Source organism: Streptomyces sp. NPDC048461, assembly GCF_055587105.1.
This window is the reverse complement of sequence record NZ_JBVJGW010000002.1, coordinates 70217-185559: the sequence shown is the minus strand read 5'-3', so window position 1 is coordinate 185559 and position 115343 is coordinate 70217. Positions and strand designations below refer to the sequence as shown.

Genomic DNA, 115343 nt, shown 5'->3' with positions numbered 1-115343 from the left:
GATGTTGGGCTCCTTGACGCCGAACCGCTTCTCCATGAAGCGGATCACGGAGGTGTGGTCGAAGGTCTCCGAGCAGACGTACCCGCCCTTGCTCCACGGGGAGACCACGATCATCGGGACGCGCGGGCCGAGCCCGTAGGTCCCGGCCGCGTATCCGCCGCCGCCTGCGTACAGGTCGCGCGTCACGTCGGCCGTGGACAGGCCCCAGGCGGCGGACGCCGGCGGGTACGGGGGGACCACGTGGTCGAAGAAGCCGTCGTTCTCGTCGTAGGTGATGAAGAACGCCGTCTTCGCCCACACGTCCGGGTTGGAGGTCAGGGCGTCGAGGACCTGCGCGATGTACCAGGCGCCGAAGTTGACGGGCCAGTTCGGGTGCTCGCTGAAGGCCTCCGGCGCCGCGATCCACGAGACCTGGGGCAGGGTTCCGGCCCGCACGTCGGCGCGCAGCCGGTCGAAGTAGCCGTCGCCCGCCTTGGCGTCGGTGCCCGTACGGGCCTTTTCGTACAGGGCGCTGCCCGGCCGGGCGTTGCGGTAGGAGTTGAAGTAGAGGAGGGAGTTGTCCCCGTAGTTGCCGCGGAAGGCGTCGCTGATCCAGCCCCAGTGGCCGGCGGCGTTCAGGCCGTCGCCGACGTCCTGGTAGATCTTCCAGGAGACTCCGGCGGACTCCAGGCGCTCGGGGTAGGTCTTCCAGCCGTAGCCGGCCTCCTGGTTGCCGAGGACGGGGCCGCCGCCGGTGCCGTCGTTGCCCGTGTGCCCGGTCCACATGTAGTAGCGGTTGGGGTCGGTGGCGCCGATGAAGGAGCAGTGGTAGGCGTCGCAGACGGTGAAGGCGTCGGCCAGGGCGTAGTGGAACGGGATGTCGTCGCGGGTCATGTGCGACATCGTGGTGGCCGTCTTGGCCGGCACCCACTTGTCGTACTTGCCGTTGTTGTAGGCCTGGTGGCCGCCGGCCCAGTCGTGGTTGAGCCCCTCCACGAACTGCATGCCCAGGTCGTCGACCTGCGGGTTGAAGGGGAGGATGTCCTTCGTCCCGTTGGACTGGTGGAAGACGGACTTGCCGTTGTCCTGGAGGACCGGCCGCGGGTCGCCGAAGCCCCGTACGCCCTTCATCGCCCCGAAGTACTGGTCGAAGGAACGGTTCTCCTGCATGAGGACGACGACGTGCTCGACGTCCTGGATCGTCCCGGTGGCACCCTGCGCCGGGATGGCGGCGGCCCGCGCGATGCTGTCGTTCAGCATCGCGACGGCGGCCGTGCCTCCGGCGATCTGGAGGAACCTGCGGCGGTTGACTTCTGCCATGGTGTGACGACCTCTGGGGGTGAGGGGGGGGAGGCGAGGGGCGCCCCAAGGACAGCGGTCCGGGGGGACCGGACGGCGATCCCCGGCTGACGCCGGGCCGTACAGCGGGAGAACGGACGGCCCCGCCGGGAGGAACGCACGGACCGGCTCGGAGGATCGGACGGACCCGCTCGGGGGTGGCCACGGACCCGCGGGGGGGGTACGGACGGACCCGCGCGGAGGTGCGGACGGCGGCGCCCGGAGCAGCGGACGGCAGCGGACGGCCGCGCCCGGAACGGCGCACGGACCGGCCCGGGGGCCCGTGCGCACCGCCTGGCGACGACGGTAGGCGCAGCCACCGGCGCGCAACAGCCCCCGGAGCGGGTCCACTTCGGAGCCGGGCGAACCGGCGGCGTACTCATCCGGCCCGGGCGCGGATCTGAGCATCCGTACTCAGGTCCGGGAGGTGCCGGGTTGTCATCGTGTGGGCATGCCCTTTCAGCCAAGTGACCCGTACCCGCGCGCCGGGATAACCGCCGTCGGAAGTCTGCTGCCGGAACACGTCCTGTCCTCGGACGCGCTCCAGGAGGAGGTGGCGCGGCACGCCGGGCTCGCCCTCCCGCCGAGGCTGCTGCGGCAGGCGACCGGGATCGATGCGCGCCGGGTGGCGGGCGAGGGCGTGTACGCCTCCACGCTCGCCGTGGGCGCCGGCCGCCGGGCCCTGGAGTCCGCGGGGCTGGACCCGCTCGACGTCGACCTGCTCGTCTTCGCCTCCGCGTCCCGGGACCTGGTGGAGCCCGCCACCGCCCACATCGTGCAGGCCGCGCTGGGCTCGCGGGCCCACGCCCTGGACGTCACCAACGCCTGCAACAGCTTCGTCAACGGCATCGATCTCGCCCGCTCCATGATCCTCGCCGGGCGGGCCCGCCGGGCCCTGGTGGTCACCGGGGAGACCCCGAGCCGTGCGGTGCGCAGGGCGCCCGCCGACCTCGCCGAGTTCCGCGGCGGGTTCGCCGGGTACACCTTCGGGGACGCGGGGGCGGCCGTCGTCGTCGAGGCCGTGGAGCGGGGCGGCATCCTCGACGTGGACACCGCGACGCACTCGGAGCACTGGGAGGTCGGCGGCATCCCGGGCGGCGGTTCCCGGCACCCGCGCGGGGACGCGTACACGTACTTCCAGGGGGACGGGCACGAGCTGCGGGGCGTCTTCGAGAAGGTGGGCACGGCCGTCGTCGACCGGACCCTGCACCGGACGGGGATGGACTGGGACGGCTTCGCCAAGGTCCTCGTGCACCAGGTGACGGTGCCGTACCTGGAGCGGTTCGCGGAGCTGACGGGGGTGCCGGCCGGGAAGCTGGTGGTGACCGTGCCCGAGCTGGGGAACATCGCGAGCGCGAGCATCGGCGTCCAGCTGGACCGGGTCTTCGCCGCACTGGCGCCGGGGGAACGGGTGCTGTTCGTCGGCCTCGGCGGCGGCATCAGCATCATGACGATGGTCTGGGAGAAGTCGTGACCGGGCCGCTGTGGGTGGTCGTGCCCGCGCACGAGGAGGAGGCGCGGCTCGCCCGGACGCTGCAGGCGCTCGCCGCGCAGCGCGACCGGGACTTCACCCTGCTGGTGGTCGACAACGCCTCGGCGGACCGGACGGCCGCGATCGCCCGGGAGTTCGCGGCGGGCGCGCCGTTCGCGGTCGAGGTGATCGGGGAACCGGAGAAGGGCGTCGGCTCGGCCGTGGACACCGGCTTCCGGTACGCGATCGGCCGGGGCGCGGCCCTGCTGGCCCGCACCGACGCCGACTGCCTGCCGCGGCCCGGCTGGACGGGAGCCGCGCGCGCCGCACTGGCCGACCGCCCCGGGCTGGTCTGCGGGCGGATCACCGCCCGGCGCGACGAGCACGGCCCGCTCGGCCGGGCCGGGTTCGCCGCGCTGGTCCGGCTCGCCGCGCTGTTCGGCCGCCTCCGGCCGGGGCACGCCCGGCGGGGCGGCTTCCGGGCCCCGTACCGGATGCACGCCGGGAACAACATGGCGATCACAGCCGAGCTGTACCTGGCCGTCGGCGGCATGCCGCGGCGGCCGTCGCCGACCGACCGGCTCTTCCTCAACGCGGTACGGCGGCACACCGACCGGATCACTCACTGCCGGGCGATGGTCGTGGAGAACTCGACGCGGCGGCTGCGCGCGTACGGGATCGCGGGCACGGCCCGCTGGTACCTCGACCGCGGCAGCGGCCCCCACGGACCGGACCCCCGCTGACACGGGCCCGTCGCGGCATGGCCCGCACGGAACGCCCGGCACGGAACGCCCGGGCCCGCCCCCACCGGGGCGACCGCCGCGGGAGGCGGATCCCGGCTCACGCGACGGATCCCGGCTCACGCACCGCCGGGCACCGCCCGGGCGGAAAGGCCCCCGGGCCTCGGCCCGTCGGGGCCCGGCCCGTACGTCCGGCACCCCTGGCCGCGCCCCGCAGGGGCCGCGGCCCGTCCGCAGGAAGTCCGCTGGTGTCCGCCCGCGGCAGCGCCCCGCACGGAAGGTACTCCCGCTGATGCTCGACCGACTCGACCACGCGCTGCGCAGCCGCCCCGAACGGCCCGCCGTGCTCGCCGCCACCCGGACTGGGGCGACCCGGGTCCGCGCCACCCGCGGCGAACTCGCCGAGCTGGCCGACGCGTTCGCCGCCGCCCTGCACGCGCGGGGGCTGCGCGCCGGGGACACCGTCGGCGTCGCCGTACGGCCCGGGCCCCGGGCGCTGGCCGTCCTGCTCGCCCTGTGGCGGCTCGGGCTGCGCGGCGCCGTGCTCGATCCGGGCGCGGGGCCCGACGTACTGCGCGCCCGCCTGGCGCTGGCCCGGCCGTCGCTGGTGCTCGCCGACGCTGCCGCGCAGGCGGTGGCGGGCTGGGCCCGGCCGCTGGCCCGCCGGGCGCGGCTCGCCCTGCCGGACCTGGCCGAGCTCGGCCCGGTCGCCACCGTGGGGCCCCGGCTGCCCGGCTGCGCCCCGGCGCTGGACCCGGCGGCGCCGCGGGCGGGCGTCCCGGTCCACGGGGACTCCGACGGCGACGCGGTGATCGTCTTCACCTCCGGGACCACCTCCCGGCCGCGCGCCGTGGTCCACACCCGGTCCAGCCTGGCCGCCGGCATGGCGACGGTGTCCGCCCTCATCGGCCCGGTCCCCGACCGGCCGGTGCTCGGCGGCACCTTCTTCGTCCTGGTCCCGGCGCTGACCGCGGGGGCGCCCGTCGCGCTCCCCGCCCGCGGCCCCCGGGTCCTCGCCCGGCAGCTGCACCGCCTGCGGCCCCGGGACACGTACCTCACCCCGCCGCAGCTGCGCGAGGCGCTGGACGCGGGCGCCCGGTTCCACGGCCGGGTGTGGACGGGTTCGGCGCCCGCCGGCGCCGGGCTGCTGGAACGGGTCCGCGGGGCCGGGGCCTCGGAGGCGTGGGGGGTGTACGCGCTGACCGAGCTGTTCCCCGCCGCCGCGGTCGAGGCCCGTGAGAAGGCCGCCTTCGACGGAGCCGGCGACCTGGTCGGGGCCCCGCTGCCCGGCGTGCGCGCGAAGCCCGACGCGGACGGCCAGCTGCTGCTCGGCGGTCCGGGCGCCCGCGACCGCTACCTCGGCGAGGAGCCGGACCCGTGGGTCCGTACGGGCGACCGGGCGCGGCTCGACGGGGCGGGCCGGATCGTCCTGGAGGGCCGGTGCAAGGACATGGTGCTGCGCCGGGCCGAGAACATCTACCCGGGGCTGTACGAGCCGGCCCTCCACGTGCCGGGGGTCGAGCTGGCCGTGCTCGTCGGGGTTCCGGCGGGCGACGGCGACGAACGGCTCGTGGCGGTCGTCCAGCCCCGGCGGGGTACGGACGAGGGCGCGCTGCGGGCCGCCCTGTCCGAGCCGGTGCGGCGGATGGGCGGTGCCCGCCCGGACGCCCTGCTGTTCGCGCGGATCCCGCTGTCGGGGCGCTCGCGCAAACCGGACCGGCCGGCGACGGCCGCGCTCGCGGCGCGCCGCCTGGACCCGCCGCGTTGACCCCCCGAACCGTCCGCCCGGCGCGGCCAGGCCCGACCGGGCCCACCGGATCCACCGGACCCGCGCCGGGGCATGGCGCCCGGACGGCACCGTCCTTCCACGGAGGTACACCCCGATGAACACCACGTCCCGGACCCGGGCCCGCCGTCGCGACCGGCGGGTCTACCTGCGGAGCCACCCGCTGCTGTTCGCGCTGCTCGCCGCCACCCGGGGGCGGCCCGTGCGGCGGCTCGGCCGGACCGTACTGGTGCACGGCCCGGACGCCTACCGCGAGGCGCTGACCCGGCTGCCGCTCGACCGGACGGCCGCCGGGACCACGGGCGGCGCCGCGCGCGCCGCGCTCCGGGGCGGCGGTGACGTGCTGTTCGACCAGGACGGCGGCGGGCACCGGGCCCACCGGCGCGACCTCGCGGGGCGGCTCGGCGCCGCCGGGGTGGAACGGCTGCGCCCGGTGTGGCGGCCCGTGCTCGTACGCCACCTCGCTCCCCTCGCGCGCGGCGGCGAGGTCGACGTCGTCGGGCTCGCCCGGGAACTGGCCGGCACGGTGGCGTGCGCGCTCCTGGACAGCGCCGCCGATCCGCGGGCGCTGGCCGGCGCGGCCGCCGACGCCGCGTCCGCCTCCGTACGCGCCCACCTGCCCGGGCCGCCGCGTCCGGGCGCGGAGGCTGCCGCGGCACGCGCCGCCGACCGGCTCCGGACCCTGCTCGGACCGGGCGCCGGGGCGCCGGCCGCGATGGTGGCGGTGGCCGCGGTCAACACCACCGTCGCCGCCCTCCCCCGGTCCGTGGCCTGGTGCGCCGACGCCGCGCTGTGGGACCGGGCGGCCGACGCGGCGCTGCGCCCGGCGCTGGCCGACGATTTGCTGCGGGTGACGGCGGCCTCGCCGGTGCTGCCCCGGGTGGCGGCCGCGGACGGGGTCGTCGGCGGCTGCCCGGTGCGGGCCGGCGACCGGCTGGTGCTGGTGGCCCGGCACGCCGCCGGCGCACACCGGCGCGACCCCGACCCCGACGCCGCGGGGCCGGCCGGGCCCGCCGCGGCCGCGCTGGTGTTCGGCGCCGGGCCGCACGCGTGCCCCGGTGCCCGGCTGGCCCGGGCGGTGCTGGTCGACGTACTGGCGGAGCTGGCCCCGTACCGGCCGGTCGTGACGGGGGCCCGGGTGGACCGGCGGGCGGCGCTGCCCGGCTGGCGCGCGCTGACCGTACGGGCCGGCGCGTGAGGCCCCGCGTCGCGGTCACGGGGGCCAGCGGCTTCTGCGGCGGACACGTGGCCCGCCGGGCGGCGGCGGGCGGGGCGGACGTGGTCTGCCTCGGCCGCCGGCCCGGTCCCCTGGGGGAGCACCGCTTCTGGGACGCGGCCCGCGGCGAGCCGGACCTGGCGGGGGCGGACCTGGTCGTGCACTGCGCGGCGGCGGTCGGCGACCCGGCCCCGGGCTCCCCCGCCGAGGCGGAGCTGCACGCCGTGAACGTCGGCGGCACCGCGCGGCTGCTGCGGGCCGCCGCCGGGCGGCCGGTGGTGTGGGTGAGCAGCGCCAGCGTCTACGACCCCCGCCTGGACCGGAGCCTGGTCGGCGAGGACCATCCGCGGGGCGGCCACCTGAACGCGTACGGCCGTACGAAGGCGGCGGGCGAGGCGCTGGCGCTCGCTGCGGGCGCGGTGGTGCTGCGCCCGCGGGCGGTCTACGGGCCGGGCGACACCCAGCTCCTGCCGCGGCTGCTCTCCCGGGTCCGGGCCGGGGTCCTGCTGCTGCCGGGCCCGGACGTGCCGCTGAGCCTGACGGCGGTGGAGAGCCTCGCGGAGGCCTGTCTGGCGGCCCCCGGCTGGCCCCCGGGCGCGTACAACATCGCGGACGCCGAGCCGTACGCCCGCGACGCGGCCGTCGCGTCCGTGCTCCGGGCGCACGGGGTACGGGCCCGCGTCCGGCACCTGCCGGCGGGGCTGGCCCGTACGGCCGCCCGGGTCGCGGAGGCCCTGGCGACCGGGGAGCCGGTGCTGAGCCGCTACGCGGTGGACCAGCTCGCCCACCCGGTGGTCCTGGACGTCCGAAGGGCCCGGTCCCGGGGCTGGAACCCGGGCCGGACCCTGGAGGACTACCTCAGCTCTCCGCGGGGGTGAGCCGCAGGGAGATGGAGTTGATGCAGTACCGCTGGTCGGTGGGGGTCGGGTAGCCCTCGCCCTCGAAGACGTGGCCCAGGTGGGAACCGCACTTCGCGCAGAGGACCTCGGTGCGGGCCATGCCGTGCGACCGGTCGTGGACCAGCTCGACCGCGTCGGTGTCCTTCGGGTCGAAGAAGGACGGCCAGCCGCAGTGCGACTCGAACTTCTCCGTCGAACGGAACAGCTCGGAACCGCAGCCGCGGCAGGAGTACACGCCTTCCGTCTTGGTGTCGGTGTACTCACCGCGGAAGGCCGGCTCGGTGCCCGCGAGGCGCAGCACCTGGTACTCGGCCGGCGTCAGCTCCGCCTGCCACTGCTCGTCCGTCTTCTCGACCTCGTACGCCATGACGTTCCCGCTCCCTCAGTTCGACAGCCGGGCGATCGTTTCCAGGATCCGGGGTCCCAGGTCCGTGACGTCGCCCGCGCCCATGGTGAGAACGAGATCACCGGGCTTGGCCATTCCCGCGATGACGTCGGCGACGGCGTCCTTGGAGTGCTCGGCGGCGACGTCGGCGCCCGCGCCCCGGGCGGCCGCGATGATCAGCTCGCTGGTGACGCCGGGGATCGGGTCCTCGCGGGCCGGGTAGATGTCGAGGACCACGGAGGCGTCGGCCAGCGCGAGGGCCCGGCCCATCTCCTTGCCCAGTTCCTGGGTGCGGGAGAAGAGGTGGGGCTGGAAGACGACCAGGATGCGGGCGTCCCCGGCGGCGCCGCGGATGGCCTCCAGGTCGGCGGTCATCTCGGTGGGGTGGTGCGCGTAGGAGTCGATGACCTGGACGCCGGCGGCCTCGCCCTTGAGCTGGAGGCGGCGCTTGACCCCGGTGTACTTGCCGAGGGCGGAGGCCAGGTTGTGTGCCGGGATGCCGAGGGCGACGCCGGCCGCGAGGGCGGCGACGGCGTTGTGCGCGTAGTGGCGGCCGGGGACGGAGACGGTGAAGGTGAGCATCCGGCCGCCGACGACGACGGTGACCTCGCTCGCCAGGCCGCGCGGGGTGATCTTGGTGATCCGGACGTCGGCCTCCGGCTCCTCGCCGTAGGTGACGACGTTCAGGCCGTCGTTGCCGCGGACCCGGCGGGCGATCTCGGCGGCGCCGGCCTGGCCGTGGGCGACGACGAGGGTGCCGCCGGGCACGATCTTGGCGACGAAGGTCTCGAAGGACTCGTAGATCTCCTCCATCGACGCGTAGTTCGCGTGGTGGTCGAGCTCCGCGTTGAGGATGATCGCGACCTGCGGGGTGTACTTGTGGAAGCTGCGGTCGCTCTCGTCCGCCTCGGCGACGAAGATGTCGCCCTCGCCGTGGTGGGCGTTGGAGCCGGGGGCGTCCAGGTCTCCGCCGATGGCGTACGAGGGGTCCAGGCCCAGGGCCGACAGGGAGACCGCCAGCATCGAGGTGGTGGTCGTCTTGCCGTGCGTACCGGCGACGGCGATCGGGCGCAGGCCGTCCATCAGGCCGGCGAGGGCGTCGGAGCGGTGCACCACGGGGATGCCCAGCTCGGCGGCACGGGCCAGCTCGGGGTTGTCGGCGCGGATGGCGCTGGAGACGACCACGCAGGTGGAGTCGTCGGCGAGGTGGCCGGCGGCGTGCCCGACGTGGACGACGGCCCCGTGCGCGCGCAGCGCCCCGGCGGTCTCCGAATCGCGCGAGTCGCTGCCGGCGACCTGTGCGCCCCGCTGGGCGAGGATCTTCGCGATGCCGGACATGCCGGCGCCGCCGATGCCGATGAAGTGGGGCCGTTCCATGGCGGTCGGCAGGCCGGGCTTCATTCAGGTCGCTCCAGGAATCGATGGTGCTTGTCCTACGGGGTGCGCGTCCGCGGCCGCGGCGGCGTTCGCGTTCGCGCTGCGGGGCGCGGGCCCAGCCTATTCGTTGTGGGCGAAGAGCTTGAGCACCGGAACGCCCACCTTGTGGCGGGCGCGGGAGGCCCAGTCCCGGTGGAAGAACTCCTCCACGAAGTGCGGGGCGGTCAGGACGATCACCTCGTCGGCCCCCGTCTCCTCGACGACGTCCTTCAGCCGGTCGAGCGGGTGCCGTCCGATGATCTGCCCGGTGGCCTTGGCGCCTTTGCCGCGCAGGGCGTTCAGGGAGTGCGCGAGGGCGTGTGCGGCGGGGCCCTGTGCGGCGTCGCCCTCGGGCTCGTCGCCCTCGTGGATCGCCTCGGGGAGCTCACCGAGCGCTACGTCGTCGATGGCGCGCAGCAGTCGGTCCTGGTCGCCCCGGGGCTGCATGAGGACGACGAAGGAGACCGCGTCGTCTCCGTGCAGGCTGGTGACGAAGTCCACGTCCACCGTGGTCAGCGGCTGCTCGATCATCAATACGCTCGTGAACACGGACGCCCTCTCCTTCATGGGCCGAGGCCGGCGGGCGGGCCGGCCCCTGCGGAAACCATCCTGCCCCGCTGTCGCACGGGGCTTGCGCAGGTATATGCCCAGCGGAAGCTAAGCGGAACGACAAATTCCGCCCCTTGTCAGATCCGACGGTAGCTCGTGAAGAGGAACCCGGCCTCTTCCAGTACACAGGCGGGCGCCAGCCGGTGCGGAACCGCGACCGGCGGGCCTGCGGAGATCCGCTGGGCACCGCCCGCGGTGAGCATCGGCGAGATGGTCAGGCACAGCTCGTCCAGCGCGTCGGCGGCCACGAACTGCCCGAGCAGCCGGGGCCCGCCCTCGGTGAGCTGGCGGCGCAGCCCCCGCCCTGCCAGCTCCCGTACCGCCCGGGCCGGGTCCACACCGGACCCGTCGCCCGCCACCACCACCTCGGCGCCGGCCGCGACCGCCTCGGCGACACGGTCGGCGGGCGCCCCGGCTCCGGTGACCACCAGGGTCGTGACCAGGGGCGAGGTGAAGAGCGGCAGGGTGAAGTCGAGGTCCAGGCTCGCCGTGACCACCGCGATCGCGGGGGCCGGCCCCTGGCCCGCGGCCTCGCGCCGGGCCGCGAAGGCGTCCCGCGCCCGGGCCGGCCGGTACCCCTCCTGGCGAACCGTTTCAGCACCGACGACCACGACATCGGCCAACGCCCGCAGGGTGCCGAAGATCCGCATGTCGGTCTCGCCGGAGATCGGCTGCGAGCGGCCGTCGTGCTGGGCCGCCCCGTCCAGGGTGGAGACCATGTTGGCCCGGAGCCAGTGCTCACCGGCGCCGAGGGAGGGGTACGCGTACGCCTCCGCCAGCTCGTCCAGCGACCATGCGCGGTCGGCCGGATCCCGGGGCGGGTCCGGTGTCTGATCGGTCACAGGGAACAGGCGTCGCATCGGTGCAGTGTGCCACGCCCCGTAGAGTTGAGTGCTGTGTCGACCTCTCTCTCCACCTCCGGTTCAGCAGCCGGGCGGCCCGCCGACCGGCCTCCCATAGCCGACGCCGGCCCGCAGGCGCTGTGTGCCCGCGAGCCCCGGGTGCCCGCCGAACGGCTGGTCGCCGAGATGGTGCCGCCGCCGCGTTTCGACTCGGTGCGCTTCGACACCTACGACCCGGACCCGGCCCAGCCCAGCCAGTCCGAGGCCGTCACCGTACTGAGCGGCTTCGCCGCCGGCCTCGGCGGCGCCCACGCGACCGGCTCCGGCAAGCGGCGCTGGTTCGCGAAGAAGCCCGCGGCCCCGACGGGCCCCCGCGGCGTCTACCTCGACGGCGGCTATGGCGTCGGCAAGACCCACCTCCTCGCCTCCCTGTGGCACGCCACCCCGGCCGAACCGGCGCTCAAGGCCTTCGGCACCTTCGTGGAGCTGACCAACCTGGTCGGCGCGCTCGGCTTCCAGCAGACCGTGCAGACCCTGGGCGGGCACCGGCTGCTGTGCATCGACGAGTTCGAGCTCGACGACCCGGGCGACACCGTCCTGGTCTCCTCGCTGCTCAGCCGCCTGGTCGAGCAAGGCGTCGCGCTGGCCGCCACCTCCAACACGCTGCCCGGCAAGCTCGGCGAGGGGCGCTTCGCCGCCGCCGACTTCCTGCGGGAGATCCAGGGGTTGTCGGCGCACTTCCGGCCGCTGCGGATCGACGGCCAGGACTACCGCCACCGGGGACTCCCGGAGGCGCCGGCCCCCTTCTCGGAGGAGCAGGTCACCAAGGCCGCGTACGCGACCCCCGGCGCGAGCCTGGACGACTTCCCGGCCCTGCTGGAGCACCTGGCCAGGGTCCACCCCAGCCGCTACGGCGCGCTGACGGACGGCCTCTCGGCGGTCTGCCTCACCGAGGTCGGACCGGTGCCGGACCAGTCGACGGCGCTGCGGCTGGTGGTGCTCGCCGACCGGCTGTACGACCGGGAGGTCCCGGTCCTCGCGTCGGGCGTCCCGTTCGACCGCCTGTTCAGCGACGAGATGCTGAACGGCGGCTACCGCAAGAAGTACTTCCGGGCGATCTCGCGGCTCACCGCGCTGGCACGCGACGCGAAGCCCCTGGTGTCCCAGTAGGTTTGGCACGGTCGGGCCCTTTCGCGGCCCGGCCGTTCCCACTTCTGCGAAGGGATCCACCATGGCCACCACGCGTCACGCGCACACCGTCTGGGAAGGCAACCTCCTCAAGGGCTCGGGTGTCGTCACCCTCGACTCCTCCGGTCTCGGCTCGTACGACGTCTCCTGGCCCTCGCGCGCCGAGGCGGCCAACGGCAAGACCAGCCCCGAAGAGCTGATCGCCGCCGCCCACTCCAGCTGCTACTCGATGGCGCTCTCCCACGGTCTGGACGGCGCCGGCACGCCGCCCACCCGCCTGGAGACGAAGGCCGACGTCACCTTCCAGCCCGGCGAGGGCATCACCGGCATCCACCTGACGGTGCGTGCCGAGGTACCCGGCCTGGACGCGGAGGGCTTCGCCGCCGCCGCCGAGGACGCCAAGAAGAACTGCCCCGTCAGCCAGGCCCTGACCGGCACGACGATCACGCTCTCCGCCGAACTGCTCTGACGGCCGGAGCCGGTCCGGCCGGCTCGCGGTCCGGCCCCGTCCCGGCGGCAACCCGCCGGGACGGGGCCGGGCGCGCCCCGGGGGTGTCGTCCAGCGCGCTTCCGGCGGCGCCGGGCGGCGGAACCCGCGGACCCGGTGGTGTGACACCCGGGCGGGAGCGCTCGCGTCGGCCCCCGGCGGGCGGGCCGCCATGGTAGCACGGGCCGTTCACATCTCCAGTACCGCCGCCGGGAGTTGCCGATGTCCGTCACCCGACGCAGCCTGCTCGCCGCCGGCGGGATCGCCTTCACCGGTGCGCTCGGCGCCCTGTTCGCCGGTGGCACCGGAGCGGCGCGGGCCACCGGCCGGGGGTACGGGCCGCTGCTGCCCGATCCGCGCGGGATGCTCGACCTGCCCGCCGGGTTCTCCTACCGGGTGCTCTCCCGCGCGGGCGACCTGCTGCGCTCCGGCGAGGGGCCCGTGCCGGCGAACTGCGACGGCATGGCCGCCTTCTCCGCCGCAGGTGGCGGCGGCTCCGGTGGCGGCTCCGGTGGCGGCGGCAACCGGATCCGGCTGGTCCGCAACCACGAGAACCGCACCACGGCCGCCCTGCGCGTCCCGGCCGTGGCGGGACTGACGTACGACCCGCACGCACTCGGCGGCTGCACGGTCCTGGAGCTCGACGGCGCCGGCCGGGTCGTCGGCGAGCGGGTCGCCCTCGCCGGGACGGCCGTCAACTGCGCGGGCGGGCGGACCCCCTGGAACACCTGGCTGAGCTGCGAGGAGACCGAGGACCGCGCCGGCACCTCCGGCTACACGCTGGACCACGGCTACGTCTTCGAGGTGGACCCCGCCGACCCGCACCGCTCGGGGGCCGTCCCGCTCACCGCGCTGGGCCGGTTCGCCCACGAGGCCGTCGCCGTGGACCCGTACAGCGGGATCGTCTACGAGACCGAGGACGCCTTCGTCGAGCCGTTCGGGCTGTTCTACCGCTTCCTGCCCGAGCGCCCCCTCGGCGGCCCGGGCTCGCTGCGCGCGGGCGGCGCCCTGGAGGCCCTGCGCGTACCGGGGCTGGCCGACCTGTCGGTGGTGGACGAGCCCGGGGCGGAGTTCCCGGCGCGGTGGGTTCCCGTACCGGACCCGGGGGCGGCCACGACCCCGATCCGGCTCCAGGACTTCGGGCCGGGCGGGATCACGCACGCGCAGAAGCTGGAGGGCTGCTACTGGGGTGACGGCGGGGTGCACTTCGTCTCCAGCTACGCCCGCAGCCGCGAGGGATCGGCCGCCGACCACCACGGCCAGGTGTGGTTCTACGACCCGCGGCGCGGCCGGCTCCGGCTGGACGTCCTCTTCGGCCCGGCCTCGGACACGGCCCTGCCCGGCGATTCCCCCGACAACATCTGCCTGGCGCCGGACGGCGGCCTGATGGTGTGCGAGGACGGCGGCGGGGCGCAGTACGTCTTCGGCGTCACGGTCGGCGGCGAGGTCTACCCGGTCGCACGCAACGCGCAGGACGTCGGGCAGCCGGGGGCACCGGAGTGGGGGGAGTTCGCCGGGGTCACCTTCTCCCCCGACGGCCGGACGATGTACGTGAACGCCTACACCCCGGGGACGACGTTCGCGGTGACGGGCCCCTGGCGCTGACACCGGCCGCCGCGTCGCGATTCCGTTCGATCGGAGGGAGGATCGAACGGAATCGACGCGATGGGGGTAGGTGGCGTGGCAAAGAAGCACACGGACCGGCAGAAGCGGCAGCCCGACCCGGACGGCCCGGCGTTCCCGGACGCCGGCGAACCGGCCGACGGCGGCGAGGCCAAGACCAGGGCGAAGACCAAGGGCAAGGGGAGCAAGAAGGCCGAGGACACGGCCACCGACCGGCCTGGGACGGACGACGCGGCGGCCAAGAAGCCCAAGGGCAAGGACAAGGGCAAGGCGAAGAGGAAAACCAAGGCCGAGGCCGAGGCCGGGGCCGAGGCCGGAACCAAAGCCGACGCCGGGGCCGAGAAGACGAAGGCCAAGCCCGAGGGCAAAGCCAAAGCCAAAGCCAAAGCGAAAGCCAAGGGCGAAGCCAAGGGCGAAGCCAAGGGCGAAGCCAAGGCCAAGGCCAGGGCCGAGGTCACCGATCGGCCCGAGGTGGAGCACCCCGGGACCGCGCCGGAGGCCGACGGCGGGGAGCGGCGGGAGCGGCCCGGGGCCGGGGACGGTCCGGAGCTCCGGCAGCTGTTGCGGGTCCCGGCGGGCGAACGGGTGGACCTGCGCCGCTTCGACGCCCGTGCCACCCCCGCGGGGCCCGCGGACAAGGCGGCGGGAATCGCGGCCACCGCCGCCATGGCGGAGCGGCTCGGTTCCCTGCAGGAGCGGCTCTACGCGGCCGCCACCGCAGGCAGCCGGCAGCGCGTCCTGCTCGTCCTCCAGGGCATGGACACCAGCGGCAAGGGCGGCACCGTCAAGCACGTCACCGGCGCCTTCAACCCGTCCGGCTGCCGCATCCGGGCCTTCAAGGCGCCCACCCCCGAGGAGCACAGCCACCCCTTCCTCTGGCGCGTCACGCAGGCCCTCCCCCAGCCCGGCGAGATCGGCATCTTCGACCGTTCCCACTACGAGGACGTCCTCATCGCCCGCGTGCGCGAACTGGTGCCGCGCAGCGTGATCGGCCGCCGGTACGGGCAGATCAACCGGTTCGAGCAGACCCTCGCGGAGGACGGCGTGAGCATCGTGAAGGTCTTCCTCCACATCAGCTACGAGGAGCAGCGCGAACGGCTCCTGGCGCGGCTCGACGACCCGGACAAGCACTGGAAGTTCAGCCGGGGCGACATCGACGACCGGGCCCTGTGGCCCGCCTACCAGGAGGCCTACGAGAAGGCCCTGGAGCGGTGCTCCACGGACGCCGCGCCCTGGTTCGTCGTCCCCGCGGACCGCAAGTGGTACCGCAACTGGGCGATCAGCACGCTGCTGCTGGAGCACCTGGAGGCCATCGGTCCGCAGTACCCGAAGGGTGATTTCGACGTGGAGGAGTGCCGTGCACGTCTGATTGCCACATAGTCATATATTTTGCCTGCGTGACTATTTCTGTGCGCAAAGCGGCAGCCGTAGCCGCGCTCGGTGCCGCCCTCGCGGGTTGCGGGGGCGGCACCGGCACGTCGGACGCCGGACGCGAGGCCCGCATGGGGACGCCGGCGGCGACGGCCTCCGCCACCGCCTCCCCGTCCGGGAAGGCGCCCGCAGCCGCCCCCGGCCCGTCCGCCCCGCAGGCCGGCCCGCCGGCCAAGCCCCCGACCATGGCGCCCGGTCCGGGCGGTCTGACCCCGGTCTTCGAACGGGCGCGCCGGCAGACCGACAAGACCGTCGCGCTGACCTTCGACGCCGACATGACCTCCGACCAGGGACCGCGGGCCGCGGGCGGGGAGCACTTCGACAACCCCGCGCTGATCTCGGCGCTGCGCACCCTCAAGGTGCCCTCGACGGTGTTCATGACCGGACGTTGGGCCGAGGAGTACCCGGACCAGGCGAAGTCCATCGGCACCGACCCGAACTTCGAGATCGCAAACCACTCGTACAGCCACCACGCTTTCACGACCCCCTGCTACGGGCTGCCCGCGCTCGACGCGGCGGCCGCCCGGGCCGACGTCGACCGGGCCTTCGCCGCCTTCCGCACGGCGGGCGCGGTCAACACGGTCCCGTACTTCCGCTTCCCCGGCGGCTGCTACGACGACCGGTCCCTGCGGGCCCTGTCCACGGCCGGGATCACGGCCGTCCAGTGGGACGTGGTCAGCGGGGACGCCTTCGCGAAGGACCCGGACGCCGTGGCCGAGCAGGTGCTCGCCGGGGTCAAGCCGGGGTCGGTGGTGGTCATGCACTGCACGCGCAGCGCCGCCCCGGTGACCGAGGAGGCGGTCCGGAAGATCGTCCCGGAGCTGCGCAAGCGGGGCTACCGCTTCGTGAAGGTGTCCGAGCTGATCGGCACGTAGCCGAAGGGCGGGCCGGCGGCGCAGCGGCTCAGCCGGAGCAGGCGCTGCGCTGCGCCTCCTGCCACTCGCACACCGGGCACAGCACGATGCCCGGGGTCGCGACCCCGTACTCGGTGGGCTCGCCGCACCCCAGGCAGTCGGCGTACGGCGGCCCGGCGACGCGCCCGGCGGGCGCAGCCGGGGCCGGGCAGTACGACGGGGTCTCCTCCTGCTGCTCCATGCGTACGAGCCTACTCAGCCGGGCCGCCGCACGGCGGGCACCCGGCCCCCGCGGCCGCCGTCACCGGAACGCGGTGGCGCGGACGCTGCCGCCGCACAGGGCGAAGTCGCCGCCGTCGGCCGGCGCCGACTGGAGGGCCCCGCCACCGACGCCCACCACGAGCGAGGGGGCGACCGTGGGCTCGGCGCCGGAGGCGCAGTACCCGTCCGCCTCGCCGAGGACCGGGGTGAAGGTGAGCAGGGTCGTGGCCCGCCCGCCGGCGGCCAGCTGCACGGGCCGGGCTTCGCCCTGGCGGACGACGGCCAGGGGCTTGTTCCGGTCCGGCGAGCCCTGACCCGCGAGGGCCACCGTCGGGAAGCCCCGCAGTACGCACGGCTTCGCGCCGTCGTTGACCACGGTGACCCGGACCCGGCCGGAGGCGTCGCGCTGCGCGCCCTCCGCCACGAGCCGGGTGTACGTGCACGGGGCGGGCGCCGCCGCCCCCGCGGCCGCCGGGTCCGCGGCGGCCGGGCCGGCAACGGCCAGCAGGCCGCCGGTCAGCAGTGCGATCGCCAACGGCCCCGCCGCGGCCCCGGCCGTACGGTTTCTCCTGGGGTGCCTCATGGGTGCTCCACCCCCCGTCCTGGGGGTGTCCCGGGCTCCGGCCACCCCGCGCGGTGTCGGTTTCCTCCCCTTCCACCCTCCCACGGGGCACGCTCCCCGGCCTCCGGCCTCCGGGCGTCAGTGCGCCCCGGTCCGCTCGGTGACCTCGCTCGGGCGGACCATGACGAAGCCCTCGCCCCGCAGCATCAGCTGGACGGCCTCGCCGGAGCCGCCGCGGATCATCGAGCCGGCCGACTGGGAGCGGTGCAGGCCGGTCTCCAGCCCGGCGCTCCAGCCGACGACCGCGTCGGTGTCCACGTAGACCGGGCTCTGCGCGGTCACCGGTATGACGATCGGGGCGCCGTCGCAGACGACGGCGAGCTTGCCGGTACCGGTGAAGAGGCTGTTGAAGAGGCCGCCGCCGGCCATGCCGGCGCCCTTCACCATCTTGATCTCGTAGGACAGGGTCGGGTCGAAGCACAGCACGTTGCGGCCGTTGACGGTCAGGGCGTCGCCCGGCTCGAAGTCGACGATGAAACAGTTGCCGCCCTGGTGGGCGAACCAGGCCTCGCCCTGCCCGCGCACCGTCATCAGCGCGAGGCCCTCACCGGTGACGGCGCGCTTGAGCATGCCGCCGATGCCCTGTCCCTTGCGCTCGAACTGGAGACCGCCCCGGAAGGCCACCATCGAGCCCTGGCGCGCGAGCATCTCGCCGTCGACGGCGTACTTCACCGACTTGGCGTTCTGCAGGGTCATGCCCGGGGCGGTCGCGGGCCGGGCCAGGTTCTCGGATGCGAACAGGTCACTCTTCATGGCTTCGATCCTCGCCCGGAGCGAGCCCCCTGGGCGTCATCCTGAAGACGGAGGCTGGCATCCTTGGCCGGATGAGCAGCCAGCCCGCGCACGACACCACGGACGTACCCGCCGTCGGGTCGGACAGTCCCTTCCGCCAGGAGCACGCCGTCCGCGACGAGGCCCCGCAGTTCGTGCTGCCGCTGGTCGTGCGGATCGAGAAGGCCGAGCCGCCCGCCCGCACGGACGCCCTGGAGACCGCGGCCCGCGCGGTCCTCGTCCTGCTGACCGACGAGCGGGCGCACGGCGGGGGCGAGTGGGCCGAAGCGGTCCGCGACTGGCAGGACGCCCGCATCCGCAAGGTGGTCCGGCGGGCGCGCGGCGCGGAGTGGCGCAAGGCCGGGACGCTTCCGGGCATCACCGTGCACGGCGACGCCGCGGAGGTGCGGGTCTTCCCTCCGGTGCCCCTCGACGGCTGGCCCAAGGAGCTGGCCAAGCTCCAGGTCTCGGGCACCGACCTGGACGACCCGGGTCCCGTCGGGGCACCCGCCGGAGCGGACCTGCCCGTGCTGTGGCTCAACCCCGGCCTGGACATGTCGGCCGGCAAGGCCATGGCGCAGGCCGGGCACGCGGCGCAGCTCGCCTGGTGGGAGCTGACCGCGCCGGAGCGGGCCGCCTGGCGGGAGTCCGGTTTCCGGCTGGCCGTACGCACCGCGCCGCGCGAGCGGTGGGCGGAGCTGAGCGGGAGCGGGCTGCCGGTGGTCCGGGACGCCGGCTTCACGGAGATCGCGCCCGGCTCGTGCACGGTGGTCGCGGACCATCCGGCGCTGCGGGCCCGGCTCTGAGCCCGCTCCGCGGTCGCGCGGAACCTCAAATGTTGCTCTGAACGTCCCCCAGTGCGATTGGCGTGACCCCGCCGGGGCGATGACACCGGCACAGGGTCCGACGAAAGGGGGCGGGGGACATGGAGCCCATGGCACACCTGGGGGTGGGCATCGGCTGGCGGCCGGAGATCTCGGACGCCGTCGAGCGGCTGCCCGCACTGGACTGGGTCGAGGTGGTGGCCGAGAACATCTGCCCGGGCCACCTCCCGGCCGCGCTGCTCCGGCTGCGCGAACGCGGCGTGCGCGTCGTACCGCACGGCGTCTCCCTGGGGCTGGGCGGCGCGGACCGCCCCGACCCGGAGAAGCTCGCGGCGCTCGCCGAGCGGGCGGTGGCGCTGGGGGCGCCGCTGGTCACCGAGCACATCGCGTTCGTCCGCACCTCCTCGCCCGCGCTGGAGGCCGGCCACCTGCTGCCGGTGCCGCGCACGCGGGACGCGCTGGACGTGCTGTGCGCGAACGTACGGATCGCCCAGGACGCGCTGCCCGTGCCGCTGGCGCTGGAGAACATCGCCGCGCTCGTCTCCTGGCCGGACGAGGAGATGACGGAGGGCGCGTTCCTGTCGGAGCTGGTCGCCCGGACCGGTGTCCGGCTGCTCATCGACGTGGCCAACCTGCACACCAACCGGGTCAACCGGGGCGAGGACCCGGCGGCCGTGCTGGACGCGATCCCGCTGGAGGCGCTGGCGTACGTGCACGTGGCGGGCGGGGTGGAGCGGGCCGGTGTCTGGCACGACACGCACGCGCACCCGGTGCCGCCGGTGGTGCTGGACCTGCTCGCCGGACTGCGGTCCCGGGTGGACCCGCCCGGCGTCCTGCTGGAGCGGGACGACGACTTCCCGCCGGAGGCGGAGCTCGCCGGGGAACTGACCGCGATCCGCACGGTGCTGACGGCCGCCGGCCGGGACGCCGCCCCGGCGCGCGTACGCGTCCCCGCGGCGGCGGGAGCCCCCGCGCTGACGGCGGCGTCGGCCACCGCGGCACCTGCGGCTGCGGCCACGTCCCGGGCGGCGGCGCCGGCCGCGCTGCCGGTGCCGGTTCCGGCGCCGGTTCCGAGCGCGCCGGAGGCGGCGCCGGCCGCCGGCCGCGCCGCGGAGCCGGGCTCCGCGACCGCCCCGGGCGGCGAGGCCGCCCGGACGCGCGTCGGGCTCCGGCAGGCGGCCCTGCTGTCGGCGCTGGTGGCCGCGACGCCGGTCCCCGAGGGGTTCGACCGGCGGCGCGTCCACGTGCAGGCCCGCGCCCTGATCGCCAAGCGGGCCGGGGTGGTGGCCAAGCTGGCCCCCGAACTCCCCGCGGTCCTCGGCGGCGACGGACCCTACCGCGAGGCGTTCTCCGCCTACGCCAAGGGCCGTCCCATGACCGGCGGGTACCGCCGGGACGCGCTGGACTTCGCCGAGCACCTCCTCATCCGGGACCTGCCCGCCGACCCGGCCGCCCGGCGCCGGCTGACCGCCTGGTGGCAGGACCGGGCCGGAGCGCGGCCGACCCGCCGCATCGTGCGCTGGGTCCGCGCCCTGGTGGGGAGAGCGGCATGAACCTCCTCGCCCTGGCCGTCTGGCTGTGCGTCGCCGCCTCCAGCGTCCTGCTCTTCCGCGGCCTGCGCCGCTCCCGGCCCCCGGCGGCCGGGCCGGCCGCCGGCCTCCACGACCTGTCCGAGGCCGCGTTCCTGTCCGGCGGGCCCGGCGGCGTGGTGGACACCGCGTTCGTCTCCCTGCTCGGGGACGGCCGGCTGGTCGTCGGCGGCCCGGGCATCGTCCACGTACGGCCGGGGGCGCGGGCCGGCGACATCGCCGAGCGCGCCGTGCTCCGGGCCCACCAGGGGGCCCCTTCGGGGTGGCTCTACCAGGTCCGGTACGCCGCCATGCTCGACCCCGCCGTGCAGGAGACCGGCGACGCGCTGGCCGCCCGCGGGCTGCTGTCCCCGCCCGGCGCCGGGCGGACCTGGCAGCGCTGGGCGCTGGTCCAGACCGTGGTGTGCGCGGTGCTGATCCCGGTGTCGCTGCCGCTGACCTTCCTCGCGTACGTCCTGGAGTCCGGCCCGGCGGTGCCGTTCGCCGTGAAGGTGGTGCCGGCGCTGATCGGCGGGATCGTCGCGGCCCGGATCGCCTCCGCCCGGGCCCGGAACCGGCTGACTCCGGCGGGCACCCGGGCGCTGCGCGAGCTGCGCGGCTCGTACGCGAACGACCCGAACCCGTACGTGCAGACCGCGCTGTTCGGGCTGCGCGGGCTGCGGGACCCGTTCCTGCGGCAGCAGCTGGTGCCGGCGGCGCGCAGCACCCGGCTCGCGGCCGCCCAGGCCCGCGGCCGCCCCGTGCGCCACGCGTCCCACGACCACGGGTCGTCGGCCGACGTCCTGCCGGTGCTCTGGTGCGCCGGGAGCGACGGGGGCTCGGGCGGCGGCGGTTCGGGCGGCTGCTCCGGGGGCGGCGCCGGCTGCGCCTCGGGCTCCGGCTGCGGCTCCTCGGGCGGTGGCGGGAGCGGCAGCAGTTGCGGGAGCAGCGGTTCCAGCTGTTCGAGCAGCTCCGGGTCCAGTTGCAGCAGTTCGTCCGGCTCCAGCTGCTCCAGCAGTTCCTGACCGCCCGTCACGACGGCCCGCCGGTACGGCAACCGGGGGCGGATCGCGCGGCAACGGGGCCACGGAGCCCGACACCCGGCGCCGATGCTTTACAGGAGTGCGCTCCGGGCATCTGATCGGCCCATCGGACTATGCGAAGGGGCCGCCATGCGGACGACGCCCGCTTCCCCGGGGATCGTCGCGGCGGCGCTCGCCCTCCTCCTGTGCGCCCCGCCCGCCGACGCCTCCGCCTCCCGCCCCGCGGCGGCCGCGCCCGGCGGGCGGGCGACGGAGGACCGCGGGGCCGATCTGGCGGCCCGCCGTGCCGCCGGGGCCGCGGCGGGCCTCGTGTTCCGGCCCTGTCCCGCCGCCGAGGAGCTGCCCGGCCCCGTCGGGTGCGCCGTCCTGCGGGTCCCGCTCGACTACGCCCGCCCCGACGGCCCGCAGATCTCCCTCACCGTCAGCCGGGTCCCCGCCACCCGCGCCGGCGGCGCCGCCCGGCAGGGCGCCCTCGTGCACAACCCCGGCGGGCCGGGCGGCTCCGGCATGTACTTCCCGCTCGTCGCAGGGCTGCCGCAGTGGCGGCGGATCGCCGCCGCGTACGACCTCGTCGGCTACGCCCCGCGCGGCGTCGGCCGCTCCGCCCCGCTGTCCTGCCGGGACCCCGCCGAACGGGCCGGGGTCCCCACCCAGGTTCCCGTCCGGCCCTCCGCCGCGTACAAGGCGGAGCGGCTCGCCGCAGCGCGGGCGTACGCGCGGGGCTGCGGCGAGCGGGCGGGAGCGGCCCTCGCGCACTACACGACCGCGAACAACGTCCGGGACCTGCACGTGCTGCGCGCCGCGCTCGGCGAGCCGAAGCTGACGTTTCTGGGGTCCTCGTACGGCACCTACCTCGGGGCCGTCTACGCCACCCGCTACCCGGGGCACGTCCGCCGCATGGTCTTCGACTCGGCCGTCGACCCGGACCCGGCCCGCGTCTGGTACCGCAACAACCTCGGCCAGGCGGCGGCCTTCGAGCGCCGCTGGTTCGACTTCCGCGCCTGGGCGGCCCGCCACCACGACGTGTACGGCCTCGGCGGCACCCCGCAAGCCGTCCGGGCGAGCTACGAGCGCGTCCGCGCCGCGGTGGCCCGCACGCCCGCGGGCGGCGTCGTCGGCACCGGCGAGCTCCAGGCCGCGTACCTGCGGGCCGCGTACGACGACGACGTGTGGCCCGACCGCGCCGCGGCCCTGTCGGCCTTCCTGCGGGGCGATCCCGGCCCGCTGACCGCGCAGGCCGCCCCGGACGCCTCGGAAGCGGGCGCGGCGGCGGCGGAGAACGCGACGGCCGTCTACACGGCGGTGCTCTGCAACGACGCGCCGTGGCCGGCGGACTGGGCGACCTGGGACCGCGACAACACCGAGCTGGCGCGCACGGCCCCGTTCGAGACCTGGGCCAACGCCTTCCTGAACCTGCCGTGCGCCTCCTGGCCCGTACGGGACCGGCAGCGGCCCCTCGCCGTGGGGGCCCCGCACCCGGGGCTGCCGCGCACGCTCGTCGTCGCCGCGGAGCGGGACGGGGCCACTCCCCACCGGGGGGCGCTGGAGCTCCAGCGGCGCCTCGGCGCCGGGGCGGCGCTGGTCACGGAGCTGGGCTCGGGCCACCACGGGGTGGTGGGCGGACGCAACGACTGCGTGGACCGCCACGTCGAGCGGTACCTGCTGACAGGTGACACCTCGGGATGGCGTGTCACGTGCGGACCGCATCCGGAGCCCGCACCGGTGTCGCTGGACGGCCGGGCAGCGAGTGCCGGGGCACTGCTGCCGCCTGCCGTCTGAACTTCCGGGCGGGGTCTCCGGCTGCGTCGATTCGGGGGCTGTGCCTCCCGATCCACCGGCAGCGCCTCAGTCAGGGGCGCACGCCGGTCCTTCCCCCCAGGGGAGGTATCAGGCGAGTCCGGCGACCAGATCGGCCACGGACTTGCGGCGCCCGGTGTAGAAGGGCACCTCTTCACGGACGTGCATGCGGGCCTCGGAGGCGCGCAGGTGACGCATCAGGTCGACGATGCGGTACAGCTCGTCGGCCTCGAAGGCCAGCATCCACTCGTAGTCGCCGAGCGAGAAGGAGGCGACGGTGTTGGCGCGCACGTCGGGGTAGCCGCGGGCCATCTTGCCGTGGTCGGCGAGCATGCGGCGGCGGTCCTCGTCGGGCAGCAGGTACCAGTCGTAGCTGCGCACGAAGGGGTAGACGCTGACGTAGTCGCGCGCGTTCTCGTCGGCCAGGAAGGCCGGGATGTGCGACTTGTTGAACTCGGCCGGGCGGTGCAGGGCCATGTTCGACCACACCGGCTCCAGCGCGCGGCCCAGCTTGGTGCGGCGGAACAGGTTGTAGGCGCCCTGCAGTTCGTCCGCCGTCTCGGCGTGCCACCAGATCATGACGTCGGCGTCGGCGCGCAGGCCGGACACGTCGTAGGTGCCGCGGACGGTGATGTCCTTGGCGCCCAGCTGGTCGAAGAGATCCTGGACCTCGTCGGCGTAGCCGGCGCGGTCCTCCGGGAGTACGTCCTTCAGCTTGAAGACGGACCACAGGGTGTAGCGAATGACCTCGTTGAGGTCCTTCGCCTTCTTCCCCGCGTTGGGAATCTTCTCTGGTGCAGTCATGCGTCCATTGTCCCGTGTGCTGATCAGTGGTCGGTGCCAGGGGTGCCGATCACGGCGGTCACCGCGTCGGCGGCCCTGTGCGCACTGGCGACGCACGCCGGAATGCCCACCCCGTCGTAGAGCGCCCCGCACACCGCGAGGCCCGGCAGCGCCGCGACGGCGTCGCGGATCCGGGCGACGCGGGCGAGGTGGCCCACGGGGTACTGGGGCAGGCCCCCGTCCCAGCGGGTGACGGTGGAGGCGACCGGGCGGGCCGCGAGGCCGACGGCCGCGCCGAGGTCGGCGAGGGAGACGCCGACGAGGTCCGCGTCGTCGCGGGACAGGTCCGCCTCGTCGCCGTGGCGGCCCACGGAGGTGCGCAGCAGGAAGAGTTCGGGGTCGGTCCCGGCCCAGGCCCACTTGTTGCTGGAGAAGGTGGAGGCCTTGATGGTGCGGCCGTCCACGGGCGGGACCAGGAAGCCGCTGGCGCCGCCGCCGGTCACGGAGACCGGCAGGTCCGAGCGGCGGAAGGCCATCGTGACCAGGGCCATCGAGGCGTACTCGACGGACCTCAGCTCGGCGGCCGCCACCGGGACGGTGGGGTCGAGCAGGCGTGCGGCGGCTCCGGCCGGGGTGGCCAGGATCACGCCGTCGGCCTCGACGGCCTCCGCTCCGGCCACCACCCGCCAGCCTCCGGCGGTACGGGTCACCTCGCGGACGGGGGTGTCGAGGAGGATCCGCGCGCCGGCCGCGCGGCAGGCGTCGGCGACGGCGAGCGGGAGCCGGCCGATGCCGCCGTCGATGCCGGCGAAGACGGGACCGGACGCCTGGGGCTGCTCCGCCGCCCGGCGCTGCAGTTCCCGTACGCCGTCGCCCAGCAGCGCGTGCGTGCGGGCGGCCTCGAAGAGCTGGGGGACGGCCGCGCGCATGGAGATGCGGTAGGCGTCGCCCGCGTAGACCCCGCCGAGCAGGGGTTCCACGAGCCGGTCGACGACCTCGCGGCCGAGCCGGGCGGCGACGTACGCGCCGACGGCCACGTCCTCGCCGATCTCGGTGGGGGGCTGCTCGCGCTCGGCCCCGATCCGGGCCAGGCCCTCCGGGGAGAGCACCCCGGACGCGGCCAGCGGGCCGAGGTCGCCGGGGACGCCCATGACGTGCCCGCGCGGCATCGGCCGCAGTTCGCCGCGGGTCCACAGGTGGGCGGTGGCGGTGGCGGGCGCCTGCAGGGCCTCGCCGAGGCCGACGGCGCGGGCCAGTTCGAGGGCTTCGGGACGGCGGGCGAGCACGGACTCGGCACCGAGGTCGACGGGCAGGCCGGCGAGCTCGCCGGCGCGCAGCTTGCCGCCGAGCCGCGGTCCGGCCTCCACCAGGGTGACGCGGACGCCGTCGGCCAGCAGCCGGTGGGCCGCGGCGAGTCCGGCGATGCCGCCGCCGACCACGACGACGTGGCCCCGGGAGCCGGCCGGGGCCCCGGGGACGTCCGCCCGGTCCGTACGCATGTCCGCTTCGTGCATGGACACATCGTCTCAGACCGATCACCGACGCCGGACCGTGACCGCATCGGGACCGGGCCGGGACCGCGGAAGTGAAACCCGCACCGGGCCCCGGGACGTCGAACCGGCAACACCAGCCGATCTCCGGGGGTTCACCATCATGCATTCCGTGCGCAGACACCGCTCCGCGGCCGCTCTGGCCGCCCTCTCCCTGGCCGGGGCGCTCGCGCTCACCGGCTGCGGGGCCGGTTCCGCCGAGGACGAGTCCGCCGCGCGCCCGGCCTCCGCCGACCGGGCCCCGGCGGCCGGTCCGCAGGACGGCGCGGCGCGGGAGGGCGGGGCGGACGCGGCCAAGCCGGGCGCCGGGACCGCCGCGCCCCCGGCGGCGGACGCCAAGGCCCAGCCGCAGCCCGCCCCGGTCCGCGCCCACGTGATCCGCACGGCGACGCTGGCCGTCGAGACGGCGGAGCCGCAGAAGGCCCTCGCGGCGGCCCGCACCGAGGCGGAACGGGCGGGCGGTTACGTGGGCGACGAGTCCACGGGGCGAGGCAAGGACGGCCTGGTCACCTCGAAGCTGACGCTGCGGGTGCCGGGCGAGCGCTTCGACGCCGTGATCGGCTCGCTGGAGGGCGGCGGGAAGCTGCTCAACCGCAAGGTCGAGACGCAGGACGTGGGCGAGAAGGTCGCCGACGTCGACAGCCGGGTCAAGTCGCAGCAGGCCAGCGTGGTCCGGGTGCGCGAGATGATGGACCGGGCCTCGGCGCTGAGCGACGTGGTCATGCTGGAGGGCGAGTTGAGCCGGCGCCAGTCCGACCTGGAGTCGCTGCTGGCCCAGCAGGGCGCGCTGAAGGACCGGACCGCGCTGGGCACGATCACCCTCTCGGTGTCCGAACCGGCCCCGAAGGCCGCGGAGAAGAAGAAGGAAGAGGAGGCGGGCTTCGCCGACGCGCTGCGCGGCGGCTGGGACGTCTTCGCCACCCTGGTGCGCTACCTCGTCCTCGCGGTCGGCGCGGTGCTGCCGTTCGCGATCGCGGCGGCGCTCCTCGCACTGGCGTTCCGGGTCTACCGCAGGCTGCGGCCCGCGAAGCCGCGCCCGGCGGCCGCCGCCGGGCGGGTCCCCGCGCAGGGTGCCCCCGCGCACTGGGGCCCGCCCGCGCCGCCGGCCGGCGCCCCCGACTCCGCTCCGTCCCGCGCGGGGGCTCCGTCCCCCGACGGCTCCCCCACCGGGAGCGCCGCGGCCGGGGCGGACGGGCCGGCCTGAGGCAGGCCGGTGCGGGGGAACACGCCCCCGCCCGTAGCGTGTTCCCCCGGACGACGTGACGGTGACGGAAGGACGGTACGGGCGATGGCGGCGGAACGACTGGTGGTGGTCGGCGGCGACGCGGCGGGGATGTCCGCGGCGTCGCAGGCGCGGCGGCTCAAGGGCCCGGCGGAGCTGGAGATCACCGCCTTCGAGCGCGGGCACTTCACCTCGTACTCCGCGTGCGGGATCCCGTACTGGATCGGCGGCCGGGTCGCGGGGCCGGACGACCTGGTCGCCCGTACGCCCGAGGAGCACCGGGCCCGCGGCATCGACGTGCGCACCCGCACCGAGGTCGTGGAGCTGGACCTGGCCGGGCAGCGGGTCCGGTCCCGCGATCTGGAATCGGGGTCCGAGTCCTGGACCGGGTACGACCAGCTCGTCCTGGCCACCGGCGCCCGCCCGGTCCGGCCCCGGCTGCCCGGGATCGGCGCCCACGGGGTGCACGGCGTCCAGAGCCTGGACGACGGCCGGCGGCTCATGACGAGCCTGGAGCGCGCGCAGGGCCGGCGCGCGGTCGTCGTCGGCGCGGGCTACATCGGCGTGGAGATGGCGGAGGCGCTGGTCGACCGCGGGTTCGAGGTCACCGTCCTGCACCGCGGCGAGCAGCCGATGGCCACCCTGGACCCGGACATGGGCGGCCTGGTGCACCGTGCGATGAACGGCATGGGCATCGTGACGGTCTCCCGGGCCGAGGTGACGAAGATCCTGACCGACGACGAGGGCCGGGTCCGGGCGGTGGCGACGGCGGCGGGCGACGAGTACCCGGCGGACGTGGTCGTGCTCGGCATCGGCGTGGAGCCCCGCACGGCTCTCGCGCGCGCGGCCGGACTGCCGCTCGGCCTGTCGGGCGGCCTGCTCACGGACCTGTCGATGCGGGTCCGGGGTCACGGGAACATCTGGTCGGGCGGGGACTGCGTGGAGGTCCTGGACCTGGTCTCGGGCCGTACCCGGCACATTCCGCTGGGCACGCACGCCAACAAGCACGGCCAGGTCATCGGCTCGGGCATCGGCGGCGGCTACGCCACGTTCCCCGGGGTGGTGGGCACCGCGGTGAGCAAGGTCTGCGACCTGGAGATCGCCCGGACGGGGCTGCGCGAGAAGGACGCCCTGGACGTGGGGCTGCGCTTCGTCACCGCGACGATCACCTCCACCAACACGGCGGGGTACTACCCGGGCGCGACGGAGATGACGGTGAAGATGCTGGCGGAGCGCCGCACGGGCCGGCTCCTCGGCGTGCAGATCGTCGGCGGCGCGGGCGCGGCCAAGCGCGTGGACGTCGCGGCGGTCGCCCTCACGGCGGGCATGACGGTGGACCAGATGGTCTCGCTGGACCTGGGCTACGCCCCGCCGTTCTCCCCGGTCTGGGACCCGGTGCTGGTGGCGGCCCGCAAGGCGGTCTCGGCGGTGCGCGCCGCCGGCGTGTAGCGGCCTCCGCCGCCGGTCCGGCCGGCGGCCGGACGTGCGGGACGCCGGTACCGCGCCGTGGCGTGCACGGCGCGGTACCGGCGTCCCGGTCGTGTCGGTGCCGTCCGGCTCAGCGGGCGGTCTTGGTGTGGACGTAGTCCACCAGGCGCGTCAGGGCCTCCGGGTCGGTCGTCGGGAGGACGCCGTGCCCGAGGTTGAAGATGTGGCCCTCCAGCCCGGCGGCCGCCGCGAGGACCTCGTCCGTCTTGGCCTCGACCGCTTCCGGGGTGGAGAAGAGCACGGCGGGGTCCAGGTTGCCCTGGAGCGCCTTGCCGGGGCCGACCCGGCGGACGGCCTCGTCCATCGGGATGCGCCAGTCGACGCCCATGACGTCCGCGCCGGCCTCGCCCATCAGGCCCAGCAGCTCGCCGGTGCCCACGCCGAAGTGGATGCGCGGGACGCCGTACGACGCGACGGACTCGAAGACCTTCGCCGAGGCGGGCATCACCGAGCGGCGGTAGTCGGCCGGGGCCAGCGCGCCGACCCAGGAGTCGAAGAGCTGGACGGCGGAGACGCCCGCCTCGATCTGGACCTTCAGGAAGGCCGAGGTGATCTCGGCGAGGCGGTCCAGCAGGTCCGCCCACAGCTGCGGGTCCCCGTACATGAGGGCCTTGGTGTGCTCGTGGTTGCGGGACGGGCCGCCCTCCACGAGGTAGCTCGCGAGGGTGAACGGCGCACCCGCGAAACCGATCAACGGCGTGGAGCCCAGTTCACCCGTGAGCATGCCGATCGCCTCGGTGACGTACGCGACGTCCTCCGGGGTGAGGTCGCGCAGCTGTGCGAGGTCCTCGCGGCGGCGGATCGGCCGGGCGACGACCGGGCCGACGCCCGGCTTGATGTCCAGGTCGATGCCGATGGCCTTCAGCGGGACCACGATGTCGGAGAAGAAGATGGCCGCGTCCACATCGTGGCGGCGCACCGGCTGCAGCGTGATCTCGGTGACCATGTCCGGCCGCATGCAGGACTCGAGCATCTGGGTGCCCTCGCGCAGCTTGCGGTACTCCGGCAGTGAGCGCCCCGCCTGCCGCATGAACCACACCGGGGTGTGGGGCACCGGCTCCCGCCGGCACGCCTTCATGAAGGCGGAATCGTACGTCTGACTCGGCTGGCCCGTGGACGGGGTCTCCCCAGCTCGGGCGGAGCCTCGAGCGAGGGGAAGGTCGTTGGCACTCACGCCCCGAATCCTCGCACGTATGAAGAAGTGCCCGGCCCGGTGCGGGTGTCCCTGCGCCGTACGGGCGCTCGTTCCGCCTAGTCTTCCCCGCATGGCTGCGGCTCAGGGACGATTTTCAGATGGCGCTGACGGTACGGACAGCGCGAAGGAGAGCTCCGTCCCGCTCCCGTTCCGGCGGGCGGTCGACGGCTTGAAGAAGGCGCGGCTGCGCCCGGGGATCGAGATCGACCCCACGAAACCGCCCCAGAGACTGGCTCCGCACGCCTACGCGCTGGAGGCGGCGGTCGTCGACGGCGAGGACGACCTGGCCGACGGCCGGCTCATCCTGCTCCACGACCCCTCCGGGCACGAGGCCTGGCACGGAACGTTCCGCCTGGTGACGCTGGTGCGGGCCGAGCTGGAGCCGGAGATGGCCGCCGACCCGCTCCTCCCCGAGGTGTGCTGGTCCTGGCTGACCGGGGCGCTCGACGCGCGCGGGCTGACGTACGGGGAGCCGAGCGGCACCGTCACCATGGCGAGCTCGCACTACTTCGGCGGGCTCGCGGAGCGGCGGCCGGCGACCCAGATCGAGATCCGGGCCTCGTGGACGCCCCGCGAGGGGGTGGGCGGGGTGCCGGACACCTCGGCCCACCTGTCGGCGTGGTGCGAGCTGCTGTGCCAGATCGCGGGGCTGCCCCCGGTGGGCCCGACGGACACGGCCACCGGCGTGGTCTCCCTGCCACAGCGGCGCGGTCCGCACCACCCGTAGGCCGTGTCTTTCGGATCAGGGCGGGGCCGTACGGCGGTGCGCGGGAGGCCGCGCGCGGACCGTACCCGGCCCCGGTCCGGACCGGCGCGGCGCCCGCGCACGGCGGCCGGGACCGGACGCGGCCTCGTACGGCCGGTCGAACCCCGGAACCGAGTGTCAGAACCGGGCCTCCGTTGTGGGCTTCTGATCACCCGATGATCGATCGTGCGTCCGAATTGCCCGAATTGTTACTCACCAAATCGTGATCATTCCCTAAAGCCGGGCGGGTGACGTGCCGAAGGAGTCAGTGACCATCCGCACGGTTCGCACCGGCTTCCTTCCCCCAGCCGGCCGTCCCGCCACTCCCCCCAGGAGGCCTAGGTGTCCGTTCTTCTCGAGCAGCCCGCAAGCCTGGTCGCCTACCGCCCGAACAAGCCGACGGCCATGGTCGTCGTGGCCGACCCGCGCGTGCGTTCCACCGTGACCCGCCATCTGTGGGCCCTCGGAGTTCGCGACGTGATCGAGGCTTCGTCCATCGCGGAGGCCCGTCCCCGCGTCGCCAGCCCGCGCGACATCTGCGTGGCCGACGTCCACCTGCCCGACGGTTCCGGTCTCACCCTGCTCTCCGAGACCCGCGCCGCCGGCTGGCCCAACGGCCTGGCCCTGTCCGCCGCCGACGACATCGGCGCCGTCCGCAACGCCCTCGCGGGCGGAGTGAAGGGCTACGTCGTCACCGGTACCCGGACCAACATCGGGCTCCCCACCCGGCCCGGCGCCGCCCCCATCGGCGCTGCCGCCGCCCGCATGCACCGCCGCCCCCCGGGTGCCCCGAGCCACCCGGGCGGCTACCGAGAGCTCTCCGGCCGCGAGGTCGAGGTCCTGCGCCTCGTCGCGGAGGGCCAGTCCAACAAGGCCATCGGCGTATCGATGGGCCTGTCCGCCCTGACCGTCAAGTCCCACCTCGCCCGGATCGCCCGCAAGCTGGGCACCGGCGACCGGGCCGGGATGGTCGCCGTCGCCCTGCGGACCGGAATCATCCACTGATCCCGCCCCGAGGCTCCCGGGCGAACTCCAGCGGTGGCTGGGGGTGCCCCCGGGGGAACCCGGGGAGCCGTCCGCCCCCACCCCCGCACCCGTCGCCGGAACGTTCCGGCGACGGGTGCGTCACATCCACGGATACCCTTGACCGGTGACCGACGCCCAAGAGACCGCAGCAGACGTGCGCACCACCACCGGGGGCGGCCCCCCGGACGAACGAGCTCCGTCCGACGGGCCGCCGATCCCCCTGCTCGAACCCCGCGAGGGAATCCCGCCGGTCGTCGCCGACGCGGAGTCCCTCGCCCGTGTGGTCGCGGCCTTCGCCGCGGGCACCGGCCCCGTGGCCGTGGACGCCGAGCGCGCCTCCGGCTACCGCTACGGGCAGCGCGCCTACCTGGTGCAGCTGCGCCGCGAGGGAGCCGGGTCCGCGCTGATCGACCCGGTCGGCTGCCCCGACCTGTCCGCCCTCGGCGAGGCCCTGTCCGGCACCGAGTGGATCCTGCACGCGGCCACCCAGGACCTGCCGTGCCTGCGGGAAATAGGCATGGTGCCCACCTCCCTGTTCGACACCGAGCTGGCCGGCCGCCTCGCGGGCTTCCCCCGCGTCGGTCTCGGCGCGATGGTCGAGGGCGTGCTCGGCTACGCGCTGGAGAAGGGCCACTCCGCCGTCGACTGGTCCACCCGCCCGCTCCCGGAGCCGTGGCTGCGCTACGCCGCGCTGGACGTCGAGCTGCTGGTGGACCTCCGGGACGCGCTGGAGAAGGAGCTCGACCGGCAGGGCAAGCTGGAATGGGCCCGCCAGGAGTTCGACGCGATCGCCGCGGCCCCGCCCGCGCCTCCCCGCAAGGACCCGTGGCGCCGCACGTCCGGCATGCACAAGGTGCGCCGGCGCCGGCAGATGGCGGTCGTACGGGAGCTGTGGGAGTCCCGGGACCGGATCGCGCAGCGCCGTGACGTCTCCCCGGGCAAGGTGCTGAGCGACGGGGCGATCGTCGAGGCCGCGCTCGGCCTTCCGGCGAACGTACAGGCGCTGTCGGCGCTCCCCGGGTTCGGGCAGCGGATGGGGCGGCGCCAGCTGGACCAGTGGATGGCCGCCGTGGACCGGGCGAAGGGCCTGCCCGAGAACGAGCTGCCGCAGCCGGGCGCCAGCCCGGCCGGTCCGCCGCCGCCGCGCTCCTGGGCGGACAAGGACCCGGAGGCCGCGGCCCGCCTGTCGGCGGCCCGCACCGCCGTCTCGGCGATCGCGGAGGGGCTGAACCTGCCCCAGGAGAACCTGATCGCCCCGGACACGGTCCGCCGGCTGTGCTGGGAGCCTCCGGCGCGGCTCGACCCGGCCGCGGTCGCGGAGGCCCTCGCGGGCCACGGCGCCCGCCCCTGGCAGATCGGACAGGTGACCCCGGCGCTCGTCACGGCCCTCGCCGCGACGGCCCCGCCGGCCCCCGAGCCGGCCGACCAGCCCGGCACCCCGGACTGATCCCCGCCACGTCGGCACCGATCAGCACCGATCCGCACCGTTCCGCACGGGCAGAGCCCCCGGCCCACCGGCCGGGGGCTCCGTCCGTTCCGGGGCCGTCCGAGTGTGACCTTCGCCGCTCCTCCCGGAGGGGGTGTCCACATGAGTTACCCGCAAGTAGCATGGGCGAGGTGAGCGCGCGCTCAGCGGCACCCGCCGAGCGCGTTCCCGCGCAGCAGTGCAACCCCGCACCTGGAGGAGAGCCAACGTGCCTCGTACCGTCAGGGACGTCGTCTTCGTCGACGGCGTCCGCACCCCGTTCGGCAAGGCGGGCCCGAAGGGCATCTACCACGAGACCCGCGCCGACGACCTCGTCGTGAAGGCGATCCGGGAGCTGCTGCGCCGCAACCCGGACCTGGACCCCAAGAAGATCGACGAGGTCGCCATCGCCGCGACCACGCAGATCGGCGACCAGGGCCTCACGCTGGGCCGTACGGCCGGCATCCTCGCGGGCCTCCCGCAGTCGGTCCCGGGCTACTCGATCGACCGCATGTGCGCCGGTGCGCTCACCGCCGTGACCGCGGTCGCGGGCGGCGTGGCCTTCGGCGCGTACGACGTCGCCCTCGCCGGCGGCGTCGAGCACATGGGCCGCCACCCCATGGGCGAGGGCGTGGACCCGAACCCGCGCTTCGTATCCGAGAAGCTGGTCGACGAGTCCGCCCTGTTCATGGGCATGACCGCCGAGAACCTGCACGACCGGTACCCGACGATCACCAAGCTCCGCGCCGACGAGTACGCCGTGCGCTCGCAGGAGAAGGCCGCCAAGGCGTACGCCGACGGCAAGATCCAGCAGGACCTGGTCCCGGTCTCGGTGCGCAACACCAACGAGGCGGCGGGCGAGACGGGCTGGGGCCTGGTCACCACCGACGAGCCGATGCGCCCGGGCACCACGCTGGAGAACCTGGCCGGCCTGAAGACCCCGTTCCGTGCCCACGGCCGGGTCACCGCGGGCAACGCCGCCGGTCTCAACGACGGCGCCACCGCCGCGATCATCGCGTCCGAGGACTTCGCCCGGGAGAACAACCTCCCGGTCAAGATGCGCCTCGTCTCGTACTCCTTCGCGGGCGTCGAGCCGGAGGTCATGGGCTACGGCCCGATCCCGGCCACCGAGAAGGCCCTCGCGCAGGCCGGTCTGACGATCGACGACATCGGCCTCTTCGAGGTGAACGAGGCCTTCGCCGTACAGGTCCTGGCCTTCCTGGAGCACTACGGCATCGCCGACGACGACGCGCGCGTGAACCAGTACGGCGGCGCCATCGCCTTCGGTCACCCGCTCGCCTCCTCCGGCGTCCGCCTGATGACGCAGCTGGCCCGTCAGTTCGAGGAGCAGCCGCACGTCCGCTACGGCCTGACCACGATGTGCGTCGGCTTCGGCATGGGCGCCACCGTCGTCTGGGAGAACCCGCACTTCACCACCGAGGGAGACGCCAAGTGAGCGCCACCACCGAGCTCCTGAAGGGCGCGGCCGAGCTCTTCCCGGACGAGGTCGTCACGCAGGCGCACGTCCGTCACCTGGACCTGCCGCTCGGCGCCGGGCGCTTCGCGCTCGTCACGCTGGACAACGGCCTGGACCACACCAAGCCGACCACCTTCGGCCCGCAGTCCCTCGCCAACCTGAACGCGGCGATCGACCAGGTCGAGCAGGAGGCCGCCGCCGGCTCCATCGTCGGTGCGGGCATCACCGGGAAGCCGTTCATCTTCGCGGTCGGCGCCGACCTCAAGGGCGTCGAACTGCTGAAGAAGCACGACGAGGCGCTCGCCATCGGCAAGGGCGGCCACGACGTCTTCAAGCGCCTCTCCGCGCTGGCCGTGCCGACCTTCGCCTACTACAACGGCGCCGCGATGGGCGGCGGTGTCGAGGTGGGTCTGCACTGCTCCTTCCGCACCGTCTCCAAGGCCATCCCGGCCTTCTCGCTGCCCGAGGTCTTCCTCGGCCTGGTTCCGGGCTGGGGCGGCTGCGCCCTGCTGCCGAACCTGATCGGCGCGGACCGCGCGGTCTCGGTGATCATCGAGAACTCGCTGAACCAGAACAAGCAGCTGCGCGGCAAGCAGGTCCTCGACCTGGGCATCGCGGACGCGCTGTTCGAGGGCGCGGACTTCCTGGAGCAGTCGCTCCTGTGGACCGCGGGCGTCCTGAAGGGCACCACCGAGGTCGTCCGCGCCGAGATCGACCGCGGCGAGGCCTGGGACGCGGCCGTCGCCCGCGGCCGCGCGATCGCGGACTCCAAGGTGCACGGTGCGGCCCCGGCCGCCTACCGCGCGCTGGAGATCATCGAGGCGGCCAAGGACGGCGACCTGCAGAAGGGCTTCGACGCCGAGGACTCCGCGCTCGCGGACCTCATCATGGGCGGCGAGCTGCGCTCCGGCATCTACGCCTTCAACCTGGTCCAGAAGCGCGCCAAGCGCCCGGCCGGCGCCCCGGACAAGAGCCTGGCCCGCCCGGTCACCAAGGTCGGCGTCGTGGGCGCGGGCCTGATGGCCTCGCAGCTGGCGCTGCTCTTCCTGCGCCGCCTGGAGGTGCCGGTGGTCCTCACCGACATCGACCAGGAGCGCGTCGACAAGGGCGTGGGCTACGTCCACGCCGAGATCGAGAAGCTGCTCGGCAAGGGCCGCATCAACCAGGACAAGGCCAACCGCCTGACCGCCCTGGTGACCGGCGTCCTGGACAAGGCCGAGGGCTTCGCCGACGCGGACTTCATCATCGAGGCCGTGTTCGAGGAGATGTCGGTCAAGCAGAAGGTGTTCGCGGAGGTCGAGGCGGTCGCCCCGGCGCACGCGGTCCTCGCCACCAACACCTCCTCGCTGTCGGTCTCCGAGATGGCCTCGAAGCTCCAGCACCCCGAGCGCGTGGTCGGCTTCCACTTCTTCAACCCGGTCGCGATCCTCCCGCTGCTGGAGATCGTCCGCGGCGAGCAGACCGACGACGCCTCCCTGGCCACGGCCTTCGGTGTCGCGCGGAAGCTGAAGAAGACCGCGGTCCTGACGAAGGACGCCCCGGCGTTCGTCGTGAACCGCATCCTCACCCGCTTCATGGGCGAGATCCAGAACGTCATCGACGAGGGCACCCCGGTGGCCACCGCCGAGAAGGCCATCGAGCCGCTCGGCCTGCCGATGTCCCCGCTGGTGCTGCTGGAGCTCGTCGGCCCCGCGATCGGGCTGCACGTCTCCGAGACCCTGAACCGTTCCTTCCCGGAGCGCTTCACCGTCTCCCCCAACCTGAAGCGGGTCGTCGAGGCCGGCAAGCGCGGCTTCTACGTCTACTCGGCCGAGAACGGCTTCAAGCCGGAACTCGACCCCGAGGTCGCCGCCCTCCTGGTCCAAGGCGACAGCGTCCTGACCGAGGAGCAGGTCCGCGACCGCGTCCTGGACGCGGTGGCGCAGGAGATCGGCCTGATGCTGGAGGAGGGTGTCGTGGCCGAGGCCCAGGACATCGACCTCTGCCTCATCACGGGCGCCGGCTGGCCCTTCCACCTGGGCGGCGTCACGCCGTACCTGGACCGCGAGGGCGTCTCGGAGCGCGTGAACGGCAAGAAGTTCCTCGCCCCCGGTCTGGCGAGCGTCCCGGTCTGAGGAATTGCGGTGTGGCGGGTTCCGGCCTGACATACCGCCGCATAACGATGTGAATGCACATCGGGCGTCCGTTCCCCTTCGGGGGACGGGCGCCCGCTGCCGTTGCGATCGGCCCTGGCCGGGGGCCGATGCGGGCCCCGGCCGGGCCTGATGACAGAATGCCGGACATGGCGGACAACCAGACACCTTTCAGCCGGCGGACCCTCCTGTTCGCCGGCGGCGCCGTTGCCGCCGGAATTACCGCGAGCAGCCTGGCCTGGTCGCGGGACGGCGAACCGGACGAGCCGGACGTAACGGACGAGCAGAACGGCCTTCCGCGGATCGCCGGCGAATTCGACATGCACTCCGGCACCGAGGTTCTGGCGCCCGCGCGGCTCTTCAACACGACGGGCCCGCAGTCATTCGCCTTCGACGACGCGAACGGTCTCGTCTACACGCTCCAGACCCTTCAGGCCGGAATCCGGCTTTCGGACGAGGACGAGCCGCTGGCCGCCTCCGACCGCAAGGACGCCGGGGACATGTGCCTGACGCGGATGACCGCGGCCGGGAAAATCACCGGCCACATGTATCTGCGCGGTTTCGGGCACGGCATTTCCTTCGCGGTCGAGCCGGCGGGCAAGCGCACCCATCTCTGGGTGGAGGGGAAGGCCGATCCGCGGACCGGCTACGGCCGCTCGGTGGCCCGTACGCCGTTCAAGGACGGCGCGATCCTGGACAGCTCGGACGCGGCCGTCACCCACTTCGACCCGGTGCCGGGCGCCTCCGACGTCTCGCCCTCCCTCGACCTGGCCGGCGGCCGGGTGCTGGTGAGTCACGAACGGGGCGGCGAACGGCGGTTCGCCGTATACCAGATGGAGGATTTCCTCGCCGGGCGCACGGAATCCGCACAGTTCGTCAAAGCGGGCGTGCAGGTCAAGGAAGAGGAATGGTTCCAGGGCTGCGCCCTGCACGGGAACTTCATCTACATACTGACCGGAAACCCGTATACGGACAAAAATGGCAAGAACCCCCGGAAGTCCGGCGGGAATACCTACATCTCGGCGATCGACGTCACCACCGGAATGGCACAGGGCCGCCATCGCGTCACCGTGGCGCCGGACCTCCCCTTCCGGGAGCCCGAGGGAATGGCCGTCACGCTGGCGGGGGGCCGGGTGGGATTGTGCATCGGCTTTTCCGTGAAGATCGAAGATCGCCGAGAACTGACGCTCTATCGCTTCACCGGATGAGTTGCCGCCTTCGGATCGAAGGCCCGTCATCCACGCCCCACGAAGGGCTCGTTACCTTTATGTGACCTTTACAGAGGGTCATCCCCAAGCATTGGCCCGGGGTTCACCTGTAGTTCTCCAGCCCTCCATAAGGCTGCTTATACTACTCCGACACTTCACGGGATTCTCAAACCTCCTCGGGGGAGGCACCGCACCATGGGCTCCAAGCGACGGCAAGCCGTTCTCGGCATCTTGATCAGCGCCGGGCTGATTCTCAGCTTCATCGGCATGATGGCCGCCGTCGCCCTCGCCTCCCTCCCGATGTTCGCGTACTGCGCGGCCGCCAGCTACGCCTCCGACCTGCTGCTCCACAACAGCGAATCGACGACGCTGGAGCGGCTGCGCGACTCGCGCTTCGGTCTCACGATGCGCTTCCTCATCCGGCAGTTCCTGCTGCTCGGCCTGTGCGGAGCCATCGCCGACATCGAGTCCTTCGTGGCGCAGATGACCACCATCGGGCTGCTGCTGCTCTTCATCCTCCAGCTCGCGTACGGCGCGCTCCTCAAGCACGTCCGCAAGATGCGCAACGAGCTGCCGTTCACCACCCGCGGGCTGGACCTGGAGGCGCTCGGCATCCGCCGCATGCCGCACCCGTTCCTGGTCGACAAGCACGTCCGCAAGACCCTGCACATGGACATCCCGCTGATGGGCGGCGCGCTCGCCACCATCGCGACGGATAACTGGCGCTGGGTCACGTACGGCATGATCGCGACCGTCTTCCTCGCCTACCTCTCCCTGCTGGTGCTGGTGCCCGACGCGCGCAACGCGCTCAAGCTGCCCACCGCCGACGAGGCCCTCGACGAGCTCAACCACCAGCTGGCCGAGTACCGCCCCCAGGTCGCGCTCTACTTCACCTTCGCCGCCATCTCCAAAGACTTCATGTACCAGGTGAACATGTGGCTGGAGGCGCTGGAGGAGCTGGACCTGCGGCCCATCATCGTGCTGCGCGAGCGCGCCACCCTGCGCTACCTGGACGCGACGCCCATCCCGGTCATCTGCGTCCCCAAGGCCGACAACCTGGCCCGGATCGAGATGAACGAGCTCCGCGTCGCCCTCTACCCCGGCAACGCGGGCAAGAACGTGCACATGCTCCAGCGCGCCGAGGTCAAGCACGTCTTCATCGGCCACGGCGACAGCGACAAGCTCGCGAGCAGCAACCGCGTCAGCAAGGTCTTCGACGAGATATGGGTGGCCGGGCGCGCGGGCCGCGACCGCTACGAGCGCATCAAGCACGCCGTGACGCACAACCAGATCGTCGAGGTTGGCCGGCCCCAGCTCATGTCGCTGCACCGCTGGACCGGCAAGGTCGCCGGCCCGATGCCCACCGTCATCTACGCCCCCACCTGGGAGGGCTGGACCGACGACGCGTGCTACACCTCGGTGATCCCGGCCGGCGAGACCCTGATCCAGGCCCTGCTCGACCACGAGCAGGAGATCCGGATCATCTACAAGCCGCACCCGCTCACCGGCTCGCGCTCCGCCCAGGCCGCCGCCGCGCACCGCCGCGTCATCGCCATGCTCCAGGAGGACAACGCCCGGCGCTTCGGCCGCAACGCCACCGACTCCAAGTCGGCGGCGAGGAAGCTGGCCCGGATCGACCAGCGGATCGCCGACCTCTCCGAGCGCGGCGTCCGCTCCAAGTTCCCGGACCTGACCGAGGAGGAGCGGACCGCCCGCATCAGGCGCAGCCGCAACCAGGCCGCGACCCTGTACTGGAGCGCGATCCCGGACACCGCCCACCACGTGGTGACCGAGCGGATCCCCGCCCTCTACGACTGCTTCAACCAGTCCGACCTGCTCATCGGCGACATGTCGAGCGTCGTGTCCGACTTCGTCGCGACGCTGAAGCCGTACGCGATCTTCAATCTCGACGGGCTGCCCGACGCCGAGTTCCGCAACGAACAGCGGACGGCGTACGCCTCGTACCTCCTGGACCCCGACTGCAACGGCCTGAGCACGGCCATCGACGCCATGCTCAATCCGCGCGAGGACGTCATGGCGCCCTACCGCGAGCAGCTCAAGGAGTACCTCCTCGGCCAGGAGTACCCGCCGTCCGGCGTCCGCTTCAACGCCGCCGCGAACAACCTGTACCGGCGGGGGCTGCTCGATTTCCCCGTGGAATACCCGGAACACACGCACCTGCCCGCGTAGCCGGACCCCTCCCGAGCACGTCGTGCCCCATCCCCCTGCCAGGAAGAAGGAGACCTTGTCCTCCAGTGCCACCCCGCGCCGCACCATTGCCGTCGTACTCGCCGGTGGCACCGGTCAGCGCATCGGTCTAGAGATACCGAAGCAGCTGCTCAAGATCGCCGGAAAGCCGATCCTCGAGCACACCCTGCACATCTTCGAGACCGCTCCGGACGTCGACGACGTCATCCTGCTGATGACCCCCGCCTACGTGGAGGACGCCCAGCGCATCGTGGACCGCGCGGGCCTCGGCAAGGTCACCCGCGTACTGGCGGGCGGCTCCACCCGCAGCGAGACCACCCGCATCGCGATCCGCGCCGCGGCCGAGGACCTCGCGGCCGGCGAGGACGTCAACCTCCTCTTCCACGACGCGGTCCGCCCGCTGCTGTCGCAGCGCGTCGTCAAGGAGTGCGTCGAGGCCCTGGAGAAGTTCCAGGCCGTCGACGTGGCCATCCCCTCCTCCGACACCGTCATCGTCACCCGCACCCACGGCGACGACGGCGAGTTCATCACCGAGGTGCCGGACCGCTCCCGGCTGCGCCGCGGCCAGACCCCGCAGGGCTTCCGGCTCTCCACGATCCGCGCCGCGTACGACCGGGCCGAGGCCGACCCGTCGTTCCAGGCCACCGACGACTGCTCCGTCGTGGTCAAGTACCTGCCGGACGTGCCGGTGCACGTCGTGCAGGGCGACGAGTACAACATGAAGGTCACCCAGCCCGTCGACGTGTTCATCGCCGACAAGCTGTTCCAGCTCGCCTCGCACACCGCGCCCGCGCAGGCCGGCGAGGCCGCCTACCGCGAGCAGCTGTCCGGCAAGACCGTGCTCGTCTTCGGCGGCTCGTACGGCATCGGCGCCGACATCGCGCGGATCGCCGAGGGCTTCGGCGCCCGCGTCTTCGCCCTGGGCCGGTCCACCACCGGCACCCACGTCGAGAACCTCGACCACGTCGAGGAGGCCCTGGCCCGCGCGTACGCGGAGACCGGCCGGATCGACTACGTCGTGAACACCGCGGGCGTGCTGCGCGTCGGCCGCCTCGACGAGACCGACAACGAGACGATCCGGGAGGCGCTGGAGGTCAACTACCTCGCCCCCGTGAACATCGCCCGCGCCTCGTACAAGTACCTGAGCGAGACCGAGGGCCAGCTGTTGCTGTTCACCTCCAGCAGCTACACCCGCGGCCGCGCCGAGTACAGCCTGTACTCCTCCACCAAGGCCGCCATGGTCAACCTGACGCAGGCCCTCGCCGACGAGTGGGCCGGCGACCGGATCCGCGTCAACTGCGTGAACCCCGAGCGCACCGCCACCCCGATGCGGACCAAGGCCTTCGGCCAGGAGCCCTCGGGCTCCCTGCTGACCTCGGAGTCGGTGGCCCTCAGCTCGCTCGACGTCCTGCTGTCCGAGATGACCGGTCACGTCATCGACGTGCGCAAGCAGGACCCGACCTCCTCCCCCGCCCAGCGGTCGGCCTTCGAAGCGGCGCTGGAGTCGGTGCTACTGACCCAGACCGCGGAGGAGCAGGAGGTCTAGGCGTGACGTACGCACCCGGAAACCAGCAGGGCGCGCGTCCCCGGATCTTCGTGGCGGGCGGCTCCAACGCGGTGGGCCGCCCGTACAGCTTCCTTCCGATGGCGGGCTGGACGCAGGCGCTGCCGCTCTTCCTCACCGACGCGGTCGAGGTCGTCAACTGCGCCCGCGCACGGGCCAGTTCGAAGAGCTTCCGCGAGCGCGGGCGGCTCCAGTGGATCCTGGAGACCATGCAGCCGGGCGACTACCTCCTGTTCGGCTTCGGCCAGACGGACTGGAAGCCCGACCCGGGCCTGCACACCGAGCCGTTCTCCACCTTCCTGGAGCACATGGCCGCCTACGTGCACGGCACCCGCGAGCGGCAGGCCCACCCGGTGATCCTGCTGCCGTACGAGCGGCGCCGCATCGACCGGCACGGCAACGTCGCCCGGTTCCTGGGCGACTATCCGCTCGCCGCCCGCCAGCTGGCCGAGGACGAGCACGTACCGGTCGTCGACCTGTACCGCCAGAGCCTGCAGTGGTGGGAGGAGCTCGGTCCGGAGGCGTCCAAGCGCGTCTTCACCTACCTGCGGCCGGGCGAGCCCCTCCAGCGGCACGTCCAGGACGGCGACAACGTCCACCTGCGGGCCGAGGGCGCCATCGAGTGCGCCCGCTTCATCGCCCGCAGCATGATCGAGCAGGGCATCATCCCGTCCCACTGGGGCCGGGACCTCGACCGCCGCCGGTTCTCGTACGAGGAACTGGGCTGGCTGGACGAGGAGACGTTCGCCCACAACACCAAGTCCCGTGTGTCCATGTCCCCCAGTAGTTGAGGAGTCCGGCGCGTGAATCTCCTGTGCCGGGGCCGGGCCCTCGGCGACGACCCGTCCCTGGGCGTCGTCTACGCCGCCCTCTACAGCTCGGCCGACCCGCGGCGCGGCGTCGTGCCCGGCGAGACCTTCCAGCTCGGCCTGTCCGTGGCGCCCGACCAGAACGCCTCGCGCGGCTGTGCGTACCTCCTGGAGGCGCCGCTGAAGGGGATCGCCGAGGTCGTGGCGCTGCAGGGGCTGGAGTACTTCCCGCGGCAGCGCTGGTTCCGGGTCCGGGCCGATGCCGGCGAGACCGCCACGGGCGTCCTGCACCTGCGACTGCGCGAGTCGGCCGACGCCCCCGTCCTGCGGCCCCAGATCACGGTGGGCGTCCCCGACGCCACCGGCCGCAGGCTGGTGCGCACCGGCAAGCTCTCGGACGAGGCGCTGCGCCTGCGGGCGCCCGGCGCCCGGGGCCTGCGCATCGAGGCCGAACCGGGCCGGCCGGGCTCGGTGAACGTCCTGTCGGCGGCCCCCGCGGGCAGTACGGCCATCTCCGTCACCCAGCCGGGCAACGGTGACGCCCAGCTGTCCTACGACGGCTGGGTCACCTACACGCCCGCCCCCGGCTTCACCGGCTACGACCGGTTCGAGTACGTGGTGGGCACGCCCGCGGCCGCGAAGCTGACCTCGCACGTGAACGTGTTCGTGGGGCCGACGGCGCACATCCCGGGTGTGTTCCCGCAGCACACGACGGACGTCGCCTTCCGCCCGTGGCAGTGGCCCGAGCTCGTCGGGGAGATGCCCTGGCCCCGGCCCGACCAGTCCGAGCGGAACCGATGAGGATCAACGGATCATGAACCAAGCGATCGTGCACGCCGCCGACATCCGAGACGTGACGGTCGCGCTGCGGGTCTGCAACCAGGCCGCCTCGCTCGAAGCGTGCCTGGCCTCCCTCGTCGCGCAGTCGATCGGACCGGAGCGGCTGGAGGTCATCGCCGTCGACGACGGCTCGACCGACGACAGCGGAGCCCTCCTGGCCCGCGCCGCCCACCAGTACCCCGCGCTGCTGCGCGTGGGTCAGGTGCCGCGCGGGCTGAGCACGGCCTCGGCCCGGAACTGGGCGCTGAGCCAGGCCTGCGGACGGTACGTCGTCTTCCTGGACGCCGTGGACCGCCTCGCGCCCGACGCGCTGGAGCGGATGGTGGCCGCGGCCGACGCGAACGAGGCCGACGTCGTGCTCGGGAAGCTGGAGAGCTCCGGCCGGCACACGGTGGCGACGTCGATGTTCCGCAAGAACCTGACGCACAGCGACGTGTGGACCTCGCGCGCCTACTGGTCGCTGACGCCGGACAAGCTGTTCCGCACCAGCCTGCTCCAGCGGCGCGGGCTGGCCTTCCCCACCGACATGCCCTTCGGTGAGGAGCAGGCCTTCACCGCCGCCGCGTACATCGGGGCGGACAACATCTCGGTGGTCGGCGACCGCACCTGCGTGATCAAGGGCCCGTCCCAGGCGTTTCCGGCGGCCCTGCCGGACCGGGTCGCCCTGGTGTCGCGGATGCTGGCGCTGGTCAGCTCGCAGCTTCCGGAGGGGCCGCGCCGCGACCGGCTGCACGCGCGGCACCTGGAGGTCGAGCTCGGCAAGGCGACCGCCGCCGCGCTGCTGACCGCCGAGGACCCGGCGGGCCGGGAGCAGACCCTGTGGGCCGCCGCCGAGGTGCTGCGCTCCCAGGTGTCGCCGGGGGCGCTGGCCCTGCTGCCGCGGATGCTGGCCGTACGGTACGCGCTGCTCGTACGGGGCCGGATCGCCGAGGCCGCGACGATGGCCGCCTTCGAGTCGGACAAGGACCGGCCGGGCGTCCGCAAGACGGTCGAGGGCGGCAAGGTGTTCACGACGCTGCCGTTCTTCCGCGACGCACAGGTGGGGCTGGAGGACGAGCTGTTCGACATCACCGGCGACATGACCGTCAGCCACCAGCTGCAGGGCGTGGGCTGGGACGGTCCGATGCTGCTCCTGGACGGTTTCGCCTTCTTCGAGCAGCTGTCGACGAAGGACCGTGCGACCCGCGTGGTGATGCGGGAGCGGTCGAGCGGCGCGGAGGAGGGCTTCTCCGTGACGGCCCGCCGCGACGACACCCTGACCAACGCCAAGGGCAACACCCGGGCGATGGGCCGCTTCTCGACCCGGATCAACCTGGCGCAGACCTCCAGCGGCTGGCCGGTCCCGCCCGGCGTCTGGGACTTCCACCTGGCCGTCTCCTTCGAGGGCGTGACCCAGGAGGTTCGGCTCGGCGTGCGCCGGGCCGACGACCTGGACACGACGGCCCGGCAGCCGGTGGTGGTCGCTCCGGCGCCCGGCACGCAGGGCCTGGAGCTGGTGGCCACGCCGTACTACACGGAGTCCGGCGGCCTCAGCGTGGAGATCTCCCAGCGCACCCCGCTGCCGGACCGCGGCTGACGGCCGGTCCGCGGGCGGCCGGTCCGCACGGCGCCACCGTGGGCCGGCCCGGCGGGCCGGCCCACGGTGGGTCAGCACCCGGTGGGTCAGGCCCGCTGCCAGGGGCCGAAGGCGAGGCCCTCCCGGTCGGTCTCCTGGCGCGTGACGACCAGGGCGCCGTCCCGGTCGAGCGCGGCCACCACGACGCGGTTCGCCGCGTCGACGGCGACCTGGGGGGCGTGCAGGCCGTGGCCGCCGAGGGAGGCCCACCAGGTGCCGTAGCCCTCGTTCTCGCTGACGTAGGCGGTGAGTTCGATGTCGCCCTCGGCGCCGTTCTGCGCGAGGACCGTGCAGTCGTAGCCGCCGATGGAGGCCTGCCCGACGCCGGGCGTACCGCGGCCGCCCGCCCCGCCGAGCCCCATCATGCCGCTCTGCACCCCCTGCGCGCCGGCCCGCCAGGCGACCAGCGAACCGTCGCCCGGGTACCGCCAGAAGTACGTCGCCCTGCGCGGGCCCGTCTCGCACCCGACGGGGGCTCCGGCCATCTGCGTGGCGACGCGGTCGCCGAGGCGGAACTGCCCCTGCCCGGCGCCCACCCAGCGGTCGACCCCGGCCCGCCCGGCCGCGAGGACCTCCAGCGGCCCGCCGGCGGGCATCAGGGCGGTCACGCCGCCCTGGTAGGACTCGGGGGCCAGCTGCTTCCACCCGCCCCACGTGCCCTGGGCATTGCGGCTGCGCCGCACGATGCCGCCGAGGCGCAGGGACACGATGACGTGCACGCTGCCGGAGCGCTGGTTGACGACGACGCACGGCGGCCGGACCGGCCCGTCGCCCTCCGGACCGCCGCGTACGCCGGGAACGCCGAGACCGCGCCAGGCGGTCAGGCCGCGACCGGACTGGAACTGGGTCGCGACGGCGACCTCCAGGCTGCCGGAGTCGTCCGACGGAGTCCGGAGGGTAACGAAATGGATGTAGCCCTCGTGGCTCTGCGCCATGACCGCCGACCCGGTCCAGCCGGGAACTTCGAGTTCCTCGGGGCCCGTCCAGCCGCTGCCGGGAGCGTGCGTCTCGGTCCAGCGGAGCAATCCCCCGGCGGCGCACGCATAGGCCGTCAGACGGCCGTCGTTGCCTCTGAACAGCCACTTTCCGGCGGGGGCGGAGGGGTGGGCGGGACCGGCCGCGCCCGGCGCGGCACCCTGCGCCCCGCGAGCCGGATGGGCGGCCCGGGTGCCGCCCCTGCCTCGGTTCACGACGCCGTCCGTCCTTCCGCCATGTGCCGTCTGTCGTGTGAGCGTCCGCTCCGGTTCACCCCCGGACCGACCCACTCGAAAGTCTGTCTATTATTCACATTCATCTATAGCAGAAGGGCTCTGCCTCCATGACCGACCAGCCCGCCGCACCCTCGCGCACCAGTCGGCGCAAGCCGCGCCGCGGCAAGCGCGTCCTGTGGATCGTCCTGCTGTCGGTCGCGCTCCTGATCCTCGCCGCGGGCGGGACGGGGTGGTGGATGTATAGCAGCCTCAACAGCAACATCTCCAGTGTCGACCTGGACCGGGCCATCGGGGACGACCGGCCGAAGAAGGTCGTCGCCGGGGCGCAGAACGTCCTGGTGCTCGGCTCCGACTCCCGGGCCGGGGCCAACGCCGATCTGGACCACGGCGACGTCAGCGGCGCCCGTTCCGACACCACGATGCTGGTGCACATACCCGAGGGCCGGGCCAAGGCGACCGCGGTCAGCATCCCGCGCGACACCCTGGTCAACCGGCCCGAGTGCAAGGGCGAGGACGGCAAGACGGCCCCGGCGCAGAAGCGGGCCATGTTCAACAGCATCTACAGCACCGGCGGCCCGGCGTGCGTCGTCAAGACCGTCGAGGCCATGTCCGGCGTCCGCGTCGACCACTTCGTCGAGGTGGACTTCGCCGGCTTCAAGGGCCTGGTGGACGCGCTCGGCGGGGTCACCGTCACCCTGGACAAGCCGATGACCGGGGCCAAGGGCGGCCTGAAGCTGGACGCGGGCAGCCACCGGCTGAACGGCACCGACTCGCTCAAGTTCGTCCGTACCCGGTACGGCTACGGCGACGGCAGCGACCTCGGCCGGATCGGCCTGCAGCAGCAGTTCATGATGGCGATGCTGTCCGAGATCAAGAAGCAGGACGCCCTCGGCAACCCGGCCCGGCTCTACAAGCTCGCGGACGCCGGCACCAAGTCGCTGACCACGGACTCCGACCTCGCCTCGCTCACCGCGCTGTCGGACTTCGCGCAGAGCATGAAGGGCGTGGACCCGGACACCATGGAGACGATCATGCTCCCGGTCGCCTACGACAAGGTCGACCCGAACCGCGTGATCACGGCGGAGCCGCAGGCCACCCAGCTGTGGGAGGCCCTGCGCAACGACCAGAAGATCCCCGCCTCCGCGAAGAAGTCCCCGGCCACGGGCTGACGGGGGCCCGCGGACGCGGAGCCGGCCGTACGGATGACCGTACGGTCGGCTCCGGGCTTCGCGCGGCTAGAACTTCGCGTCCGCGCCGGCCTTGCCCAGCCGGCTGTGGCCGCGGCCGTAGAGGAAGTAGACGACGACGCCGATCGCCATCCAGACGCCGAAGCGGATCCAGGTCTCGGCCGGCAGGTTGAGCATCAGCCAGAGCGAGGCCGCGATCGACACGATCGGGACGAACGGCACCCACGGGGTGCGGAACGACCGGTGCAGGTCGGGGCGGGTCTTGCGCAGGACGATCACGCCGAGGGCGACCACCACGAACGCGAACAGGGTGCCGATGTTCACCAGCTCCGCGAGCTTCTCCAGACTGGTGAAGCCCGCGACGACGGCGATGATCCCACCGAGCAGCATGGTCGCCCGGTAGGGCGTGCGGTACTTGGGGTGGGTGACCGAGAAGACGCGGGGCAGCAGTCCGTCACGGCTCATCGCGAAGAACACCCGGGTCTGCCCCAGCAGCAGGATCATGCACACCGTGATCAGACCGATGGACGCCCCGAGACTGATGGCGCCGGAGAAGAACGGCTGGTTCACGGATTTGAAGGCCTCCGCGAGCGGGGCGGTGGGCGACATCTCCGAGTATTTCTGCATGCCGGTGACCACCAGCGTCACGGCGACGTAGAGCACCGTGCAGACCAGCAGCGAGCCGAGGATGCCGCGCGGCATGTCCCTCTGGGGGTTCTTGGTCTCCTCGGCCGCGGTGGCCACCACGTCGAAGCCGATGAAGGCGAAGAAGATGAGGGAGGCCGCGGTGAAGATGCCCATGACGCCGAAGTTGGTGGGCGCGTAGCCGAAGAGCAGCTGCACCAGCGGCGCGTGCAGGCCGCTGCCCGCTTCCTGCGGCTGGGCCGGGGGGATGAACGGCGAGTAGTTGTCGGCCTTGATGAAGAACAGCCCCGCGATGATGACCAGCACCACCACGGTCACCTTGATGGCGACCACGATCGCGGTGATCCGGGCCGACAGCTTGGTCCCGATGACCAGGACCGCGGTCAGCGCCAGGATCAGCAGGAAGGCCAGCAGGTCGAAGGTGCCTCCGGCGTCGGGCCCGGCCAGCGAGGTGGGGATGTTCCAGCCGAGGTTGGTCTCCAGGAGATTGCGCACGTACCCGGACCAGCCGACCGCCACGACGGCGGTGCCGAGCGCGAACTCCAGCACCAGGTCCCAGCCGATGATCCAGGCGGGCAGCTCACCGATCGAGGCGTACGCGAAGGTGTAGGCCGATCCGGCCACCGGCACGGTGGACGCGAACTCGGCGTAGCAGAGCGCCGCGAGGCCGCAGACGATGCCCGCCGCCACGAAGGCGAGGGCGGTGGCGGGTCCGGCGTTGTTCCGGGCCGCGATGCCCGTGAGGACGAAGATGCCGGTGCCGATGATGACACCCACGCCGAAGACGGTCAGGTCCCAGGCGGAGAGCGACTTGCGGAGGGCGTGTTCCGGCTCCTCCGTGTCGCGGATGGACTGCTCCACCGTTTTGGTGCGGAAGGGGCTGCTCGTATCCCTACTCACCGACGCACCTCCGAACAGGTTTCTACGCACGCGAACGGGCCGGGAGGCCCTCTTCAAAGGGTGATCTCCCGGCCCGTGACGTGCAACCCCGCGACGGTCCGCCGACTAGTCGACGGTGGCCGCCGGCTCGGTGTCGTAGCGCCCGTCGAGCTTGGCCACCAGGCCCGTGACCTGCCGGGCGATGTCCGGGGCGGTCAGGCCGATCTCGGCCAGGATCTCCTTGCGCAGCGCGTGGTCGAGGAAGCGCTGCGGAATGCCGAAGTCGCGCAGCGGTACGTCGACGCCCGCGTCCCGCAGGGCCTGGGAGACGGCGGCGCCCACGCCGCCGGTGCGGCCGTTGTCCTCGACGGTGACGACCACCCGGTGGCCGTCCGCGAGCGGGGCCAGGGCCTCGTCCACCGGCTTGACCCAACGGGGGTCGACGACGGTCGAGGTGATGCCCTGCTTGTCCAGCAGGGCCGCGATCTCCAGGCACATCGGGGCGAGTGCGCCGACCGAGACGATGAGTACGTCCGGTCGGGTGACCTCGGGGGCCGGGGTGCGCAGCACGTCCATGCCGCCGATGCGCCCGACGGCCGGGACGGCCGGGCCGACGACGCCCTTCGAGTAGCGCACGACGGTCGGGGCGTCCTGCACCGCGACGGCCTCGCGGAGCTGGGCGCGCAGCTGCTCGGCGTCGCGCGGGGCCGCGAGGCGCAGGCCGGGGACGACCTGGAGGATGGACATGTCCCACATGCCGTTGTGGGAGGCTCCGTCGTCGCCGGTGACGCCCGCGCGGTCCAGGACGAAGGTCACCCCGCACTTGTGCAGGGCCACGTCCATGAGGACCTGGTCGAAGGCGCGGTTGAGGAAGGTCGCGTAGACCGCGAACACGGGGTGCACGCCGCCGCTGGCCAGGCCGGCGGCGGAGGTGGCGCCGTGCTGCTCGGCGATGCCGACGTCGAAGATGCGGTCCGGGTAGGCGTCCGCGAACTTCTTCAGGCCCACCGGCTGGAGCATGGCCGCGGTGATGGCGACGATGTCCCCCCGCTCCTTGCCGAGCTTGACCATCTCGTCGGCGAAGACGGAGGTCCAGCTGGCCGCGGCGGTCTTCACCGGCAGGCCGGTGTCCGGGTGGATCACGCCGACCGCGTGGAAGCGGTCCGCCTCGTCCTGGACGGCCGGCTCGTAGCCCCGGCCCTTCTGGGTGAGGCAGTGCACGATGACCGGTCCGCCGAAGCGCTTGGCGCGCTGCAGCGCCGATTCCAGCGCCTCGATGTCGTGGCCGTCGATGGGGCCGACGTACTTGAGCCCGAGGTCCTCGAACATGCCCTGCGGGGCGATGAAGTCCTTGAGGCCCTTCTTCGCGCCGTGCAGGGTCTCGTAGAGGGGCTTCCCGACGACGGGGGTGCGCTCCAGGAGGTCCTTGCCGCGGGCCAGGAAGCGCTCGTAGCCGTCGGTGGTGCGCAGGGTCGCCAGGTGGTTCGCGAGGCCGCCGATGGTGGGGCCGTACGAGCGTTCGTTGTCGTTGACCACGATGACCAGCGGGCGGTCCTTGGCGGCGGCGATGTTGTTCAGCGCCTCCCAGGCCATGCCGCCGGTGAGCGCGCCGTCGCCGATGACGGCGGCGACGTGGTGGTCCTCGCGGCCGAGCACCTCGTTGGCCTTGGCGAAGCCGTCGGCCCAGCCCAGCACGGTGGAGGCGTGCGAGTTCTCGATCACGTCGTGCTCGGACTCGGCGCGCGAGGGGTAGCCGGACAGGCCGCCCTTGGTGCGCAGTCCGCCGAAGTCCTGGCGGCCGGTGAGCAGCTTGTGGACGTAGGCCTGGTGGCCGGTGTCGAAGAGGACCTTGTCCTTGGGCGAGTCGAAGACCCGGTGCAGGGCGATCGTCAGTTCGACCACCCCGAGGTTGGGGCCGAGGTGCCCGCCGGTCTTGGAGACGGCGTCGACGAGGAAGGACCTGATCTCCGCGGCGAGCTGGTCGAGCTCCTCCTTGCTGAGCCGGTCCAGATCGCGCGGTCCCTTGATGCGGGTCAGCAGCACCCGTGCCTCCTTGCAGTCGCCAGCTGGTCTGACGAGTCTAATGTTCCGCTCGCGGGCGCGGTCATCGGGCCGTCCCGGCAGAGTCACACCTTTGTCATACATGTACACATGACTGTGCGGTCACACATCCCAAACGGGCGTATACCCGCACAGCTGTACGTGTAATTGCACGCACGGGTGCCCGGTGCCACACGAAGTGGCACCGGGCACTGTGACCGGTCTTACCGGCGGACGTGGCGTCCGGGCGGGCGGTCAGGCCCGTCCGGCGGTCTTCTGGGTCTTGCGCGTGACCGAGTCGATCACCACGGTGGCCAGCAGCACCGCACCGGTGATCATGTACTGGATCGGCGTCGCGATGCCCTCCAGGGCCAGACCGTACTGGATCGAGGTGATGACCATGACGCCGAGGAGGGCGTTCCAGGTCCGGCCCCGGCCGCCGAAGAGGCTGGTGCCGCCGATGACGGCCGCGGCGATGACGTTCATCAGCAGGTCGCCGGCGCCGGCGCTCTGGTTGGCCGCCGCGATCTTGGAGGCCCAGAAGAGGCCGCCGATGGCGGCGAAGGTGCCGGCGATCGCGAAGACCGTGATCCGCACCCGGTTGATGTTGATGCCGGCACGCCGGGAGGCCTCGACGCTGCCGCCGAGCGCGAAGACCTGACGGCCGAAGGTGGTGCGGCGCAGGAGGAAGTCCGTACCGACCAGGGCCAGGATGAAGAGCACCACCGCGAGCGGCAGGCCCTTGTACTGGTTGAACACGAGGGCGGGACCGAAGGTGAACACCGCGAGCAGGCCGGTGCGCAGCAGGATCTCGCCCAGCGGCCGGGAGGGCACCCCGGCGGCCTCGCGACGACGGGCGTCGAAGAAGGAGCCGAGGAAGTAGCCGACCACCGCGAGGGCCGCCAGGGCGTAGCCGACGGCCACGTCCGAGAAGAAGTACGTGGTCAGCTTGCCGACCACGCCGTCGGAGTCCAGGTTGATGGTGCCGTTGCTGCCGAGGATCTGCAGCATGGCGCCGGACCAGAACAGCAGGCCCGACAGGGTGACGGCGAAGGCCGGGGCGCCGATCCGGGCGAAGAAGAAGCCGTGGATGGAGCCGATCAGGGCGCCGCCCGCGACCGCCGCGAGGATCGCCAGCCACTCGTTCATGCCGTGGGTGACGGACAGGACGGCGACGATGGCGCCCGAGACGCCGCTGACCGAGCCGACCGAGAGGTCGATCTCGCCGAGCAGCAGCACGAAGATGATGCCGACGGCCATCATGCCGGTGGCGGTCATCGTGATCGCGATGTTGGTGAGGTTCTCCGGGGAGAGGAAGTTCGCGTTCAGCCCCTGGAAGATGCCCCAGATGATGATCAGGCCGATGACGACCGGGATGGATCCCAGGTCGCCGGCCTTCATCTTGCGGCCGAACTCGCGCCGGTACCCGGCGAGGCCCTGCTCGCGGACGAGCAGGCGCGGGTCCACGGCGGGGATGGCGTCCGCCGCGGCGGCCGGGTTGACCACGGCGTGGCCGTCGCCGCCGTCCGTCGTCTTGTGCAGCGGGGCAGGGTTCTCGGTGCTCACTTGCGGGCCTCCCCGGTGCGGGCCGCGCGGCGGGTCACGGCGTTGTCCGTGGCTCCCGTGATGGCGGAGATGATCTCTTCCTGCGAGGTGTCGGCGACGCTGAAGACGCCGTTGTTGCGGCCCAGCCGCAGGACCGCCACCTTGTCGGCGACGGCCTTCACATCGGCCATGTTGTGGCTGATGAGGATCACGGCGTGGCCGCGCTCGCGCAGCCGTTCCACGAGGTCGAGAACCTGTGCGGTCTGCTCGACGCCGAGGGCGGCGGTGGGCTCGTCGAGGATGACGAGCTGGGGCTCGCCCAGCATCGAGCGGGCGATCGCCACGGTCTGGCGCTGGCCGCCGGAGAGCGAGGCGATGGGGATCCGGACACTGGGGATCCGGATGGACAGGGTGGTGAGGAGCTCGCGGGCGCGACGCTCCATCTCCACCTCGTCGAGGACACCGCGGCGCTTGAGCTCGCGGCCGAGGAAGAGGTTGCCGACGACGTCGATGTTGTCGCACAGCGCGAGGTCCTGGTAGACCGTCGCGATGCCCAGGTTCTGGGCGTCGTGGGGCTTGCCGATGGAGACCGGGCGGCCCTGCCACTCGATGACGCCGTCATCGATGGGGTGCACGCCGGCGATCGTCTTGACCAGCGTGGACTTGCCGGCGCCGTTGTCGCCCACCAGGGCGACCACCTCACCGGAGTGGATCTCGAGTTCTACGTCGGTCAGGGCCTGAACGGCACCGAACCGCTTCGAGACCCCTCGCAACGCCAACACGGGCGCAGCGGACACATGAACCATCTCCTTCGCCGCCTGACCGGCGGGGATGTCGTGCAAAAGAGCAGGAGCGGGGCGAATGGGGGGGGTGGAGCGGGAGAACGTTTCTGCCCGGCGCCCCGCGGGTGGCGGGGTAAGAAGGAGCGGGGCGCCGGGCAGGCGCGGGGGTCGCCCTGCGAGCGGGCGACGGGGGCCTTACTTGATGCCGGCGGTGGCGCAGGCGGCCGCGTACTTGTCGGTGCAGATCTCTTCGACCTTGTAGACCCCGTCCTTGACGACGGTGTCGTTGATGTTCGCCTTGGTGAGCGAGACGACCGGGATCAGGACGGACGGGACGGCCTTGGTGGTCGGGCTGTCGACCTTCTGGTTGATGATCCCGTCGATCTTCTCGCCCTTGGCGAGGGCGACGGCCATCTCCGCCGCGGCCGAGGCCTCGGGGGCGTACGGCTTGTAGACGCTCATGAACTGCTCGCCCGACACGATCCGCTGCACACCGGCGAGTTCGGCGTCCTGGCCGGTGACCGGGGGCAGGGTGGACAGGCCGGCCGCCTTGAGGGCGGTGATGATGCCGCCGGCCATGCCGTCGTTGGCGGAGTAGACGCCGACGATCTTGTCCTTGCCGAGCGCCGAGAGGGCCGCCGCCATGTTGGTGTTGGCGTTCTCCGGCTTCCACTCGACCGTGTCGTACTCCTTGCCGACGTTCACCTTGCCGTCGAGGACGGAGTGGGCGCCGGACTTGAAGAGCTTGGCGTTCGGGTCGGTGACCGAACCGTTCATCATGACGATCTGGCCGTCCTTGGCCTTGTCGCCCAGGGCCTCCAGCAGCGCCTTGCCCTGGACCTTGCCGACCTCTTCGTTGTCGAAGGAGGTGTAGGCGTCGATCGGGCCCTCGGCCAGGCGGTCGTAGGCGACGACCGGGATGCCGGCGTCCTTGGCCCGCTTGACCGCGCCGGCGATGGCCTTGGAGTCCACCGCGTCCACGATGAGGACGTTCACCTTGTTGGTGATCATCGTGTCGACCTGGGAGTTCTGCGTGGTCGCGTCCTGCTTGGCGTTGGCGTAGACGACCTCGCCCTTGCCGCGGGTCAGCTCGGCGACCTTCTTCTCGATCAGCGGCTTGTCGAACTTCTCGTACCGCGCGGTCTGGTTCTCCGGAAGGAGCAGCCCGACCTTGATGGCGTCGCCGACCGCGGCGGAGTCCTTCGGCTTCTCGCCGGCCTCCTTCGCACTGCCACAAGCGGCAAGCGAGACGGCCATGGCGCCGGCGGCAACGGCTACGGCGGCTCTACGCATACGAGTGTTCATTAGTTGAACCTCCCTGACGAGGCCGCAACACTGCGGCCGAGGTGGATGTGAGTCAACCCCGGCCGCGTTTTGCCGTCAAGGAGTGAATCCTTAACGAGATGACAACGGTGCCATCCGTTATCTACCTGAAGACAAGACGGCTGGTGCTCGCAGTCCACTTCCATGGTCCGACAAAAGCGTTGAATCGCCCATTTCGCTGAGCACGAGGGCCAACGCCCCCAACACTTCGGCCCGCCCGCCGAGCGAGCCGGTGAGCACCGACAACTGGCGTGCCGCGCTCGGGATCGCGTACCTCCCCACTGATTCACGGATGGGAGCCAGGACCAGTTCACCGGCGTCCGCGAGCGACCCGCCCAGGACCACCCGGCTGGGGTTCAGGAGGTTGCAGAGACTGGCCACGCCGCTGCCGATGTGGCGGCCCACGTCCGTGATCACCCGGCGGCAGCCGGGGTCGCCGGCGCGGGCCAGCTCCACCACCCGCTCCATCGTCAACTCCGGCCCGTGCGTGCCCTGGAGGAGCGGCAGGACGTACCGGGCGGCCGCGAACGTCTCCAGGCAGCCGCGGTTGCCGCAGCGGCAGACCGGGCCCGATTCGTCCAGCGTGATGTGCCCGATCTCGCCGGCCGTGCCGCCCGGCCCCCGGTAGATCTGGCCGTTGATCACCAGCCCGGCGCCCACACCGCTGGCGACCTTGATGTACGCGAGGTCCTTGACCCCCCGGCCGCTCCCCCACACCAGCTCGCCGAGCGCGCCGAGGTTGGCGTCGTTGTCCACGTACACGGGCACCCCGAGGCGCTGCGAGAGCTCCTGGCGGGGGTTGATCCCGGCCCAGCCCGGCAGGATCGCGGTCGAGCCCAGGGTCCCGGATTCCACGTCGATGGGCCCCGGCACGCCCAGCCCGACGCCGATGACCTTGTCCAGGCCCACCCCGACGCCCGTGACCAGCCGTCCGACCAGGGTTTCGGCCCGGTCGAAGCCCTCCGCCCAGGAGGCGTCGACGTCCAGCGGCTCGGCCTCCTCGGCCAGCACCTGGTGGGCGAGGTTCCCGACCGCCACGCGCAGGTGGGTGTGGCCGAAGTCGACGCCGATGACGATGCCCGCGTCCCCGCTGAGCGAGACGCTCCGGGCCCGTCGGCCGCCGGCCGACGTGTCCGTGACCTCGACGGTCCCGGCTTCCTTCAGTTCCCGGACGATGTTGGAGACCGTGGCCGCCGACAGTCCGGTGGCACGGGCGATCTCCGCCTGGGTCAGCGATCCCGCGAGCCGCACCGCCCGCACGACCCGTTCCAGATTCGCTCGATGCAGCGAGGACTGCGATCCGGGAGTCTGCACGACTCATCCACTCCTGCCCATAAGCGACGGCAAGCCGTCGCCCCCCGAGCCGGGCCCTGACGGCTTGGCGCTCCGAGACCCCGGCGTCTCTCCAACTTGTGAACCTTAAGTCGAGCCTTTGCGCCTCCAGACGTCAAGAGGCTGACGCAGCACGAATCGGCCACTACCGGCCAGAAGGGGGAGAGAACGGTCGCTCCGATCGTGCTACGGTCGAAAAGGCGCCGATCCTCTGCGGCCTTTCCGGCCGGACCGGGCGCCCCGTGATGACAGCGCTCTACGCAAGGAGGTGTTCGGGATGAGTCCCGATCGAAGTCCTTGCAGCGCTCCCGTCGGCTGACCTTCGGCTCGGCCGCTCCTTTCCCCGAGTGCGCACGGCCGCGGCACCCCGTGGTTGCCTCCACGCGTTCCGCGTCACCCTGCCCCCGTTTCCCCTCCGCATGCCCTGACGGCTCCGTCGGGCCTGCGTCATCCATGCCCACCGGTGTGCCCGGCGGCCGTTCCGCGACGCCGCACGCCGACCCATGATCACTCCACGTGACCGTGCGGCTCCGCGCTGCCCGGACGCCGTGGAGGGAGGTATTCGTCATGACCATGCTCACCCCTCGCACCCCGGCGAAGCTCGCACCGCCGGGCCGGACCCGCCGCGAGCGCAAGGCCGCCGAGCTGGAGGCCCGCACCCGGCTCGTCGGCGAGCGGCTCGCCGGGACGAGCGCCCTCCCGGGCGTCCGGGTCCTCCAGTCCGTCGACGCCTCGCGCCACGGCCTCACCCACGCCGAGGCCGCGCTGCGCCTGGAGCGGCACGGCCCCAACGCCGTCGCCCAGGAGCGCGCGCCCCGCTGGTACCTCCAGCTGGCGAAGGCGTACCGGAACCCCTTCATCGCCGTCCTGGTCTTCCTGGCCGCGGTCATGTACTGGCAGGACCCCGGGGACCCGGGCGTCGTCATCCTTTCCGTGATGGTGGCGATCAGCGGACTGCTGCGCTTCTGGCAGGAGTTCCGCTCCGGCCGCGCCGCCGACGCGCTGGGCCGGCTCGTGACCACCACCTGCGCCGTGCAGCGCCGGGCCGGGAGCGGCTCCGGCCCCACCACGTTCGAGGTGCCCATGGACCGGGTGGTCCCGGGCGACATGGTCAAGCTGGCCGCCGGGGACCTCGTCCCGGCGGACCTGCGGCTGATCACGTCCAAGGACCTGATGGTCGGCCAGGCGGCCCTGTCCGGCGAGTCCCTGCCCGTCGCCAAGGCCGACATCCGGACCGAGGACCTCGGCCGGCCCGGGACCACCGACCCGGTCGAGGCCGACAACCTCGTGCTCATGGGGACCTCGGTCACCTCCGGCACCGCCACCGGCGTCGTCGTCGCCACCGGCTCCGACACCTACTTCGGCTCGATGGCGGGCTCCCTGGTGGGCGAGCGCCCGCAGACCAACTTCGACACCGGCGTCCGCCGGGTCAGCCTCCTGCTGATCCGCTTCATGCTCGTCATGGTCCCGGTCGTCTTCATGATCAACGGCTTCACCAAGGGCGACTGGAACGAGGCCTTCCTCTTCGGTATCGCCGTCGCGGTCGGCCTGACCCCGGAGATGCTGCCGATGGTCGTCTCGGCCAACCTGGCCCGCGGCGCCGTCGCCATGTCCCGGCGCAAGGTCGTCGTCAAGCGCCTCAACGCGATCCAGAACCTGGGCGCCATGGACGTGCTCTGCACGGACAAGACCGGCACCCTCACCGAGGACCGGATCGTCCTGGACCGCTACCTCGACGTGCACGGCGCGGAGGACGGCGAGGTCCTGGAGTACGGCTACCTCAACGCCCACTTCCAGACCGGCCTGCGCAACCTGATGGACCAGGCGGTCATCGACCGCGTCAACGAGGCCGAGGAGGTTGTCGTCGACGCACGGTTCTCGATGGTCGACGAGATCCCCTTCGACTTCGCCCGGCGCCGGATGTCCGTGGTCCTCAACCGCAACGCCCTCGTCGGCGATCCCGGCCGCACCGAGCACGTCGTGATCACCAAGGGCGCCGTCGAGGAGGTCCTGGACCTCTGCACCCACATGAAGGACCGCGGTGAGCGCGTCGAACTGACCGGGGACCTGCGCCGCCGCGCCACCCGCATCGCCGAGGAGAACAACCGGCAGGGCCTGCGCGTCCTGGCCGTCGCCACCCGCACGGTCGCCGCGCCGCGCGACACCTACACCGTCGCGGACGAGGACGGCCTCACCCTCGTCGGCTTCCTCGCCTTCCTCGACCCGCCGAAGGCCGACGCGGCCCGGGCGCTGCGGGGCCTGGCCGACAAGGGCATCGCGGTCAAGGTGGTCACCGGCGACAACGAGCTCGTCGCCGCCCGGGTCTGCGCGGACGTCGGCCTCGACGTCGGTCACGTCGTGCCCGGCGCCGCGACCGACGCCCTCGACGAGCCCGCACTGCGCGCGCTGGCCGCCCGTACGACGGTCTTCGCCAAGGTCAACCCCGTCCAGAAGGCCCGGATCGTACGGGCCCTGCAGGCCGAGGGGCACACCGTCGGGTTCCTCGGGGACGGGATCAACGACGCTGCCGCGCTGCGCGACGCCGACGTCGGCATCTCGGTGGACACGGCCGTGGACATCGCCAAGGAATCGGCGGACATCATCCTGCTGGAGAAGGACCTGACCGTCCTGGAGCAGGGCGTGATCCAGGGCCGGACCACCTTCGGCAACACCATCAAGTACATCAAGATGACGGCCTCGTCGAACTTCGGCAACGTCTTCTCCGTCCTGGTCGCGAGCGCCTTCATCCCCTTCCAGCCGATGCTCGCGATCATGCTGCTGGTCCAGAACCTGGTCTACGACATCTCCCAGCTGGCCACCCCGTGGGACCGGATGGACGAGGAGTACCTGCGCAAGCCCCGCAACTGGGACGCCAAGGGCATCGGCCGCTTCATGGTCACCATCGGCCCCGTCAGCTCGATCTTCGACATCTCGATGTTCCTCATCATGTGGCACGTCTTCGGGGCGAACAGCGAAGCGCACCAGGCGCTCTTCCAGTCCGGCTGGTTCATCGAGGGCCTGCTCTCGCAGACCCTGATCGTCCACATGATCCGCACCCGCAAGATCCCCTTCGTCCAGTCCCGCGCCTCCTGGCCCGTGATGGTGATGACGGTCCTCGCGGTGCTGACCGGGCTGTGGCTGCCGTTCTCGCCGCTCGCCGCCCCGCTGGGCTTCACGGCGCTGCCGGCCGCCTATTTCCCGTGGCTGATCGGCGTGCTCCTCGCGTACTGCACGCTCACCCAGCTCGTGAAGACCTGGTACATCCGCAGGTTCCACACCTGGCTGTGACGGCCGGCCGGTCCCACGGAGGAAGGAGACGCCCGTGCTGCTCACCGAATGGCAGATGGCCGGGCACCTGGCCGCCGCGCTCGGCTTCGGAGCGGTGATAGGCCTGGAACGGCAGTGGCGGGCCCGGATGGCGGGCCTGCGGACGAACGCCCTGGTCGCGGGCGGAGCGGCGCTGTTCGTGCTGCTCTCCCAGTACGGGTTCCTCAGCGCTGTCTCGGAGGTGAACTACGACGGCTCGCGGGTCGCGGCGCAGATCGTCTCCGGGATCGGGTTCCTCGGCGCCGGTGTGATCATGCGCGACGGGCTGAGCGTCCGGGGCCTGAACACGGCAGCCACCCTGTGGTGTTCGGCGGCCGTGGGCTGCCTCGCCGGGGTCGGCCTGTTCGTCCTGGCCGCCTGCGGCACGGTGGGCGTGGTGGGGGCCAACCTCCTGCTGCGTCCGCTGGGCCGGCGGCTGGACCGGGAACCGCGCGGCGGGGCCGAGGTGGCCGCCGACTTCCACTTCGAGGCGGTGTGCCTGGAGGCGGAGGAGGCCCACATCCGGCACCGGCTGGTCGACGCGCTGGGCCGGCCGGGGTACCAGCTGCGGTCCATCCGCAGCCAGGACGGCCCGACGGCCGGGCTGGTCACCGTGTCCGCGCTGCTGACCGCCGAGGGGCCGGAGGGCCGGGCACTGGAGGAGGCGGTCAGCAACCTCTCGCTCGACCCGTCCGTCTCGGCGGTCAGCTGGGCGGTGGTGCCGGACCCCGACCGGGCGTAGGCCCGGGGACGCGGCGCGGGCCCGGTCCCCCGTCAGGGGTCCGGGCCCGGCTGCTACTTGAGGGTGGCGGAGGTCAGGCCGGCCTGGATCTGGCGCTGGAAGGACAGGTAGACCGCCAGCATGGGGATGATCGCGATGGTCGCCCCGGCGAACAGCACGGGCAGGTCCGTCTCGTACCCCATCTGCTGCTGGAGCTGGATCAGGCCCTGGGTGAGCATGTAGCGCTCGGGGTCCGAGCTCGACTGGGGCTGCATCAGCACGGCGGGCAGGATGTACTGGTTCCACTGGCCCAGGACATTGAATATCCCGACGCTGATCAGGCCGGGCTTGGCCATCGGCACCATCACCTGGAAGAAGATCCGGGTGTCGGACGCCCCGTCGATCACGGCCGCCTCGTACACGGCGGTGGGCAGCGTCCGGAAGAACGAGTGCATGAAGAAGATGGTGAAGGGCATCGAGTACGCGACGTACACGAGGATCAGGCCCTGGTAGGTGTTCAGCATGTCGAAGCGCTTGACCATGAAGAACAGCGGGACGAGCGCGAGGAACACCGGGAACATCGCGCCGCTGACGAAGAAGTAGTAGACGACCCGGTTCCCCTTGAAGGGGTAGCGGGCCAGGACGTACGCGGCCATGGAGCCGAACAGCATGGTCAGCGGCACCGAGAACACCAGCACGACGAGGGTGTTGCCGAAGTAGCCGCCGATGCCCTTGTCCCAGGCCCGGCCGAACGCGTCCAGGTGCCAGTTCGAGGGCCAGCTGAGGGCGGAGCCGCCGATCTGCGCGTCCGTCTTGAAGGAGCCGAGGACGAGCCAGATCAGGGGCAGCACGATCATGATCGCCCAGAGGGCGAGGAACCCGTGCGAGAAGACGTTGAGGACCACGCCCTCGGAGCGCCGGTCCGGCTCCCCCGTCCGTCCGGCTCCGGAGGAGCTCTCCGCGGCGGCTTCGTCCGGAGTCTTGATCACTGTGGACTGTGTTGTCATCAGGGCACTCCGCTTCAGAACTCGATGCGCTCGCGGCGGGTGGCGCGCAGCGTGATGACGGAGAGGATCATGGTCAGGGCGAGCATGACCACGCCCATGGCACAGGCGTAGCCGCTCTTGCCGAAGTACAGGAAGTTGCGCATCAGCACCGTGGCCATGACCTCGCTGTGGTGGTCGGGTCCGCCGCCGAACTGGCCCGAGGTCATGGTCGACACCAGGACGAACATGTCCATCGCGGCGATGCCCAGGTAGACCGCGGAGGTCTGCACAGAGTCCCACAGCAGGGGCAGGGTGACCTTGAAGAAGGTCTGGGCGCGCCCGGCGCCGTCGAGGAGCGCGGCCTCGTAGATGTCCTTCGGCACGGACTGCATGGCCGCGGAGAAGAGGACGAGGTAGAAGCCGACGCCGTGCCAGACCACCACGAACAGCAGGCACCAGAGGACGAAGTTCGGCTCGTTGAGCCATTCGACCGGGTGCTGCGGGTCGACCAGGCCGGTCTTGATGAGGAAGCCGTTGAGCAGGCCCCCCTCGTCGCTGCGGTAGATCGCGCCGAACAGCACGGCGAGGATCGCGAGGGAGAGGACCTGGGGGAAGAAGTAGACGATCTTGTAGAAGCGCGAGCCGGAGACGCCCTGCACGCCGCCGGCCCCGCTGCGCCCTCCCGCGTTCACCATGAAGGCGAAGAAGAGGGCGAGCAGGATGGTGATCACCGGGACGAACACCAGGAGCAGCAGGTTGTGCCAGAGCGCGCCGCGGAAGACCTCGTCCTGCAGCAGCGCCGTGTAGTTGTCCAGGCCGACGAAGTCGAAGACCGGCGACTGGCCCGACCAGTTGGTGAAGGAATAGCCGAATGTCTGAACATACGGCCAGATGACGAAGGTCAGGTACAGCGCGATCGGTGCGATGAGGAAGCCGGTGATGAAGCCGGCCTTCCCCCTCCCCTGGGCTGCGTGGCTCATGGTGTCCGTCCCTGGTGTTGCCGGGTGTCCGGTGGACGCGTCGTCAGCTGCGCTTGTTGTTCTTCGCGTTCGGGTCCTTGGCAGCCTTGTCTACCGCAGCCTGGGCCCGCTTGATCCATTCCTTCGGCTGGATGCGCTGGGCCATCAGCTCATTGGACGCGTTCTGGATCTCGGTGTCCATCTCGCTGTACCAGTCCGGGTACTGGTAGCTGAAGGTGTTGCTGCCGGCGGCCTTGAGGGCCTCGACGGCCGACTGGGTGCCCGGGCGGAGCTTGACGGCGGGGTCCACGCCGTCCTTGACGACGGTGAGGGAGTTGGCCTGCTGGGCGAAGATCGTGGACCACTCGCGGGAGAGCATCGAGCGGAGGAACTCCATGCCCGCGGCCTTGTTGGCGGCCTTCTCGGGAACGATGAAGGGCTCGTCCACACCGGCGCGGATGGCCTCGAGGGGCAGCTTGCTGTCCGCCAGCAGCGGGATCGGCAGGAACTTCATGTCGAAGTCCTCCGGGGTCTGCTTGAGCTGCTCGTTCTCCAGCCAGGAGCCGCTGGGGATGAAGGCGGCCTTGTACTGGTTCCAGGCGGTCTGGGACTCCGTGTGGGTGAGGCCGTTGGTGCCGGGCAGCAGGAGGCCCTTCTCCACGACCTCGTAGACGGCCTCGACGGCGGCGAGGGCGGCCGGGTTGTTCTCGAAGGCGTTCGGCTCCAGGTTGTCGATCGCCTTCATGGCGTCCAGACCGCCCTTCTTGGCGATCAGGTCCATGATGACGACGTTGATGTAGTACGGGAACTTGCCCTGGTGGGCGAGGCCGCCGATGCCCGCCTCCTTGGCCTTGGTGCAGACGGCCAGGAACTCGTCCCACGTCTTCGGCGGGGCCCAGCCCTTCTCCTTGAAGAGCTTGCCCGAGTACCAGAGGCCGAAGACGGCGTAGACGTACTTGAGGACCACGAACTTGCCGCCCTGGAGGCCCTGTTCGTAGGCCCCCTCGACGAGGGTGTCGCGCACCTTCTTCGTCGGGTCGTCCAGGGAGGGCGCGTCGAGCACGGCGGTGAGGTCGGCGAGCTGGCCGCCCTTGGCCAGGACGTCCAGCTTGATCTGCTGGGCACCCGAGTCGTCGACGACGTCCGGCGGGTTGCCGGCGTTGAAGCGCGGCTGGAGCTTGGCGGTGATCTCCTGGGTGCCCAGGTGGGAGCTGGTGGTGCCCCACTTCTTGTCGAAGGCGGCCTCCCAGGCCTTCGCGTAGTCGTCGCCGAAGCCGCCCTTGAAGACGACGACGTCGAGCTTGCCGCCCTTGGCGACGCCGAAGGGGTTCTCCTTGGTGACCGCCCCCTTGGGGGCACCGCCCTTGGGGGCTTCCTCGGCGCCGGAGGCGCACGCGGACAGGAAGCTCATCGTCGGCACAGTGATCAGGCCGAGTGCCGCGGAGCGCTTGATCAGGTCCCGGCGGCCGAGGCCGTCGGTGCTGTTCTCGCCGTGGGCGGAGGTGGATCCCATGCTCAAGTCCTCGCCTTCGTCAGAAGTGTGAAGGAAGCGGGCCGGCCCGGCAGTTGCCGCGCATGCGGCATCACCGCAGGTCCCCGCCGTCCCCCGGTCCGGGACCGCTCGATTCGCGGTGGTCCGGACGGGCACAGGTATAGTCCACTTCCGCTTGAGTGAGCAAGATCATGCACAAGGATCAGCTCCGGCTTTTCCGAGTTGAGACCTCACCGTCACCTGACCCGGCGCCGCCGACGGCACCGGAACAGACGGAAGGGCCGCACCCCCGGGTACGGGGATACGGCCCTATGGTGCCGACTGGCGGAGCCGACCCGACTGATTCGGCTCCGCCTGGCGCGCCTCTCAGCCTCGGATGAGGTTGCGGAGCACGTACTGCATGATGCCGCCGTTGCGGTAGTAGTCCGCCTCGCCCGGCGTGTCGATGCGGACGACCGCGTCGAACTCCACACCGGTGTCGGTGGTCACCTTGACGGTGCGCGGGGTGGTGCCGTTGTTCAGCTCCTCCACACCGGTGAAGGCGAAGGTCTCCTCGCCGGTGAGGCCCAGGGAGGCCGCGGTGGCGCCCTCGGGGAACTGCAGGGGCAGGACGCCCATGCCGATCAGGTTGGAGCGGTGGATGCGCTCGTAGGACTCGGCGATGACGGCCTTGACGCCGAGCAGCGCGGTGCCCTTGGCGGCCCAGTCGCGGGACGAGCCCGAGCCGTACTCCTTGCCCGCCAGGATGACCAGCGGGATGCCGGCGGCCTGGTAGTTCTGCGAGGCGTCGTAGATGAAGGAGACCGGCGCGCCCTCGACGGTGAAGTCGCGGGTGAAGCCGCCCTCGGTGCCCGCCGCGATCTGGTTGCGGAGGCGGATGTTGGCGAAGGTACCGCGGATCATGACCTCGTGGTTGCCGCGGCGGGAACCGTACGAGTTGAAGTCGCGGCGCTCGACGCCGTGCTCCGTGAGGTACTTGCCGGCCGGGGTGTCGGCCTTGATCGCACCGGCCGGGGAGATGTGGTCGGTGGTGACCGAGTCGCCCAGCTTCGCCAGCACGCGCGCGCCGGCGATGTCGGAGACCGGGGTGGTCTCCATCGTCATGCCCTCGAAGTAGGGGGGCTTGCGCACGTAGGTGGACTGCGGGTCCCACTCGAAGGTGTTGCCGGTCGGGATCTCCAGCGCCTGCCACTGGGCGTCGCCAGCGAAGACGTCCTGGTAGGACTTGTTGAACATGTCCTCGCCGATGGCGTTCGCGACGACGTCGTTGACCTCGGCCTCGGTGGGCCAGATGTCCGCGAGGAAGACCGGCTTGCCCTCGGAGTCGGTGGCGATGGCGTCCCGGGTGATGTCCACCTTCATGGAGCCCGCGATGGCGTACGCGACGACCAGCGGCGGGGAGGCCAGGTAGTTCATCTTGACGTCGGGGTTGATGCGCCCCTCGAAGTTGCGGTTGCCCGAGAGGACCGAGGTGACCGCGAGGTCGGCGTCGTTGATCGCCTTGGAGATCTCCTCCTCCAGCGGACCCGAGTTGCCGATGCAGGTGGTGCAGCCGTACCCGACGAGGTTGAAGCCCATCTTGTCGAGGTACGGGGTCAGACCGGCCTTGTCGAAGTAGTCGGTGACGACCTTCGAGCCCGGCGCCAGGGTGGTCTTGACCCACGGCTTGCGGGCGAGGCCCTTCTCGACGGCCTTCTTCGCCACGAGGGCGGCCGCCACCATGACGTAGGGGTTCGAGGTGTTGGTGCACGAGGTGATCGCGGCGACGGTGACGGCGCCGTGGTCGATCTCGAAGGAGGTGCCGTCGGCCAGGGTCACCGGGGTGGGCTTGGTCGGCACGCCGTTGGAGGACGCCGGGGCGTCGGACGCCGGGAAGGACTCCTTGCCGGCCTCCTCGTCGTCGTTGACGTAGTTGCGCACGTCGAGCGCGAACTGCTGCGAGGCGTTGGCGAGGACGATGCGGTCCTGCGGGCGCTTCGGGCCGGCGATGGAGGGGACGACCGTGGAGAGGTCGAGCTCCAGCCGCTCGGAGAAGTCCGGCTCGGCGGCCGGGTCGAGCCAGAGGCCCTGCTCCTTGGCGTACGCCTCGACGAGCGCGACCTGCTGGGCGTCGCGGCCGGTCAGGCGCAGGTACTTCAGGGTCTCCCCGTCGATCGGGAAGACGGCGGCGGTGGAACCGAACTCCGGCGACATGTTGCCGATGGTGGCGCGGTTCGCCAGCGAGGTGGCGGCGACGCCCTCACCGTAGAACTCGACGAACTTGCCGACGACACCGTGCTTGCGGAGCATCTCGGTGATGGTCAGCACGAGGTCGGTGGCGGTGGTGCCGGCCGGCAGCTCGCCGGTCAGCTTGAAGCCGACGACGCGCGGGATCAGCATGGAGACCGGCTGGCCGAGCATCGCGGCCTCGGCCTCGATGCCGCCGACGCCCCAGCCCAGTACGCCCAGACCGTTGACCATCGTGGTGTGCGAGTCGGTGCCGACGAGGGTGTCGGGGTACGCCTGGCCGTTGCGGACCATGATCGTACGGGCCAGGTGCTCGATGTTGACCTGGTGGACGATGCCGGTGCCCGGGGGGACGACCTTGAAGTCGTCGAAGGCGGTCTGGCCCCAGCGCAGGAACTGGTAGCGCTCCTTGTTGCGGCCGTACTCCAGCTCGACGTTCTGGGCGAACGCGTCGGCCGTGCCGAACTTGTCGGCGATGACCGAGTGGTCGATGACCATCTCGGCGGGCGAGAGCGGGTTGATCTTCGCCGGGTCGCCGCCGAGGGCCTTCACGGCCTCGCGCATGGTGGCGAGGTCCACGACACAGGGAACGCCGGTGAAGTCCTGCATGATCACGCGAGCCGGCGTGAACTGGATCTCCTCGCTGGGCTGGGCCTGCGAGTCCCAGTTGCCGAGCGACCGGATGTGGTCGGCGGTGATGTTCGCGCCGTCCTCGGTACGGAGCAGGTTCTCCAGCAGGACCTTCAGGCTGTAGGGAAGGCGGGCGGAGCCCTCGACCTTGTCCAGCTTGAAGATCTCGTACGACTCGTCGCCCACCTGCAGCGTGCTGCGGGCGTCGAAGCTGTTCGCCGACACGACAGTCTCCTTCATGCATGAATTCGCGCGTTTTACCGCAATCCTGCCGCGTGGCACTCTGGCCAATCCGCTAAGGTGAGGCTAAGTTAGGTAACCCTTACCAGCGGGACGGCTGCGGTACGCCTCTCGGCAGATATCTCGATGTCGAGATAACTCTAGTACATGTCCGGGGGAAGGGACGAGGCGCGCACCCGTAGACCTGTCGGCACGGTGTACTGCCCCGGGGATTCCGCTTGCCCGGATTCGATCAGTGTGACCAGCGCGGACACCGCCGTCACGGCGATCCGCTCGGGATGCAGCGTGACGGTGGTCACGGCGGGCTCGTGGCTCCCGTACGCCGGATCCTCGCTCGCGCAGACCAGGAGCAGGTCCCGGGGCGTACGGATCCCGTGGCGCGCGGCGGCCGCGAGCACCTGCCGGCCGCCGGGGTCGTACGCGCAGTAGACGGCGTCGGGGCGGCCGGGCGCGGCGAAGACCGCGTCGAAGGCGTGTCCGGCCGCGTCCTCGGGGTCGAAGGGGACCACCACGGCGGGGCGGCCCCGCTCCGCGCACCAGCGGGCGTGGGCCGCGGTGACGGCTCCCGTGTAGTGCTCGCGGCCGTAGCCGGCGTGCAGGGCGATGCGGCGGGCCCCGGACGCGGCGAGGTGGTCGAGGACGGCGGCGGTGGCGGCGGCGTGGTCGTTGTCCACCCACACGTCGCCGGGCAGGGGGTCGGCGGGGCGGCCGTCGAACACCACCGGCAGCCCGCGCGCCCGCAGGGCCCGGAGCACGGCGTCGCCGTCCGGGCTGTCGAGGAGCAGCATCCCGTCGACGGCGAGGGTGTGCCACAGGGGCTCGGCTCCGCGGTCGGCGGGCAGGGTGGTCAGGGCGTAGCCGCGGGCGTGCGCGGCGGAGGTCGCGGCGGTCAGGAGCCGGGAGAAGTAGGCGACGCCCGCGTAGTCCCAGGCCGAGCCGGCGTAGGTGGTGACGGCGATGCCGAGGGTGCGCGTGCGCGGGCCCCGGCGGACGCCGTAGCCGAGGGAGGCCGCCGTCTCGCGGACCCGGCGGCGGGTGCCCTCGCCGAGGCGGCCGGTGCCGTTGAGGGCGTGCGAGACGGTCGCGGTGGAGACCTCCGCGGCGCGCGCGATGTCGGCGATGGTCGGTCCGGGTCCGGGCACGCGGTCATCGTACGGACGCGACCTGCGGATTCCGTCGCCCGGGACGGGTTCCGGTTACGGCCTTAACCAAAGAGTGTCCTGGCCACACCCAACGTTCGGAGTGGCCATGACGTCTTCCCCGTCCCCTTCCCCGTCGACTCCCCCGTCCCCTTCCCCCGCGGCTCCCCGCGCGCTGTCCCGGCGGGGGCTCCTCGCGGCGGCCGGCGTCGCGGGCGCGGCCGGTCTGCTGGGTACCGCGGCCGGTCCGGCGGCCGCGCAGGCGGCGCCCTCCTCGCGCGGTTCGGCGGCGCTGGTCATCCACAACGCGCGGGTGTTCAGCGGGGTCGACGGGGGCCGCCCGGCACAGGCCGTGGCCGTCGGCCGGGACGGGCGCATCCTGGCCACCGGCTCCGACGCGGCGCTGCGCCGGTACGTCGGGCGGGACACCGACACCGTCGACGCGTGCGGCAACACGGTGATGAGCGGCATCCACGACGGGCACGTGCACCCGCTGGGCGCCGGGGACCGGTCGCTGCGGCCCTCCCTGGAGGGGGCGGAGACGACCCGGGACGAGCTGCTGGCGATCCTGACCGGCTTCCTCGCCGACACCGGGGGCGCGGCGGCGGAGCCGGACCGCTGGCTGGTGGTCGAGGACTGGAACCCGGTCGGTCTCCTGCCGACGGGGAGCGTGCCGCACCACGCGGTGCTGGACGCGCTGGCGACCCGCCGGCCGGTGATCCTGGTCGGCGGCGACGGTCACAACCTCTGGGCGAACCGCCGGGCCCTGGACGTCGCCGGGATCACCGCGGCGACGCCCGACCCGGTGGGCGGCAGGATCGTGAAGGGGGCGGACGGGCAGCCGACGGGCGTGCTCAAGGACGACGCCCAGGACCTGGTGAAGCGGCACGTGCCGGAGCCGTCCCGGGCGGAGCTGGTCGCGGCGTGCGCCGAGGTGCTGGGGCTGGCGGCCGCCTCCGGGGTCACCACCATGATGGACGCCCTCGCGGGACGGCACGAGTTGGGGCTCTACCGGGAGCTCGCCGGGTCGGGCCGGCTGCCGCAGCGGATCGTCCCGGCGATCCGGCTCGACGCCGCGCAGGCGAAGGACCCGGCGGCGGCGCTGGCGTACGCGCGGGGACTGCGGCGGGAGTTCGAGGGGGTGCCGGACCTGCGGTTCGGCATGGTGAAGGTGTTCCTGGACGGGGTGATCGAGTACCCGGCGCAGACGGCCGCGCTGCTGGCTCCGTACCTGGACGGGGCGGGGAAGCCGACGGCCAACCGCGGCGAGCTCTACACCTCGGCGGCGGACTACGGCCGGCTGACCGCGGCCTTCAACTCCGCCGGGTGGCAGATGCACGCGCACGGGCTGGGCGACCGGGCCGTGCGGACGGCGCTGGACGGGTACGCGTACGCGCGCCGGGTGACCGGGCTGCGCGACCCGCGCAACGCGGTGGCGCACCTCCAGCTCGTGGACCCGGCCGACCTGCGGCGCTTCGCGCAACTGGGCGTGGCGGCCTGCATGCAGCTCCAGTGGGCGGCCGAGGACACCTGGACGATGGAGGCGCTGCTGCCGTACATCGGGCCGCGGCGCCACCGGTGGATGTACCCGGCGCGCAGCCTGGAGAAGGCGGGGGCGCGGCTGTCCGGCGGCTCCGACTGGCCCGTGGACGCGCTCCAGGTGTGGAACCAGCTCCGGACGGCGGTCGACCGGCAGGGCGCCCACGGCTCGGGCCCGCTGTACCGGGAGCTGGAGGGGCTGGGCCGGAGCTCGGTCCTGCGGATGCACACGTCCGGGACGGCGTGGCAGCTGCGTCAGGAGGGTCTGACGGGAACGGTGGAGCAGGGCAGGGCGGCGGACCTGGTGGTGCTGGACCGGGACGTGACCCGCTGCCCGGTGGCCGACATCAGCGGGACGCGGGTACGGATGACCCTGGTCGGGGGCCGGGTGGTGCACGACGCCGACTCGGCGGCGGGGCGGGCGGCTTCGGCCCGGGCGGCGCGCGGGGCGGCGTCCGCGCCGCGGCCCGCGTCGTACGCGGCGGTGCACGGCGGCCGCCACCGCGCGTGCGGCTGCGGGGCGGGCTGAGGCGGGGGCGCCGGCCGGGGGCGCCGGGTCCCGGTCCGGGGGCGGGGGCCGGGGGCGGGGGCCGGGGGTTCCGTACGGCATCCCGGAAGGCCGGCGCCGCCTACCGCGCCGGGCGCTCCGCCAGGCCGTGGCGGGCCGCCCAGGCGTTGAGCGCGGCGGCGATCTCCTCGGGCCGGTCCTCCGGGCAGAGGTGGGCGGCGGCGCCGCAGTACGCCGTCTCCAGCGCGGAGACGTGCTCCCGGCACCAGGTGGCGAGCGCGTCGCCCACCATCAGGGTGGGCGAACCGCCGAAGGTCAGCAGGAGCTTGGGCACCTCCGGGCTCGCGCCCAGCCAGGCGGCGTACGCGCCGACGCGGGCGACGACGTCCGCCGGCTCGCCGTCGAGCGGCATCGAGCGGGCCCACTGGAGCAGCGGCCGCCGGCTCTCGGGGGTCGGGTAGGGGGCCGCGTACACGGCACGGTCCTCCTCGGACAGCGGCTGCGACACCGTCCGCCCGAGGCTTTCCTCGATGAAGAGGTTCCGGTCCAGGACCATCTCCTCCCCCACCCCGGGGGTGCGCATCGCCTCGAACCGGGCGCGGGAAGCGGGCGGGTGCTCCTCCCAGGTCATCGGCCGCAGGATCGTCTCCATGAGGGCGACGCCGCGGACCCGTCCGGGGTGCCGGGCGGCCCGGTCGAGGGCGAGCGCCCCGCCCCAGTCCTGGCCGACGAGGACGGCCTCGTCGAGCCCGAGGGCGTCGAACCAGGCGTCGAGGTACCGGGCGTGGTCGGCGAATCGGTACGCGCCGCCCGGTTTGCCGGAGCGGCCCATGCCGATGAGGTCGGGGGCCAGGACGCGGACCCGCCCGTCGATCCGGGGCAGCACGTGGCGCCACAGGTGGGAGGAGGTCGGGTTGCCGTGCAGGAACACGAAGGGGACGCCGGGGGCGTCCGCGCCGCGCTCCTCGTGGTGCATCGTCGAGCCGAGTACGGCGGTCGTGGCCATCGGAGGCCCCCTTCGCGATGGGCTGGTCATTCGTTGGCGTAACAAACGTTAGCCACACCAACGAAGCTATACCGTTGGTGCGACCAACGCAACGGGTACCCTCCCCCCATGACCACGGACGAGGGCGGAGCCGTCCCCGAGCGGCTGCGGAACCTGCCCAGCCGGCTGCTCGGGCAGGCCTCGACACACGCGCAGCGGCTGGTGGCGGAAGGGCTGAGCGGGGCAGATGCCCGCAAATGGCACTATGCCGCCCTGGTCGCCCTGGAGGAGTCCGGACCAGCGAGCCAGGCCGCGTTGAGCGGGCGCACCGGCATCCACCGGAGCGACCTGGTGGCCGTCATCAACGAGCTCGTCGAGCGCGAACTCGTCGAGCGGGCCCCCGATCCCGGGGACCGCAGGCGCAATGTCGTCACTCTCACACCGCTCGGCCGGCGGCGGCTGCGCAAGCTGGAACAGCTCCTCGACGCGGCCCAGGAGGAACTGCTGTCCCCCCTGTCCCACCAGGAGCGGGAGCAACTGGTTCACCTGCTCGGCCGTCTCGTCGCGCACCACGCGCCCGCGGACGGCACGATGGGAGCTGACGGTCGGTAACACCCGTATGGCGCACCCCGCGCGGTCGGCATCTCATATCTGAGATACCGTGCAGCCATGGCAGACGACTACCTCGTACGCATCGGCAAGCTCATCCGTGACGCCCGGCAGCACCGGGGCTGGACACAGAGTCAGCTCGCCGACGCACTCGGCACCAGCCAGAGTGCCGTGAACCGGATCGAGCGCGGCAACCAGAACATCAGCCTTGAGATGATCGCCCGCATCGGCGAGGCCCTCGACAGCGAGATCGTCTCTCTGGGCTACGCCGGACCGATGCACCTGCGGGTGGTCGGCGGCCGCCGGCTCTCCGGCGCCATCGACGTGAAGACGAGCAAGAACGCGTGTGTCGCCCTGCTGTGCGCCTCGCTGCTCAACAAGGGCCGTACGGTGCTGCGGCGGGTGGCCCGCATCGAGGAGGTCTACCGCCTGCTGGAGGTCCTGAACTCCATCGGCGTGCGCAGCCGCTGGATCAACGACGGCGTGGACCTCGAACTCGTCCCGCCGGCCCGCCTCGACATGGAGTCCATGGACGCGGACGCCGCCCGCCGGACCCGGAGCATCATCATGTTCCTGGGACCCCTGCTCCACCGGATGGACCACTTCCGCCTCCCGTACGCGGGCGGCTGCGACCTCGGCACCCGCACCATCGAGCCGCACATGATCGCCCTGCGCCGGTTCGGCCTGGACATCACCGCGACCGAGGGCATCTACCACGCGCAGGTCGAGGCCGGGGTCTCCCCGGACCGCCCGATCGTGCTGACCGAGCGCGGGGACACGGTCACCGAGAACGCGCTGCTGGCCGCGGCCCGGCACGACGGCGTCACCGTCATCCGCAACGCCTCCTCCAACTACATGGTCCAGGACCTCTGCTTCTTCCTGGAGGCGCTCGGCGTCGAGGTCGAGGGCATCGGCACGACCACCCTCACCGTGCACGGCATCCCGAACATCGACGTCGACGTGGACTACTCCCCCTCCGAGGACCCGGTCGAGGCGATGAGCCTGCTCGCCGCCGCGGTGGTCACGGAGTCGGAGCTGACGATCCGCCGCGTCCCGATCGAGTTCATGGAGATCGAGCTCGCGGTGCTGGAGGAGATGGGCCTGGACCACGACCGCTCGGCGGAGTACGTGGCCGACAACGGCCGCACCCGCCTCGTCGACCTCACGGTCCGCCCGTCCAAGCTCGAAGCCCCGATCGACAAGATCCACCCGATGCCGTTCCCCGGGCTGAACATCGACAACGTCCCGTTCTTCGCGGCCATCGCGGCCGTCGCCCAGGGCCAGACCCTGATCCACGACTGGGTGTACGACAACCGGGCCATCTACCTGACGGACCTCAACCGCCTCGGCGGCCGCCTCCAGCTCCTGGACCCCCACCGCGTCCTGGTCGAGGGCCCGACGCGCTGGCGCGCGGCGGAGATGATGTGCCCGCCGGCGCTCCGCCCGGCGGTCGTGGTCCTGCTGGGGATGATGGCGGCGGAGGGCACCTCGGTGCTCCGCAACGTCTACGTCATCAACCGCGGCTACGAGGAACTGGCCGAGCGCCTCAACTCGGTGGGCGCCCAGATCGAGATCTTCCGCGACATCTAGGCCCCGCTGACCGAGCAGTGCGCGGTGAGGGGTCCGGTCCCGCTCGGACCGGACCCCTCGCCGCGTACTAGCACTCCCCGCGCCATGTCACCTTGGTGATGACGGCGTCGTGGTTGAAGTTGATGCCGTAGTCGCCGGGGCCGGGGTAGTAGTGGACGCATTCCGTGCCAGGGCCGATGCCCTTCCAGTCGACCTGGATGTGGTCGAGGCCGGGGAAGGGTGCGCCGTTGTTGAAGATGGAGCGGCCGGTCACCGTGCCCGACCAGTTGCCGTCCGACTTCAGGACGAGCCGGCCCGTCCCGTAGTCACCCGAGTAGACGCAGAAGTAGCCCTTGTCGCAGCCTGCCGGTACCCCGGCGGCCGAGGCCGTCGGCGCCGCCCCCAGCAGGCCGGTGATGGCCGCTGCCGCGGCCAGGGCTCCGAGTGCACGCTTGTTCATCACGGTTCTCCTTGTTCAGAGTTCGTTCGTCTCACAACGGGACGGCGAGTCGGCACTCGCCGCGGGAGCCGCGGGCCGTTCCCGCGGCGCGGTCAGCAGACGGGCACTCCGGGCACCTGGTTCTCCGGCACGCTGAGATAGATGTTGGTCATGTAGCCGCCGTACTGCGGAAGGTGGGCCCACCAGTCGTTGACGTAGGGCGGCTGGCTGACCTGCTGGCCGCGCTTCTGGCAGCCGACCAGGACCTCGACCCCGGCGGGCAGCGTGGTGATCGCCCCGGAGGTGGTCGTCGCCTGGGTGCGGACCCGAACCCCGGTGCCCCAGGTGCCGACCCACGTACCGGCGGGGCGGGAGGCGCCGGGGACGTTCAGCGAACGGGTCAGCCGTCCGATGTCCGTGTAGGCCTTGCCGTAGGACGTTCCGCCGGGGTGCAGGGTGAAGACCGCCACGATGGAACGGTCGCCCGCGCCCACCACACCCGTCGTGTGCAGTGCGGGACGGGAGAGGTCCACGGCCTCGGCGCCCGCCGGCGTCCGGGCATCCGTTGCCGCCGGTTCCCCGGTGGCCCCGGCGCCCTCGGCTGCGTTGGCGGCCTTCGCGGTCGGCGCCGTGCAGCCGCCCGAACTGAACCCCGACCAGCCCTGCTTGACGGCCCAGGGGCGGTTGAAGGAGCCGGCGATGCCGAAGTGCTGGTCGTAGCCGTCGGTGGCGCAGCGGGTGGACTGCCGCAGGTCACCGAGGAGGTAGTCGCGCGTCGCCGCCGGGGCGGAGTCCAGCAGATGGCGGTAGATCTTCACGGTGTCACGGGCCGAGAGGGCCGTGTAGCCCCAGTAGCCGGGGTGGGTGGACGGCGGCCGGGCGGTGTCCGTCAGGCCGAGCCGGGTGACCATCCGGTCGACGATCGCCCCCGAGCCGTTGTTGGACCAGAACGTGCTCGCGGCCGTGTCGTCGCTGCCGCGCAGCATGGTGTCGATCCGGGCCCGGTCGGCGGCCGGCAGGGCGTCGGGGCTTCGGTTCCAGAGCACGTCCAGGGCGATCAGCAGCTTCACCACCGACGCGGACCTGAACTGTGCGGCGGTGTTGAGCTGTTCGGTGAAGGTGCCGGTCTGGCGGTCGAAGACGGCGACGCCCGCCGTCACCCCGGCGGGCACGTCGGCCTGAACCGCCGCCGGGCGCGCCGAGGGTGGCTCAGCGGAGGCGACGGAGGCGGTCGTCGCGGTGGTGCACAGGAACGCGGCGAGGGCGGCGGTCAGCGCGCCCGCCCGCACCGCGCTCCGTGTGCTGCTCAAGGTCATCATGGTCGTCCTCGGGGTCGGTGGAGGGGGAGGTGGAGGTGGAAGCGGATGCCCCCGGGACCTGCCGTGGTCCCGGGGGCATCCGGTCGGTGCGGGCCGTCGTTCAGCAGGTCGGCAGACCCGTGTCCGGCTCGTCGTTGCCGCCTCCGACGAGGAAGATCTCGCTCATGTAGGAGGACGGGGCCATGCCCACCGCCGGGGTCTTGACCCACCACGTGTGCCAGTAGTCGCCGTAGGTCGCGCGGCCGCCCTTGACCTGGCACTGCACTCTGAGGACGCCGCCGGGGGGCGAGGTGGCGGTGACCTGGGCCTGGGGGTCGGGGGCGGAACGCAGATTGATGTTCGAGCCCCAGATCGGGCACAGGAACGTACCGGGGTAGTTCCGGTCGGGGGTGCACGGCGCCGAGTCGGCGGCCCGGGCGGACGAGGTGAGGCCGGGGGCGAGGAGCAGTGCCGCGGCGAGGGCCGCCGCCGCGGCACCCTTCCTGCCGGCGAGGGCGACGGTCAGCACGTGCCCACCCCGGGCAGCCAGGCGGCCGGGTGGTCGATGTAGATGTTGGAGATGTAGCCGCCGAGCGCCGGGATGTAGGACCAGGCGTCATTGGTGTAGCCCTCGGCGGTGACCGAGTCGCCGCGCTTCTGGCACTGCACGTGGACCGGCGTCGGCCCGGTCAGCGTGCGCACGACCGCCGCGGCGAGCCGGGCGTCGGCGCGCACCCGGACCGATGTGCCCCAGGTGGTGAAGTTCGTGCCGGGCGTTCCGCTGCCCGGGGTGCAGGGCAGGCCCACACCGCGCTCGGCCAGATAGGCGACGGGGTCCATGCCCCGGGTGCTGGCCGTGGAGGAGTGGGCCTCGAAGTGCAGGTGCGGGCCGGTGGACTGGCCCTCGGAGCCCATGCGCGCGATCAGCTGGCCGCTGCTGACGCGCTGGTTCACGGAGACGAGGCGCTCGTACATGTGGCCGTACTCGGTGACGGTGCCGTCGTCGTGCTTGATGCGGATCCACTGACCGTAGCCGCTGGCGGTGCCGGAGACGATGACGGTGCCGGGCCCGGCGGAGTGGATCGGCGTACCGCGGCCGTTGGCGATGTCCACGCCGTCGTGGCCGGAGTGCCAGCCCTGGGTCACCGTGCCGGCCGCGGGGCAGGAACCGGCGTACCCGGCGGCCTTGGCGGGCGGGGCGGCGGCGGCCTGGCCGGCCGCGAGCGGGACCAGCCCGGCCGCGGTGACCGCGGCGACGAGCAGGCCGATGGACCGGGTGCGCTTGAGCGTGCGCATGACGGGGTCTCCTCTGTGAGCGATGTGAGAGAGATGAGAGGTGCGAGAGAGATGAGAGAGGTGCGAGAGTCGTGAGCAGCGTGCGGGAAGCGGTGGGTCAGCAGGTGGGAACCCCGGGCAGCCAGGCCGCCGGGTCGTTGATGTAGATGTTCGAGATCCACGCCTTGTACGCGGGCAGGTACGACCAGGCGTCGTTGGTGTAGCCCTCGGCGGTGACCGTCTCCCCCCGTGCCTGGCAGAGCACGTCCACGGCCGTGGGGCCGGGCAGCCGGGTCACGGCAGGCTTCCGGGTGCCGGGCTCGGGACGGAGGCCCACCTGGGTGCCCCAGGTCATGAACCGCTTGGTGTCGGCGGGCGGCTGCTGGGCGCCGGCGATGCGCAGGGCGCCCGCGTACTGGGAGTCCAGCCGTACGTCGCTGACCCGCACGAGCGTGCCGGACTCCCGGGCCTCGACCATCTTGCCGTTGCCGAGGTAGACGGCGATGTGGTGGACGCTGCCGAGGTTGGCCGGGTCCGACCCCCACAGCAGCAGATCGCCCGGCTGCAGCGGAGCGGTCCCCTGGGCGCGGGTGAACCGGGCGGTGGCGCCGCTCCACCGGGCCTGGTTCCACGTCCCCTCGGGCAGGGCGATGCCCGCTCCCTGCCAGGCCGCGTACTGCACGAGGTGCGAGCAGTCGAAGCCCTTCACCCGGCTGTCGTGGGCGCCGGGGCCGCCGCCGGGATAGTCCTGACCGTACGTCGGCCCGTGGAGGGAACCGCCGCCCCACGAGTACGGCACCCCGATCTGTGAGCAGGCGGCGTTGACGATCGCCAGCGCCTGGGCCGACGCGTCCGTCAGGGGACGGCAGTCGGTGGTGGCCGCGGCCGCCGTCGGGACCGGCGAAGACACCGGCGATGAGGCGGCCGTCGCCGTACCGGTACAGGCCAACACGGCGGAGAGCAGAAGCCCTCCCGCCGTGGCGAGGGTGCGGTGGGTGCGGTTCATGGGTTCCCCCGGGGTGGTCGGTGCGAGGTGCGCAGGTGCTGTACGGGGCGTCGGAGGCCGTGCGGCCGCCGTGCGGAGGCCGGTTCCTGTGCGGCGAGCGCGGCGCGGATCTTGGCGAGGCCGCGCATGCGGTTGCGCTGGACCGTGCCGCGGTGTGCGCCGAGGCGTTCCCCCGCCATGTCGTGGGTCAGGCCCTCGATGTCGACCAGGATCACGGCGGCCGCCTCCTTGGGGGACAGCCCGCGCAGCAGAGCGGCCGTCACCGCCTCGGCCTCCCTGCCGGCGAAGCCGCCGTCCCAGCCGCGTTCCGGCAGCCGGTCGGTGCAGCGCTCCTGGCGCGAGGGGTGCCGCCACAGATCGCGCAGGAGGTTCAGCGCCGCCGCGCAGGTGTAGGCGTACGGCTGCTGCTGCCGCGTCAGGGTGTGGGCACGCGCCCGGCGGGAGAGTCTCAGGTACGTCTCCTGCAGCAGGTCGTCGGCGTCGTGTGGATTGCCGGTCAGCGCCAGCAGCCGGCGCCGCAGCCTCGGCATCACGGCGGTGAACGCCTCGTCGAACTCGGCGGCGGTCATGTGGTCGGTGAAGGTCGCCGCGCTCGCGCTCGCGCTCGCGCTCGCGCTCGCGCTCGCGCTCGTGCTGGTGCTGGTGCTGGTGCTCGCGCTCGTGCTCGTGCTCGGCGGCTCGGTTGGGGAGGTCTCGGCCGACGTGGTCGTCGTCGTGATGCAGGTGCTCTCCACGGTGTTCCCCCGGGGTCGGGCTGTCTCAGGCTGGGGTCGGGCTCAGGGAGGCGGGACCGTACTTGGCCGCCGGCGCTTCGGTCAGGAGCGCCCAGTACCGGTCCCCGTAGGACCAGTGCCACCACTCGGTCGGGTAGTTGACGAACCCCGCCGCCGTCATGGCCCGGCCCATCGCCGCCCGGTTGGCCCGGGCGTGGGAGCCGACGTTGAGCGCGGCGGTGCGGCAGCCGCCCCCGCTCTCCTCGGGGGTGGCGTTGACCTCCGTACCGAGGGACAGCTCGGCCCCGTCGTCGGTGCACAGCGTCAGGTCCACCGCACCGCCGCTGACGTGCGGGGCGACCTCCGGGGGCGAGATGTACGCGCTGGCCAGCTCGCGGATCCGGTCCGGCCCGGCGTCCGGGTGCGCCGTGCGCAGGGCCGCCGCGTACTCGTCGAAGTAGCGGCGCTGCAGGGCGGGCGGCCGGAAGCCCTCCACCATCAGCAGGCGGATGCCCGGGGGCAGTGCCTGCTGCGCGAGCAGGAGCCGGCGCAGCACGTCGGCCCGCAGATGTGCGTACGAGCCGTCGCGGTCGGTCTTCCGCGTGTCGACCCGCAGTGCGGCGATCTCCCGGGCGTCGACCAGGGGTTCACCGTTCTCGGTGACACGCGTGGCGGCGACCCGGGGGTCCGAGAGGAGGATGATGTCCGTCACGCTCACAGCGTCGGGGCGGGCGCTGCAGGATCGATGCAGATCTTCTGCAGGAGCCATGCATCGCCGGGAACGGGCCACCAGGACTGCAGACCCGACGGGTTTCGGTCACCTGTTCGCCACATCGGTCGTCCGTGAAACCGGGGGCCGGTGTGGGGCGTACACCTCAGTGGGGGCCGACACGTTGTCCCCGGATGCGGAACGTGAAATCGGGGGACACGGTGGACCTTCGCCTTCTGGGTCCGGTCGAGGTGGTGAGCGGGGGGCGCCGGATCGCGCTGAACGGCGCCAAACCGACCGCGATCCTCGCGGCTCTCGTCGTGCATCTCGGCGAGGTGCTGTCCGTCGAACGGCTCGTCGATCTGGTCTGGGAGGAGGAGCCGCCCGCCACCGCGCGGGCGCTCGTCGCGTCGCACGTCTCCGGACTGCGCCGGGCCCTGGCCGCTGCGGAGGGCGCGGAGTCCATCCGTACCCGCACCCCGGGCTACGTCGCCGAGTTCCCGCCCGACGCCGTGGACGCCCGCCGCTTCGAGAAGTCGTTCGCGGCCGGCCGGGAGGCGGCCCTCGACGGGCGGGCGGAGGAGGCCGTGGAGACCCTCCAGGCGGCGTCGCGCCTGTGGCGCGGCCGGGACGCCCTGGAGGGACTCGGCCAGTCCTTCGCCCGCGTCGAGGCCATGCGCCTGATGGAACTCCGGCTGGAGGCACAGGAGTTCCGCTTCTCCGCCGAACTGGCCTTGGACCGCCGCACGGACCTCGTCTCCGAACTCGTCGCCCATGTCGCCGCCCACCCCCTCAGGGAGCGCCCGCGCGGCCAGCTGATGACCGCCCTGTTCCGTACCGGCCGGATGCCCGACGCGTTGCGCGTCTACGACGAGGGCCGCCGGCTGCTCCGTACGGAACTGGGCGCGGACCCCGGCCCGGAACTGCGCGCGCTGCACCAGTCCCTGCTCCGGGCGGACACCACGGTGCTGGGGGCGCCGGCTGCCCGAAGGGCCGCGCTCGCCGGGAAGGGAGCGGTGCCCGCGCCGACGGCGGCTCCCCCGCGCTCGGGCGAGGACGTACCGGCAACCCGCCGCGCCGACCGGCCCCACGACGCCGGCGGCCGTCCCGTGCCCACACAACTGCCTCCCGACGCGGCCGACTTCGTGGGCCGCACCGAGCAGACGGCCTGGGTGACCTCCCTGCTGGAGGAGGTGCGCAACCCGCTGCGCACGGCGCCGCGCATCGGGGTGATCTCCGGCCGGTCGGGCACCGGCAAGACCGCCCTGGCCGTCCACGTGGGCCATCGCACCGCCGCGCTCTTCCCCGACGGACAGCTCTTCGTGGACCTGCGCGCCTCGGACTCCGAGCCGGTGCGGACCGCCGATGCCCTGGCCCGGCTGCTGCGCGCCCTCGGGGTGGACCCGGAGACACCGGCGCGCGACGAGGAGGACCTCCTCGGGCTGTACCGCACGCACATCGCGCACCGCAGGGTCCTGCTCGTCCTCGACAACGCTGTCAGCGAGGCCCTGCTGCGTCCGCTGCTCCCGCCGGGCGGCGGCTCGGCCGTGCTGATCACCGCCCGCCGCCGGCTCGTCGCGCTGGAGGGCGCCGCCCACCTCGACCTGGGGGTGCCGTCCGAAACGGAGGCGCTGGACCTGCTGGCCCGTGTGGCCGGTCCGGCCCGGCCCGCGCTGGATCCCGAACGGGCCGCCGAGATCGTCGCGCTGTGCGGTCGGCTTCCGCTCGCCGTCCGCATCGCCGGCGCCCGTCTCGCCGCCCGCCCCCACTGGACGCCGGCACGGCTCGTGTCGCGCCTGAGGGACGAGCGCCGCCGGCTGGACGAACTGCAGGCGGGCGACCTGGAGGTGCGCGCGAGCCTCGGAATGGGTTACGCGGACCTGGCCGAGCAGGAGCAGCGCGCCCTGCGCCGGCTGGCCCTGATGGATCTGCCCGACTTCGCCGCGTGGATCGCCGGGCCGCTCCTGGACGTGGACGAGGACGATGCGGAGGACGCGGTCGAACGACTCGTGGACTGCCACTTCGTGGAGGTCGTGGGGACCGACGAGACGGGCACGACGCGCTACCGGATCCACGACCTGGCGCGCGAGTACGCCCGGGAGCGCTGCCTGGCCGACGAGGCTCCGGAGGAACGGGAGACGGCGGTGCGCAGACTGGTCGACCGCTGGCTGGCCATGGCCCGCGTCGCGGCGGCCCACGGCCCGGGTGGCGCGTCACGGCTCCTCCCCGTCACCGCTGCGGACGGGCCGGCGCGGGCCGCGGACCGATCCGCCGGGATCCCGGCGGACGGGCCGGCGCGGGCGTCGGACGGGCCGGTCCCGCCGGCGGAAGCGTCGGCCCGCCTGACGGACGAGCCGGTCGCGTGGTTCGCCGCCGAACAGCCGTGTCTGCTGTCCGCCGTCATCCACTGCGCGGACCACGGAATGTTCGACGCCGCCCGCGAGCTCGCCGCCACCCTCATGGCCGCCTCCGTGGCCCTGTACAACCAGTTCGACGCGTGGTCCCGTTCCCACGACGTGGCCCTGGCGGCGGTGCGCCGGGGCGGGGACGTCGAGGGCGAGGCCTGGCTGCTGATCGGCCTGGGCCAGCTCCGCCTGGAGCAGGACCGCTTCGACGAGGCGTACGCGTTCTTCGCCCTGGCGCTCGGCCTGTTCGAGGAGCGGTCCGTACGCACCGGCTGCGCGGGCGCACGGGCCGGCATGGGCGCGGCCCGCCGCGAACAGGCCCGCTTCGACGAGGCGCTGCCCCTGCTGACCTCGGCGCTCGACCAGTACCGGGAGCCGGAGGACATCGCCTCCATGGCCCATGTGCTGTACGGCATCGGGTCCGTCCACCGCGAGCAGGGCCGCGACGACGAGGCGTGGGAGGCGATCTCCCGAGCCCGCACGCTGTACGTCACCGCCCGGGACCGGCACGGCGAGGCGCTCGCGCTGCGCTCACTGGGCCTGTGCCACCGGGCGCGGGGGGACCTGGCGCGAGCGGAAGACCTGCTGCGGCAGTCCCTCGCCGTCTTCGAGGAGACGGACGACGCCTTCGGCGTCATGTACGCGAGCATGTCGCTGGCCAAGGTGGAGTTCCGGCAGGGCCGGAGGGCCGGGCCCCGGCAGCGGCTCGACCGGTGTCTGGAGATCACCCGCGAGCGGCAGGACATGTTCGGTGAGGCCCTCGTCCTGCGCACCATGGGCGAGTGGCACCTCGCCGCGTGCGACTGGGAGACGGCTACCGAGACCCTGCGACAGGCACTCGGGCTGTGGGACAAACTGCAACTGCCGCTGTGGCGCGCGCGCACCCTGCGGGACCTGGCCCGCGCCGCACTGGCCCAGGGCCGGCCCGCGACGGCACGCGAGTGCGAACAGGAGGCGTACGAGGTCTTCCGCAGGCTCGGCACCCGCGAGGCCCGGGAACGCCCGGAAGCGGGGGAACGCCCGGAAGCGGGGGACGCCCCGGGGCACTGAGGCAGCCGTTGTACGGCGTGGAATCCGGCCCGGTACGCACCGGCACCCCCGGCGCTCATACGGGAGGCGACCGCTCCCCGTCACCGGTGCGAACGGCGCGGCACCCGCCGCCCGCGACCACTGCCGGAAGAGGCCTCCACCATGCCGAACACGTCACCGCGCACGCTCCGGGCGCTGACCACGTCGCTCCTCGTCGCCGCCGCGGCGCTGGCCGGTCCCGCGACCGCGTCGGCGACCGGGCAGCCGACGCCGACCGTGCGGCCCGCCGGGGCTGGGGCCGCGGCCATGGACTTCACGGAGGTCCACGTGTGGGCGACCGGAGTGAACGTCCGCAACGCCGCCTCGGGAATCCCCTTCGAAACGTGCAAGACCTTCCCCTCCCGGCAGAACTGCCAGGTCGTGGCAACGGTGTCCCGGACCACCGTGACCGCCTACTGCCAGAAGCAGGGGGAGCTCGTCAGCGACTCCGGTTACAGCAGCCGGTGGTGGACCTACGTGGAGTCGCCGAGCGGACCGTGGGGCTGGGTGAACAACGTCTACATCACGGGGGACGAGCACCTGGCCCACGTCGACGACTGCTCCTTCTGACAGCTGGAAATCCGTGAAAGCGGCCCGCGGCACGGTCATACGGATGCACCGCCCCGTCCGTCGTAGAGCCGAACAGAACGCGTTCGTGACAGAGGAGAAGACCATGGCGAAGCGATCCACCAGGCTGGCGGCGACGGGACTGGCGCTCGGCGCGACCGTCTCCCTCCTCGGGGCGGCGGGTAGTGCGGAGGCCTCCGCACAGGCCGTGAACACCACCGTCCAGGCCCGCAGCAACATCAGGGAGGCAGCCACCACGAACAGCCGGCTCGTGGGCACCACCCAGTTCCAGAGCACGGCGTACGTCAGGTGCTACAAGCGCGGCCAGTACGTGAAGGTCGGCAACTACGGCACCGACGTCTGGTACTTCGGCAACGTCTTCGACGACGACGCGACCCCGGCGCACGCCTATCTCAACGTCTGGATGTGGGGCGGCAACGTCAACGTCGGCGCCGACCCGTCCCCCGACGTCTCGCCCTGCTGATCCCGAACCGCACTGAGGAGCACCCCATGACCAAGCGAAGCAGGCCCGCTGCGGCCGCCGGGCTCGCGCTCGGCGCGGCCCTGTCCCTGCTCGGCGCCGCCGGGCCCGCCGGGGCCGCACCCGCCGGCACCGACGGCTACGCGACGACCGTGCAGGCCCACAGCAATCTGCGCGACGCCCCCAGGACCAACAGCCGGATCTGGGGCACCACGACGAAGGTGACCGAGGCCGGCATCGAGTGCTACACCCGGGGCCAGCGCGTCACCGCGGGCGGATACACCACGGACGTCTGGTACCTCGGCACCGTCATCGACTACGACATCGGCCACATCTACGGCAACGTGTGGATGTGGGGCGGCAACGTCAACGTGGGGGCCGACCCGGCCCCCGGCATCCCCGGATGCTGACCGGTCCGGGGAGCGGGTGAACCGACTCCGACGACACCCCTTAGGCCGCCCGGACCGGCGGGTGGAAGTTGAGGCGCTCGCTGGTCACGGGGTAGCCGGCCTTGGCGAAGTTCGCGGCCATGGGGAAGTTGCCCTGGTCGGTCGCCCCGCTGACGGACTCCGCGCCCTGCTCCACGAGGACGTGGGTGCACTCCGCGAGGAGGTCGTAGGCGTAGCCGTGGCCGCGCTGTTCCGGAACGACCCCGATGAAGCCGACGGTCGGGCCGGAGGGGTTGTGGGCGGGGATGTGGATGCCGGCCAGGTCGCCCTCCGGCGTGTACGCGGTCTGCCACCACTCCCGCGGGGAGGGGCACCAGTGGAAGAAGTCGAGTTCCTCCTGGGCGGCCCGGTCGAGGCCGCCCTCCGCGATCGCCTTGAGCGCGTGGGCGTCCAGGGTGACGGAGTGGATGCGGCGCAGCGCGTCGAAGAACACGGCGTCGTCGGGTTCTGCGCCGAAGCGCAGGCGTCCGGGCCGCTCGGGCAGACCCCGCTCCGGGGTCCATCGGTACAGGAAGCGTTCCACCAGGAGGTCGTACCCGGCGGCCCGGGCGGCGGCGAAGCGGGCTTCGGCGGCGGCGCGCAGGTCGGTCTTCTCCCGCCAGCCGCCGGGCAGGTTGATCTCGAGTTCGACCTGCCAGGGCGCGGAGCGCAGGAGTTCGGCTCCGGCCTCCTCCTCGCCCTCGGCCACGTCGAACCAGTTGATGTTGACGGGCTCCGGGTCGTCGGGGCCGCCCCACCACGCGCCCCGTGCGACGACCTCGCCGTCGCGCAGGGCGACGCGCTTCCAGTCGGGACGGAACCGGGTGCGCCGGTGGCCCTCACGGGCGCCGAGGGGGTCGGGGTGTGCGTCGAAAAGACGGGCGTCGCTCGTGGAGAGCGCGCGGATGACCACGTCGGTCATGGATTCCTCCGGGACAAGGCTGCTGAGTGGAGCGCTCCCGGTCAGACCGCGCGAACCACGCCGGGACCACGGGAAGACGGGAGGGAGCGCTGAAAAGCTGTGATCTGCACGGCACTCGCCTCCTTCCCTCCGTCTCAGGGCGTGGAGCCACACGGTAGGTGATCCACCGCGGGCCCGTCCACGGATTTCCCCGTGCCCGCTGCGCGCCGTCCTGCCGTCGGCCGGGCTGCGGGACAATCGGTCCGACCGCCGTACGCCGGTTCCGGGTTCCTCCACGGGCCCGGGCTCTCGACAGGAGGCCGTTCGTGACCGCTGCCTGGCTCCCGCCCGCGGAGTACATCGCCACCATCGCCCGGGCGACCAGCTACGCCTGCCTCTACTTCACCGACTCCGCCGGACGGCCCGTGCAACTGCGGGCCACCTACTCCCGGTCGGAGCCCTGGCAGTGGCCCGGCGGGAACATGGATCCGGGCGAGACCCCCTGGCAGTGCGCCGTGCGCGAGTGCCTGGAGGAGACGGGCATGGCCTTCGCGGGCGAACCGCGGCTGCTCGGCACCCATTTCATCGGGCATCAGGGCGACGCCTGGCCGGTGAACCACATCGGCTTCGTCTTCGACGGGGGCGTCCTCACCGACGAGCAGATCGCCTCCTTCGTCCTCGACCCCGTCGAACACACGGAGGTCGCCGTCCACACCGTGGCCGAGTGGGAAGCCGTCATGACGCCGCGCAACTTCGCCCGTCTCGCGGTGATCGACGCGGCCCGGCGCGCCGGGACCGTGGCGTACATGGAGACCCCTTAGACCGTCTCTTTCGGATCTTGCCGGGCCCGTGGACGGCGTAATCCGGCCGGATGGGAGCCGGATCCTCGCCCCGCACCGTACCGTTCGGCAGAATCGGGCCGTCGGTACGGGGACGAGGGGGCGGCCATGGCACGGGGGACGGATGCGGGTACGGGTACGCGGACGGGCGCCGGTACGGGCACGGCGGGTACGGCAGGTACGGGTACGGCGGTGCCGGGGCTGGCGGGCATCCCGCTCCTCGGCTCGCTGCTCGACCTGAAGGCGGACTCGCTCGGCACCTACCTGCGGGCCCGGCAGCGCCACGGCGACGTCGTACGGATCACGGCGGGGCCGCCCGGGCTGCGCGCGGAGCTGTACTGCGTCTTCTCCCCCGAGGGCGCCCAGCAGGTCCTCGCCTCGGAATCGGCCAACTTCCGCAAGGACAACCCCTTCTACCAGGAGGTGCGGGACTCCTTCGGCAACGGTCTGCTGACCAGCCAGGACGAGGACTACCTGCGCCAGCGGCGGCTGGTCCAGCCGCTGTTCACGCGCCGCCGGGTAGACGGGTACGCCGACGCGGTCGCCGCCGAGACCCGCGCGACCCTCGACTCCTGGCAGGAGGCACGGGGCGGAGTCGTCGACGTCTGCGAGGAGATGACGGGACTCGCCCTGCGCGCCGTCTCCCGCATCCTGTTCGGTACCGACACGGACGCCACCGTCGGGGTCGTGCACCGGTGCTTCCCGGTCATCACCGACTACGTGCTGCGCCGCGGCTACTCCCCCGCCACCATCCCGCGCACCTGGCCCACCCCCTCCAACCGGCGGGCGGCGGCCGCGATGGACGAGCTGTACGCGGTCTGCGACCGGATCATCGCCGAGCGGCGCAGCGCGCCCGCGGACGGCCCCGGCGCGGACGGTCCCGGCGAGGACCTGCTGACGCTGCTCGCGGCCGCCGAGAACCCCGGGGCCGAAGGGGACGCGTCCGGCGGCGGGTTCGACGCCGCCGAGCTGCGCGACCAGGTGCTGATCTTCCTGCTCGCCGGGCACGAGACGACCGCCACCTCCCTCGCCTTCGCCCTGCACCTGCTGGCCCTGCACCCCGAGGCACAGGACCGGGCCCGCGAGGAGATCTCCCGGGTGCTGGGCGACCGTACGCCCGGGGCCGCCGACCTGGACCGCCTGCCGTACGTCACGCAGGTGCTCAAGGAGGCCATGCGGCTCTACCCGGCCGCCCCGGTCATCGGCCGCAAGGCGGTCGCGGCCACCGAGGTCGGCGGCCACACCGTGCCGGCGGGCGCCGACGTGATCCTGGCGCCGTGGGTGACGCACCGCCACCCGGACCACTGGCCGGATCCGGACCGCTTCGACCCCGACCGCTTCACCCCGGAGGCCGAGGCCGGGCGGCACCGCTACGCGTGGTTCCCCTTCGGCGGCGGCCCGCGCGCCTGCATCGGGCAGCACTTCTCGATGCTGGAGTCGGTGATCGCGCTGGCGATGATCCTGCGGGACCACGCCTTCGAGGCCGTGGACACCGAGATCCCGGTCAGCGCCGGCATCACCCTGCGCACCGGGGGCCCCGCACGCTGCCGGATCCGCCGTCCGGCGGGCCGGTAGCCTTCCTGCCGTGGCGGAGCACCAGAACGAGACCCGGGCGGCCTACGACGGCGTCGTCGAGCTGTACGCGTCGCTGTTCGCCGACCGGCTGGAGACGCGGCCGTTCACCCGGGCCATGATCGGCACCTTCGCCGAGCTGGTGCGCGCGACGGGGAACCCGCGGGCGGCCGACGTCGGGTGCGGGCCCGGACACCTGACGGCCGTACTGCACGACCTGGGGCTGGACGCCTTCGGGCTCGACCTCTCCCCCGCCATGGTCGGCCACGCCCGGCGGGCCCATCCGGCGCTGCGGTTCGACGAGGCGCGGATGGAGGCCCTGCCGGTCGGGGACCGCGCGCTCGGCGGGGTGCTGGCCCACTACTCCATGATCCACACCCCGCCTGAGGAGTTGCCCGCGCTGCTCGCCGAGCAGGTGCGGGTCCTGGTACCGGGGGGTCTGCTGCTGGCCTCGTTCTTCGCGACCGACGGGCCGGAGCCGGTCCGTTTCGACCACAAGGTGACGGACGCCTACAGCTGGCCGGTGGACCGCTTCGCCGGCCTGCTGGCCGGCGCCGGCCTCGTCCCGTTCGCCCGGCTGCTCCACGACCCCGCCTCCGACCGCGGCTTCCTGGACGCCCACGTACTGGCCAGGCGGGCCTGACGGATTCCCCCCTAAACCGCCGTCGGCGTGTGACTGCCCTTGAGGCGTTCGAGGTCCGAGGACCTGACCTGGATGACGAAGAGGGCGATCAGGGCCGTGGCCAGGGTGAAGACCGCCGCCGCGACGAAGGCCGCGCTCACGCCCGAGGTGAGGACCTGGTCGCTCCACGGCTTCGGCAGCTGCTGCGTCTGGAGGAACGTCGCCTTCTGCTGCGGGGTCGCCGTGCTCAGGAAGGAGCCCGCCTGCTCCTTGGCCTCGTGGCGGCTGGCGGTTCCGAACACCGTGACGAGGATGGACAGGCCCAGCGAACCGCCCACCTGCTGCATGGTGTTCAGCAGTCCGGAGGCCGCGCCGGACTCGCGGTCGGGCACGTTGGACAGGGCCATCAGCGTCAGGGAGACGAACTGCATGCCCATGCCGGCGCTGAAGAGCAGCATCGGGCCCAGGATGCTGCCCAGGTAGGTCGAGTGCACGTCGGTCTGCGTGAGCCACGCCAGGCCCGAGGCCGCGAGCACCGAGCCGGTGACCATGAACGGCTTCGGCCCGTACTTCGGCAGGAGCTGGGAGGTGAGTCCGGCCGTCAGCGCGATCATCGCGCTGACCGGGAGGAAGGCGAGCCCGGCCTGGATGGGGGTGAAGCCCAGGACGTTCTGCACGAACAGGGTCAGGAAGAAGAACATGCCGAAGATCGCGCAGGCGAAGAAGAGCATGATCGCGTACGTGCCGGCCCGGTTGCGGTCGGCGAACATGTGCAGCGGGGTGATCGGCTGGGGCGAGCGCCGCTCGTTGAACACGAAGAGGGTCAGCAGGACCACGGCGGCCCCGAAGGAGGCCAGGGTGAGCCCGTCCGACCAGCCCTCCTGGGACGCGCGGATGAACCCGTAGACCAGGGCCACCATGCCGAGCGTGGACAACAGGGCCCCCGCGGCGTCGAAGTGGCCGGGATGCCGCTTGGACTCGCGGATGACCCGGGGGGTCGCGAGGGCGATCAGCACGGCGATGGGGACGTTGACGAACAGCACCCAGCGCCAGTTGAGCCACTCCACGAGGATCCCGCCCGCGAGGAGCCCGATCGCGCCGCCGGCCGCCGATACGCCGGCGAACACGCCGAACGCCCGGGTTCGCGCCGGGCCTTCGCGGAACGTGGTGGTGATCAGCGCGAGCGCGGTCGGCGAGGCGATGGCTCCGCCGACGCCCTGGAGGGCCCGGGCCGCCATCAACTGGCCGGAGTTCTGGGCGAAGCCGCCCAGCAGCGAGGCGAGGCCGAAGAGGAGGACGCCGAAGATGAACACGCGTCGCCGGCCCAGGATGTCGCCCGCCCGGCCGCCGAGCAGGAGCAGTCCGCCGAAGGTGAGGGTGTAGGCGTTGACGACCCAGGAGAGGCTCTCGGTGGAGAACCCGAGGTCCGTCTGGATGTGCGGCAGCGCGATGTTCACGATGGTGATGTCGAGAACGACCATGAGCTGGCAGGAGGCGATCACGATCAGCGCAAGACCGTTCTTGCCCCCTCGGACCGTGCCGTCGGTCCCCTTGCTGGTCGGCAGTGCGTTCGGGTCCACCTAGTCGACGCTAAGCCCGCGCCCCTGGGGTCACCACTCGAACAGCCTAGTGGGAGTGATATTTCACATGTCACACTACGAAGATGGACGACTTCCTCAGGCTCTCCGCCGACACCGCCCGGTTCACCCACGGAGCCCCGCGCGCGTTCGCGTTCGGGGACGACGGCCGGCTGCTCTGGTTCCTCCGCTCCACCGGCCCCACCGACGCCTTCGACGGCCTCTGGGTGCTGGACACCGCCACCGGCGCCGAGACCCGGCTCGCCGACCCGCGGCAGCCGGGCCCCGTACCCGGCGCCCTCCCGGTCGCCGAGCGCAGGCTGCGCGAGCGGATCCGGCTCGTCGCCGCCGGCATCGGTTCGTACGCGCTCTCCGGCGACGGCCGCCACGCCGTCTTCGCCCTCCACGGAGGGCTCCACCGGGTCACCGCCCCTGCGGCCGGCCCGGCCGGCACCGTCGGCCCGGCCGGAGCGCCCGAGGAGCTCCCGGCCGCGGGGCCCGCCTTCGACCCCCGCCCCAACGCGGACGGATCCCGCACCGCGTACGTCACCGGCGACGCCCTCCACGTCACCCCGGGCGGGCGGATCAGCCCCGACGACGGGGCCCGGTGGGGCGTCGCCGAGTTCGCCGCCGCCGAGGAACTGGGGCGCTCCCGCGGGCACTGGTGGTCCCCCGATGGGCAGACGCTGCTCGCCGCCCGCGTCGACGAATCCGCCCTCCAGCGGCGCTGGTTCACCGACCCCGCCCATCCCGAACTCCCGGCCGAGGACTTCGCCTACCCGGAGGCCGGCGGACCCAACGCGGACGTCCAGCTGTGGGTGCTCGGCCCCTCGGGCACCCGGGTGCGCGTCGACTGGGACGCCGAGGCGTACCCGTACGTCTCCGACGCGGGCTGGCACGCCGGCGACACGGCCGCCGAGGAGACGGCCGCCGGCACGGCCGCCGGCGAGATCCTGCTGACCGTCCAGGACCGGCTCCAGCGCACCGTCCTGCTGCTCCGCGCCGACCCGGCCACCGGCCGCACCCGGGAGCTGTCGCGCACCGAACACCCGCAGTGGGTGGACCCGATGGTGCCGGGCACCCCGGCCCGGCTGCCCGGCGGGCGCATGCTGACCGCCGTCGACACCCCGGGCGGGACCGCGCGCGGACTCGCCGTCGACGGCGTCCCGCTCACCGGGGACGGCATCCAGGTCCGCCGCGCGGCCGGCGTCCACGGCGGACGGCTGCTGGTCGAGGCCGGCCTGCGCGACCCCTCCGAACAGCAGGTCCTGCTGCTCGACCCGGAGACCGGCGCGGCGACCCCGCTCGCCGACGGCCCCGGGGTCAACAGCGTGCTCGCCGACGCCGGGACGCTGCTGCTGACCCGCGCCGACGCCGACGGGATCCGGCGGACCGTACGCACCCCCGACGGGCGGGAGTTCACCCCCGCCGACCTGTCGCAGCCGCTGCCGTACCGGGTGGTGCCGGTGCTGGAGCGGGTCACCGAGCACGGGGTCCCCACCGCGCTGGTGCTGCCCCGCGGCCACGTGCCCGGGCGGCGGCTGCCGGTGCTGGTCGACGCGTACGGCGGTCCCGGCTACCAGGACGTCAGCGCCGAGCCGCGCCGCTGGCAGGCCAAGCAGTGGTGGGCCGATCAGGGCTTCGCGGTGGTGACCGTCGACAACCGCGGCACCCCGTACGTCTCGCCCGCCTTCACCCATGCGGTGCACCGCGGTTTCTCCGAGGTCACCCTGGAGGACCAGGTCGCGGCCCTCCACGCGCTCGGGGCCCGGCACCCGGACCTCGACCTCGGCCGGGTCGGGGTGCGCGGCTGGTCCTACGGCGGCTACCTGTCCGCGCTGGCGGTGCTGCGCCGCCCGGACGTCTACCACGCGGCGTCGGCCGGGGCCGCGCCGACGGACTTCCGGCACTACGACACCGCGTACACCGAGCGGTACCTCGGCCTGCCGCAGGAGGAACCGGGGGCCTACGAACGGGACTCCCTGATCGCCGACGCCCCGAAGCTGACCCGGCCGCTGCTGCTGACCACGGGCCTGGCCGACGACAACGTGCACCCGTCCCACACGCTGCGCCTGTCCCGGGCGCTGACGGACGCGGGCCGCCCGCACCGCCTGCTGGCGCTGCCGGGGGTCACGCACATGACGCCGGGCGGCACGCGGGAGAAGGTGATGGCGCTGGAGCTGGAGTTCTTCCGCGAGGTGCTGGGCTGAGGCCCGCCGTCCACCGGGCGACGTGCGGCGGGGCCCCGGAGACGCCATCGGCTCCGGGGCCCCGCCTCTTCCCGTGATCCCCGTCAGTCACCCGGGAAGTGACAGGCCACCTCGCGGGAGGCGGCGAGCTGCAACAGCGGCCGTTCGGTGCGGCAGACGTCCCGCGCCTTGGGGCAGCGCGGGTGGAAGGTGCAGCCCGGGGGTGGGGCGGCCGGGCTCGGCGGGTCGCCGAGCAGCACGATCCGCTCCCGCCGCCGTTCAGCCGCCGGGTCGGGCAGCGGGACGGCGGACAGCAGTGCCCGCGTGTACGGGTGCTGCGGGGTCTCGTAGAGGGACGCGCGGTCCCCGATCTCGACGATCCGGCCGAGGTACATGACGGCGACGCGGTCGCTGACCCGCTTGACCACCGACAGGTCGTGCGCGATGAACACGTACGCGAGCCCGAGCTCGGCGCGCAGCCGCTCCATCAGGTTCACGATCTGGGCCTGTACGGACACGTCGAGGGCGGAGACCGGCTCGTCGGCGACGATCAGCCGCGGGCTGGTGGACAGCGAGCGGGCGATGCCGATGCGCTGGGCCTGGCCGCCGGAGAACTCGTGCGGGTAGCGGTCGATGTGCTCGGGGATCAGCCCGACGAGCTCCATCAGTTCGGCGGCCCGGCGGCGGGCGTCGCCCGCGCTCCAGCCCTGGACCAGCAGCGGGTCGGAGATGATCCGGGCCACCGTCTGGCGGGGGTTGAGGGAGGAGTGGGGGTCCTGGAAGACCATCTGGATGTTCCGGCGCAGCGGCCGCATGGCCCCCTGGGAGAGCCGGCTGATGTCGCGGCCCTCGAAGGCGACGGTGCCCGAGGTGGGCTGCAGCAGCCGTACGAGCATCCGGCCCGTGGTGGACTTCCCGCAGCCCGACTCCCCGACCAGGCCGAGGGTGCGGCCGGGCATCAGGTCGAAGGAGACCCCGTCCACGGCGCGCACGGGCGCCCCCCGGCGCCCGGTCACCGACCGCTTTCCGGGGAAGGTCATGGTGAGGTCCCGTACGGACAGCAGCGGTTCGGCGCCGACGTCCCCGGGCGGTCCGGGTGTCCCCGCGGCGGTGGCGGTGGTGGTGCCGGCGGTGTTGGTCACAGGGCTGCCTCCTCGGCGGTCCGGGCCCCGGCGAAGTGGCAGGCCGCGGTCCGCGGCGGCCCGTCCCCGTACGGAGCGAGCCGCGGCCGTACGTCGGTGCAGCGCGCGGCGGCGCGGCCGCAGCGCGGGGCGAAGGCGCAGCCGGGGGCCGGGGCGAGCAGGGACGGCGGGGAGCCGGGGATGAAGGGCAGGGGTGCGTCGTCGGCGTCGTCGAGCCGGGGCAGCGAGTCGAGCAGGCCCCGGGTGTAGGGGTGCGCCGGGTCGGCGAACAGATCGTCCACCGGGGCCTGTTCGGCGGCGCGGCCGCCGTACATGACGAGCACCTCGTGGGCCACGCGGGCGACGACGCCCAGGTCGTGCGTGATCATCACGACGCCCAGGCCCCGCTCCTGCTGGAGCCGGGCGATCAGTTCCAGGATCTGGGCCTGCACGGTGACGTCGAGGGCGGTGGTCGGCTCGTCGGCGATCAGCAGGTCGGGTTCGCAGGCCAGGGCCATGGCGATCATCGCGCGCTGGCGCATGCCTCCGGAGAACTGGTGCGGGTACTCCCCCGCCCGGCGGGCGGGTTCCGGGATGCCGACCTCGCCGAGCATGTCGACGGCGCGGGCGCGGGCGGCGGCCCGCCGGGCCTTGAAGTGCACCCGGTAGTGTTCCGCGATCTGCTCGCCGACCGTGTAGTAGGGGTGCAGGCTGGACAGCGGGTCCTGGAAGATCATCGCGATGCGGCGGCCCCGCACGGCGGAGAGCTGCCGCTCGGAGAGGCCGGTCAGCTCCCGTCCGGCGAGGGCGACGGAACCGCTGACCTCGGCGCCGCCCCGGTGCAGGCCCATGAGGGCGAGGGAGGTGACGGACTTGCCCGAGCCGGACTCGCCGACGATCCCGAGGGTGCGTCCGGCCTCGACGGTGAACCCGAGGGAGTCGACGGCCCGGACCGGGCCGTGCGGGGTGGTGAACGTGACGCGCAGGTCGCGCACGTGGAGCAGGGGCGTGGTCGCGGCGGCGGCCATCAGTACCTCACCCTCGGGTCGATGACGGCGTACAGGAGGTCGACCGCGAGGTTCGCGACGACGATGAAGAACGCGGCGAGCAGGGTCACCCCGAGGACGACCGGCTGGTCGGAGCTGACCAGCGCGCCGTAGAACAGCCGCCCGATGCCGGGGAGTCCGAAGATGGACTCGGTGATGACGGCTCCGGCGACGAGCCCGCCGAGGTCCATGCCGAAGATGGTGAGGATGGGGGTCATCCCGGAGCGCAGTCCGTGTTTGACGACGACGGTGCGCTCGGGCATGCCCTTGGCGCGGGCGGTGCGGATGTACGGCTCGGCCATGGCCTCGATCATCGAACCGCGGCTCTGGCGGGCGTACATGGCGGCGTACAGCAGGGCGAGTGCCGTCCAGGGCAGCAGCAGGTTGGCGGCCCAGGACAGGGGGTCGTCGGTGAACGACCGGTAGGCGGGGTAGGGCAGCAGCCCGGCGACGCGGATGACGCCGTGGATGAGCAGGACGGAGGTGAAGTAGACGGGCAGCGAGGCGGCGGCGACCGCGCCGACCATCAGGACCTTGTCGGTGGCGGTGTCCTTGCGCAGGGCGGCGGTGACCCCGGCGCCGAGGCCGAGGACGAGCCACAGGACGGCCGCGCCGAGGGCGAGGGACGCGGAGACCGGGAGCCGGTCCATCAGCAGGTCCCAGACGGGCAGGGAGTTCTCGTACGAGTAGCCCAGGCAGGGGAAGCCGCAGTGCACCGCGTACGGGCCGGTGCCGAGGGTGCGTCCGGTGAAGATGCCGGTCAGGAAGTCGGCGAACTGGCGCCACAGCGGCTGGTCGAGGCCGAGGTACGCCCGTACGTCGGCCAGTCGCTCGGCGCTGCAGGTCTTGCCGCAGGCGGCGGCGGCCGGGTCGGCGGGCAGGACGTAGAAGATCAGGAAGGTGACGGCGGCGATGGCGAGGAGCACGCCGGCGAGGGCGAGGAGCCGGCGGGCGAGGTAGAGGATCACGTGCGGCCGCCCCTCGGGTCGAGGATGTCGCGCAGGGCGTCGCCGAGCAGGGTGAAGGCGAGCACCGCGAGGAAGAGGAAGACGCTGGGGATGACGAAGTACATGGGGTCGGTCTCGTAGAAGGCCACGGACTCGGCGATCATCTGGCCCCAGGAGGGGGTGGGCGGGCGGACGCCCACGCCGAGGTAGCTGAGGGCCGCCTCGGTGCTGATCATGCCGGGGATGAGCAGGGTGGTGTAGGCGATGACCGGGCCCGAGACGCCGGGCAGGATGTCGCGGGTCAGGATGCGCCAGGATCCGGCGCCGCCGACGCGGGCGGCGTCGACGTACTCGCGGTGTTTGAGAGAGAGGGTCTGGCCGCGGACGACGCGGGCGACGCCGGGCCAGCCGAAGACGCCGATGACGGCGGTCATGAGCACGATCCGGTTGACGTCCTTGGCCACGGACAGCATCGCGATCATGAAGATCAGCGAGGGGAACGACATGGTCAGGTCCATGAGCCGGGACAGGACGGCGTCGGTGCGGCCGCCGAAGTAGCCGGCGGCGATCCCGGCGGCGGTGCCGGTGACCACCACGATGGCGGTGGCGGCGAAGGCGATGAGGAGGGAGACCTGGGCGCCGTGGACCACGCGGGCGAACAGGTCGCGGCCGGTGACGGGTTCGACGCCGAGCCAGTGCTCGGCGCTGATCCCGCCGAAGGAGCCCAGCGGCTGGCCTCCGAGGTAGGGGTCGATGGCGGTCTTGTCGAACTCCTCGGGGGACCAGCCGCCGAGCGCGCCCAGCCAGGGGGCGGTGGCGGCCATGAGGACGAAGAGGAGGACGACGCAGAGGCTGACGCGGACGGCGGGGCGGCGGCGGAGCTCCCGCCGGGCGAGCTGCCAGGGGCTGCTGCCCGGCGGGACCTCCTTCGCCTCCGGTGCGCCGGCGGCGGGTGCGGTGGTGGTCATCGCGGGACGGGGGGCTGCTCGTCCGGCCTCAGCCCTGGCTCTTCGACGGGTCCTTGAGGCCGACGACGGCGTAGTCGATGGTGCCGGTCCACACGGGGTGGCCGAAGGCGCCCGCGACGTTGGGGCCGACGAGCAGCGGCTTGCGCTCCAGGATGAGCGGAACGGACGGGGACTTCTTCATGAGCTCCGCGTCGAGGTCGATCCAGGCCTGGTTGGCCTGCTTGGCGTCGGCCATGGCGTTGATCTCGTCGATCCGCTTCATCGTCGCGTCGTCGCGGAACTGGCTGTAGTTGCCTTGGTTTCCCTTGTCCTTGATGGTGCGTCCGTCGAAGACGAAGGGGATCCAGGTGGAGCCGGAGGGGTAGTCGGGGCACCAGCCGCTGAGCGTCATGTCGGGCGTGGTGGAGAGGTCGCCGATGACGTCGTAGTAGGCGCCCGGGTCGACGGTGTCGACGACGACCTCGATGCCGGCGCGGGACAGGCCCTGCTGGAGGGCCTCCGCCTTGCCCTTGTCGCCGGTGGAGACGGACAGGGAGACCTTCAGCTTCTCCTTGCCGGCGGCCTTGAGGAGTTCCTTGGCCCTGTCCGGATCGCCGGCCGGGGCGATCTTCAGGGTGTCGGCCTGCCGGCCGCCGGACAGCGCCGGGGGCAGGTAGGCGGTGGCGACCTCGTTGAGGGCCGGTCCGCCGCCCGCGGTGACCACGGCCTCCTTGTCGACGGCGTACTGCACGGCCTCGCGGACCTTGGGGTCGTCGAACGGGGCCCGGGAGTTGTTCAGGTGGAGCATCTCGGTACAGCCCTGCGACTCGGCGAGCAGCCGCGCCTTGACGTCCGCCTTGGGGAGGACCTTGGGGGCGCTCTCGGGGCGCATGTCGGCGTACTGGACGGTGGAGGCGTCGGCGCCCTCGCCGGCGATGATCCGGTCGTCTATCTGGCCTCCCTTGAGGCCCATGACGACCACGAACCGGTCCGGGTAGGCCTTGCGCACGGTGTCGGTGGCGGCGTCCCAGTGCTCGTTGCGGACCAGGACCAGCTTCTTGTCGCGGTCGTAGGACTCGATCTTGTAGGGGCCGGAGGAGAACGGGCGGGCGTCGTACTGGGTGCCCTTCTCCTGGGACTGGGGGACGGGGGCGAAGGTCGGGAGGGTAGCGGTCGCGGAGAACTCGGCCACGGGGCGCTTGAGCTCGAAGATGATCGTCCGGTCGTCGGGGGTCTTCACCGAGTCGAGGTGCCGGCCCTGGAGGGGGCCCTTGTAGCCCTCGGTGCCGGCCAGGTACTGGGCGGCGTAGTCGGGGCCGCCGGTGAGGTCGGGGGCGAAGGAGCGCTCGACGTTGTACTTGACGTCCTGGGCCCTGACGGGTGAGCCGTCCTCGTACTTCACGCCCTCCTTGAGGGTGAAGGTCCAGGTGCGGCCGCCGTTGGAGGGGGTGCCGAGGTCGGTGGCGAGGTCGGGGACCAGCTCGCTCCCGGCCTTGCCGGGCTCGGCCTTGAAGGTGACGAGCGTGCGGTAGAGCAGGCGGGTGCCGAAGTCCATCGTCGGCATGACCCAGTTGCGGGCGGGGTCGAGGTGGGCGAAGTCCTGGTTGGACAGGACGGTGAGCGTGCCGCCCTTGACGGGGGTGCCGCCGAGCACCTTCCCGTCGTTCGCGGCGGCCGGGTTGGCGGCGCCCGCGCCGGCGGACCCCTTCTTGGCGGTGTCGGAGCAACCCGAGGCGCCGAGTGCGAGTGCGGCCACCAGGGCGGTGGCGAGGGCGAGTTGGGTGCGCTTGGTCATGGGTCACTCCAGTGAAGGGCCGCGCTCTACGATGTGACCGGTAACATAGTAATGTGAAATTGCACTGACAAGGGGTGGGCGCCGACGTTATCCAGCCGTGTCCGAACGCGGCCCGGTGGAACGATGACTGACGGACCGTCGAGCAACCGGGAGCCGGGGCGCGGCCGGGGCAGCTCGGGCGGCGACCGGCGGCGGGCCGGGCGGCGGCGGGCCGTTCAGGGGCATCGGTGCGCGCGGCGCGCGACGGCTCGCCCGCCGGGCGGGGTCCGTCCCGCACGCTGTATCCCGCACCGGCCCCCGACCACCGCCTCCCCTGGAGTTCCCCGATGCCGAAGGCCATCCGTTTCAGCGAGTACGGCGACGCCGGCGTCCTGCGCCTGGAGGAGGTGCCGCTGCCCGAGCCCGGGGCGGGCCAGGTCCGCGTCAAGGTGGCGGCGGCCGGGGTCAACGGCCTCGACTGGAAGGTCCGCCGGGGCGACCTCAGCGGGGGCGAGCCCCTGGCCGCGCCGACGGGCACCGGCATGGAGCTCTCCGGCACCGTCGACGCGGTCGGTCCCGGCGTGCACCAGTGGCACCCCGGTCAGGCGGTGTTCGGCGGCTCCGCCGACCGGGGCGCCGCCGCGGAGTACGACCTCGCCGCCGCCTCCGACCTCGTCGCCAAGCCCGACTGGCTCGGCTTCGAGGAGGCCGCGGCGCTGCCCGTGGCGACCGAGACGGCCTGCCGCACCCTGCGCCTGCTCGGCGTCCGGGAGGGGCAGACCCTGCTGATCCACGCGGCGGCGGGCGGTGTCGGCCTGCTCGCCGGCCAGATCGCCCGGGCCCGGGGCGCCACGGTGATCGGTACGGCCGCCGTCCGGAACCACGCCTTCCTCCGCGAGGTCGGCATCAGCCCGGTCCTGTACGGAGACGGCCTCTTCGACCGGGTGCGCGCCATGGCCCCGCAGGGCGTCGACGCCGTCCTCGACTGCTCCGGCCGCGGCGAACTGCCCGGCTCCGTCGCGCTCACGGGCAGCCCGGACCGGGTCGTCACCATCGCCGACCCGGTCGGCGCGGCCGGGCACGGCGTCCGGTTCACCGGCGAGGCCGGCCCGCTCGCGGAAGCCATCGCCGAGGTGCTGCCGCTCGTCGAGGCGGGCCGGGTCCGGATCCCGATCGACGCGGTCTTCCCCCTGGAGGAGACCGCCGACGCGCAGCGCCGCAGCGAGAACGGCCACCTCCGGGGAAAGGTCCTGATCCGGCCCGGCGCCTGAGCCTGCGTCCGCGAACCGGGCCCTCCGGCCCGCGGACGCCCGGCGCCGGGGGGGGCGCTGGATGCGGGCGCCGGAGGTCGCTAGACCCCGGAGCCGAGGCGGCCCGGGACGCGGCCGACGGGTTCGTCGCGGCCCTGCGCCCAGAGCGAGCGGACGTGGCCGAGGTGGCGGACCATGCAGGCCTCGGCCGCTTCGGCGTCGCCGGTGAGCATCAGGTCGAGCAGCTCGATGTGCTCCTCCGCGGAGGACACCAGCTTGCCGGCCTCGTCGAGGCCCGTGAGCCCGTACAGGCGCGAGCGCTTGCGCAGGTCGCCCACGGTCTCGACCAGCCGGTCGTTGCCCGCGAGGCCGAGCAGGGTGAGGTGGAAGCGGCGGTCCGCCTCCAGGTACCCGATGAGGTTGTGCTCGCGGGCGCTGGTGACGATCTCCTCGGCGATGGGCCGCAGCGCCTCCAGCTGCTCGGCGGTGGCGATCTTCGTGATCCGGCCGATGGTCGGCACTTCGATCATCGTGCGCAGTTCGGTGTACTGGTCGAGGTCGCGCTCGCTGACCTCGGTGATGCGGAAGCCCTTGTTGCGGACCGGCTCGACCAGTCCCTCGCGGGCCAGGTCGAGCATGGCCTCGCGCACCGGGGTGGCCGAGACGCCGAGTTCCGCTGCGAGGCCCGGGGCGGAGTAGACGCTCCCGGGGCGCAGTTCACCCGCTATCAGGGCTGCTCGGAGGGCATGGCCGACCTGGTCGCGGAGCCGTTCCTGGGCCTTGATGAGACTGTGCTGCTTCAGGTCACCCATTGCATTTCCTCCGGAACATCGCAGAGGAACAGCGTACAATGTCACGTTGCGCTGTTCGCCCCGGCGGCCTGGAACAAGGCGACCGCCACGGCAAGATCCTCCCAGGCCAAGCCCACGCTCTTGAAGAGCTGTGGACAACCCGGTGCCCGCCCTCCCGGCGCCCGGCCTCCCGGCAGCCGCCCGGCGACCAGGTCGGCGAGGGTGCCGGTGATGTGGCCCGGTCCGATGGCGCCCTCTGCCTCCGGGATCAGCAGGTCCCCCGCCTCCCGCAGCGCCGCCGCCCGGGACTCGACGTACACGGCCGACCTCCGCACGAGGCCGGTGTCCGTCTCCCGGGCCGTCGGCTCGTGCGAGCCGACGGCGACGACGGTGGCGCCCGGACCGACCAGGCTCCCGTCGAAGAGCGGTGTGCGGGACGTGGTGCAGCAGACGACCAGATCGGCGCCGGCCACGTCACCGGGCCCGCCGGCCCGGGCGGGCGTGCCCAGGGAGCGGGCGTACGCGGCGAGCTTGCGCGCCCCCGACGGATCGCGGGCCACCACCACCGCGCCGGCCAGCTCCCGTACGGCGAGCAGCGCGTCCAGGTGCCCGTACGCCTGCGGCCCCGAGCCGAAGAGCACCAGCCGCAGCGGCCGCCCGGCCGGCGCGAGGTGGCGCACGGCGAGGGCCGAGACCGCCGGGGTGCGCAGCGCGGTGAGGGCCGCGCCGTCGAACAGGGCCAGCGGCCGCAGGGTGGCGCCGTCCAGCAGCAGGTAGGAGCCGGTGATCCGGGGCAGCCCGCGCGCCGGGTTGCCGGGCGCGACCCCGGCGATCTTCACCCCCGCGTACGCCGCGGACGCCGCCGGCATCAGCAGCAGTTCCCCGCCGGGCACGGCCACCGCGGTGCGCTGCGGGCAGCCCTCCGGGTCCGGCCCGTCCCGCAGGGCGGCGGCCAGCGCCTCGACGGCGGCGGCCGGGGTGATCAGCCGGGCCGTCTCCTCCGCGCCGAACTGCGGGAGCCCCGCCCCATCCGGCCCGTTCACAGCGAGAAGCCGGTGCCGAGGGGGTCGTACGGGTCGCTCAGGAAGGTGTGCTCCCCGGTCCGGTAGGCGGTCCCGGTGACCTCGGTGACGGAGCCCGGCAGCATCCGGCCGGTGAACACGGTGCCGGTGACCGACTCGTGGAGCAGGTCCTCCCCCGGGCCGAGCCGCCCGTCCTGCGCGAGCAGCGCGAGCCGCGCCGAGGTGCCGGAGCCGCAGGGCGAGCGGTCGACCTGCCCGTCGGCGAAGACGGTGGCGTTGCGCTGGTGCGGCCCGAAGGGGGTGTCGGGCAGCTCCTCGTGGAAGATCACCCCGTACACGCCGGAGAGCAGCGCTCCGCCGGGGTGCCAGGTGGCGGGGTGGCCGGCCAGCGCGGCCCGGATCTCCCGGCCGGCCCGGACCAGGGCGGGCAGCGCCTCGCGGGAGACCTCCAGGCCGAGGTCCCGGGCGGCGACGGAGGCGTAACAGGCCCCGGCGAACGCGAGGTCCACCTCGGCGACGCCGACCGAGGTGGCGACGGGGACCTTGCGGGCGCCCACCCGCGCCGGGACGTTGCGGAAGGTGATGCCGGTGGTGCGGCCGCCGCCCCGGTGCACGGTGGCGGTGACCCGGCCGGACGGCACGTCGATGCGCACCTGGGCGTCGCCGTCGTCGGGGGCGGCGACCCGGCCGGTGTCCACGGCCCAGGCACCGAGCGCCATGGTGCCGTGGCCGCAGGCGGTGGAGTAGCCGTCCTTGTGCCAGAACAGGACGCCGAAGTGGGCGCCGTCGTCGTCGGGCGGCACGACGAACCCGCCGTACATCCCCGCGTGCCCGCGCGGCTCCCGCACGAGCAGGCGGCGTACGTCGTCCAGCGGCCCCCGGCGCGGCGCGGTCGCGGACCCCCCGGGGCCGATGGCGGTGGCGCAGCGCTCGGCGACGGTGTCCCCGGGCACCGCCACGACCGGCTCGCGGGTGAGGTCGACGATCCGGAAGGGCTCGCCGGCGGCGTGGTAGTCGGTGGTCCGCACCGGGGGGACGGTCACAGGAGGAATCCTCCGGGGAAGGGGTCGGACGGGTCGAGGAAGTACTGGGCGGTGCCGGTGATCCAGGCCCGTCCGGTGACGGTGGGGACGACGGCCGGTACGCCGCCGACGGTGGTCTCCCCGATCAGCCGGCCGGTGAACTCGGTGCCGATGAAGGACTCGTTGGTGAAGTCCGTGTCCAGCGCGAGGAGTCCGCGGGCGTGCAGCTGGGCCATGCGGGCGCTGGTCCCCGTACCGCAGGGCGAGCGGTCGAACCAGCCGGGGTGGATGGCCATGGCGTGGCGGGAGCGGCGGGCGTCGGACCCGGGGGCGGCGAGGTAGACGTGCTTGAGGCCGGCGATGGCGGGGTCCTCGGGGTGGACGGGCCGGTCGTCGGAGGCGTTGACGGCGTCCATGACGGCGAGGCCGGCGGCGAGGAGGTCGTCCTTGCGGGCGCGGTCGAAGGGCAGTCCCAGGTCGTCCAGTTCCACGAAGGCGTAGAAGTTGCCGCCGTAGGCGAGGTCGTAGGTGACGGTGCCGTATCCGGGGACGTCGGCCTTCAGGCCGAGGCCGACGCTGAAGGAGGGGACGTTGGTGAGGGTGACGGCGGTGGCCGCGCCGTCCTCGACGCGGACGTCGACGCTGACCAGCCCGGCCGGGGTGTCGAGCCGGACGGTGGTGACCGGCTCGACGACGGGCACCATGCCGGTCTCGACCAGGACGGTGGCGACCCCGATGGTGCCGTGCCCGCACATGGGGAGCAGGCCCGACACCTCGATGTAGAGGACCCCGAAGTCGGCGTCCGGCCGGGTGGGGGGCTGCAGGACGGCGCCGCTCATCGCGGAGTGGCCGCGCGGCTCGTACATCAGCAGGGTGCGGACGTGGTCGGAGTGCTCGATGAAGTGGAGCCGCTTCTCGGCCATGGTGGCGCCGGGGATCACCCCGACTCCCCCGGTGACGACCCGGGTCGGCATGCCTTCGGTGTGCGAGTCGACCGCGTGGTAGATGTGGCGCGTGCGCATGGGATCCCCCCGGACGGCTAGTTGAGACCCTCGGCGAGGGCCTTCTCGGTGGCGGCGCGGACGGCGGCCTCGGTCTCGCCCGTGAGCGGGAAGCGGGGCGGGCGGGTGGCGCCGCCGGGGCGGCCGGCCAGGTCCATGGAGAGCTTGATGGCCTGGACGAACTCGGTCTTGGAGTCCCAGCGGAGCAGGGAGTGCAGGGACTTGTAGAGCGGCAGGGCGGTGGTGAGGTCGCCGGCGACGGCCGCCCGGTAGAGGGTGGCGCAGGACTGCGGCAGGGCGTTGGGGTAGCCGGCGATCCAGCCGACCGCGCCGGCGAGGGCGAGTTCGAGGAGGACGTCGTCGGCGCCGATCAGCAGGTCCAGGCCGGGGGCGAGCTCGGCGATCTCGTAGGCGCGGCGCACGTCCCCGCTGAACTCCTTGACGGCGACGATCGATCCGTCGGCGTGGAGGCGGGCGAGGAGGGCCGGGGTCAGGTCCACCTTGGTGTCGACGGGGTTGTTGTACGCGACGACGGGCAGCCCGGCCGCGGCCACGTCGGCGTAGTGGGCGCGGACGGCGTCCTCGTCGGCCCGGAAGGCGTTCGGGGGCAGGAGGAGGACGGAGCCGGCGCCGGCCTCGGCGGCCTGGTCGGCCCAGCGGCGGGCCTCGGCGCTGCCGTAGGCGGCGACGCCGGGCATGACCCGGCGTCCGTCGCCGGCGGCCTCGACGGCGGTGCGCACGACGCGGGCCCGCTCCTCGTCGGTCAGGGTCTGGTACTCGCCGAGGGAGCCGTTGGGGACCACGCCGTCGCAGCCGTTGGCGATGAGCCAGGCGACGTGTTCGGCGTACGCGTCGTGGTCGACGCTGAGGTCCGCGCGCAGGGGGAGGGTGGTGGCGACCATGATTCCGTGCCAGGGGCGGGTGCGGGTGTCGCTGCGGGGCGCGGGGGTGGGCGCGTGGTTCATGTGATGACTCCCTAGTGTGGTGTGTGACATTTTACTAGTGGGTGTGAGGCGGCCACAAGGGCCACGACGGTCCGGATCAGCGCCCGGCGGGCGGCGGCGGTTCGCCGGGCTCGGCGGCGCAGGGCAGCGCACCGGACGCCGGTCCGGCCGGGCGGAGTTCGGCGAGCCGGCCCAGCGTGACCGGGCAGGACAGCGGGCGCCGGTCGGCGGTCGGCTCCTCCCCGGCGAGGGCGGCGACGGCCGGGCCGCACATCCGGCCCTGGCACCAGCCCATGCCCGCCCGGGTGAGGAGCTTGGCCGTACGGGCGTCCCGCGCGCCGAGGTCGCGGACGGCCTCGCGCACCAGCCCGGCCGGCACCTCCTCGCAGCGGCAGACGGGGGTGTCGTCGCGCAGCCAGCCGGTCCAGCCGGCGCCCGGCCGGTGGGCGGCGCCCATGGCGTCGGCGAAGGCCCGCAGCCGCGCGCGGCGGCGGACCAGGGCGGCGGGGACCGGGCGTCCGGCGATCGCGTGGGCGGCGATCTCCCCCTCGGCCAGGGCGAGGTCGGCGCCGCCGATGCCGCCGGTCTCCCCCGCGGACCAGATGCCGGGCACGGACGTGCGCTGGGCGGCGTCCAGGTGCAGGGCGACGGCGCCGTCGGAGGTGCGGCGGGTGGCGCACCCCAGGCCGGTGGCGAGTTCCAGCTGGGGCACCAGCCCGTGGCCCACCGCGAGCGCGTCGCAGGCGATCCGGCGGCCGGTGCCCGGCAGCGGCCGCCAGTCCCGGTCCAGGCGGGCCACCGTGACCGCCTCGACCCGGTCGGTGCCGTGGGCCTCGGTGACGGCGTACCGGCCGAGGAGGCGCACGCGGTGGCGCAGCAGGGCTCCGCCGTACTCGGCTCCCTCGGCGAGTTTGCGGGGGTTGCGCAGCAGGGCGCCGGCCCGCCGGGCGTACCCGGTGTACGCGGCGGCCTCCACCACGGCCGGGACCTCGGCCCCGGCGGCGGCGAGGGACCCGGCCACGGCGAGCAGCAGCGGCCCGCTGCCGGCGACGACGACGCGGCGGCCCGGCAGGACGAGCCCGGCCTTGAGCATGGCCTGCGCCCCGCCGGCCCCGACCACCCCCGGGAGGGTCCAGCCGGGGAAGGGCAGCTGGCGCTCGTATGCGCCGGTGGCGATCAGGACGGCCCGCGCCGGGACGGCCGCGGCGCGCTCCCCGGGGCCGTGGCCGACGACGGCGTGCAGGAGCCAGCCGTCGCCGTCCGGGACCACCGTCCAGACGTGGTGTTCCGCCAGGTGGGCGATGCGGCCCGCCGACGCGTGGGTGCGCAGGGCGGCCTCGCGGGCGGCGAACGCGGCCCAGCCGTGGTGCAGGGCCTCGGGACGGGCGGCGCCGAGGCCGGGGGCGGGATGGCGGTAGAACTGGCCGCCCGGCCGCTCCCCCGCGTCGAGGAGGGCGACGCGCAGGCCGAGCCCGGCGGCGGTGACGGCGGCCGCCAGCCCGGCGGGACCGGCGCCGACGACGGCGAGGTCGACGGGGGCGACGGGGGCGACGGAGGCGGAAGGGGCGTCGGGGGCGGGGGCTGCGCCGGCGGCCCCCGGCACGCCGACAGGTCCGGCCGGGGCGGCGGGCTCAGACGGCGAGGTCGGCATGTCCGGTGCCCTCCTGGGTGGTGACGTCGTCCCCGGGGCGGGCCGGGACGAGGCAGGCGCGCTGGTTGGGGCGGCCGTTGACGGTGACGAGGCAGTCGTAGCAGGACCCGATGCCGCAGAACGCGCCGCGCGGCGCCCCGCCCTCGCGGGTGGTCCGCCAGGCGAGGATGCCGGCGGCCCACAGCACGGCGGCGATGGACTGGCCGGACTGGGCCGGGAGTTCGCGGCCGTCGAAGCGGACGGTGTGCTCCGCGGCCGGGGCGCCGCCGACCAGTGAGCGGGGGCTGCGCATCAGGGGGTCCTCCTCGGGGGGCGGGGCGGCGGCGGGGCCTGGTCGAAGCGGTCGGGGCGGAACGGCCCCCAGGGCAGCGGGGGTTCGGCGCCCGACAGGGCCGCGGCGACCAGCGCGCCGGTGCCGGGGGCCAGGCCGATGCCGGCGCCCTCGTGGCCGCAGGCGTGCAGCAGACCGGGGACGCGGGGGTCCGGCCCGATCGCCGGGAGGTGGTCGGGGAGGTAGGGGCGGAAGCCGTGGTAGGCGCGGAGCACCCGGACGTCCGCCAGTACGGGGAACAGGGCGGCCGCCTGGGCGGCCAGGCGGCGCAGGGCCTCGGTGGACAGGGTGCGGTCGAAACCGACCCGTTCGCGGGTGGCGCCGATCAGCACGGGGCCCGACGGGGTGCCCTCGACCACCGCCGAGGACTGCAGGGCCGCCGAGCCGCTGGCGACGTCCGCGATGTAGTCGGCGGCGTACACCTTGTGCCGCACCACCCGCGGCAGCGGTTCCGTCACCAGGACGAAGCCGCGGCGCGGGAGCACGGGCAGGCTCGTCCCGGCGAGGGCGGCGACCTGCCCGCCCCAGGTGCCCGCGGCGTTGACCACGGCGGGGGCGGCGAGCTCGCGCCGGGACGTGCGGACGCCCCGGACCGCGCCCGAGGCGTCCCGCAGGACCGCGGTGACCTCCTCGCCGAGGTGGAGCTCCGCGCCCGAGGCGGCCAGCAGGCGGGCGGCCGCCTGGGCGGGCTGGACCTGGGCGTCCTGCGGGTAGTGGAACCCGCCCGCGAGACCGGGGGCCAGGTGCGGTTCCAGCTCGCGCAGGGCGCCGGCGTCCACGTCGAGGGCGGTGACCCCGGCGGCCCGCTGCCCCTCGGCGAAGGCACCGAGCGCCTTCAGGGTCCGCTCGTCGGGGGCGACGACCAGGCCGCCCTTGGCCTCGTACTCGACGGATCCGGGGAGCACGGCGGCGAGTTCGCGCCAGAGCCCGGCGGACAGCAGGGCGAGGTCGAGCTCGGGTCCGGCCTCCTTGTCGGAGACGAGCAGGTTGCCCTCGCCCGCGCCGGTGGTGCCGCCCGCGACTGGGCCCCGGTCGACCACGGCCACGCAGAGGCCGGCGCGGGCCGCGTAGTAGGCGCAGGCCGCTCCGACGACGCCGGCGCCGATGACGACGGCGTCCAGGGAGTGTCTCTTGAGCACGGCAGTAATATGTCACATTCTTCTAGGGCTGCCCAGACCGGCCGCACGGTCCCGCGCCCGAGGGGGCGCGGGACCGGTCCGGTGCGCGGCGGCCGCGGGAGGATCAGCTGCGGAGGGGGCCCTCACAGCTGTACGCGGACGAGCCGGCGACCTTGTTGGTCCAGATCTCGACGGGCCCGAAGGAGCAGTTCATGTCGGCGAGGTTGTTGGAGGCCGCGCCCGCCCGGTCCAGGATGAAGTAGTCGACCGTCTCGGACATGTCCTTGAAGTTCTGGTCGTCGCTGCGCCAGTTCTTCAGGTTCGCGGTGATCCGGCCGGTACAGGTGAACCGGCGCTTGCCGGCGTCGCCGTTCTCCACGCAGTCCGGGGTGTTGTAGGTCGCCGTGGCGAACGAGGACTTCACGGAGGCGAGCGCGGCGTCGCGCAGCTGCCCGTTCGGCGTGAAGCTGGTGTTCGGCACGAAGAGCTGGTCGACCTTGGCGATCTGCGCGTCGAGGAAGCGGTCGTAGTCGCGCTGGAGGTAGGTGTCGGCGCCCGTCCGGTGGCGCCAGGCGTCGTACGCGGCGACGTCGTTGTTGCGCAGGTGGGTGTACATCTCGCGCAGCAGCGAGGGCTTCTGGGCCCAGAGGAACTCGAAGAAGGTGCCCGCGTAGCTGTAGAAGCGGAACCCGTCGCCGTCGTAGGTGGCGTTCAGCAGCTGCTCCACCGTCATCCGCGGGCCGCCGCCGGCCGTGTCGCTCATGATGCTCTTGACCAGGGACTTGCGGACGGCGATGCCGTCGTCGCGGGTCGCCCCGTCGAAGAACTCGGCCGTGCCCTCGTCCATGGCGGTCGTGCGGTCGCCCTCGTACCAGGGGCCCTCGCCGAAGAACCCGGGCACCGCGTAGCGGCCGTTGAGGTAGTGCGTGTACTCGTGGCGGAAGAGCTCCTCCAGGGTGAGGGAGGAGTCCTGCGGGACGCGGCGCTGGTAGGTGTAGAACGTGGCGCCGTTCTCGATGTAGATGCCGCCGTTGTTCGTGTCGTAGCCCGTCAGGATCGGGTGGTAGTTCTCGTAGTCGGCGCGCGAGCCGTACAGCACGATGTTCAGCGTGGTGTTGGGGTCGCCGGCCAGCGGCTGGTCGGTGCCGAGGACGCGGTGGTACTGGGCCTTGACCTGCTTGCTCGCGTAGTAGAGCTGGTCCACGGTGGCCCGGTCCAGGCCGGTGCGGACCTTGATGGCGCCGTTGTCGTAGGTGTAGGTGTACGGGAAGATCTGCCGCTCGATGTCCTCCTTGCACACGCCGTACTGCTTGCAGGCCTGGAAGTAGTTGAGCCAGGAGACGACCTTGGCCCAGGGCTGGCTGCCGTTGCCGAAGGCCGTGCGGACGGGCTCCAGCATGGCGCCCAGGTCGGCGGTGACCTGGGCCCGCAGGGCCGGGATCTCGCCGAAGCGCCCGTACTCGCTGATCGCGTCGCGCACCACCCAGGCGTTGGCGGTGCCCTTGAGGTGGACGTAGCCGGCGAAGGCCTTGAAGGCGGCCCGGTAGGCCGGGTCGGCGGCGGCCGCCGCCTGGAACGCCGCGTCCTGGTTGCCCGGGTAGACGCCCAGGTAGTTGACGGAGAGGGCGGCCAGTGCGGCGCCCGCCCAGCCGGCGTCGAGGTGGGTGGCCGGGTGGGCCGGGTCCATGGTGGCCAGGACCTTCTTGATCAGGCCCAGCTGGTGCTGGCGCAGGCCCGGGGCGCTGGCGGCGTAGAGGGCCTCGCGCAGGGTGTTGGCGTTGCTGCGGGTGACGTCGAAGGTGCGGGCGGCGTTGCCGAAGTCGGCGATGGCCCGGCGCATCGCGTCGACGGTCGGTGCGTCGGTGACGTCGATCTCGCCGCGCGAGTAGTCGTGGTAGGCGACGGCGTGCAGGTAGGTGAACATCTCCTCCAGGTGCGAGAAGTTGGAGCCGTCGTGGGCGGCGGACAGGCTGGATATCCGCCGGGAGACGGCTTGGACGTGCGCGTCGGACATGACGGGCGCGAGGCGGGCGTCCCAGGTCCAGATGAGGCCGCGCAGACAGCCGCCGGCGAGGACGGCCTGGTCGCCGAGGAAGTCGGCGAACTGCTCGGGGCCGAGGTTCGTGATCCCGTCGAGGGTGCAGGGGACGGCGACGGCGAGGCCGCGCGTCGTGGGCGCCGCCTGCGCGGCCGCCTTGCGGCTCTTCTCGGTCCGCTCGGCCGCGGCGGGCGCGGGGGTGGCGGCGCCGGGGACCTGGCCGGTGAGCGCCGTACCGCCCGGGGCCGGTGCGGGGGCCGGGGTGTCCTCGCGGGCGTCGGCGAAGCGTTCCACCTCGTCGAAGGGGTTCGGCGCCGCGGTCGCGGGAGCCCCGGAGGAGAACGTGCCGGACACCGGGGAGCCCGCGGCGGCGGGGACCGCCCGGTCGGCGGCCTGGGTCACGGCCTGGCCGGCGGTGGCGAGGAGGGTGACCGCCACGGCGGCGGAGAGGAGGGACGTGCGCACAGCTCTGTGCTGGAACACCAAGGACTCCTGAGGGGAGGGGAGGTGGGGGACGAGGTGCGGTGGTGCGGCGCGGATGGCGCGGAGGAACTGCCCTGCGTCACGCGGCGTTTGACGGGGATTAATCTGCCGCGGTGTGAGCTGTAACATAGTAATGTGAAATTGCACTGACAAGCCCTGTGCGCCCACCAGTTCGCTTCTTCTCGAGGGAGCCCCCGTGACCGACACCCCCTCCGGCACCGCGCACCGCACCCCCTCCGGGGCTCCTCCCGGCCCCGGGCCCCGGCTCAACACCGGCAGCCACGACCTGCCGGTGTCAGCCGAGTTGTCCCGGTTCATGGCGGGGAACTGGGCGGCCTCGCCGCTGCCCGGCTCCGCCCGTGTCCAGGCGTACGACGTCACCCCGGCCCGCCGCGCCCGGCTCTCGGCGCGCTTCCCCGGCGAGCGCCTGATCGTCCCGGCCGGTGAGCTCACGGTCCGCTCCAACGACTGCGACCACCGCTTCCGCCCGCACAGCGCGTACGCCTGGCTGACCGGTCTCACCGGCGAGGACCAGGTGGGGCACGTCCTGGTCATGGAGCCGTCGGGCCCGCACGCGCACGAGGCCGTGCTGTACCTGCGGCCGCGCTCGCCGCGGGCCGGCGGGAACGAGGAGTTCTACCGCGACCGCCGGTACGGGGAGTTCTGGGTGGGCCGCCGGGCGGACCTCGCGGAGGCGGAGCGCCTCACCGGCATCCGCTGCGCCCACCTGGACACCCTGGGCTCCCCGACGGGCCGCGCCCCGGCCACCGACACCGAACTCGCCACCGCGCTCTCGGAGTTGCGCCTGGTGAAGGACGCCTGGGAGGTCGCACAGCTGCAGCTGGCGGTCGACCACACGGCGGCGGGCTTCGAGGACGTCGTACGGGAACTGCCCCGCGCCCTCGCGCACCCGCGCGGGGAGCGGTGGATCGAGGGGGTCTTCGGCCTGCGCGCCCGGGCGGAGGGCAACGGCACGGGTTACGACACCATCGCGGCCTCCGGCGCCCACGCCTGCGTGCTGCACTGGATCCGCAACGACGGCCGGCTCGACCGCGACGAACTGCTGCTCCTGGACGCGGGCGTGGAGACGGACACCCTGTACACCGCCGACATCACCCGCACCCTCCCGCTGTCGGGCCGCTTCTCCTCCGTCCAGCGGCAGGTGTACGAGGTGGTCCTGGCCGCCCAGGAGGCGGGCATGGCGGCGCTGCGGCCGGGCGCGAGCTTCCGCGACTTCCACCGGGCCGGCATGCGGGTGATCGCGGAGGGCCTGGCCCAGTGGGGCGTCCTCAAGCACGCCGAGGGCGACCTGCACCGGCGCTACACCCTGTGCAGCAGCGGCCACATGCTCGGCCTGGACGTGCACGACTGCGCGCAGGCGCGGGCGGACACCTACCTCGACGGCGTGCTGGAGGAGGGCCAGGTCCTGACGGTGGAACCGGGGCTGTACCTCCAGCCGGACGACGAGACGCTCCCGCCGGAGCTGCGCGGCATCGGCGTCCGCATCGAGGACGACCTGGTCGTCACGGCGAACGGGGCCCGCCTGATGTCGGGCGCGCTGCCGCGCACGGTGGCGGGCATCGAGGAGTGGATGGGCCGCCTCCTGGACGCCGCCCGCTGATCCGGGCCGCCCGCCGGGCGGGGCGGGGCCGAGCGCCGGGCCGAACGGGCGGGCCGGGCAGGGCCGATCGGCCGGGCCGAGCCGAACGGGCGGGCCGCCGGGTCCGCCCGGCGGTCCGCGCCGTCCGTCAGGGCAGGACCGCGACCCCGTCGAGTTCGACCAGCGCCTCTTCGTCCCAGAGGCGGACCACGCCGACGAGGGCCATCGCCGGGTAGTCGCGGCCCGCCAGCCGGCGCCACACCCGGCCCAGTTCGGCCGCGTGGGTCCGGTACGCCGCCACGTCCGTGGCGTACACCGTCACCCGGGCCAGGTCCGCCGGGGCCCCGCCCGCCGCGGCGAGGGCGGCGAGGAGGTTGGCCAGCGCGCACTCGAACTGCTCCGGCAGGGTCGCGCCCACGACCGTGCCGGCGGCGTCGAGCGCGGTCTGGCCGGCCAGGAACACCAGCCGGGAGCCGGTCGCCGTCACGGCGTGCGAGAAGCCCGTCGGCGGCGACAGCTCGGCCGGGTTGATCCGCTCCAGGCTCATCGCGCGACCGCCTCCCCGGCCGGCGGCACCGGACCCGACGGCGCCCGCACCGGGTCGGCGGGCGGACCGGCGGGCCCGGCGCCCCGCTGCGCCGCCGCGTGGTCGCGGTACAGCTCCTTCGCGATGATCGTGCGCTGCACCTCGCTGGCCCCCTCGTAGATCCGCGGCGCCCGCACCTCCCGGTAGAGGTGTTCCAGCAGGTGGCCCCGGCGCAGGGCGACCGCCCCGTGCAGCTGCACCGCGTGGTCGACCACGTACTGGGCCGTCTCGGTGGCCAGCAGCTTCGCCATCGCCGCCCGGCGCGGCACGTCCGGGGAGCCCCGGTCGTGGGCGCCGGCCGCCGCGTACACCAGCAGCCGGGCCGCTTCCGTGCGGGTGGCCATCTCCGCCACGCGGTGCGCCACCGCCTGGAGGTCGCCCAGCACCCCGCCGAAGGCGGTCCGGCCCGCCGTGTGCGCGAGCGTCGCGTCGAGGGCGGCCCGGGCCATGCCCACCGCGAACGCGCCGACGCTCGGCCGGAACAGGTTCAGGGTGTCCATCGCGACCCGGAACCCCTGTCCCGGCGGGCCGAGCAGGTCCTCGGGGCCGACCGGGACCCCGTCGAAGGACAGCGAGCCGATGGGGTGCGGGGACAGCATGTCCAGGGCCTCGCCACCGAGGCCGGGGCGGTCCGCGGGGACCAGGAAGGCCGACACCCCCTTCGCGCCCGGCGCCTCACCCGTACGGGCGAACACGGTGTAGAAATCCGCCTCCGGGGCGTTCGAGATCCAGCACTTCTCGCCGCGCAGCCGCCAGCCCGCCCCGTCGGGCACCGCCGCCAGCGCCAGCGCCGCCGCGTCCGAGCCCGCCCCCGGCTCGCTCAGCGCGAAGGCGGCCACCGCCCGGCCGGCCCGCACCCGCGGCAGCCAGCGCTCCCGCTGCGCCGCACTGCCGGACCGGAGCACCGGGTGGGCGCCGAGCCCCTGCAGGGCCAGCGCCGTCTCGGCCTCCGTGCAGCCGTACGCGAGGGACTCGCGCAGCAGGCACAGGTCGAGCGCGCCCGAGGTGAACACCCGCTCCAGCAGGCCCAGCTCCCCCAGTTCCGCCAGGAGCGGGCGGTTGACCCGGCCAGGCTCCCCCTTCGCGGCGAGCGGCCCGAGCCGCTCGGCCGCCAGGGTGCGCACGTGCGCGCACCACTCCTCCTGGTCCACCCCGAGCGCGAATCCGGTCATTCGAACATCCCCGCATCTATCGCGTCCTGTTGACTGTCGTCACCATCACGATACGCTCCAGAAGCACCTTCCAGCAGTGGCCGGGAGGGCGCCGCACGGCCGGCTCCACCCACCCCGGACCGTCGCAAGGGGGCGAACCCGCTGTGGACCTCAACCCATCCGCGCACGCCGACACCTTCGCCCGCGACCACCTGCCCCCCGCGGGCAGCTGGCCGCACCTCGTCTTCGAGCTGCCCGAGCTGGTCTATCCGGACCGCCTGAACTGCGCGGCCGAGCTGCTCGACACCACCATCACCCGGTTCGGCCCCGACCGCCCGGCCTTCCGCAGCGGCTCCGGGGAGGTGTGGACGTACGGCGGACTGCGCGAGCGGGTGGACCGGCTCGCCCACGTGCTCACGGCCGACCTCGGGGTCGTCCCCGGCAACCGGGTGCTCCTGCGCGGCCCCACCGGCCCCTGGCTCGCCGCCTGCTGGCTCGCGGTGGTCAAGGCGGGGGCGGTCGCGGTCACTGTGCTGCCCCAGCAGCGGGCGCAGGAGCTGGCCACGGTCTGCGCGCTGGCCCGGGTGGGGCACGCCCTGTGCCACGCCGACGTCATGGAGGACCTGACCCGGGCCGACGTGCCGGGGCTGCGGATCACCCCGTACGGGGGCGACGGCCCTGACGACCTGCTGCGCCGCGCCGAGCGGTACGAGGGGGCGCCCTTCGCGGCCGTGGAGACCTCCGCCGACGACGTCGCCCTGATCGCGTTCACCTCCGGCACCACCGGGCGCCCCAAGGGCTGCATGCACTTCCACCGCGACGTGCTCTCGGTGGCCGACACCTTCTCCCGCAGCGTGCTGCGGCCCCGGCCGGACGACGTGTTCGCGGGCAGTCCGCCGCTCGGGTTCACCTTCGGCCTCGGCGGGCTGGTCGTCTTCCCGCTGCGCGCGGGCGCCTGCGCGCTGCTGCTGGAGGAGGCGGGGCCGCGGCACCTGCTGCCCGCGCTCGCCGAGCACCGGGTGACGGTGCTGTTCACCGCCCCCACCGCGTACCGGGCGATGCTGGACGCGCTGGGACCGTACGACGTGGGCGCGCACGACCTGTCCGCGCTGCGCCGCTGCGTGTCGGCCGGGGAGAACCTGCCCGCCGCCACCTGGCAGGCCTGGCTGGAGCGGACCGGGCTGCGGATCATCAACGGCATCGGGGCGACCGAGCTGCTGCACATCTTCATCTCGGCCGCCGACGAGGACATCCGCCCCGGTACCACCGGCCGGGTGGTACCGGGCTGGCAGGCCCGGGTGGTGGACCGCTCGGGGCGGCCGGTCGCCGACGACGAGCCCGGGCTGCTGGCCGTACGGGGCCCGGTGGGCTGCCGCTACCTCGCCGATCCGCGGCAGGCGGACTACGTCCAGGGCGGGTGGAACCTGACCGGCGACACCTACGTGCGCGACGCGGAGGGCTACTTCCGGTACGTCGCCCGCGCCGACGACATGATCATCTCGTCCGGTTACAACATCGCCGGACCGGAGGTCGAGGAGGCCCTGCTGCGCCACCCGGACGTGGCGGAGGCGGCGGTGGTCGGCCGTCCCGACGAGCGGCGCGGCCAGATCGTGGTGGCGTACGCGGTCGCCCGCCCGGGCGCGGTGCTGTCCGAGGAGGCGCTGCGGACCTTCATGCGGGCCGAGCTGGCCCCGCACAAGTGCCCGCGCGTCTTCGTCTTCCTGCCCGCGCTACCGCGGACGGCGACGGGGAAGCTGCAACGCTTCCGGCTGCGCGATCTAGAGTGAACCCGTGGTCGAGCAGCACACCCCGCGATCCTTGATCGTCACGTTCTACGGTGCCTACGGGCGGGCCTTCGAGGGCCCGGTCCCGGTGTCCGCGCTGATCCGCCTGCTGGGCGCGGCCGGCGTGGACGCCCCGTCGGTCCGCTCGTCGGTGTCCCGGCTGAAGCGGCGCGGCCTCCTGCTGCCCGCGCGCGCGGCGGACGGCTCGGCGGCGTACGAGCTGTCCGCCGAGGCGCGGCAGCTGCTGGACGACGGCGACCGGCGGATCTACGGCAGCCCGCGGCCCTCCGACGAGTGGCTGGTGGCGGTCTTCTCCGTGCCGGAGCAGGAGCGGCACAAGCGGCACCTGTTGCGCTCGCGGCTGGCCCGGCTCGGGTTCGGGACGGTGGCGCCGGGGGTGTGGATCGCCCCGGCGGGACTCGCGGAGGAGACCGGCCACATGCTGGACCGGCTGGGCCTGACCCCGTACGTGGAACTGTTCCGCGGCGCGCACCTCGGCTTCGCGCCGACCGCCGAGGCGGTGGCCCGCTGGTGGGACCTGGCGGCCCTGGCCAAGCAGCACGAGGAGTTCCTCGACCTGCACGAGCCCGCGCTGCGCGCCCTGCAGTCGGGTCCGGAGCCGACCCCGGAGGAGGCCTACCGGGGCTACCTCCTCGCCCTGGACACCTGGCGCCACCTCCCGTACGCCGATCCCGGGCTGCCCCGCGAGCTGCTCCCGGCGGACTGGCCGGGCGACCGGGCGGCGGCCGTCTTCGCGGAACTGCACGCGCGGCTGCGGGACTCCGGCGGGCGGTTCGCCGGGCCGTGAGGGCGGGGCCGGGCGGGTCCGGGCCGGTCCGGCCGGGTGCGGAGGCGCAAAATCACGGTGCGGCGGACCGCGCCGGCGGGTGACGATGGCCCATGACCTGGACCTTCACCTCCGACCTGACGGCCTACCTGGCCGCGGCGGGCCCCGCCCTGGCCGCGCGTCCCGTGCCGAACTCCCTGCTGCTGACCACCGCCGACGCGCTGGAGCGGCGCGGTCCGCACGCCTACGGCCGCGCCGATCCGCTCTTCGGCTGGTGGACCGGCCCCGACGGAACCGTCGCCGCGGGCCTGCTGTGCACCCCGCCGCACCCGCTGCTGCTCGGGGCGCTGCCCGCCGAGGCGGTCCGGGCACTGGCCGGCGCCCTGGCCACCGAGCCGCTGCTCGCGGGGATCAGCGGGTTCAACGCCCGGCGGCCCGACGCGGACGCGCTCGCCGGGGCCTGGGGGCGCGCGGCCCGCGTGGCCGGGGAGAACCGCCTGTACCGGCTGGCCGGGCTGATCGCCCCGGATCCCGCCCCGACCGGGCGGGCCCGGACCGCCGAGGAGGCCGATCTGCCGCTGCTGCTGGAGTGGACCGCGGCGTTCGACCGGGAGGTGGGGGCGCCGGGCAGCGCCTCCGAGGCCGCGCTGCGCGACCGGATCGCGTACGGCGGCATCCGGCTCTGGGAGCGCGCGGGCGCCCCGGTCGCGCTGGCCTCGTTCTCCCAGCCCATCGGCGGGACCTCGCGGGTCGGGCCGGTCTACACGCTGCCGGAGGCCCGGGGCCGGGGGTACGCCGCCGGGGTCACCCACGCCGTGAGCGAGGCGGCGTACGCGGCCGGCGCCGCCGAGGTCCTGCTCTTCACCGACCTGGCCAACCCCACGAGCAACGGCGTCTACCTGCGCCTGGGTTACGCCCCGGTCGAGGACCGCGCGGTGGTCGTGGCGGCCTGACGACCTCCGCCGGCAGCTCCCGGAGCCGTCCCGCGCCGGGTCAGCCGCGCCCCGTGGGCGGGGGCCGGCTGCCCGCGCGGTAGGGGGCGGGCCAGGGGGCGGCCGGGCCCTCGTAGCCCTGTTCGGCGGCGGCGTGCAGGGTCCAGTGCGGGTCGTACAGGTGGGGGCGGCCCAGCGCGCAGAGGTCGGCGCGTCCGGCCAGGAGCAGGGAGTTCACGTCGTCCCAGGAGGAGATGGCGCCGACCGCGATGACGGGGACGCCCAGCGCGTTGCGGATCCGGTCGGCGTAGGGGGTCTGGTACGAGCGTCCGTACTCGGGGCTCTCGTCCGCGACCACCTGACCGGTCGACACGTCGACGGCGTCCGCGCCGTGCTCGGCGAACGCGGCCGCGATCCGGACCGCGTCCTCGGCGGTGGTGCCGCCCGGGGCCCAGTCGGTGGCCGAGAGCCGGACCGTCATCGGGCGGTCCGCGGGCCAGACGGCGCGGACCGCGTCGAAGACCTCCAGGGGGAAGCGCAGCCGGTTCTCCAGGGAGCCGCCGTAGGCGTCCGTGCGGTGGTTGGTCAGCGGCGAGAG

The 115343-nt window shown here is 73.3% G+C and carries 96 protein-coding genes (2 of these 96 running past the window's edge); 46 read left to right on the top strand and 50 right to left on the bottom strand.

Annotated elements, in window-relative coordinates:
* Positions 1-1299, bottom strand: partial view of a phosphocholine-specific phospholipase C gene (locus ACZ6S8_RS03800; RefSeq protein ID WP_469452153.1) — the 5' portion only. It extends 762 nt beyond the left edge of the window; the window shows 1299 of its 2061 coding nt (coding positions 1-1299); its start codon is at positions 1297-1299; the stop codon falls past the left edge of the window.
* 469 nt (positions 1300-1768) lie between these two features.
* Between ACZ6S8_RS03800 and ACZ6S8_RS03795 the strand changes: the two genes are divergently transcribed.
* From ACZ6S8_RS03795 to ACZ6S8_RS03775, 5 genes are all read left to right on the top strand, one after another.
* Complete coding sequence (locus tag ACZ6S8_RS03795; protein ID WP_469452151.1) at positions 1769-2791, top strand: 3-oxoacyl-ACP synthase III family protein; 1023 nt, start codon at positions 1769-1771, stop codon at positions 2789-2791.
* Positions 2788-3531 (top strand): glycosyltransferase, encoded by a 744-nt coding sequence (locus tag ACZ6S8_RS03790; protein WP_469452149.1) that lies wholly within the window; start codon positions 2788-2790, stop codon positions 3529-3531. Before ACZ6S8_RS03795 ends, ACZ6S8_RS03790 begins: the two co-directional genes overlap by 4 nt.
* A 289-nt stretch (positions 3532-3820) precedes the next feature.
* Positions 3821-5296 (top strand): AMP-binding protein, encoded by a 1476-nt coding sequence (locus tag ACZ6S8_RS03785; protein WP_469452147.1) that lies wholly within the window; start codon positions 3821-3823, stop codon positions 5294-5296.
* 115 nt (positions 5297-5411) lie between these two features.
* On the top strand, positions 5412-6512 hold the full coding sequence (locus tag ACZ6S8_RS03780; RefSeq protein ID WP_469452145.1) for a cytochrome P450 family protein: 1101 nt from the start codon (positions 5412-5414) through the stop codon (positions 6510-6512).
* Positions 6509-7408, top strand: coding sequence for an NAD-dependent epimerase/dehydratase family protein (locus ACZ6S8_RS03775; protein WP_469452143.1), 900 nt, complete (start codon positions 6509-6511; stop codon positions 7406-7408). The genes ACZ6S8_RS03780 and ACZ6S8_RS03775 overlap by 4 nt, the downstream gene beginning before the upstream one ends.
* Here the strand turns inward: ACZ6S8_RS03775 and msrB are convergent.
* From msrB to ACZ6S8_RS03755, 4 genes are all read right to left on the bottom strand, one after another.
* On the bottom strand, positions 7389-7796 hold the full coding sequence (gene msrB / locus ACZ6S8_RS03770; RefSeq protein ID WP_469452141.1) for a peptide-methionine (R)-S-oxide reductase MsrB: 408 nt from the start codon (positions 7794-7796) through the stop codon (positions 7389-7391). The two genes, ACZ6S8_RS03775 and msrB, sit on opposite strands and share 20 nt — an antisense overlap.
* A gap of 15 nt (positions 7797-7811) precedes the next feature.
* The gene (gene murC / locus ACZ6S8_RS03765) at positions 7812-9215 is read right to left on the bottom strand and encodes a UDP-N-acetylmuramate--L-alanine ligase (RefSeq protein WP_469452139.1); all 1404 of its coding nucleotides are present in this window, start codon (positions 9213-9215) and stop codon (positions 7812-7814) included.
* Positions 9216-9311: 96 nt separating this feature from the next.
* The gene (locus ACZ6S8_RS03760) at positions 9312-9779 is read right to left on the bottom strand and encodes an indole-3-glycerol phosphate synthase (RefSeq protein ID WP_469452137.1); all 468 of its coding nucleotides are present in this window, start codon (positions 9777-9779) and stop codon (positions 9312-9314) included.
* A 137-nt stretch (positions 9780-9916) separates the two neighbouring features.
* Positions 9917-10699, bottom strand: coding sequence for a pyrimidine reductase family protein (locus ACZ6S8_RS03755; protein WP_469452136.1), 783 nt, complete (start codon positions 10697-10699; stop codon positions 9917-9919).
* 96 nt (positions 10700-10795) lie between these two features.
* Here ACZ6S8_RS03755 and zapE point away from each other — a divergent pair, with 96 nt between their 5' ends.
* The 5 genes from zapE (at position 10796) to ACZ6S8_RS03730 (ending at position 16285) form a co-directional block, all read left to right on the top strand.
* The gene (gene zapE, locus ACZ6S8_RS03750; protein WP_383919763.1) at positions 10796-11851 is read left to right on the top strand and encodes a cell division protein ZapE; all 1056 of its coding nucleotides are present in this window, start codon (positions 10796-10798) and stop codon (positions 11849-11851) included.
* Positions 11852-11912: 61 nt separating this feature from the next.
* Entirely contained in the window at positions 11913-12338 is a 426-nt protein-coding gene (locus tag ACZ6S8_RS03745; protein ID WP_469452135.1) for an OsmC family protein, read from the top strand.
* 240 nt (positions 12339-12578) lie between these two features.
* The gene (locus ACZ6S8_RS03740; RefSeq protein ID WP_469452133.1) at positions 12579-13961 is read left to right on the top strand and encodes an alkaline phosphatase PhoX; all 1383 of its coding nucleotides are present in this window, start codon (positions 12579-12581) and stop codon (positions 13959-13961) included.
* A 489-nt stretch (positions 13962-14450) separates the two neighbouring features.
* On the top strand, positions 14451-15359 hold the full coding sequence (locus tag ACZ6S8_RS03735) for a PPK2 family polyphosphate kinase (RefSeq protein ID WP_469452770.1): 909 nt from the start codon (positions 14451-14453) through the stop codon (positions 15357-15359).
* 17 nt (positions 15360-15376) lie between these two features.
* Complete coding sequence (locus ACZ6S8_RS03730; RefSeq protein ID WP_469452131.1) at positions 15377-16285, top strand: polysaccharide deacetylase family protein; 909 nt, start codon at positions 15377-15379, stop codon at positions 16283-16285.
* A 28-nt stretch (positions 16286-16313) separates the two neighbouring features.
* On the opposite strand, the gene ACZ6S8_RS03725 is transcribed toward ACZ6S8_RS03730, so the two are convergent.
* From ACZ6S8_RS03725 to ACZ6S8_RS03715, 3 genes are all read right to left on the bottom strand, one after another.
* Positions 16314-16505: a hypothetical protein gene (locus ACZ6S8_RS03725; protein ID WP_469452130.1), complete on the bottom strand. Its 192-nt coding sequence runs from the start codon at positions 16503-16505 to the stop codon at positions 16314-16316.
* A 60-nt stretch (positions 16506-16565) separates the two neighbouring features.
* Positions 16566-17108, bottom strand: coding sequence for a DUF4232 domain-containing protein (locus ACZ6S8_RS03720; protein WP_469452129.1), 543 nt, complete (start codon positions 17106-17108; stop codon positions 16566-16568).
* Positions 17109-17225: 117 nt separating this feature from the next.
* On the bottom strand, positions 17226-17900 hold the full coding sequence (locus tag ACZ6S8_RS03715; protein ID WP_469452127.1) for an AIM24 family protein: 675 nt from the start codon (positions 17898-17900) through the stop codon (positions 17226-17228).
* A 71-nt stretch (positions 17901-17971) separates the two neighbouring features.
* Here ACZ6S8_RS03715 and ACZ6S8_RS03710 point away from each other — a divergent pair, with 71 nt between their 5' ends.
* The 4 genes from ACZ6S8_RS03710 (at position 17972) to ACZ6S8_RS03695 (ending at position 23132) form a co-directional block, all read left to right on the top strand.
* Positions 17972-18724, top strand: a complete 753-nt coding sequence (locus ACZ6S8_RS03710) for an aminoacyl-tRNA hydrolase (RefSeq protein ID WP_469452126.1) — start codon at positions 17972-17974, stop codon at positions 18722-18724.
* Positions 18725-18843: 119 nt separating this feature from the next.
* Entirely contained in the window at positions 18844-20295 is a 1452-nt protein-coding gene (locus ACZ6S8_RS03705) for an MbnB/TglH/ChrH family RiPP precursor modification enzyme (RefSeq protein WP_469452124.1), read from the top strand.
* Positions 20292-21335 carry a TIGR04222 domain-containing membrane protein gene (locus ACZ6S8_RS03700; protein WP_469452122.1) on the top strand — a complete coding sequence of 348 codons (1044 nt, stop codon included), beginning with the start codon at positions 20292-20294 and terminating at the stop codon, positions 21333-21335. The genes ACZ6S8_RS03705 and ACZ6S8_RS03700 overlap by 4 nt, the downstream gene beginning before the upstream one ends.
* Positions 21336-21482: 147 nt before the next feature.
* Positions 21483-23132, top strand: coding sequence for an alpha/beta fold hydrolase (locus ACZ6S8_RS03695; RefSeq protein WP_469452120.1), 1650 nt, complete (start codon positions 21483-21485; stop codon positions 23130-23132).
* Between the two features lie 108 nt (positions 23133-23240).
* Here ACZ6S8_RS03695 and hemQ read toward each other — a convergent pair whose 3' ends face one another.
* Both hemQ and hemG read right to left on the bottom strand, forming a co-directional pair.
* Positions 23241-23954: a hydrogen peroxide-dependent heme synthase gene (gene hemQ, locus ACZ6S8_RS03690; protein WP_383919705.1), complete on the bottom strand. Its 714-nt coding sequence runs from the start codon at positions 23952-23954 to the stop codon at positions 23241-23243.
* A 23-nt stretch (positions 23955-23977) separates the two neighbouring features.
* Positions 23978-25432 (bottom strand): protoporphyrinogen oxidase, encoded by a 1455-nt coding sequence (gene hemG / locus ACZ6S8_RS03685; protein ID WP_469452768.1) that lies wholly within the window; start codon positions 25430-25432, stop codon positions 23978-23980.
* A 154-nt stretch (positions 25433-25586) separates the two neighbouring features.
* Here hemG and ACZ6S8_RS03680 point away from each other — a divergent pair, with 154 nt between their 5' ends.
* Positions 25587-26687: a DUF4349 domain-containing protein gene (locus ACZ6S8_RS03680; protein ID WP_469452118.1), complete on the top strand. Its 1101-nt coding sequence runs from the start codon at positions 25587-25589 to the stop codon at positions 26685-26687.
* Positions 26688-26771: 84 nt separating this feature from the next.
* Complete coding sequence (locus ACZ6S8_RS03675) at positions 26772-28154, top strand: FAD-dependent oxidoreductase (protein WP_469452116.1); 1383 nt, start codon at positions 26772-26774, stop codon at positions 28152-28154.
* A gap of 109 nt (positions 28155-28263) precedes the next feature.
* Here ACZ6S8_RS03675 and hemE read toward each other — a convergent pair whose 3' ends face one another.
* Positions 28264-29271 (bottom strand): uroporphyrinogen decarboxylase, encoded by a 1008-nt coding sequence (hemE, locus tag ACZ6S8_RS03670; protein WP_469452115.1) that lies wholly within the window; start codon positions 29269-29271, stop codon positions 28264-28266.
* A gap of 187 nt (positions 29272-29458) precedes the next feature.
* Here hemE and ACZ6S8_RS03665 point away from each other — a divergent pair, with 187 nt between their 5' ends.
* From ACZ6S8_RS03665 to ACZ6S8_RS03615, 11 genes are all read left to right on the top strand, one after another.
* Positions 29459-30115, top strand: a complete 657-nt coding sequence (locus tag ACZ6S8_RS03665) for a DUF3000 domain-containing protein (protein ID WP_469452114.1) — start codon at positions 29459-29461, stop codon at positions 30113-30115.
* 360 nt (positions 30116-30475) lie between these two features.
* Positions 30476-31138 (top strand): response regulator transcription factor, encoded by a 663-nt coding sequence (locus ACZ6S8_RS03660; RefSeq protein ID WP_267720058.1) that lies wholly within the window; start codon positions 30476-30478, stop codon positions 31136-31138.
* 145 nt (positions 31139-31283) lie between these two features.
* Positions 31284-32606 carry a ribonuclease D gene (locus ACZ6S8_RS03655; RefSeq protein WP_469452112.1) on the top strand — a complete coding sequence of 441 codons (1323 nt, stop codon included), beginning with the start codon at positions 31284-31286 and terminating at the stop codon, positions 32604-32606.
* 247 nt (positions 32607-32853) lie between these two features.
* Positions 32854-34080, top strand: coding sequence for a thiolase family protein (locus ACZ6S8_RS03650; RefSeq protein ID WP_383919684.1), 1227 nt, complete (start codon positions 32854-32856; stop codon positions 34078-34080).
* Positions 34077-36215, top strand: a complete 2139-nt coding sequence (locus ACZ6S8_RS03645) for a 3-hydroxyacyl-CoA dehydrogenase NAD-binding domain-containing protein (protein ID WP_469452109.1) — start codon at positions 34077-34079, stop codon at positions 36213-36215. The genes ACZ6S8_RS03650 and ACZ6S8_RS03645 overlap by 4 nt, the downstream gene beginning before the upstream one ends.
* A 167-nt stretch (positions 36216-36382) precedes the next feature.
* A complete protein-coding gene (locus ACZ6S8_RS03640) occupies positions 36383-37441 on the top strand; it encodes a phage baseplate protein (protein ID WP_469452108.1) in 1059 nt (352 codons plus the stop codon).
* 195 nt (positions 37442-37636) lie between these two features.
* Positions 37637-39631 carry a hypothetical protein gene (locus ACZ6S8_RS03635; RefSeq protein WP_469452106.1) on the top strand — a complete coding sequence of 665 codons (1995 nt, stop codon included), beginning with the start codon at positions 37637-37639 and terminating at the stop codon, positions 39629-39631.
* A 55-nt stretch (positions 39632-39686) separates the two neighbouring features.
* A complete protein-coding gene (locus ACZ6S8_RS03630) occupies positions 39687-41195 on the top strand; it encodes an SDR family NAD(P)-dependent oxidoreductase (RefSeq protein WP_469452103.1) in 1509 nt (502 codons plus the stop codon).
* Between the two features lie 2 nt (positions 41196-41197).
* On the top strand, positions 41198-42004 hold the full coding sequence (locus ACZ6S8_RS03625; protein WP_469452102.1) for a rhamnogalacturonan acetylesterase: 807 nt from the start codon (positions 41198-41200) through the stop codon (positions 42002-42004).
* Positions 42005-42016: 12 nt separating this feature from the next.
* The gene (locus ACZ6S8_RS03620; RefSeq protein WP_469452101.1) at positions 42017-42823 is read left to right on the top strand and encodes an Ig-like domain-containing protein; all 807 of its coding nucleotides are present in this window, start codon (positions 42017-42019) and stop codon (positions 42821-42823) included.
* Between the two features lie 13 nt (positions 42824-42836).
* Positions 42837-44438 carry a glycosyltransferase family 2 protein gene (locus ACZ6S8_RS03615; RefSeq protein ID WP_469452100.1) on the top strand — a complete coding sequence of 534 codons (1602 nt, stop codon included), beginning with the start codon at positions 42837-42839 and terminating at the stop codon, positions 44436-44438.
* An 86-nt stretch (positions 44439-44524) separates the two neighbouring features.
* Here the strand turns inward: ACZ6S8_RS03615 and ACZ6S8_RS03610 are convergent, their stop codons facing one another.
* Positions 44525-45667, bottom strand: a complete 1143-nt coding sequence (locus ACZ6S8_RS03610; protein WP_469452098.1) for a hypothetical protein — start codon at positions 45665-45667, stop codon at positions 44525-44527.
* A gap of 128 nt (positions 45668-45795) precedes the next feature.
* On the opposite strand from ACZ6S8_RS03610, the gene ACZ6S8_RS03605 reads away from it, so the two are divergent.
* Positions 45796-46857, top strand: a complete 1062-nt coding sequence (locus ACZ6S8_RS03605; protein WP_469452097.1) for an LCP family protein — start codon at positions 45796-45798, stop codon at positions 46855-46857.
* Between the two features lie 66 nt (positions 46858-46923).
* Here ACZ6S8_RS03605 and ACZ6S8_RS03600 read toward each other — a convergent pair whose 3' ends face one another.
* From ACZ6S8_RS03600 to ACZ6S8_RS03575, 6 genes are all read right to left on the bottom strand, one after another.
* Positions 46924-48420, bottom strand: coding sequence for an amino acid permease (locus ACZ6S8_RS03600; protein WP_469452096.1), 1497 nt, complete (start codon positions 48418-48420; stop codon positions 46924-46926).
* Between the two features lie 105 nt (positions 48421-48525).
* Complete coding sequence (gene dxs, locus ACZ6S8_RS03595; protein WP_469452094.1) at positions 48526-50442, bottom strand: 1-deoxy-D-xylulose-5-phosphate synthase; 1917 nt, start codon at positions 50440-50442, stop codon at positions 48526-48528.
* 252 nt (positions 50443-50694) lie between these two features.
* Positions 50695-51981, bottom strand: coding sequence for a sugar ABC transporter permease (locus ACZ6S8_RS03590; protein WP_469452766.1), 1287 nt, complete (start codon positions 51979-51981; stop codon positions 50695-50697).
* Positions 51982-52001: 20 nt separating this feature from the next.
* On the bottom strand, positions 52002-52790 hold the full coding sequence (locus ACZ6S8_RS03585; RefSeq protein ID WP_469452092.1) for an ATP-binding cassette domain-containing protein: 789 nt from the start codon (positions 52788-52790) through the stop codon (positions 52002-52004).
* A 171-nt stretch (positions 52791-52961) separates the two neighbouring features.
* A complete protein-coding gene (locus ACZ6S8_RS03580; RefSeq protein WP_469452091.1) occupies positions 52962-54059 on the bottom strand; it encodes a sugar ABC transporter substrate-binding protein in 1098 nt (365 codons plus the stop codon).
* A 129-nt stretch (positions 54060-54188) separates the two neighbouring features.
* Positions 54189-55403 carry an ROK family transcriptional regulator gene (locus tag ACZ6S8_RS03575; RefSeq protein ID WP_469452089.1) on the bottom strand — a complete coding sequence of 405 codons (1215 nt, stop codon included), beginning with the start codon at positions 55401-55403 and terminating at the stop codon, positions 54189-54191.
* Between the two features lie 585 nt (positions 55404-55988).
* On the opposite strand from ACZ6S8_RS03575, the gene mgtA reads away from it, so the two are divergent.
* Entirely contained in the window at positions 55989-58709 is a 2721-nt protein-coding gene (mgtA, locus tag ACZ6S8_RS03570; protein WP_469452086.1) for a magnesium-translocating P-type ATPase, read from the top strand.
* 34 nt (positions 58710-58743) lie between these two features.
* Positions 58744-59469 carry an MgtC/SapB family protein gene (locus tag ACZ6S8_RS03565; protein WP_469452085.1) on the top strand — a complete coding sequence of 242 codons (726 nt, stop codon included), beginning with the start codon at positions 58744-58746 and terminating at the stop codon, positions 59467-59469.
* A 53-nt stretch (positions 59470-59522) separates the two neighbouring features.
* On the opposite strand, the gene ACZ6S8_RS03560 is transcribed toward ACZ6S8_RS03565, so the two are convergent.
* The 5 genes from ACZ6S8_RS03560 to ACZ6S8_RS03540 form a co-directional block, all read right to left on the bottom strand.
* On the bottom strand, positions 59523-60455 hold the full coding sequence (locus tag ACZ6S8_RS03560) for a carbohydrate ABC transporter permease (protein ID WP_469452083.1): 933 nt from the start codon (positions 60453-60455) through the stop codon (positions 59523-59525).
* Positions 60456-60469: 14 nt separating this feature from the next.
* The gene (locus ACZ6S8_RS03555; RefSeq protein WP_469452081.1) at positions 60470-61414 is read right to left on the bottom strand and encodes a carbohydrate ABC transporter permease; all 945 of its coding nucleotides are present in this window, start codon (positions 61412-61414) and stop codon (positions 60470-60472) included.
* 43 nt (positions 61415-61457) lie between these two features.
* On the bottom strand, positions 61458-62906 hold the full coding sequence (gene ngcE, locus ACZ6S8_RS03550) for an N-acetylglucosamine/diacetylchitobiose ABC transporter substrate-binding protein (protein ID WP_469452079.1): 1449 nt from the start codon (positions 62904-62906) through the stop codon (positions 61458-61460).
* Between the two features lie 345 nt (positions 62907-63251).
* Positions 63252-65966: an aconitate hydratase AcnA gene (gene acnA / locus ACZ6S8_RS03545; RefSeq protein ID WP_469452077.1), complete on the bottom strand. Its 2715-nt coding sequence runs from the start codon at positions 65964-65966 to the stop codon at positions 63252-63254.
* Positions 65967-66121: 155 nt separating this feature from the next.
* Positions 66122-67123, bottom strand: a complete 1002-nt coding sequence (locus tag ACZ6S8_RS03540; RefSeq protein ID WP_469452075.1) for a LacI family DNA-binding transcriptional regulator — start codon at positions 67121-67123, stop codon at positions 66122-66124.
* A 106-nt stretch (positions 67124-67229) separates the two neighbouring features.
* Here ACZ6S8_RS03540 and ACZ6S8_RS03535 point away from each other — a divergent pair, with 106 nt between their 5' ends.
* The gene (locus ACZ6S8_RS03535) at positions 67230-69188 is read left to right on the top strand and encodes an amidohydrolase (RefSeq protein ID WP_469452072.1); all 1959 of its coding nucleotides are present in this window, start codon (positions 67230-67232) and stop codon (positions 69186-69188) included.
* A gap of 100 nt (positions 69189-69288) precedes the next feature.
* On the opposite strand, the gene ACZ6S8_RS03530 is transcribed toward ACZ6S8_RS03535, so the two are convergent.
* Positions 69289-70173 (bottom strand): haloalkane dehalogenase, encoded by an 885-nt coding sequence (locus ACZ6S8_RS03530; RefSeq protein ID WP_469452071.1) that lies wholly within the window; start codon positions 70171-70173, stop codon positions 69289-69291.
* A gap of 108 nt (positions 70174-70281) precedes the next feature.
* Here ACZ6S8_RS03530 and ACZ6S8_RS03525 point away from each other — a divergent pair, with 108 nt between their 5' ends.
* Complete coding sequence (locus ACZ6S8_RS03525; protein ID WP_469452069.1) at positions 70282-70764, top strand: MarR family winged helix-turn-helix transcriptional regulator; 483 nt, start codon at positions 70282-70284, stop codon at positions 70762-70764.
* A 57-nt stretch (positions 70765-70821) separates the two neighbouring features.
* The gene (locus ACZ6S8_RS03520; protein ID WP_469452067.1) at positions 70822-72351 is read left to right on the top strand and encodes a helix-turn-helix domain-containing protein; all 1530 of its coding nucleotides are present in this window, start codon (positions 70822-70824) and stop codon (positions 72349-72351) included.
* Positions 72352-72418: 67 nt separating this feature from the next.
* On the opposite strand, the gene ACZ6S8_RS03515 is transcribed toward ACZ6S8_RS03520, so the two are convergent.
* The 7 genes from ACZ6S8_RS03515 to ACZ6S8_RS03485 form a co-directional block, all read right to left on the bottom strand.
* A complete protein-coding gene (locus tag ACZ6S8_RS03515; RefSeq protein WP_469452065.1) occupies positions 72419-72790 on the bottom strand; it encodes a peptidase inhibitor family I36 protein in 372 nt (123 codons plus the stop codon).
* A gap of 92 nt (positions 72791-72882) precedes the next feature.
* The gene (locus ACZ6S8_RS03510; RefSeq protein ID WP_469452063.1) at positions 72883-74079 is read right to left on the bottom strand and encodes a hypothetical protein; all 1197 of its coding nucleotides are present in this window, start codon (positions 74077-74079) and stop codon (positions 72883-72885) included.
* 109 nt (positions 74080-74188) lie between these two features.
* Positions 74189-74596, bottom strand: coding sequence for a hypothetical protein (locus ACZ6S8_RS03505; RefSeq protein ID WP_469452062.1), 408 nt, complete (start codon positions 74594-74596; stop codon positions 74189-74191).
* Positions 74590-75363, bottom strand: a complete 774-nt coding sequence (locus ACZ6S8_RS03500) for a M23 family metallopeptidase (protein WP_469452060.1) — start codon at positions 75361-75363, stop codon at positions 74590-74592. The genes ACZ6S8_RS03505 and ACZ6S8_RS03500 overlap by 7 nt, the downstream gene beginning before the upstream one ends.
* Before the next feature lie 97 nt (positions 75364-75460).
* Positions 75461-76348, bottom strand: coding sequence for a C40 family peptidase (locus ACZ6S8_RS03495; protein ID WP_469452058.1), 888 nt, complete (start codon positions 76346-76348; stop codon positions 75461-75463).
* Positions 76345-77082 (bottom strand): RNA polymerase sigma factor, encoded by a 738-nt coding sequence (locus ACZ6S8_RS03490; RefSeq protein ID WP_469452056.1) that lies wholly within the window; start codon positions 77080-77082, stop codon positions 76345-76347. The genes ACZ6S8_RS03495 and ACZ6S8_RS03490 overlap by 4 nt, the downstream gene beginning before the upstream one ends.
* Before the next feature lie 25 nt (positions 77083-77107).
* Entirely contained in the window at positions 77108-77773 is a 666-nt protein-coding gene (locus ACZ6S8_RS03485) for a M15 family metallopeptidase (RefSeq protein WP_469452054.1), read from the bottom strand.
* A gap of 218 nt (positions 77774-77991) precedes the next feature.
* Here ACZ6S8_RS03485 and ACZ6S8_RS03480 point away from each other — a divergent pair, with 218 nt between their 5' ends.
* From ACZ6S8_RS03480 to ACZ6S8_RS03465, 4 genes are all read left to right on the top strand, one after another.
* Positions 77992-81225 carry an AfsR/SARP family transcriptional regulator gene (locus ACZ6S8_RS03480; RefSeq protein WP_469452052.1) on the top strand — a complete coding sequence of 1078 codons (3234 nt, stop codon included), beginning with the start codon at positions 77992-77994 and terminating at the stop codon, positions 81223-81225.
* A 141-nt stretch (positions 81226-81366) separates the two neighbouring features.
* Entirely contained in the window at positions 81367-81813 is a 447-nt protein-coding gene (locus ACZ6S8_RS03475) for a hypothetical protein (RefSeq protein WP_469452050.1), read from the top strand.
* Between the two features lie 103 nt (positions 81814-81916).
* Positions 81917-82294, top strand: a complete 378-nt coding sequence (locus tag ACZ6S8_RS03470; RefSeq protein WP_386534219.1) for a hypothetical protein — start codon at positions 81917-81919, stop codon at positions 82292-82294.
* A gap of 26 nt (positions 82295-82320) precedes the next feature.
* A complete protein-coding gene (locus tag ACZ6S8_RS03465) occupies positions 82321-82701 on the top strand; it encodes a hypothetical protein (protein WP_469452048.1) in 381 nt (126 codons plus the stop codon).
* Between the two features lie 40 nt (positions 82702-82741).
* On the opposite strand, the gene ACZ6S8_RS03460 is transcribed toward ACZ6S8_RS03465, so the two are convergent.
* Positions 82742-83641: a GNAT family N-acetyltransferase gene (locus tag ACZ6S8_RS03460; RefSeq protein WP_469452046.1), complete on the bottom strand. Its 900-nt coding sequence runs from the start codon at positions 83639-83641 to the stop codon at positions 82742-82744.
* Positions 83642-83946: 305 nt separating this feature from the next.
* Between ACZ6S8_RS03460 and ACZ6S8_RS03455 the strand changes: the two genes are divergently transcribed.
* The 3 genes from ACZ6S8_RS03455 to ACZ6S8_RS03445 all read left to right on the top strand — a co-directional run bounded on the left by ACZ6S8_RS03455 (position 83947) and on the right by ACZ6S8_RS03445 (position 86674).
* Positions 83947-84441 (top strand): NUDIX domain-containing protein, encoded by a 495-nt coding sequence (locus ACZ6S8_RS03455; protein ID WP_469452044.1) that lies wholly within the window; start codon positions 83947-83949, stop codon positions 84439-84441.
* A 126-nt stretch (positions 84442-84567) separates the two neighbouring features.
* Positions 84568-86034: a cytochrome P450 gene (locus ACZ6S8_RS03450; RefSeq protein ID WP_469452042.1), complete on the top strand. Its 1467-nt coding sequence runs from the start codon at positions 84568-84570 to the stop codon at positions 86032-86034.
* 10 nt (positions 86035-86044) lie between these two features.
* The gene (locus ACZ6S8_RS03445; protein WP_469452040.1) at positions 86045-86674 is read left to right on the top strand and encodes a class I SAM-dependent methyltransferase; all 630 of its coding nucleotides are present in this window, start codon (positions 86045-86047) and stop codon (positions 86672-86674) included.
* An 11-nt stretch (positions 86675-86685) separates the two neighbouring features.
* On the opposite strand, the gene ACZ6S8_RS03440 is transcribed toward ACZ6S8_RS03445, so the two are convergent.
* Entirely contained in the window at positions 86686-88218 is a 1533-nt protein-coding gene (locus ACZ6S8_RS03440; RefSeq protein WP_469452764.1) for an MFS transporter, read from the bottom strand.
* Between the two features lie 98 nt (positions 88219-88316).
* Between ACZ6S8_RS03440 and ACZ6S8_RS03435 the strand changes: the two genes are divergently transcribed.
* Positions 88317-90440 (top strand): prolyl oligopeptidase family serine peptidase, encoded by a 2124-nt coding sequence (locus ACZ6S8_RS03435; RefSeq protein WP_469452038.1) that lies wholly within the window; start codon positions 88317-88319, stop codon positions 90438-90440.
* An 83-nt stretch (positions 90441-90523) separates the two neighbouring features.
* Here ACZ6S8_RS03435 and ACZ6S8_RS03430 read toward each other — a convergent pair whose 3' ends face one another.
* The 5 genes from ACZ6S8_RS03430 to ACZ6S8_RS03410 form a co-directional block, all read right to left on the bottom strand.
* A complete protein-coding gene (locus ACZ6S8_RS03430; RefSeq protein ID WP_469452763.1) occupies positions 90524-91459 on the bottom strand; it encodes an ABC transporter ATP-binding protein in 936 nt (311 codons plus the stop codon).
* 98 nt (positions 91460-91557) lie between these two features.
* Positions 91558-92568, bottom strand: coding sequence for an ABC transporter ATP-binding protein (locus ACZ6S8_RS03425; protein ID WP_469452036.1), 1011 nt, complete (start codon positions 92566-92568; stop codon positions 91558-91560).
* Positions 92568-93554: an ABC transporter permease gene (locus ACZ6S8_RS03420; RefSeq protein ID WP_469452035.1), complete on the bottom strand. Its 987-nt coding sequence runs from the start codon at positions 93552-93554 to the stop codon at positions 92568-92570. Before ACZ6S8_RS03420 ends, ACZ6S8_RS03425 begins: the two co-directional genes overlap by 1 nt.
* The gene (locus ACZ6S8_RS03415) at positions 93551-94501 is read right to left on the bottom strand and encodes an ABC transporter permease (protein WP_469452034.1); all 951 of its coding nucleotides are present in this window, start codon (positions 94499-94501) and stop codon (positions 93551-93553) included. The genes ACZ6S8_RS03420 and ACZ6S8_RS03415 overlap by 4 nt, the downstream gene beginning before the upstream one ends.
* A 28-nt stretch (positions 94502-94529) precedes the next feature.
* Complete coding sequence (locus tag ACZ6S8_RS03410; RefSeq protein ID WP_469452032.1) at positions 94530-96275, bottom strand: ABC transporter substrate-binding protein; 1746 nt, start codon at positions 96273-96275, stop codon at positions 94530-94532.
* 326 nt (positions 96276-96601) lie between these two features.
* On the opposite strand from ACZ6S8_RS03410, the gene ACZ6S8_RS03405 reads away from it, so the two are divergent.
* Positions 96602-97525 carry an NADP-dependent oxidoreductase gene (locus ACZ6S8_RS03405; RefSeq protein ID WP_469452030.1) on the top strand — a complete coding sequence of 308 codons (924 nt, stop codon included), beginning with the start codon at positions 96602-96604 and terminating at the stop codon, positions 97523-97525.
* A gap of 80 nt (positions 97526-97605) precedes the next feature.
* Here ACZ6S8_RS03405 and ACZ6S8_RS03400 read toward each other — a convergent pair whose 3' ends face one another.
* The 9 genes from ACZ6S8_RS03400 to ACZ6S8_RS03360 all read right to left on the bottom strand — a co-directional run bounded on the left by ACZ6S8_RS03400 (position 97606) and on the right by ACZ6S8_RS03360 (position 107905).
* Complete coding sequence (locus ACZ6S8_RS03400; RefSeq protein WP_383922627.1) at positions 97606-98316, bottom strand: GntR family transcriptional regulator; 711 nt, start codon at positions 98314-98316, stop codon at positions 97606-97608.
* A gap of 41 nt (positions 98317-98357) precedes the next feature.
* On the bottom strand, positions 98358-99338 hold the full coding sequence (locus ACZ6S8_RS03395; RefSeq protein WP_469452028.1) for an ornithine cyclodeaminase family protein: 981 nt from the start codon (positions 99336-99338) through the stop codon (positions 98358-98360).
* Positions 99335-100360, bottom strand: a complete 1026-nt coding sequence (locus tag ACZ6S8_RS03390; RefSeq protein ID WP_469452026.1) for a proline racemase family protein — start codon at positions 100358-100360, stop codon at positions 99335-99337. Before ACZ6S8_RS03390 ends, ACZ6S8_RS03395 begins: the two co-directional genes overlap by 4 nt.
* Positions 100357-101361, bottom strand: coding sequence for a proline racemase family protein (locus tag ACZ6S8_RS03385; protein ID WP_469452024.1), 1005 nt, complete (start codon positions 101359-101361; stop codon positions 100357-100359). The genes ACZ6S8_RS03390 and ACZ6S8_RS03385 overlap by 4 nt, the downstream gene beginning before the upstream one ends.
* A 17-nt stretch (positions 101362-101378) precedes the next feature.
* Positions 101379-102305 (bottom strand): dihydrodipicolinate synthase family protein, encoded by a 927-nt coding sequence (locus ACZ6S8_RS03380; RefSeq protein ID WP_469452022.1) that lies wholly within the window; start codon positions 102303-102305, stop codon positions 101379-101381.
* A gap of 76 nt (positions 102306-102381) precedes the next feature.
* The gene (locus ACZ6S8_RS03375) at positions 102382-103935 is read right to left on the bottom strand and encodes an FAD/NAD(P)-dependent oxidoreductase (RefSeq protein WP_469452020.1); all 1554 of its coding nucleotides are present in this window, start codon (positions 103933-103935) and stop codon (positions 102382-102384) included.
* Entirely contained in the window at positions 103916-104227 is a 312-nt protein-coding gene (locus ACZ6S8_RS03370; RefSeq protein ID WP_469452018.1) for a (2Fe-2S)-binding protein, read from the bottom strand. The genes ACZ6S8_RS03375 and ACZ6S8_RS03370 overlap by 20 nt, the downstream gene beginning before the upstream one ends.
* Positions 104227-105405 carry an NAD(P)/FAD-dependent oxidoreductase gene (locus tag ACZ6S8_RS03365; protein ID WP_469452016.1) on the bottom strand — a complete coding sequence of 393 codons (1179 nt, stop codon included), beginning with the start codon at positions 105403-105405 and terminating at the stop codon, positions 104227-104229. Before ACZ6S8_RS03365 ends, ACZ6S8_RS03370 begins: the two co-directional genes overlap by 1 nt.
* A gap of 103 nt (positions 105406-105508) precedes the next feature.
* Positions 105509-107905: a collagenase gene (locus tag ACZ6S8_RS03360; RefSeq protein WP_469452014.1), complete on the bottom strand. Its 2397-nt coding sequence runs from the start codon at positions 107903-107905 to the stop codon at positions 105509-105511.
* Between the two features lie 286 nt (positions 107906-108191).
* Here ACZ6S8_RS03360 and ACZ6S8_RS03355 point away from each other — a divergent pair, with 286 nt between their 5' ends.
* A complete protein-coding gene (locus ACZ6S8_RS03355) occupies positions 108192-109526 on the top strand; it encodes an aminopeptidase P family protein (protein WP_469452761.1) in 1335 nt (444 codons plus the stop codon).
* A 127-nt stretch (positions 109527-109653) separates the two neighbouring features.
* Here ACZ6S8_RS03355 and ACZ6S8_RS03350 read toward each other — a convergent pair whose 3' ends face one another.
* Both ACZ6S8_RS03350 and ACZ6S8_RS03345 read right to left on the bottom strand, forming a co-directional pair.
* On the bottom strand, positions 109654-110052 hold the full coding sequence (locus ACZ6S8_RS03350) for a RidA family protein (RefSeq protein ID WP_469452012.1): 399 nt from the start codon (positions 110050-110052) through the stop codon (positions 109654-109656).
* A complete protein-coding gene (locus tag ACZ6S8_RS03345) occupies positions 110049-111263 on the bottom strand; it encodes an acyl-CoA dehydrogenase family protein (protein WP_469452010.1) in 1215 nt (404 codons plus the stop codon). Before ACZ6S8_RS03345 ends, ACZ6S8_RS03350 begins: the two co-directional genes overlap by 4 nt.
* Before the next feature lie 143 nt (positions 111264-111406).
* Here ACZ6S8_RS03345 and ACZ6S8_RS03340 point away from each other — a divergent pair, with 143 nt between their 5' ends.
* The 3 genes from ACZ6S8_RS03340 (at position 111407) to ACZ6S8_RS03330 (ending at position 114766) form a co-directional block, all read left to right on the top strand.
* Complete coding sequence (locus ACZ6S8_RS03340) at positions 111407-113029, top strand: AMP-binding protein (RefSeq protein ID WP_469452008.1); 1623 nt, start codon at positions 111407-111409, stop codon at positions 113027-113029.
* Positions 113030-113033: 4 nt separating this feature from the next.
* Positions 113034-113834, top strand: coding sequence for a PaaX family transcriptional regulator (locus tag ACZ6S8_RS03335; RefSeq protein WP_469452007.1), 801 nt, complete (start codon positions 113034-113036; stop codon positions 113832-113834).
* Positions 113835-113926: 92 nt separating this feature from the next.
* A complete protein-coding gene (locus tag ACZ6S8_RS03330) occupies positions 113927-114766 on the top strand; it encodes a GNAT family N-acetyltransferase (protein ID WP_469452005.1) in 840 nt (279 codons plus the stop codon).
* A gap of 40 nt (positions 114767-114806) precedes the next feature.
* Here ACZ6S8_RS03330 and ACZ6S8_RS03325 read toward each other — a convergent pair whose 3' ends face one another.
* Positions 114807-115343 carry the 3' portion of a bifunctional salicylyl-CoA 5-hydroxylase/oxidoreductase gene (locus tag ACZ6S8_RS03325; protein ID WP_469452003.1) on the bottom strand. 1809 nt of this gene lie beyond the right edge of the window, so 537 of the gene's 2346 nt are visible here — the last part of the coding sequence; its start codon lies off the right edge, out of view — the gene reads right to left on this strand; the stop codon is at positions 114807-114809.

Coding starts and splice junctions, on each gene's coding strand:
- ACZ6S8_RS03795 (WP_469452151.1), top strand. CDS start 1,769: ATGCCCTTTCAGCCAAGTGACCCGTACCCGCGCGCCGGGATAACCGCC.
- ACZ6S8_RS03785 (WP_469452147.1), top strand. CDS start 3,821: ATGCTCGACCGACTCGACCACGCGCTGCGCAGCCGCCCCGAACGGCCC.
- ACZ6S8_RS03780 (WP_469452145.1), top strand. CDS start 5,412: ATGAACACCACGTCCCGGACCCGGGCCCGCCGTCGCGACCGGCGGGTC.
- msrB (WP_469452141.1), bottom strand. CDS start 7,796: ATGGCGTACGAGGTCGAGAAGACGGACGAGCAGTGGCAGGCGGAGCTG.
- murC (WP_469452139.1), bottom strand. CDS start 9,215: ATGAAGCCCGGCCTGCCGACCGCCATGGAACGGCCCCACTTCATCGGC.
- ACZ6S8_RS03755 (WP_469452136.1), bottom strand. CDS start 10,699: ATGCGACGCCTGTTCCCTGTGACCGATCAGACACCGGACCCGCCCCGG.
- ACZ6S8_RS03745 (WP_469452135.1), top strand. CDS start 11,913: ATGGCCACCACGCGTCACGCGCACACCGTCTGGGAAGGCAACCTCCTC.
- ACZ6S8_RS03740 (WP_469452133.1), top strand. CDS start 12,579: ATGTCCGTCACCCGACGCAGCCTGCTCGCCGCCGGCGGGATCGCCTTC.
- ACZ6S8_RS03725 (WP_469452130.1), bottom strand. CDS start 16,505: ATGGAGCAGCAGGAGGAGACCCCGTCGTACTGCCCGGCCCCGGCTGCG.
- ACZ6S8_RS03720 (WP_469452129.1), bottom strand. CDS start 17,108: ATGAGGCACCCCAGGAGAAACCGTACGGCCGGGGCCGCGGCGGGGCCG.
- ACZ6S8_RS03715 (WP_469452127.1), bottom strand. CDS start 17,900: ATGAAGAGTGACCTGTTCGCATCCGAGAACCTGGCCCGGCCCGCGACC.
- ACZ6S8_RS03710 (WP_469452126.1), top strand. CDS start 17,972: ATGAGCAGCCAGCCCGCGCACGACACCACGGACGTACCCGCCGTCGGG.
- ACZ6S8_RS03705 (WP_469452124.1), top strand. CDS start 18,844: ATGGAGCCCATGGCACACCTGGGGGTGGGCATCGGCTGGCGGCCGGAG.
- ACZ6S8_RS03700 (WP_469452122.1), top strand. CDS start 20,292: ATGAACCTCCTCGCCCTGGCCGTCTGGCTGTGCGTCGCCGCCTCCAGC.
- ACZ6S8_RS03695 (WP_469452120.1), top strand. CDS start 21,483: ATGCGGACGACGCCCGCTTCCCCGGGGATCGTCGCGGCGGCGCTCGCC.
- hemQ (WP_383919705.1), bottom strand. CDS start 23,954: ATGACTGCACCAGAGAAGATTCCCAACGCGGGGAAGAAGGCGAAGGAC.
- hemG (WP_469452768.1), bottom strand. CDS start 25,432: ATGCGTACGGACCGGGCGGACGTCCCCGGGGCCCCGGCCGGCTCCCGG.
- ACZ6S8_RS03680 (WP_469452118.1), top strand. CDS start 25,587: ATGCATTCCGTGCGCAGACACCGCTCCGCGGCCGCTCTGGCCGCCCTC.
- ACZ6S8_RS03675 (WP_469452116.1), top strand. CDS start 26,772: ATGGCGGCGGAACGACTGGTGGTGGTCGGCGGCGACGCGGCGGGGATG.
- hemE (WP_469452115.1), bottom strand. CDS start 29,271: ATGAAGGCGTGCCGGCGGGAGCCGGTGCCCCACACCCCGGTGTGGTTC.
- ACZ6S8_RS03665 (WP_469452114.1), top strand. CDS start 29,459: ATGGCTGCGGCTCAGGGACGATTTTCAGATGGCGCTGACGGTACGGAC.
- ACZ6S8_RS03640 (WP_469452108.1), top strand. CDS start 36,383: ATGGCGGACAACCAGACACCTTTCAGCCGGCGGACCCTCCTGTTCGCC.
- ACZ6S8_RS03635 (WP_469452106.1), top strand. CDS start 37,637: ATGGGCTCCAAGCGACGGCAAGCCGTTCTCGGCATCTTGATCAGCGCC.
- ACZ6S8_RS03615 (WP_469452100.1), top strand. CDS start 42,837: ATGAACCAAGCGATCGTGCACGCCGCCGACATCCGAGACGTGACGGTC.
- ACZ6S8_RS03605 (WP_469452097.1), top strand. CDS start 45,796: ATGACCGACCAGCCCGCCGCACCCTCGCGCACCAGTCGGCGCAAGCCG.
- ACZ6S8_RS03585 (WP_469452092.1), bottom strand. CDS start 52,790: ATGGTTCATGTGTCCGCTGCGCCCGTGTTGGCGTTGCGAGGGGTCTCG.
- ACZ6S8_RS03580 (WP_469452091.1), bottom strand. CDS start 54,059: ATGCGTAGAGCCGCCGTAGCCGTTGCCGCCGGCGCCATGGCCGTCTCG.
- mgtA (WP_469452086.1), top strand. CDS start 55,989: ATGACCATGCTCACCCCTCGCACCCCGGCGAAGCTCGCACCGCCGGGC.
- ACZ6S8_RS03560 (WP_469452083.1), bottom strand. CDS start 60,455: ATGACAACACAGTCCACAGTGATCAAGACTCCGGACGAAGCCGCCGCG.
- ACZ6S8_RS03555 (WP_469452081.1), bottom strand. CDS start 61,414: ATGAGCCACGCAGCCCAGGGGAGGGGGAAGGCCGGCTTCATCACCGGC.
- ngcE (WP_469452079.1), bottom strand. CDS start 62,906: ATGGGATCCACCTCCGCCCACGGCGAGAACAGCACCGACGGCCTCGGC.
- ACZ6S8_RS03535 (WP_469452072.1), top strand. CDS start 67,230: ATGACGTCTTCCCCGTCCCCTTCCCCGTCGACTCCCCCGTCCCCTTCC.
- ACZ6S8_RS03530 (WP_469452071.1), bottom strand. CDS start 70,173: ATGGCCACGACCGCCGTACTCGGCTCGACGATGCACCACGAGGAGCGC.
- ACZ6S8_RS03525 (WP_469452069.1), top strand. CDS start 70,282: ATGACCACGGACGAGGGCGGAGCCGTCCCCGAGCGGCTGCGGAACCTG.
- ACZ6S8_RS03520 (WP_469452067.1), top strand. CDS start 70,822: ATGGCAGACGACTACCTCGTACGCATCGGCAAGCTCATCCGTGACGCC.
- ACZ6S8_RS03515 (WP_469452065.1), bottom strand. CDS start 72,790: ATGAACAAGCGTGCACTCGGAGCCCTGGCCGCGGCAGCGGCCATCACC.
- ACZ6S8_RS03500 (WP_469452060.1), bottom strand. CDS start 75,363: ATGCGCACGCTCAAGCGCACCCGGTCCATCGGCCTGCTCGTCGCCGCG.
- ACZ6S8_RS03495 (WP_469452058.1), bottom strand. CDS start 76,348: ATGAACCGCACCCACCGCACCCTCGCCACGGCGGGAGGGCTTCTGCTC.
- ACZ6S8_RS03475 (WP_469452050.1), top strand. CDS start 81,367: ATGCCGAACACGTCACCGCGCACGCTCCGGGCGCTGACCACGTCGCTC.
- ACZ6S8_RS03470 (WP_386534219.1), top strand. CDS start 81,917: ATGGCGAAGCGATCCACCAGGCTGGCGGCGACGGGACTGGCGCTCGGC.
- ACZ6S8_RS03465 (WP_469452048.1), top strand. CDS start 82,321: ATGACCAAGCGAAGCAGGCCCGCTGCGGCCGCCGGGCTCGCGCTCGGC.
- ACZ6S8_RS03460 (WP_469452046.1), bottom strand. CDS start 83,641: ATGACCGACGTGGTCATCCGCGCGCTCTCCACGAGCGACGCCCGTCTT.
- ACZ6S8_RS03450 (WP_469452042.1), top strand. CDS start 84,568: ATGGCACGGGGGACGGATGCGGGTACGGGTACGCGGACGGGCGCCGGT.
- ACZ6S8_RS03435 (WP_469452038.1), top strand. CDS start 88,317: ATGGACGACTTCCTCAGGCTCTCCGCCGACACCGCCCGGTTCACCCAC.
- ACZ6S8_RS03430 (WP_469452763.1), bottom strand. CDS start 91,459: ATGACCTTCCCCGGAAAGCGGTCGGTGACCGGGCGCCGGGGGGCGCCC.
- ACZ6S8_RS03425 (WP_469452036.1), bottom strand. CDS start 92,568: ATGGCCGCCGCCGCGACCACGCCCCTGCTCCACGTGCGCGACCTGCGC.
- ACZ6S8_RS03415 (WP_469452034.1), bottom strand. CDS start 94,501: ATGACCACCACCGCACCCGCCGCCGGCGCACCGGAGGCGAAGGAGGTC.
- ACZ6S8_RS03410 (WP_469452032.1), bottom strand. CDS start 96,275: ATGACCAAGCGCACCCAACTCGCCCTCGCCACCGCCCTGGTGGCCGCA.
- ACZ6S8_RS03405 (WP_469452030.1), top strand. CDS start 96,602: ATGCCGAAGGCCATCCGTTTCAGCGAGTACGGCGACGCCGGCGTCCTG.
- ACZ6S8_RS03400 (WP_383922627.1), bottom strand. CDS start 98,316: ATGGGTGACCTGAAGCAGCACAGTCTCATCAAGGCCCAGGAACGGCTC.
- ACZ6S8_RS03385 (WP_469452024.1), bottom strand. CDS start 101,361: ATGCGCACGCGCCACATCTACCACGCGGTCGACTCGCACACCGAAGGC.
- ACZ6S8_RS03380 (WP_469452022.1), bottom strand. CDS start 102,305: ATGAACCACGCGCCCACCCCCGCGCCCCGCAGCGACACCCGCACCCGC.
- ACZ6S8_RS03375 (WP_469452020.1), bottom strand. CDS start 103,935: ATGCCGACCTCGCCGTCTGAGCCCGCCGCCCCGGCCGGACCTGTCGGC.
- ACZ6S8_RS03370 (WP_469452018.1), bottom strand. CDS start 104,227: ATGCGCAGCCCCCGCTCACTGGTCGGCGGCGCCCCGGCCGCGGAGCAC.
- ACZ6S8_RS03350 (WP_469452012.1), bottom strand. CDS start 110,052: ATGAGCCTGGAGCGGATCAACCCGGCCGAGCTGTCGCCGCCGACGGGC.
- ACZ6S8_RS03345 (WP_469452010.1), bottom strand. CDS start 111,263: ATGACCGGATTCGCGCTCGGGGTGGACCAGGAGGAGTGGTGCGCGCAC.
- ACZ6S8_RS03330 (WP_469452005.1), top strand. CDS start 113,927: ATGACCTGGACCTTCACCTCCGACCTGACGGCCTACCTGGCCGCGGCG.